General features: G+C 36.3%; 95 protein-coding genes, 2 tRNA genes and 1 other annotated feature (1 of these 98 running past the window's edge). Of the genes, 80 read left to right on the top strand and 17 right to left on the bottom strand.

Annotated features, from left to right (window positions below; translation table 11 throughout):
- The 20 genes from ileS to NH286_RS00390 form a co-directional block, all read left to right on the top strand.
- Nucleotides 1–2636 carry the 3' portion of an isoleucine--tRNA ligase gene (gene ileS / locus NH286_RS00485; protein ID WP_265235990.1) on the top strand. 484 nt of this gene lie to the left of the window's left edge, so only the last 2636 of its 3120 coding nucleotides appear in the window; the start codon falls outside the window, past its left edge; it ends in the stop codon at nt 2634–2636.
- A gap of 67 nt (nt 2637–2703) precedes the next feature.
- On the top strand, nt 2704–3153 hold the full coding sequence (locus tag NH286_RS00480; protein WP_106460879.1) for an 8-oxo-dGTP diphosphatase: 450 nt from the start codon (nt 2704–2706) through the stop codon (nt 3151–3153).
- A 157-nt stretch (nt 3154–3310) separates the two neighbouring features.
- Nucleotides 3311–4351: a lipid II:glycine glycyltransferase FemX gene (locus NH286_RS00475; RefSeq protein WP_265235988.1), complete on the top strand. Its 1041-nt coding sequence runs from the start codon at nt 3311–3313 to the stop codon at nt 4349–4351.
- The gene (locus NH286_RS00470) at nt 4323–5036 is read left to right on the top strand and encodes an ABC transporter ATP-binding protein (protein ID WP_106460877.1); all 714 of its coding nucleotides are present in this window, start codon (nt 4323–4325) and stop codon (nt 5034–5036) included. The genes NH286_RS00475 and NH286_RS00470 overlap by 29 nt, the downstream gene beginning before the upstream one ends.
- Nucleotides 5029–6006 (top strand): COG1361 S-layer family protein, encoded by a 978-nt coding sequence (locus tag NH286_RS00465; RefSeq protein ID WP_265235985.1) that lies wholly within the window; start codon nt 5029–5031, stop codon nt 6004–6006. Before NH286_RS00470 ends, NH286_RS00465 begins: the two co-directional genes overlap by 8 nt.
- Nucleotides 5996–7363: an ABC transporter permease gene (locus NH286_RS00460; protein WP_265235983.1), complete on the top strand. Its 1368-nt coding sequence runs from the start codon at nt 5996–5998 to the stop codon at nt 7361–7363. The genes NH286_RS00465 and NH286_RS00460 overlap by 11 nt, the downstream gene beginning before the upstream one ends.
- The gene (locus NH286_RS00455; protein WP_106460874.1) at nt 7363–8418 is read left to right on the top strand and encodes a hypothetical protein; all 1056 of its coding nucleotides are present in this window, start codon (nt 7363–7365) and stop codon (nt 8416–8418) included. The genes NH286_RS00460 and NH286_RS00455 overlap by 1 nt, the downstream gene beginning before the upstream one ends.
- 68 nt (nt 8419–8486) lie before the next feature.
- The gene (gene pepT, locus NH286_RS00450; protein WP_265235981.1) at nt 8487–9722 is read left to right on the top strand and encodes a peptidase T; all 1236 of its coding nucleotides are present in this window, start codon (nt 8487–8489) and stop codon (nt 9720–9722) included.
- A 150-nt stretch (nt 9723–9872) separates the two neighbouring features.
- Nucleotides 9873–11252 (top strand): sialidase family protein, encoded by a 1380-nt coding sequence (locus NH286_RS00445; protein ID WP_265235979.1) that lies wholly within the window; start codon nt 9873–9875, stop codon nt 11250–11252.
- Between the two features lie 202 nt (nt 11253–11454).
- The gene (locus tag NH286_RS00440; RefSeq protein ID WP_265235977.1) at nt 11455–13134 is read left to right on the top strand and encodes an ABC transporter substrate-binding protein; all 1680 of its coding nucleotides are present in this window, start codon (nt 11455–11457) and stop codon (nt 13132–13134) included.
- Nucleotides 13135–13202: 68 nt separating this feature from the next.
- Nucleotides 13203–14168, top strand: a complete 966-nt coding sequence (locus NH286_RS00435; RefSeq protein ID WP_265235975.1) for an ABC transporter permease — start codon at nt 13203–13205, stop codon at nt 14166–14168.
- An 8-nt stretch (nt 14169–14176) separates the two neighbouring features.
- Entirely contained in the window at nt 14177–15055 is an 879-nt protein-coding gene (locus NH286_RS00430; RefSeq protein ID WP_265212228.1) for an ABC transporter permease, read from the top strand.
- A 7-nt stretch (nt 15056–15062) separates the two neighbouring features.
- Nucleotides 15063–16079, top strand: a complete 1017-nt coding sequence (locus NH286_RS00425) for an ABC transporter ATP-binding protein (RefSeq protein WP_265212227.1) — start codon at nt 15063–15065, stop codon at nt 16077–16079.
- A 43-nt stretch (nt 16080–16122) separates the two neighbouring features.
- Nucleotides 16123–17118 carry an ABC transporter ATP-binding protein gene (locus NH286_RS00420; protein WP_399525093.1) on the top strand — a complete coding sequence of 332 codons (996 nt, stop codon included), beginning with the start codon at nt 16123–16125 and terminating at the stop codon, nt 17116–17118.
- Nucleotides 17119–17129: 11 nt separating this feature from the next.
- Nucleotides 17130–18071: a dihydrodipicolinate synthase family protein gene (locus tag NH286_RS00415; RefSeq protein WP_265235971.1), complete on the top strand. Its 942-nt coding sequence runs from the start codon at nt 17130–17132 to the stop codon at nt 18069–18071.
- A 1-nt stretch (nt 18072) separates the two neighbouring features.
- Nucleotides 18073–18948, top strand: coding sequence for an ROK family protein (locus NH286_RS00410; protein ID WP_265235969.1), 876 nt, complete (start codon nt 18073–18075; stop codon nt 18946–18948).
- Complete coding sequence (locus NH286_RS00405; RefSeq protein ID WP_106460865.1) at nt 18941–19774, top strand: MurR/RpiR family transcriptional regulator; 834 nt, start codon at nt 18941–18943, stop codon at nt 19772–19774. Before NH286_RS00410 ends, NH286_RS00405 begins: the two co-directional genes overlap by 8 nt.
- Entirely contained in the window at nt 19764–20462 is a 699-nt protein-coding gene (locus NH286_RS00400; RefSeq protein ID WP_265235967.1) for an N-acetylmannosamine-6-phosphate 2-epimerase, read from the top strand. The genes NH286_RS00405 and NH286_RS00400 overlap by 11 nt, the downstream gene beginning before the upstream one ends.
- Nucleotides 20463–20989: 527 nt before the next feature.
- Nucleotides 20990–35509 (top strand): SpaA isopeptide-forming pilin-related protein, encoded by a 14520-nt coding sequence (locus tag NH286_RS00395; RefSeq protein WP_265235965.1) that lies wholly within the window; start codon nt 20990–20992, stop codon nt 35507–35509.
- Between the two features lie 700 nt (nt 35510–36209).
- Nucleotides 36210–36494 carry a GIY-YIG nuclease family protein gene (locus tag NH286_RS00390; protein ID WP_106460863.1) on the top strand — a complete coding sequence of 95 codons (285 nt, stop codon included), beginning with the start codon at nt 36210–36212 and terminating at the stop codon, nt 36492–36494.
- A gap of 520 nt (nt 36495–37014) precedes the next feature.
- Here NH286_RS00390 and murJ (NH286_RS00385) read toward each other — a convergent pair.
- The 3 genes from murJ (NH286_RS00385) to NH286_RS00375 all read right to left on the bottom strand — a co-directional run bounded on the left by murJ (NH286_RS00385) (nt 37015) and on the right by NH286_RS00375 (nt 40886).
- Entirely contained in the window at nt 37015–38520 is a 1506-nt protein-coding gene (murJ, locus tag NH286_RS00385; RefSeq protein WP_265235962.1) for a murein biosynthesis integral membrane protein MurJ, read from the bottom strand.
- 79 nt (nt 38521–38599) lie between these two features.
- The gene (locus NH286_RS00380; RefSeq protein WP_321160839.1) at nt 38600–39334 is read right to left on the bottom strand and encodes an amino acid ABC transporter ATP-binding protein; all 735 of its coding nucleotides are present in this window, start codon (nt 39332–39334) and stop codon (nt 38600–38602) included.
- Entirely contained in the window at nt 39312–40886 is a 1575-nt protein-coding gene (locus tag NH286_RS00375) for an ABC transporter substrate-binding protein/permease (RefSeq protein WP_265235960.1), read from the bottom strand. The genes NH286_RS00380 and NH286_RS00375 overlap by 23 nt, the downstream gene beginning before the upstream one ends.
- 61 nt (nt 40887–40947) lie before the next feature.
- Nucleotides 40948–41175: a binding site (T-box leader), on the bottom strand.
- A 138-nt stretch (nt 41176–41313) separates the two neighbouring features.
- Here NH286_RS00375 and NH286_RS00370 point away from each other — a divergent pair.
- Together NH286_RS00370 and NH286_RS00365 are read left to right on the top strand one after the other, a co-directional pair.
- A complete protein-coding gene (locus tag NH286_RS00370; RefSeq protein WP_265235958.1) occupies nt 41314–42102 on the top strand; it encodes an Mrp/NBP35 family ATP-binding protein in 789 nt (262 codons plus the stop codon).
- 2 nt (nt 42103–42104) lie between these two features.
- Nucleotides 42105–43106: a DUF1002 domain-containing protein gene (locus tag NH286_RS00365; RefSeq protein WP_265235956.1), complete on the top strand. Its 1002-nt coding sequence runs from the start codon at nt 42105–42107 to the stop codon at nt 43104–43106.
- Between the two features lie 47 nt (nt 43107–43153).
- Here the strand turns inward: NH286_RS00365 and NH286_RS00360 are convergent, their stop codons facing one another.
- Both NH286_RS00360 and NH286_RS00355 read right to left on the bottom strand, forming a co-directional pair.
- Nucleotides 43154–44320, bottom strand: coding sequence for a C40 family peptidase (locus NH286_RS00360; RefSeq protein WP_265212209.1), 1167 nt, complete (start codon nt 44318–44320; stop codon nt 43154–43156).
- 46 nt (nt 44321–44366) lie between these two features.
- Entirely contained in the window at nt 44367–44966 is a 600-nt protein-coding gene (locus tag NH286_RS00355; protein WP_265212208.1) for a hypothetical protein, read from the bottom strand.
- Between the two features lie 148 nt (nt 44967–45114).
- Here NH286_RS00355 and glsA point away from each other — a divergent pair, with 148 nt between their 5' ends.
- The 3 genes from glsA (at nt 45115) to NH286_RS00340 (ending at nt 47385) form a co-directional block, all read left to right on the top strand.
- Entirely contained in the window at nt 45115–46047 is a 933-nt protein-coding gene (gene glsA / locus NH286_RS00350) for a glutaminase A (protein WP_106461141.1), read from the top strand.
- 9 nt (nt 46048–46056) lie between these two features.
- The gene (locus NH286_RS00345; RefSeq protein ID WP_106460857.1) at nt 46057–46398 is read left to right on the top strand and encodes a hypothetical protein; all 342 of its coding nucleotides are present in this window, start codon (nt 46057–46059) and stop codon (nt 46396–46398) included.
- Nucleotides 46399–46497: 99 nt separating this feature from the next.
- Nucleotides 46498–47385, top strand: a complete 888-nt coding sequence (locus tag NH286_RS00340; RefSeq protein WP_265212207.1) for a helix-turn-helix domain-containing protein — start codon at nt 46498–46500, stop codon at nt 47383–47385.
- Here the strand turns inward: NH286_RS00340 and NH286_RS00335 are convergent.
- A complete protein-coding gene (locus tag NH286_RS00335; protein WP_265212206.1) occupies nt 47377–47502 on the bottom strand; it encodes a hypothetical protein in 126 nt (41 codons plus the stop codon). The genes NH286_RS00340 and NH286_RS00335 overlap by 9 nt on opposite strands.
- Nucleotides 47503–48044: 542 nt before the next feature.
- On the opposite strand from NH286_RS00335, the gene NH286_RS00330 reads away from it, so the two are divergent.
- Genes NH286_RS00330 through NH286_RS00320 form a run of 3 tightly spaced genes read left to right on the top strand, consistent with a single transcriptional unit; the run spans nt 48045 to nt 52464 of the window.
- Entirely contained in the window at nt 48045–49106 is a 1062-nt protein-coding gene (locus tag NH286_RS00330) for a radical SAM protein (RefSeq protein WP_265212205.1), read from the top strand.
- A 15-nt stretch (nt 49107–49121) separates the two neighbouring features.
- Nucleotides 49122–50711, top strand: a complete 1590-nt coding sequence (locus tag NH286_RS00325; protein ID WP_265212204.1) for an ABC transporter ATP-binding protein — start codon at nt 49122–49124, stop codon at nt 50709–50711.
- Nucleotides 50704–52464, top strand: coding sequence for a YcaO-like family protein (locus NH286_RS00320; RefSeq protein ID WP_265212203.1), 1761 nt, complete (start codon nt 50704–50706; stop codon nt 52462–52464). Before NH286_RS00325 ends, NH286_RS00320 begins: the two co-directional genes overlap by 8 nt.
- Before the next feature lie 379 nt (nt 52465–52843).
- On the opposite strand, the gene NH286_RS00315 is transcribed toward NH286_RS00320, so the two are convergent.
- Together NH286_RS00315 and NH286_RS00310 are read right to left on the bottom strand one after the other, a co-directional pair.
- Complete coding sequence (locus NH286_RS00315) at nt 52844–54001, bottom strand: MFS transporter (protein WP_265212202.1); 1158 nt, start codon at nt 53999–54001, stop codon at nt 52844–52846.
- A 104-nt stretch (nt 54002–54105) separates the two neighbouring features.
- A complete protein-coding gene (locus tag NH286_RS00310) occupies nt 54106–54390 on the bottom strand; it encodes a GNAT family N-acetyltransferase (protein ID WP_321160838.1) in 285 nt (94 codons plus the stop codon).
- 108 nt (nt 54391–54498) lie between these two features.
- Here NH286_RS00310 and NH286_RS00305 point away from each other — a divergent pair, with 108 nt between their 5' ends.
- The 14 genes from NH286_RS00305 (at nt 54499) to NH286_RS00240 (ending at nt 66207) form a co-directional block, all read left to right on the top strand.
- Nucleotides 54499–55236 carry a hypothetical protein gene (locus tag NH286_RS00305; protein WP_265235954.1) on the top strand — a complete coding sequence of 246 codons (738 nt, stop codon included), beginning with the start codon at nt 54499–54501 and terminating at the stop codon, nt 55234–55236.
- 94 nt (nt 55237–55330) lie between these two features.
- A complete protein-coding gene (locus NH286_RS00300; RefSeq protein ID WP_265235953.1) occupies nt 55331–56443 on the top strand; it encodes an ABC transporter ATP-binding protein in 1113 nt (370 codons plus the stop codon).
- Nucleotides 56436–57233: an ABC transporter permease gene (locus tag NH286_RS00295; protein WP_265235952.1), complete on the top strand. Its 798-nt coding sequence runs from the start codon at nt 56436–56438 to the stop codon at nt 57231–57233. Before NH286_RS00300 ends, NH286_RS00295 begins: the two co-directional genes overlap by 8 nt.
- A complete protein-coding gene (locus NH286_RS00290; RefSeq protein WP_265235951.1) occupies nt 57223–58023 on the top strand; it encodes an ABC transporter permease in 801 nt (266 codons plus the stop codon). Before NH286_RS00295 ends, NH286_RS00290 begins: the two co-directional genes overlap by 11 nt.
- The gene (locus NH286_RS00285) at nt 58016–59095 is read left to right on the top strand and encodes an ABC transporter substrate-binding protein (RefSeq protein ID WP_265235950.1); all 1080 of its coding nucleotides are present in this window, start codon (nt 58016–58018) and stop codon (nt 59093–59095) included. The genes NH286_RS00290 and NH286_RS00285 overlap by 8 nt, the downstream gene beginning before the upstream one ends.
- A gap of 77 nt (nt 59096–59172) precedes the next feature.
- Nucleotides 59173–60366, top strand: a complete 1194-nt coding sequence (locus NH286_RS00280) for a M20 metallopeptidase family protein (protein WP_265235949.1) — start codon at nt 59173–59175, stop codon at nt 60364–60366.
- Between the two features lie 81 nt (nt 60367–60447).
- Nucleotides 60448–61821, top strand: coding sequence for a Trk system potassium transporter TrkA (trkA, locus tag NH286_RS00275; protein WP_265235948.1), 1374 nt, complete (start codon nt 60448–60450; stop codon nt 61819–61821).
- Complete coding sequence (locus NH286_RS00270) at nt 61818–63278, top strand: TrkH family potassium uptake protein (RefSeq protein ID WP_265235947.1); 1461 nt, start codon at nt 61818–61820, stop codon at nt 63276–63278. The genes trkA and NH286_RS00270 overlap by 4 nt, the downstream gene beginning before the upstream one ends.
- A gap of 177 nt (nt 63279–63455) precedes the next feature.
- Nucleotides 63456–63896: a 50S ribosomal protein L13 gene (gene rplM / locus NH286_RS00265; protein ID WP_106460836.1), complete on the top strand. Its 441-nt coding sequence runs from the start codon at nt 63456–63458 to the stop codon at nt 63894–63896.
- Between the two features lie 10 nt (nt 63897–63906).
- Nucleotides 63907–64299 carry a 30S ribosomal protein S9 gene (gene rpsI / locus NH286_RS00260; protein WP_265235946.1) on the top strand — a complete coding sequence of 131 codons (393 nt, stop codon included), beginning with the start codon at nt 63907–63909 and terminating at the stop codon, nt 64297–64299.
- Between the two features lie 111 nt (nt 64300–64410).
- The gene (locus NH286_RS00255; protein WP_265212180.1) at nt 64411–65040 is read left to right on the top strand and encodes an epoxyqueuosine reductase QueH; all 630 of its coding nucleotides are present in this window, start codon (nt 64411–64413) and stop codon (nt 65038–65040) included.
- Between the two features lie 40 nt (nt 65041–65080).
- Nucleotides 65081–65386, top strand: coding sequence for a hypothetical protein (locus tag NH286_RS00250; RefSeq protein ID WP_265235945.1), 306 nt, complete (start codon nt 65081–65083; stop codon nt 65384–65386).
- Nucleotides 65379–65858: a ferritin gene (locus NH286_RS00245; protein ID WP_265235944.1), complete on the top strand. Its 480-nt coding sequence runs from the start codon at nt 65379–65381 to the stop codon at nt 65856–65858. The genes NH286_RS00250 and NH286_RS00245 overlap by 8 nt, the downstream gene beginning before the upstream one ends.
- Before the next feature lie 118 nt (nt 65859–65976).
- On the top strand, nt 65977–66207 hold the full coding sequence (locus NH286_RS00240) for a hypothetical protein (protein ID WP_265235943.1): 231 nt from the start codon (nt 65977–65979) through the stop codon (nt 66205–66207).
- Between the two features lie 48 nt (nt 66208–66255).
- Here NH286_RS00240 and NH286_RS00235 read toward each other — a convergent pair whose 3' ends face one another.
- Complete coding sequence (locus tag NH286_RS00235; protein ID WP_265235942.1) at nt 66256–67062, bottom strand: Cof-type HAD-IIB family hydrolase; 807 nt, start codon at nt 67060–67062, stop codon at nt 66256–66258.
- A gap of 4 nt (nt 67063–67066) precedes the next feature.
- Nucleotides 67067–67306, bottom strand: a complete 240-nt coding sequence (locus NH286_RS00230) for a glutaredoxin family protein (RefSeq protein ID WP_265212174.1) — start codon at nt 67304–67306, stop codon at nt 67067–67069.
- Between the two features lie 87 nt (nt 67307–67393).
- On the opposite strand from NH286_RS00230, the gene srtB reads away from it, so the two are divergent.
- Complete coding sequence (srtB, locus tag NH286_RS00225) at nt 67394–68176, top strand: class B sortase (RefSeq protein ID WP_265212172.1); 783 nt, start codon at nt 67394–67396, stop codon at nt 68174–68176.
- The gene (locus tag NH286_RS00220; protein WP_265236156.1) at nt 68173–69078 is read left to right on the top strand and encodes a DNA-3-methyladenine glycosylase family protein; all 906 of its coding nucleotides are present in this window, start codon (nt 68173–68175) and stop codon (nt 69076–69078) included. Before srtB ends, NH286_RS00220 begins: the two co-directional genes overlap by 4 nt.
- A 128-nt stretch (nt 69079–69206) precedes the next feature.
- Here the strand turns inward: NH286_RS00220 and NH286_RS00215 are convergent, their stop codons facing one another.
- From NH286_RS00215 to NH286_RS00205, 3 genes are read right to left on the bottom strand one after another with little or no spacing between them, the layout of a single operon-like run.
- Nucleotides 69207–70943: a phosphoenolpyruvate carboxykinase gene (locus NH286_RS00215; protein WP_265235941.1), complete on the bottom strand. Its 1737-nt coding sequence runs from the start codon at nt 70941–70943 to the stop codon at nt 69207–69209.
- A gap of 51 nt (nt 70944–70994) precedes the next feature.
- Nucleotides 70995–71315: a branched-chain amino acid transporter permease gene (locus NH286_RS00210; RefSeq protein ID WP_106460826.1), complete on the bottom strand. Its 321-nt coding sequence runs from the start codon at nt 71313–71315 to the stop codon at nt 70995–70997.
- Nucleotides 71308–71991, bottom strand: coding sequence for an AzlC family ABC transporter permease (locus NH286_RS00205; protein WP_265235940.1), 684 nt, complete (start codon nt 71989–71991; stop codon nt 71308–71310). Before NH286_RS00205 ends, NH286_RS00210 begins: the two co-directional genes overlap by 8 nt.
- A gap of 200 nt (nt 71992–72191) precedes the next feature.
- On the opposite strand from NH286_RS00205, the gene NH286_RS00200 reads away from it, so the two are divergent.
- The 11 genes from NH286_RS00200 to recQ all read left to right on the top strand — a co-directional run bounded on the left by NH286_RS00200 (nt 72192) and on the right by recQ (nt 83619).
- Nucleotides 72192–73562: an NAD(P)/FAD-dependent oxidoreductase gene (locus NH286_RS00200; RefSeq protein ID WP_265235939.1), complete on the top strand. Its 1371-nt coding sequence runs from the start codon at nt 72192–72194 to the stop codon at nt 73560–73562.
- On the top strand, nt 73562–74386 hold the full coding sequence (locus NH286_RS00195) for an alpha/beta hydrolase (RefSeq protein ID WP_265235938.1): 825 nt from the start codon (nt 73562–73564) through the stop codon (nt 74384–74386). The genes NH286_RS00200 and NH286_RS00195 overlap by 1 nt, the downstream gene beginning before the upstream one ends.
- 73 nt (nt 74387–74459) lie before the next feature.
- Nucleotides 74460–75593 carry a THUMP domain-containing class I SAM-dependent RNA methyltransferase gene (locus NH286_RS00190; protein ID WP_265235937.1) on the top strand — a complete coding sequence of 378 codons (1134 nt, stop codon included), beginning with the start codon at nt 74460–74462 and terminating at the stop codon, nt 75591–75593.
- Nucleotides 75590–77005, top strand: a complete 1416-nt coding sequence (locus NH286_RS00185) for a L,D-transpeptidase family protein (RefSeq protein ID WP_265235936.1) — start codon at nt 75590–75592, stop codon at nt 77003–77005. Before NH286_RS00190 ends, NH286_RS00185 begins: the two co-directional genes overlap by 4 nt.
- A gap of 8 nt (nt 77006–77013) precedes the next feature.
- Complete coding sequence (locus NH286_RS00180) at nt 77014–77835, top strand: energy-coupling factor transporter ATPase (protein WP_106460821.1); 822 nt, start codon at nt 77014–77016, stop codon at nt 77833–77835.
- Entirely contained in the window at nt 77832–78689 is an 858-nt protein-coding gene (locus NH286_RS00175) for an energy-coupling factor transporter ATPase (RefSeq protein ID WP_106460820.1), read from the top strand. The genes NH286_RS00180 and NH286_RS00175 overlap by 4 nt, the downstream gene beginning before the upstream one ends.
- The gene (locus NH286_RS00170) at nt 78682–79479 is read left to right on the top strand and encodes an energy-coupling factor transporter transmembrane component T family protein (protein WP_265235933.1); all 798 of its coding nucleotides are present in this window, start codon (nt 78682–78684) and stop codon (nt 79477–79479) included. The genes NH286_RS00175 and NH286_RS00170 overlap by 8 nt, the downstream gene beginning before the upstream one ends.
- A complete protein-coding gene (truA, locus tag NH286_RS00165; RefSeq protein WP_265235931.1) occupies nt 79473–80213 on the top strand; it encodes a tRNA pseudouridine(38-40) synthase TruA in 741 nt (246 codons plus the stop codon). Before NH286_RS00170 ends, truA begins: the two co-directional genes overlap by 7 nt.
- Nucleotides 80210–80602 (top strand): hypothetical protein, encoded by a 393-nt coding sequence (locus NH286_RS00160; protein WP_106460817.1) that lies wholly within the window; start codon nt 80210–80212, stop codon nt 80600–80602. The genes truA and NH286_RS00160 overlap by 4 nt, the downstream gene beginning before the upstream one ends.
- Nucleotides 80592–81782, top strand: a complete 1191-nt coding sequence (locus tag NH286_RS00155) for a DUF4097 domain-containing protein (protein ID WP_265235929.1) — start codon at nt 80592–80594, stop codon at nt 81780–81782. Before NH286_RS00160 ends, NH286_RS00155 begins: the two co-directional genes overlap by 11 nt.
- A 34-nt stretch (nt 81783–81816) precedes the next feature.
- Nucleotides 81817–83619 carry a DNA helicase RecQ gene (gene recQ / locus NH286_RS00150; protein WP_265235927.1) on the top strand — a complete coding sequence of 601 codons (1803 nt, stop codon included), beginning with the start codon at nt 81817–81819 and terminating at the stop codon, nt 83617–83619.
- Nucleotides 83620–83657: 38 nt separating this feature from the next.
- On the opposite strand, the gene asnA is transcribed toward recQ, so the two are convergent.
- Nucleotides 83658–84668: an aspartate--ammonia ligase gene (gene asnA, locus NH286_RS00145; RefSeq protein WP_414826861.1), complete on the bottom strand. Its 1011-nt coding sequence runs from the start codon at nt 84666–84668 to the stop codon at nt 83658–83660.
- A 292-nt stretch (nt 84669–84960) separates the two neighbouring features.
- On the opposite strand from asnA, the gene NH286_RS00140 reads away from it, so the two are divergent.
- The 13 genes from NH286_RS00140 to murJ (NH286_RS00080) all read left to right on the top strand — a co-directional run bounded on the left by NH286_RS00140 (nt 84961) and on the right by murJ (NH286_RS00080) (nt 99726).
- A complete protein-coding gene (locus tag NH286_RS00140) occupies nt 84961–86346 on the top strand; it encodes a uracil-xanthine permease family protein (protein ID WP_265235923.1) in 1386 nt (461 codons plus the stop codon).
- A gap of 140 nt (nt 86347–86486) precedes the next feature.
- On the top strand, nt 86487–87425 hold the full coding sequence (locus NH286_RS00135; protein ID WP_265235921.1) for a substrate-binding domain-containing protein: 939 nt from the start codon (nt 86487–86489) through the stop codon (nt 87423–87425).
- 1 nt (nt 87426) lies between these two features.
- Complete coding sequence (gene pstC, locus NH286_RS00130) at nt 87427–88290, top strand: phosphate ABC transporter permease subunit PstC (protein WP_265235919.1); 864 nt, start codon at nt 87427–87429, stop codon at nt 88288–88290.
- Nucleotides 88291–88298: 8 nt separating this feature from the next.
- Entirely contained in the window at nt 88299–89114 is an 816-nt protein-coding gene (gene pstA / locus NH286_RS00125; protein ID WP_265235917.1) for a phosphate ABC transporter permease PstA, read from the top strand.
- 114 nt (nt 89115–89228) lie between these two features.
- The gene (gene pstB / locus NH286_RS00120) at nt 89229–89984 is read left to right on the top strand and encodes a phosphate ABC transporter ATP-binding protein PstB (protein WP_265236154.1); all 756 of its coding nucleotides are present in this window, start codon (nt 89229–89231) and stop codon (nt 89982–89984) included.
- 4 nt (nt 89985–89988) lie between these two features.
- Nucleotides 89989–90606, top strand: coding sequence for a PhoU domain-containing protein (locus tag NH286_RS00115; protein WP_265235915.1), 618 nt, complete (start codon nt 89989–89991; stop codon nt 90604–90606).
- Nucleotides 90607–91266 (top strand): response regulator transcription factor, encoded by a 660-nt coding sequence (locus NH286_RS00110; protein ID WP_106460808.1) that lies wholly within the window; start codon nt 90607–90609, stop codon nt 91264–91266.
- Nucleotides 91263–92567 (top strand): ATP-binding protein, encoded by a 1305-nt coding sequence (locus tag NH286_RS00105; protein WP_265235914.1) that lies wholly within the window; start codon nt 91263–91265, stop codon nt 92565–92567. The genes NH286_RS00110 and NH286_RS00105 overlap by 4 nt, the downstream gene beginning before the upstream one ends.
- Nucleotides 92568–92642: 75 nt before the next feature.
- Nucleotides 92643–92951 carry a hypothetical protein gene (locus NH286_RS00100; RefSeq protein ID WP_106460806.1) on the top strand — a complete coding sequence of 103 codons (309 nt, stop codon included), beginning with the start codon at nt 92643–92645 and terminating at the stop codon, nt 92949–92951.
- A gap of 22 nt (nt 92952–92973) precedes the next feature.
- On the top strand, nt 92974–94512 hold the full coding sequence (locus NH286_RS00095; RefSeq protein ID WP_265235913.1) for a 4Fe-4S dicluster domain-containing protein: 1539 nt from the start codon (nt 92974–92976) through the stop codon (nt 94510–94512).
- Between the two features lie 187 nt (nt 94513–94699).
- Nucleotides 94700–96442 (top strand): ABC transporter ATP-binding protein/permease, encoded by a 1743-nt coding sequence (locus NH286_RS00090; RefSeq protein WP_265235912.1) that lies wholly within the window; start codon nt 94700–94702, stop codon nt 96440–96442.
- Nucleotides 96432–98090, top strand: coding sequence for an amino acid ABC transporter ATP-binding/permease protein (locus NH286_RS00085; RefSeq protein WP_265235911.1), 1659 nt, complete (start codon nt 96432–96434; stop codon nt 98088–98090). Before NH286_RS00090 ends, NH286_RS00085 begins: the two co-directional genes overlap by 11 nt.
- A 64-nt stretch (nt 98091–98154) precedes the next feature.
- Nucleotides 98155–99726, top strand: coding sequence for a murein biosynthesis integral membrane protein MurJ (gene murJ, locus NH286_RS00080; protein ID WP_265235910.1), 1572 nt, complete (start codon nt 98155–98157; stop codon nt 99724–99726).
- 62 nt (nt 99727–99788) lie between these two features.
- On the opposite strand, the gene NH286_RS00075 is transcribed toward murJ (NH286_RS00080), so the two are convergent.
- Together NH286_RS00075 and NH286_RS00070 are read right to left on the bottom strand one after the other, a co-directional pair.
- On the bottom strand, nt 99789–101519 hold the full coding sequence (locus tag NH286_RS00075; RefSeq protein ID WP_265235909.1) for a hypothetical protein: 1731 nt from the start codon (nt 101517–101519) through the stop codon (nt 99789–99791).
- The gene (locus NH286_RS00070) at nt 101512–102417 is read right to left on the bottom strand and encodes an AAA family ATPase (protein ID WP_265212120.1); all 906 of its coding nucleotides are present in this window, start codon (nt 102415–102417) and stop codon (nt 101512–101514) included. The genes NH286_RS00075 and NH286_RS00070 overlap by 8 nt, the downstream gene beginning before the upstream one ends.
- A gap of 130 nt (nt 102418–102547) precedes the next feature.
- On the opposite strand from NH286_RS00070, the gene NH286_RS00065 reads away from it, so the two are divergent.
- The 12 genes from NH286_RS00065 to hisS all read left to right on the top strand — a co-directional run bounded on the left by NH286_RS00065 (nt 102548) and on the right by hisS (nt 114892).
- Nucleotides 102548–102988, top strand: a complete 441-nt coding sequence (locus NH286_RS00065; RefSeq protein ID WP_265235907.1) for a MarR family winged helix-turn-helix transcriptional regulator — start codon at nt 102548–102550, stop codon at nt 102986–102988.
- Entirely contained in the window at nt 102988–104751 is a 1764-nt protein-coding gene (locus tag NH286_RS00060) for an ABC transporter ATP-binding protein (protein WP_265235905.1), read from the top strand. Before NH286_RS00065 ends, NH286_RS00060 begins: the two co-directional genes overlap by 1 nt.
- Entirely contained in the window at nt 104744–106612 is a 1869-nt protein-coding gene (locus NH286_RS00055; RefSeq protein WP_265235903.1) for an ABC transporter ATP-binding protein, read from the top strand. Before NH286_RS00060 ends, NH286_RS00055 begins: the two co-directional genes overlap by 8 nt.
- A gap of 61 nt (nt 106613–106673) precedes the next feature.
- Nucleotides 106674–107342 (top strand): response regulator transcription factor, encoded by a 669-nt coding sequence (locus NH286_RS00050; protein ID WP_265235901.1) that lies wholly within the window; start codon nt 106674–106676, stop codon nt 107340–107342.
- Nucleotides 107335–108282, top strand: a complete 948-nt coding sequence (locus NH286_RS00045) for a sensor histidine kinase (protein ID WP_265235899.1) — start codon at nt 107335–107337, stop codon at nt 108280–108282. The genes NH286_RS00050 and NH286_RS00045 overlap by 8 nt, the downstream gene beginning before the upstream one ends.
- An 80-nt stretch (nt 108283–108362) precedes the next feature.
- Entirely contained in the window at nt 108363–109121 is a 759-nt protein-coding gene (locus NH286_RS00040) for an ABC transporter ATP-binding protein (protein WP_265235897.1), read from the top strand.
- Nucleotides 109108–111030: an FtsX-like permease family protein gene (locus tag NH286_RS00035; protein WP_265235895.1), complete on the top strand. Its 1923-nt coding sequence runs from the start codon at nt 109108–109110 to the stop codon at nt 111028–111030. Before NH286_RS00040 ends, NH286_RS00035 begins: the two co-directional genes overlap by 14 nt.
- A 106-nt stretch (nt 111031–111136) precedes the next feature.
- Nucleotides 111137–112480 carry an MATE family efflux transporter gene (locus NH286_RS00030; RefSeq protein ID WP_265235893.1) on the top strand — a complete coding sequence of 448 codons (1344 nt, stop codon included), beginning with the start codon at nt 111137–111139 and terminating at the stop codon, nt 112478–112480.
- A 187-nt stretch (nt 112481–112667) separates the two neighbouring features.
- Nucleotides 112668–112742, top strand: a tRNA-Gly gene (locus NH286_RS00025).
- Between the two features lie 11 nt (nt 112743–112753).
- A tRNA-Cys gene (locus NH286_RS00020) sits at nt 112754–112827 on the top strand.
- A 43-nt stretch (nt 112828–112870) separates the two neighbouring features.
- Nucleotides 112871–113545, top strand: coding sequence for a DUF6873 family GME fold protein (locus tag NH286_RS00015; protein WP_265235891.1), 675 nt, complete (start codon nt 112871–112873; stop codon nt 113543–113545).
- Between the two features lie 57 nt (nt 113546–113602).
- Nucleotides 113603–114892 (top strand): histidine--tRNA ligase, encoded by a 1290-nt coding sequence (hisS, locus tag NH286_RS00010; protein WP_265235890.1) that lies wholly within the window; start codon nt 113603–113605, stop codon nt 114890–114892.
- 313 nt (nt 114893–115205) lie between these two features.
- Here the strand turns inward: hisS and NH286_RS00005 are convergent.
- Nucleotides 115206–115343, bottom strand: a 138-nt coding sequence (locus NH286_RS00005) for an IS3 family transposase (RefSeq protein WP_265236152.1), incomplete at its 5' end; no start/stop codon positions are given.

The raw sequence follows: 115343 nt of genomic DNA, 5'->3' as shown, positions 1-115343 counted from the left end.
AGTGGTGGCTTTTAGATAAGGCCTTCAAGGAAGGTTTAATCTATGAAGGAGCCAAGGTTATGCCTTATTGTCCAAGATGTGGTACAGGTCTTGCCAGCCACGAGGTAGCCCAAGGCTATGAATTTGAAAAGACCATCACCCTTACAGTTAGGTTCAAAAAGAAAGATGCTGACAATGAATATTTCTTAGCATGGACCACAACTCCATGGACCTTGCCATCAAACCTTGCCCTTGCTGTGAATCCTGAATTAACTTATGTAAAAGTTTTTGATAAAGAAGATGATTGCTATTATTACATGGCCAAATCTTTGATGGGAAAACTTATGGATAAGAGAGATTATGAACTTGTCGAGGAAATGAAGGGTACTGACCTTGAGCTTTTAGAATATGAGCAATTGATGCCATATGTTAAGACCAAACCAGGCAAGGCCTTTAAGGTCATCCTAGCTGACTATGTATCAGCAGAAGATGGTACTGGTATTGTCCACATAGCACCAGCCTTTGGTGAGGACGACTACCAAGCTTGTAGAAAATATGACCTAGACTTCGTCCAACCAGTTGACCTAGAAGGTAAATTTACCACAACACCTTGGGAAGGTGAATTTGTTTTCGATACCAACGAGAAAATCTGGAGACATTTACAAGAAGAAGGGAAAGTATTTGCCAAGGAAACAATGGAGCATAACTATCCACACTGCTGGAGATGCCACACACCACTAATCTATTATGCAAGACCATCTTGGTATATCGAAATGAGCAAGTTCTCAGATGAGATGGTAGAAAATAATGATGGAGTAAACTGGTTCCCACAAACAATCGGTGAGAAGAGATTTGGCAATTGGCTAGCCAATGTCAAGGATTGGGCAATATCTAGGTCTAGATATTGGGGTACACCACTTAATATCTGGAGATGTGAGTGCGGCCATACTGATACAGTAGGCAGCCGTGCTGAGCTTAAAGACCGTGCAATCGAGGATATTTCAGAAGATATAGAGCTACACAGACCATATGTAGATGATGTTCACATCAAGTGCGATAAGTGCGGGGGCACCATGTCTAGGGTTCCAGACGTAATGGATGTTTGGTTTGACTCAGGATCCATGCCATTTGCCCAACTCCACTACCCATTTGAAAACAAAGAACTCTTTGAAAATGACTACTACCCAGCAGACTTTATCTGCGAAGGAATCGACCAAACAAGGGGCTGGTTCTACTCACTAATGGCTATTTCAACAATAACCACTGGCAAGGCTCCATTTAAAAATGTCCTAGTAAATGACCTAGTAGTAGATAAAAACGGTAGAAAGATGTCAAAATCTTTAGGCAACACCCTAGACCCATTCGAATTATTCGACAAATATGGGGCAGATGCGGTAAGATTTTACTCCCTATACGTATCACCAGCTTGGATGCAAACCAAATTTGACGAAAAAGGCCTAATTGAAGTTAAAAATAACTTCTTCAGAACTTTTGAAAATGTCTACAACTTCTTTGCCCTTTATGCAGGCACAGATGGTCTAAGCCTAGAAGATATCAAAGGATTTTCTGATGTAAAACTTGATAATATAGACAAATGGCTATATTCAAGACTTAACAGCCTAATCAAAGACTACGATTCTTATATGGATAGCTTTGATTTCAACAAGGTAGTTCACGAGATAAATGACTTTGTAGTAGAAGATTTGTCAAATTGGTATATAAGACGTAATAGGAAGAGATTCTGGTCTCAAGATATGACTGATTCTAAAAAGGCTGTTTATAAGACAACTTACGATGTCCTAGTGACCCTAGCCAAGCTAATAGCGCCAATCACACCATTCTTAGCAGAGGAAGTCTTTAAGAAGCTTACAGGTGAAGAAACAGTTCACACCCAAATCTTGCCAGAAGCAAACGAAAGCTTAATCGATGAAAAAATCGAAGCTGACATGGACCTTGTAAGAAAGATTGTAAACCTAGGCCGTGCTTCAAGAGAAAAAGAAGCAATCAAGGTACGTCAACCTCTATCAAAGATTGTAGTAGATGGTTCTTATAAGGAAAGGTTAGAAAATCTTCTTCCACTTATAAAAGAAGAGCTAAATATCAAGGAAGTCGACTTTGAAGATGACCTATCAGAATTTATGAACTACTTCCTAAAACCAGATTTCAGGGTAGTAGGTAGGATTTTCCAATCCAAGGTAAATGACTTTGCCAAATACCTTGCAACTACAAATGCTAAAGACTTTATAGAAAAGGTCGAAGAGGGACCAGTAAAGGTAGATCTTGCTGGTGAAGAATTTGAAGTAAGTAAGGATTATCTTGATATTAGAATCTCAGCCAAGGAAGGCTTTGATGTGGAAATTGACGGCAATGTCTTTGTAATCCTAGATACAGAAATTACAGAAGATTTAAGAGATGAAGGTTACGCTAGAGAATTTATCTCAAAAATCCAAAACCTAAGAAAAGACTCTGGTTTTGAGGTTACAGATAGGATAAATATTGCTTTCGATGCTGATCCTGACCTTGCAGGCTCTCTTGAAAAGTTTGCGGAAGTAATCAAAAAAGAAACCCTAGCAGAAAATCTATCAAAAGCGGAACTTGATGGTGAAGATCTAGAATTAAACGATAAGAAAGTTAAAATAAGTCTAGAAAGATTATAGACTAATGAGGGGCTGGCATTTGCTAGCCTCTTTTTAAGTCTGTATAATCTCTAAGAGAGGTATAAAAATGCAAGTATTACTAATGAACATGATAAAAATTTATAATAAAGACACAGGCGAGGTCCTGGTATTAGACAAGGTCAAAAAATATGGCTGGGAGGGACTCACTTTTCCTGGAGGCAAGGTTGAAGAGGGAGAATCCTTTGAAGATGCAGCCATAAGGGAGGCCAAAGAAGAAACCAACCTAGATATCAAAAATCCAAAGCTTGTCGGCATCATCACTTGGATCACTGATGAGAGAAAGGATGTGGGCCTTCTTTATGAAACAAGCGATTTTGAAGGAGACCTTATCACAGATAATAGGGAAGGCAAGCTTTTTTGGCAAGATTATGAAGACTTCAAAAAGATCAATCCCAAATCCATGTCCATGAACCATATCCTAAAAATCTATGAGGGAGAATGCAGGGAGGTCTTTTGGGATTTTAGAGCTGGAAAAGAAGAGATAAATTATTTTTAGTCCTAGAGATAGGACTTTTTTCTTACAAAAATTTTAAGGCTAATTGCATATAATTATCAATATTATTTAAATTAAGTTCTTGCCTATGTACCTTTAGTGTGATACAATTATCATAAGTGTATTACTATAGACCAAACATTAAGAATTGAGGTAAGCAATGATACTTGATTTAAAAGATAAAAACAAAGTTGAAAAATACAATAACTTTATAAAAACATCCCCCTATGGCCATTTCCAACAAGACATGCGTTGGGCAAGGCTTAAGAAGACTTGGGAGAGTGTATATTTTTATTTAGAAGAAGACTGTAAGATAAAGGCAGCCCTATCTGTAATATATATAAGGGATAAGAAAACAGGCAAGAATTTCTTCTACGGCCCAAGAGGCCCTGTTTGCGACCCTTATGATATTGATTCTATCAAAAGCCTAATAGGAGAGGCGAGCGATTTTGCAAAGGCCAATGACGGGTTTTTGCTAAGGCTAGACCCCTACTATGCCTATGATGACAATTTAGTAAAGCTCTATGAGGAAAATGGCTTAAAGGTCCGTTTTGATAAGGAAAAATCTAGCCAACCCCTCCTAAATATGGTCCTAGACATAAAGGGGAGAAATGAAGATGAAATAATGGCGACCTTTAGCAAAAATACCAGAAAGCATATAAGAAAATCCTATAGGGATGGGATTGTTACGAAAATTTTACCAAAAGAAGATATAAATATCCTCTATGAACAAATTGTAGAAACATCAGAAAGAGCTGGTATCGGTCACAGGCCACTTGATTATATGAAAGACCTCTACGACCTCTATGAGGATGAGTCAAGGCTTTCTGTTTGCTTTTATGAAGGAGAGCCGGTTTGCTCATCTCTTCTGATAAAATATGGCACTTGGGCTACTTCCCTTTATGGAGGCTCCTCTGATAAGCATAAGGACATGAGCCAAAATTACCAGATAAATTTTGAAGAGATTAAATATTGCATAGAAAATGGCATAAAATACTACGACATGGGTGGGATTTTTGAGACTGATGGGACCGATGGACTCTATGATTTTAAGAAGAAATTCACCGAAGATAATGTAAGAAAATCCATTGGGGAGATTGATATTATAATAGATAAGCCAGCCTACGACCTTTACATGACAGACCTAAATCCTCACTACCAAAGGAAAGATGATGAGCTTAATAAAGATAAGAAATCTTAAAAAATATTATAAGGTCGGAGGGTCTATTATAAAGGCCCTGGACGGGATAAACCTAGACATAGAAAAGGGAGAATTTGTTGCCCTTCTTGGTACATCTGGATCAGGTAAGTCGACCCTTTTAAATATGTTGGCAGGTCTTGAAAGGCCGACAAAAGGCTCTATTGAATATGGTAAGATTGACCTTACAAAACTGACAGAAGACCAAATAACCAAATTTAGAAACCTAAACATAGGCTTTGTCTTCCAATCCTACAACCTACTTCCTTATTTGTCAGCCTGGGAAAATGTGGCCTTGCCCCTTACCTTTAAGGGCCTAGATGCTAAGGAGAGGAAAAAAGAAGCTATTAAAATCTTAAAGGCAGTAGGCCTTGAGCACAGGATTTATAATAAGCCAAATGAGCTTTCAGGCGGCCAGCAGCAGAGGGTATCCATTGCCCGAGCCTTTGTAGGAGCACCTCCTATAATATTTGCCGATGAGCCTACAGGCAACCTTGACACCAAGACAAGCTTTGAGATAATGCAGCTTATAAAAGATATCACAAGGAAAAACAAACAAACCTTTATTATGGTAACCCATGATGATGAAATGACAGAATTTGCCGACAAGACCCTTTTCATGAGAGATGGCAAGCTAGATAAAATTCACGAAAAACTAACAATTGATGAGGTACTTACAAATGAGTGAAAATACAAATGAACAAATGACCGTAAATGTCAAAAACCAACCAAAGATAATGATATCAGCCTATAGGCTAGAGCCAAAAATAGCCGAGGCTGGCAAGTCCTTTGACCTATATTTTGACCTATACAATACCAATTCCAAAAACACCATCTACAACCTAAAGGCCACCATTGAGCAAAACCTAGGAGCTCAACCTCAAAACACAGGTGAAAATTCCTCCATGGTCTCAGATGGGTCTGTATTTTCGCCAGTTAACCAATCAAATTCATTTTACGTATCAGCCCTCTATCCATGGAATACCGCCCACAGGCAGATAAGGATGAATGTCCTTCCAAATGCTGTAGCAGGAAATTACGTCATAAATATGACCATAGAATATGAAGATGCTGACGGCAACCAATACAAGAGTACTGAAGCAATAGGAATTCCAGTTGTCCAAAGGGCTGGGGTGACCATGGGCAATGTTAAATCAGAAGACCTAGCTGTCGGCCAACCTACAGAAATGTCTGTAAATATCTATAACACCGGCAAGGATAACCTATCCACCTTCATGTGCGATGTCATAGGCAAGGGTATAAAGATAGACAATGACAGGAAATTCATAGGTAATTTTAAGACAGGAACCCAAGAGACATTTTCTTTCACAGCCACCCCTCTTAGGGAGGGCGAAATAGAAGGCCAAATCATGCTCTCCTACGAGGACTCCACAGGCAAGCTCCACACTCAAACCCTAGACTTCAACAAAGAAGTAGGAGCTGGCATGGGAGAAGAGGCTATGCCAGGAGAAAATGGAGAAATGGGAGCCTATGACCCATCCATGGACCAGGGTATGGATCAAGGCGGAGGATCTTTACTTACATCCCCATTTATATGGATAGGCCTCATAGCCATAATAGTATTATCAGTAGTACTTTATAGGAAGAGAAAACACAAAAAAGAAGATGAGGAGCTTCTAATAGACGATGAAGATTAGTGACAGGCTCCTAATGGCTCTAAGAAATCTCTCCAGGAGAAAGTCAAGGACAATCCTTACAGTCCTTTCAGTAGTCATAGGGGCAACATCAATCATACTCATGCTAGCCTTCGCCAGCGGCATTTCAAATTCTCAAAAGCAGATGATAGAATCATTTGGCGGTCTAACTAGCATATCTATAGTAAATGACCAGCAAGATGACAGGATCGAAGTCAAGGAAGCAGATATTAATAAACTTAAAAAAATCAAGGGAGTAAGGGCTGTAGTCCCATCCAAAGAATTTTGGTCAGACCTAGTCATAGATGATGGCAAGTCCTACGCCCTATCAAGCGGTTTTGAAGTCATACCTGATGAAATCTTTGCCATGCTTAGCCCTGATATGTTTGAATGGGGTAAGAGCCTAAGTCCATCTGATTCTGACAAAATAATACTTAGCCAGCAGGCCAGGGTTGATAAAATAGAAGTAATGCCTGGTGGGGGCTGGTCATCTACCGGAAGTGCAGATGATTTTAATTTCAATGACCACAAATTTAGCATTAGACTTGGCTATATGGACCAAGAAGATGATGGGGTCCACTTTGGCAATGATGAAGAAAATCAGCAAAGCTCAAAGCCAACCTATGTAGATGTGCCGGTAAAAATTGCTGGCAAGCTAAATAATGCCTCCCTGCTCAAGGGATGGACATCCTACATCAACGAAAGCCTTTATAAAAAGCTTAAAAAAGAAGATGCCAAGCTAGAATCCCCACAGATGGGATCATTTGATGAAAAAACCGGCCAAACCATAATCGATAAGTCAGATAAGGTAACCTATGAAAAGCTAAGGGTCATAGTAGATGATGTAGATAATCTAGAAACAATTGAAAATAACATAAAAAAGGCAGGCTTTAAGACCCAATCAGAGGCAGGCTCTGCAGAAGAGATCAAAAAGCAAACCATGCAAGTCACCCTAATCCTAGGTGGAATCGGATCTGTGGCCTTCATAGTGTCAGCCATAGGCATCATAAACACCATGCTCATGTCAATCTATGAAAGACAAAAAGAAATCGGCGTCATGAAGGTAATCGGAGCATCAATAGCTGACATAAGGTCCATGTTTCTGATAGAATCAGGCTTTATAGGATTTTTTGGAGGAGTGATTGGCCTTATAATATCCTTTGGAGCTGGAATTCTTATAAATAATCTAACCCAAGGGGGAGGATTCTTCGGTGGTGATGGGGGAGAAATCATCTCCATAAGCCCAGGTCTTGCCCTAGTGGGAGTAGGATTTTCTGCCCTAGTAGGGGTCATGGCAGGCTATATTCCAGCTAGACGTGCTACCAAATTATCAGCTATAGAAGCCTTAAGGAGTAACTGATGAAAAAGCAAATTCTTATTACAATTCTTGCCCTAGGCCTAGTAGCATGCGGCCAAAAAGACCAGAGTGTCAACCAAGCTAATAAGTCTGAAGAAAAAATAGAAAACCAAGTTGAAAATAAGCCAGAAGGATCTTTAGAAAATTCAAATGAGAATCAAGATGCTAAGGCCCTAGGAGAGGATGATTATTTCTTCTCCTACTACGACTTAGTAAGCATCAAGGATGGTCAGGTGATAGATGTCCTCAAGGATTTAGGCTTTAATACAAAAGATCTTTCTTACGAAAAGGAATACTCAGCAAGCTATATTCCTTATTCAGGTGACCTCTTTGTCCTAGGATCTTATCCTAAGCATGATTTTTCCATAAGAAAGATAGCCGGCAAGGACATTACCACCCTTTATCAATTTAAGGAAAACGAGGCCTTTTTGCCAAAGGCAATGATAGGTGATAAGATCTATGGCATGTATTCTTACTACGACGGTGATGATTATAACAAGCTTAATAGCGAAAAGTCAGGTCTTGCCCAAGTAAACCTAGCCAGTGGAAAGATAAACCTCTACACAGGAACAAGATCAATAGGTTGGGAAAGTATAATAGGCCTAGGAGTCACTGATAAGGAAGCAGTTTTTTCAAAACTTGAAAAGGATTCGACTGTAAATCTTTATAGGATTGACCTAGAAAAGGCTTTTGACCAAGAACCAGATTTAATCGAAAAAGATACCCAGGTCCAATATGTAATGGGGGCTAAATACCTTGATAAGGGTAAGCCTATCTATGAGATATTCAAATCAGAAGGAAATGAATTTACCATAAAAGATGAAAAATACAGCTTGGAAGACTCCTCAACCCTCAATTTCATAGGCAAATACATGATCATCCAAAATCCAGTAAATTCAGATGAATCTGCTTATTTATTCAAGATGGATATAATAAATTATCTCACAGGAGAGACCATAGAAAAAGACCTAGAATCCTACGGCTACAGAGCCCATGATGGCAAGCTTTACTATATTGACCATGACAAAAATATAAAGAACCTAGACCTTAACAAGTAAGATTTTAGGCTTTAGAGGAAATCACAGCCAGCCTGTGGTTTTTTCTCTAATAAAGAAAAGAGAAGATAATGAATGAAAAGATAATAAAAGATAAATTAGTAGAAAATTTCCTAAAATACCTGGCAATCCCTAGCCAGTCTGATGATAAAAATGAAGAAGTCCCATCAAGCCCTGGTCAGTGGGAGATGGCCAAGGTCTTAGCGGCTGATTTAGAGGACGTGGGCCTAGTAGATATAAAGGTAAATGATTTTGGAGTCGTTCAGGCAAGGCTTCCTAGGAGGGGAGATAGATCCAGGTCTATTGGCTGGGTTGCCCATCTTGATACGGTCGATGTGGGCTTATCAGATAAGATTCACCCTCAGCTTATCAAAGCTTATGATGGCAAGGATATAAAATTAAACGAAGAAATCACCTTTTATGTCAAGGACAATCCCGAAATCCTAGATTATATTGGTGATGATATAATTTTAACCGATGGGACTTCGGTCCTAGGGGCAGATAACAAGGCGGCTATTGCCAATATTATGACAGCCCTATGGTTTTTAAAAGAAAATCCAGAGATTGACCACTGTGAGATTTTCATAGCCTTTGTCCCAGATGAGGAGATAGGACTTAGGGGATCAAGAAAAATTGATTTTGATAAGTTCAATGTCGACTATGCCTACACCATAGATTGTTGCGCCCTTGGAGAACTTGTCTATGAGACCTTCAATGCAGCAAGCGGGACCCTCAAAATAAAAGGAGTATCAGCCCACCCAATGTCAGCCAAGGACAATCTAGTAAACCCAATCATGATAGCCCACGATTTTATTTCTATGCTAGATAGAGCCAAGATGCCTGAAAATACCGAAAATAGGGAAGGATATATTTGGATGACAGATATAAAGTCAGATGTCCTTAATCTAAGGCTTGACTTTAATATAAGAAACCACGATAGGGAAAAATTTGAGGCTAGCAAGGCTTATCTCTATAAAATAGCTGACCTATTAAAAGAAAGATACAAGAAAGCTCAGATAGAGATTGAAATTTCAGATGTTTATGACAATATAGCTGACTCTATGAATGATGAAAACAAAATCGCTGTAGAAAGGCTTAGGGAGGTCTTTAAAAGCCTAGAGATAGAAGAAAAAATAATCCCAATGCGAGGAGGAACTGACGGGTCCTTCCTATCAAGAAAGGGAATCTTTACCCCAAATTATTTCACAGGAGCCCACAACTTCCACTCAAACAAGGAATTCTTGCCAATAGACAGCTTCTACAAGTCCTTCCTAGTAACCTTAAATTTAATGCAAGATGATTTTTAAAAACAAAAGCCCAAGGCGGGCTTTTTTCTTTGAGATTTTCTTCAAAGTCTTTAAAGAAAGCAAAAGTATTTTCAAAAACCCTTTAGTCATTGAAAATAAATTGCAAGAGTCTATAATTAAATTAGGAAAATGTTTTACCAAGGAGGTATTATGTATAAAAGCCAGACAATAGATTTATTTTATCCAGGCCTTGAGGAATCGCCATATTATAGGATACCAAGCCTTGCTCTCCTTAAAAATGGTGACCTCTTGGCTGCAGCTGATCAAAGATTAGAAAGTGAAAGCGACTGGGGAGGTCTGATAGAGCCAGCCCTAAGGATCAAAAAGAAGGGTGATGATGATTTTTCAGGCCTCTTCAAAGCCTTTATGGAGCCAAGATTTAAAGACGCCAATCCCACCTACACCATAGACACCAACCTAACTCCAGCCTATTATGAACCAGGCAATAAGGTCTACATGGTAATTGATAAGTTTAGGTCAAGCGGCAACTACCTTACATCCAAAAAAGGCACAGGCTATGTAGAATTTGGCGGTGAAAAATATCCGATTTTATTCTATAACAGCGGAAATACCCTCCTTTTTGAAAAGGCCCAGTCTAGGTTCTACATAAAAAATGGCAAAGTCTATGGGATGGACCATACCCCAAGTCCATACAGGGTTTGTATGGAGGATTCCTATCCCTTTGATAAGCTGGGCAATATTTATGAGGGTGACAAGCTAGTAGGAAATATTTATTCAGAGACATCCTTCCTTAGAGTCCACCAAACACCCTACCTATGGTTTACCCAATCAGAAGATGGGGGCAAGACATGGGCAAGTCCTGTTGATATATCCCACTTTGTGGCAGATGATAGGATGATTTTTATGGGAGTCTGCCCCGGAAGAGGCCTCCAATTACCAAGCGGCAGGATCCTAATCCCTCTTTATTACACCACAGAAAATAAGGATGACATCTATGATTTAAGGGAACATGCCTGTCTAATTTATTCAGATGACTTTGGCAAGACCTGGACTAGGTCAAAGTCTGTAAATGATGGAGAAGGCTACTCTGCCCTAGATGGAAAAACTCTCACAAATACAAGTGAAAGCCAGCTAGTAAGCCTAAATGACGGGACCCTAATCCTATTTTCGAGGACAACATCGGATAGGATTCTTTATTCATATTCATACGATGATGGAGAGACTTTTGAAAAGGCCCTTTGCCAGACAGATTTTGATTCAGAAGCCTTCTGCATGGTATCGGTCCTAAAATATGACAAGGATGGCAAGGAATATATCCTAGTAGCAAATCCCAAAGGTCCAGGCAGAAACAATGGCTATATCAGGGTTATGGAAGTAGGCGAGGGAAATAAACTAAGGACCATCAGACAAAAGCAAATCACAGACACAAACTTCACCTATTCTTGCTTAGAATATACAGGAAAAGACGATATTTTCGCCCTTCTTTTTGAACAAAGACAAAAGGATGGTTTAGAAGAGAAAGAGTTTTTAAAATATATAGAATTTGACTTTGAATATCTGATGAATTAGAAGAATCTTTAGCAAAAAATATAAAAAATAAGAGAGCATCTAAAAGTACTTTCAAAATTAATGAAAAATTTGAAATTATTTTTAATATGTCCTATAATGTAGATAGTTAGGAAAATGTTTTTTAGGTATATAAGCTTATAACTTCAACTTTACATATATACTTAAAAAACCTTATCACGAAATCGAATTTCAAGGAGGGAACATGAAAAAGAATTACGTTTTAGGCCTAGCCCTATCAGCTATCATGCTACTAACATCTTGTGGTGGCGCAAAGGCACCAGAAAACAAGGAAGCAGGAGATGCTAAGCAAGAAACAAAGGTAGAAGAAACAGCAAAGAAAGACGAGTCTAGCGAAAAATCTCTAAGGATGCTATTTGACAAACAAGGTGAAGGTACAAACTTCGATACACCTTGGTGGAACCGTGGAGATATCTATAAGGTTATAACCTTCAGATCTCTATTTAAGGCAAATCCAGAACTAACAGAATTTAAAGAAGATCTTCTAGATTCTTACACAATGGCAGAAGATGGCATGAGCTATGAATTTAACATAAAAGATGGCCTAAAATGGTCAGATGGATCTGACCTTACAGCAGAAGATGTAAAATTCTCAATCGAAGGTGCTCTAAAGGCAGCAAAAGTAAACTCAATTTATAAGTCAGCCTTCTCATCAATCAAGGGAGCAGAAGACTACAAAGAAGGTAAGGCAGAAGAAGTTGCTGGTCTAAAGGTAGAAGGCAACAAGCTAACAATGGAGATGGATAAATCTGTTGGTAACATGATTCCGATTCTTTCACAATTTGCAATCCTTCCAAAGGCAGGCTTTGAAGGCGTAGATATGACAGAATATCACACAGCAGACTTCTGGAAAAACCCAATCACAAATGGTATGTACAAGGTTAAAGAAGTTGCAACAGACTCTTACCTAGCCCTTGAGCCAAACGAAAATTACGAAGGCCAAGCACCAAAAATCAAATCAGTAGTAGTAAATATAGTACCATCTGATGCTAAATTAAATGCAGTATTAGGTGATCAAGCAGACGTATTTAATTCTAAGGTACCTACAGAAATCCAAGCAGTTTCTGAGAAAGAAAACTGGGAAGGCCAAACTGTAGACACACTTTTCTACTACTACCTAGTATTTAACCAAACAGGCAATGATCAAAGACCAGCTAGCGAATGGATCAAAAATCCTAAGTTTAGACAAGCAATCTATTACGCTATAGATAGAGAAAACCTAACCAAGAGCCTCTTCCCAGGTCTTGCAGAAGTATCAACCTTCGGTGTACCAGCAAAAGATGCTGATAACAAAAACGAAGAAGCTGAAAAATACGCTTACAATCCAGAAAAAGCTAAAGAGCTTCTAAAAGAAATCGGCTACAAAGCAGATCAACCACTAGAATTTAGATACTACATGGCTGACCAATCATCAGTAGATCTCTATAACTCTATAGCTCAAAACCTACAAGATGTTGGAATCCCAGTAAACGTACAAAAATTTGCGGGCGATGCCACCCAAGAACTTATGGAACTAAGAAACTACGACATAGCCCTCAAAGGCCTATCAGCATTTGGCTATGAAGAATGGTACGGAGAATATGTTCCAGCCAATAACAACCTAGTAAGAGTATTTGGCGAAGAAGTTGGTAAAAAATACGAAGGTCTATATTCTGACCTCCTTCAAGAAACTGACAAGACAAAGAGAGCAGAAATCCTAAAGGAACTTCAAAAAATCGAATCAGAAGACCTATCAAAAGAAGTAGTCTTCATGCTTAAAAATGAAATATTAGTAAATACAGACAATGTAAATACTAACGGAGCTAAGTTTACAAATCCATGGTTTGCAGCAGACATCGGATTTGAAAATTGGGAGCTTAAATAGTTATTCAATTAGGGGCGACAACTGTTGCCCCTTAAATTTTGAAAAATTGCGCTTTAAGGAGAAAATAAATGAAAAATGGCAATATTTTTAAATACATACTAAAGAAATTAATACAAATGATACCAATGCTTGTAGTAATTTCTTTTCTAATATTTGTTGCCCTCCAGGCTATGCCAATAGACCCAATCAACTACCTCTTGCCACCAGGCTCAGCTAGAGATCCACAGATGATAGCAGAGCTAAGAGCTAGATATGGCCTAGATGATCCAATCCTAATCCAATATGGCAGGTGGATTGGCCAGGTAATAAAGGGAGACTTTGGCTATTCTATAATAAATGGACAACCAATAAAAGATATACTAGCCCAAAAACTACCAGCGACAGTAGAGCTTGCCCTAGCAGCCCTAATCATATCATCAATCCTAGGTATAGTTTTAGGAATCTTATCAGCAGTCAACCAAAATGGCCCAATTGACTATATAGCAAGAGTTATAGGTGTAATCGGCCAATCCATACCAGAATTTTTATTTGGTATAGTTCTCATATCTGTCTTTGCCCTTTCCCTTGGATGGTTCCCGGTAGGGGGAAGAAATATATTTGGCATGACAAGCTTTTGGGATAAGAGCAAAAACTTAGTTCTACCAGCCCTAGCCCTATCCATAGCCATGATTGCAACAGTATTAAGGTATACTAGAAACTCTATGCTTGGAGTAATGAACCAAGAATATATCAAAACAGCTAGGAGCAAGGGCATACCAGAATGGAAGGTTTACCTAAAACACGCTTTCAGAAACTCAATGGGACCAATTCTAGTCACAATCATGCTCAGGATTCCAGGCCTTATAGGAGGTTCTGTAGTAATAGAATCAGTATTTAACTGGCCAGGCATAGGATCAACCCTCATGGGAGCTGTAACGAGCGGTGACTATCCGATAATAATGGTCACAACCTTACTCATAGCCACAGTTATGCTTGTAATCTCCTTCATGGTAGATGTCCTAAGTGCGATTCTTGACCCAAGAATAAGATTGTAGGTGAAATTATGACAGAAATAAATCTAGTAGAGAAAAAAGAAAAAAAGTCATCCTTGGCAAAGAGGTCTTTGCAAAAATTTTTATCAAATAAATTGGCAATAGTAGGGCTTGTGATAGTCTTGCTAATGATCTTATCAGCAATCTTTGCACCCCTACTTGCCAGCCATGACCCAAACCAAATAGATATGGGTAAGCTTAATCAAGCCCCAGGCAATGGCCACCTATTTGGGACGGATTCCACAGGCCGTGACCTATACTCAAGACTCCTTTATGGTGGCAGGATTTCAATCCTAATCGGTATATCATCAGCCCTTACAACATCCATCATAGGCACAATCTTTGGCCTAATAGCTGGATATTTTGGCGGTCTAATCGATGTCATCCTCATAAGAATATCAGAAGTCTTACAATCATTTCCTATGATAATACTTGTCATGGTCCTTGTAACCATCCTTGGCCCTTCAGTATCAAATATGATCCTAGTTTTCACCCTCATAGGCTGGATGACAGTCTTTAGGATAGTAAGAAATGAAGTTTTAAGATTAAGAGAAGAAACCTATGTAGATGTAAACAAGGCCTTTGGTATATCAGACTTTGCTATTATGTTTAGGGACATCTTGCCAAACACCCTAAGCCCAATAATAGTAGCAACAACCATAAACATAGCCTATTTTATACTCCAAGAAACAGGCCTATCCTTCCTAGGACTAGGTGTTCCAACAAATGTACCAACTTGGGGAACAATAATAAATGCGGCCAAGTCAATAACAGTCATCCAAATGTATAAGTGGCAATGGATAATACCAGGCCTCTTTATATCCCTATTTGTAATGAGCATCAACTTTTTGGGCGATGGCCTAAGAGATGCTCTAGACCCAAGAAATTAGGTGAAATATGGACAATATAATCAAATTAAGAAACCTATCCACAGAATTTAAGGTAGGAAAGAGATATAACAGAATAGTAAAAAACGTAAGCCTAGATGTTAAAAAGGGTCAGATCTTATCAATAGTAGGAGAATCTGGCTGCGGCAAATCAGTCACAGTCAATTCCATGGTCAAACTCTTGCCAAAGACAGCTAGGATAAGCTCAGGAAGCTCAGAATTTTTTAAGGAAGATGGTAAGATTGTCGATATATTAAAGGAAAAAGCCTACGGAAAAAAGATGAGAGAGCTTAGGGGTAAGGAAATCGGAATGATTTTCCAAGACCCGATGCAATCCCTAAACCCAGTTTACACTGTAGGTGACCAAATCCTAGAAAATATCCTAGAGCATAGGAAGATTTCCAAAAAAGAAGCCAGACAAATCGGCATAGAAATGCTTAAAAAGCTTGGCATACCTGAAGCAGAATCAAGATTTGATAATTACCCTCACCAATTTTCTGGTGGTATGAAACAAAGGGTAATGATTGCCATAGCCATGGTAAATAACCCAAATCTTTTAATAGCCGATGAGCCAACCACAGCCCTTGATGTTACAATCCAAGCCCAAATCATGGATCTTATGAAGGACTTAAGAGATAAGGAAGGCAAGTCAGTAATCCTTATAACCCACAACATGGGCCTTGTGGCAGAAGTAGCCAACCAAGTTGCAGTCATGTATATGGGAAGAGTTATAGAATATGGGGAAGTGGCAGATGTTTTTAATTCTCCTACCCATCCTTACACCAAGCTTTTATTAAAATCTGTTCCAGTACCAGGCATGGATAGGAATAAGAAGCTATCAACCATACCAGGCGAAACCCCAGACCCAGCCAATTATGTAAAGGGCTGCGAGTTTGCAAATAGATGTGCTTATGCCACAGAAGAATGCCTAAATAAGGATATTCCACTATTTAGAGTAGAAGGTAACCACACAGCCAGATGTCTCCTATTAGAAGGAGAAAAGGAGGTCGTAGATGAAAGTAGATGAGAAAATAATAGAAAAAAATGACGACCTATTAGTAAGAAATGAAATAAAAGATACAATTGTCTTTGATGTCAAAAACCTACAGACCCATTTTCCAATCTATGAAGGCACTTTTTTCAAAAAGCAAACAGGAGCTGTCAAGGCGGTTGATGGGGTATCATTTAAAGTCAGACGTGGAGAGACAGTCGGTGTTGTAGGTGAATCTGGTTGTGGAAAGACAACCCTTGGCAAGTCTATAATGAGACTAGAAAACCCAACCGGTGGCGAAGTTTTATACAATCTTCACGGCAAGATGACAGATGTAACCAAATTTAATAAAGAAGAGCTCTTTGATTTTAGAAAAGAAGTGCAAATGGTCTTCCAAGACCCATATTCAGCCCTTAACCCAATGAAAAAAATCTATGATTCCTTCAAGGCACCCCTAGTTGCCCACGGGGTCAACCAGAAAAAGGACATAGACATGGTCATAGAAGATAGGCTAAAGAGAGTAAACCTAAGACCTGATTATATGTACCGCTACCCACATGAGTTTTCAGGTGGTCAAAGGCAAAGGCTATGTATAGCCAGGGCCCTCTGCGTGTCCCCAGAAGTAGTAATCCTGGATGAGCCGGTATCAGCCCTAGACGTATCAATCCAGGCCCAGGTAATAAACCTACTCCAGGGCATCCAAAAAGAGCTTGACCTAACCTATATTTTTATAGCCCATGACCTTTCGGTAGTAGAATATATTTCTGATAGAATAATAGTAATGTACCTAGGCAATATCATGGAAATATCTACCAGCGAGAAGATTAACAAAAACCCAGCCCATCCTTATACTCAGGCCCTCCTATCAGCTGTCCCAATACCAGTAGTGGGAGCTGATTCAAAAAGGATTGTCCTAGAAGGGGATGTGCCAAGTCCAATCCATAAGCCAGCTGGCTGTCCATTCCACAATAGGTGTAGCAAGTGCATGGATATTTGTAAGAGTGAAATCCCAGAAAGAGTCCTAATAGATGAAGACCACGAGGTAGCTTGCCACCTATATAGCAAGAAAAATTAGAGGAGAAAATTATGAGCGAATTTACACTAAAAGACTTTAGGGGAGTAATACCAGCTGCCCTATCAATATTTGACGAAAATGAAAACCTAGACCTAGAAGCTACAAAAGAATTTACAGAATTTATTTTAAAATTTGACATTGGTGGCCTATACTTAACAGGATCAACCGGAGAAGGCTTCTTGATGAGTGCTGAAGAAAGGGAAAAATCATCACAAGCTGTAATAGAAGCAGCAAAGGGAAAGGTGCCAGTTGTAGTTCACATAGGCGATATAGGTACTAAAAAATCAATCGACCTAGCAAAAGCAGCCGAAGAAGCAGGAGCTACAGCCATTTCATCAGTCCCACCATTTTATTGGAGATTCAATAGCGAGCAAATCTATAACTACTACAAGGATATAGCAGAAGCTGTTGATATTCCAATGGTAATCTACAATGTCCCACTAGCAGGGATGATGAGTGCAGATATGATCAAAGACCTATCCCAAATAGAAAATATCAAGGGTGTAAAATACACAAATTCAGACATTTACCAAATCCCAGCTATCAAGGAAGCTTGCGGAGAAGACTTCATGGTCTATGGTGGAGCAGATGAGCTAGCAAGCTCAAACCTACTAATAGGTGTAGATGGTATAGTAGGATCATTTTATAACCTAATCCCAGATTTATTCATCCAAATAAATGAGGCTATAGCTAATAACGAAGTCAAAAAAGCTTACGACCTTCAGAAAAATGCCGTAAGGATAATAAACTACCTAGTAGCAGGTGGTAACATGGTAGCAGGTATCAAGGCAGTCCTAAGAGAAGCAGGTATAAATGCAGGATATGCTAGAAGACCATTCATCAATTTCTACGGAGATGACCAGGTAAAACTTGCCAAGGGCCTAGTAGAATTGGCTGACAAATACCAGATGAAAGATATCTATGTAATAGATAAGCTAAGAGAGAAATATTAAGATGCCAGTACTTTGCCTAGACATAGGGGGCACAGAGATCAAGGCCATGCTTAAGGGGGAAGATTTTGAAAAAGACCTTCCAAATTTCCCATCAAAGGCAGGCACAAACGCCCCTGATATCAAAGAAGATGTCCTAAAACTCATTAAAGACCTAAATCCAGAATACAAGGTAGAAGGGGTGGCCATTTCTACAGCAGGCATGGTTGACTACAAGACAGGAATCATAGCAGGCCACGGCCCAACCTTCAAAAACTACAAAGGTTTTGATTGGAAAAAGGAGCTAAGAGATGCTCTAAACATCCCGGCTGTAGTAGAAAATGATGTAAAGGCAGCAGCTATGGGCGAGCTATCCTATGGAGCTGGCAAGGGCTATGATTCAGCCTTTGTCCTTACAGTAGGAACAGGCATAGGAGGCGCCCTAATCCTAGATGGCAAAATCCACAGGGGTGCAAGTGGTCATGCAGGAGAAATTGGCTACATGCCATTTGAAACTGACAAGTTTGAAGCCCTAGCCTCAACCAGCGCCCTAGTTAAAAAGGCAAAGACCCTTTACCCAGACAAAAACCTAAATAATGGTAAGGAAATATTCGCTGCCATTGATAGGTCTGACCCTGATGCTATAAAATTAGTCGATGATATGACAAAAATCCTAGCCAGGGGCATAGCTAATATCATGCTCATAGTTAACCCAGAAGTGATCATAATTGGTGGAGGTATAAGTGAGCAAAAAGAGAAATTCCTCGACCCAATTATAGAAAAGATAAGGGCCCTAGTGCCAGAAAATATCTTCGCTTCTACAGAAATAAAGGCCACAGCCCTAGGCAATAAATCAGGACTTTACGGGGCCTACAGCCTATTTGAAAAATCAAATGAATGAAAATTATGAATCAATACTCCCTCTAATTGAATCAAAGTATGAAGAATTAACTGAAGTAGAAAAGATAATAGCAGAATATTTCCTAGAAACAGAAGACACAGACCTAACAAGCAAGACAGTCTCAAACAAGCTTTTTATCTCTGAGGCAGCCCTCACCCGTTTTGCCAAAAAGCTCAACCTTTCTGGCTATAGGGAGTTTGTCTATAAGTACCAGTCATCTAGACAGAGCAATTTTAAGAGGAAAAAGGACATAGGTCTTCCTGTATTTGATTCCTACAGGGAAATCTTGCTTAAATCCTACAACCTCTATAATTATAAGGACTACGAAAAGCTAGCCGAAGCCATGCTAAATGTCGACAGAATTTACATCTACGGTGTAGGCTCATCAGGCTATTTGGCCACAGAATTTGCCCAAAGACTCATAAGGCTTGGTCTAGATGCAGAAGCTATCACAGATACCCATATGCTCTTATTAAATTCAGTAAGGCTAAAAAGAGACTCTCTAGTCATGGGCATCTCCTATTCAGGCAAGTCCATAGAGGTAATAGATGGTCTAAAGAAAGCGGGAGAGAAGGGGTGCAAGACAGTACTTTTTGTAGCAAATGATAGTGAAAAATGGGACCAGTATTTTGATTTTGTAATCCTAGTAGCCCACAAACAAAACCTAGAATATTCAAACATAATCTCACCCCAATTTCCTACCATGATCATGCTAGATATACTCTTTAAAAAACTCTACGACAGACGTCTCACCTCAGGAGAGGTCTACATGCAATCAGTTAATGAAATGTTAAAACTAATAAAGGAGAAGGACGATGGAAATTAATGATAGATTAAAAAATGGTCTAATAGTATCCTGCCAGGCCCTAGAAGATGAACCCCTCCACTCTTCATTTATAATGGGCAGGATGGCCCTAGCAGCAAAAATGGCAGGAGCCTGTGGTATAAGGGCCAACACAGTAGAAGATATAGAAGAAATCAGGAAAAATGTCGACCTACCAATAATTGGTATAATCAAAAAAGATTATGACAATAGCGAGATTTATATAACACCAACCATGGATGAAATAGACAAGCTTGTGGCTTCTGGTGTAGAAATTATAGCTACAGATGCCAGCAATGCCAAAAGACCAAACCACGATGGCTTAGATGCTTTCTATAAGGAAATAAGAGCCAAATACCCAAATATAAGGCTAATGGCAGACTGCTCAACCATCGAAGAAGCAATCCACGCAGATTCACTTGGTTTTGACTATATAGGCACCACCATGGTAGGCTACACCCCACAATCAAAGGGCCATAAGATAGAAGCAGATGACTTTAAGATCCTAAGGGAAATCATCAAGGCTTGCGACCATCCGGTAATAGCAGAAGGTAACATCGACACACCGGAAAAGGCCAAGAGAGTTTTAGAATTAGGAGCCCTCACAGTAGTAGTTGGGGGAGCTATAACCAGGCCACAAAATATAGCTAAGAAATTTGTCGACTGCATAGACTCTCTAAAAGATAAATAGGATTTAAAAACGGTTTTCAAAAATGAAGGCCGTTTTTTCTTTGTCAATTGTAAAAAAATGATAAAATAAATTTATGTTTATTGGTTATTTAATAAATAATAATAAAATACGTTTTGTTTTACACCTAAGATGTGATAAAATATAAGTTAAGAAATATTTAAAAATGAAGAAGACATGGATTCTATCAAGCAGGTTTTTAAATAAATTTAGCTAGATTTATGCCTAGGGATGTTCGTAAGTAAGTAGCTTACGAGGATCCCTAGCTTTGTCTTATAAAAAAACACTTAGATAAAAATCAATAAAATTTAGGCTGATACCAAACTAATAAGGCATGTGAAAGATGTTGAAATAAACGCTTTTCCCTTGATTAAAGAGCCTAAAAATTATATAATAAGTGTAAGATAATATGATTTTAAATATAAGGAATATATAGATGTAAAAGGAGTGTTTTGTGATAAAACTCAAAGAACAATTTATTAGAAATTATTTTTATAGACAAGAAGTCTTATCAAGGAAGGGAGGGTTTTATGAAAGGAAAGCTTAGCACATTTGCTAGAAAAACCTTCGCCCTAGTCATAGCCATATCCATGTCATTTCCGACAGGGGTTATAGCAGCAGGCGAAGAAACGAAGACCTACGACAAGGCCACGTCAATAATGGGCCTAAATGAAAAACCTAATGAAGAAATACACCAGACAGGACAGTCAGACAACACGGACAAGCTAGAAACTGATGCTTACATATTGCAAGCTAGGGCAAGCTTAGCTGATGACTTAGAAAAGATATCCTATCAGGTTACAATCTCAAACAAGCACAAAGATACAAGTGATAAGGACCTAAGCCTAAAATTTACCCCAAATCCAAACTCAAATATCACAGATATTAGAGTCAAATCAGCCAAGGCCAAGATTGAAAACAAGCTAGCTGATATTGACATCAAAGAAAGGTCTAACAAAGGAGAGATATCAAGCCTAATAGTGGACACTAAAGCCTATGACGAAATAATCATGGAAGTGGAAGCAAATGTTAGAAAGGCAAAAGATGCCAGGACCTATGAGACCTTAATCGGCCTAGATGATGGAGAAAATAAGCTAGACTTAAACTACAGACTCATCACAAACAAAGAGACTGTAAGAGAAGAAAATCAAGACAAAGAAGTCATAAGCCTAGATTTAAACAAAGACCCTAGCGGGAACCTAAGGGGAGAAATCAAATCTGGCGAATTCTTAAGCTTCTTGCAGAGTGCAGATACAATAGTCTGGACAGACTATCTAGTAAATAGCAAGAGAGAATCTGAAAAGATTACCTATGACCTAAAGCTAGATGACAAGCAAGATACTAAAAACACAAAAATCACCCTAGACTACTTTGAAAACACCAAAGAAGGATTCATCTTAAAAAAGGAATTCTCACAAGTAATACCTTTTGCAAACAAGATAGAATTTGAAATTCCAGCTGGCTACATAGCCAAGCTAAGCCTAACAACAAGGGTAGATAAGAAAAACACAAAAACAAAATCCTACAGCCTAAATAATAGACAAGTCAAAAACCCTATATATATAGAAGGAAATAAAGAAACTTCTAACGACGACGATGAAGAAGGCGGGGAAGACAAGTCAGATGACCACACCCACAAAGAGAGTAAGGTCACCACAAAAAATGAAGACGATAAGAAAAAACAAGTAGAGAAAAAAGAAGAAAATAAAAGTCAAACACAAATCACAGCAAAGGATTCATCCGGCAATGAAATCCAAGTGATAGAAAAAGACAAAAAAGAAGACAAGAAAATCTCAGCCCTAGCCCTAAACAAAGACAGCCTAATCACTAGACTATCTGGCCAAGGCAAACTTACACAAGAATTAGAAACTGCTATAGAAAAACTAGCCAGCAATCTTGACTCATATAATGATGAAAAGATTACAGACAGAGAGTTAAAAGACTACACCAAGGCCCTAGCAGAAAAATACAATATCGAAAAATCTGACCTAAGATTTTATCTTGAATCAATCCTATCTGGTGTAAACAAAGAAAAGAATAAGGCAGCCAACTTAAACTACGATGAAATAATCACCTATGCCTATCCAGAAAAGAAAGAGGAAAGAAAAGCAGAGTCAGTAGATAAAGAAACAAAAGAAAAGGCTCAAGTAGAAAATAAGGCAGAAAATAAAATAGCAGAGCCTAAGAAAGATGCAAAAGAAGAAAGGAAAGATACACCAAAGGAAACTCCTACAGAAAACAAATCTTCTAAACCATCTAATCAAATAACAAGCAAAGAAGCAGTAAAGGCCTATAAAGAAGACCTAGCTAAGTTAAAAGAATCTGCAAAAAATGAAGAAAAAAAGGGCGGCCTAATCGAAGGCATCAAGGACCTATTCGGTCAAAGCGACCTAGCCAAGGCAGACAAGGAATTAAAGGCGGCGCTCGCCGATGATAAAAACGGCATAGAAGAAATCCAAAATCTCCTAAACAGCTTTGAGAAAAAATACAAACTCTCAAGAGCCGACCAAGCAAGATTAATGGAAAATAACAACGCTGCCATAGAAGCCCTAGTAGCAAAAGATAGAAACAACAACTTCAGACCACACATCTTTGCAGGTACAGAGTCAAACAAGCTTAACCTAGAAGGCAAGAAATTCCATATCCTAACTCGTTTTGATACATCAAATGCGACAGGACCAATTCAACCCGGACAATTCTTTAATATTATCTTAGACAAGGCGCTTACAGTAAAACCGGGAACTAAGCTTGAGCCTATCAAGTATAAGGGAGAGGTGATAGCAGAGCCAAAATACAACTCTAAAGACAATATCATTGAATACAAGATAGTTAAGGAAATTAAAGAAAATACCCAATTCCCGCTAAATATACCTGTAGACTACAATGCAGGAAATGTAGAACTTGATAAAGATGGGAACTTTACAGTTATAAACAAGGTATCAGGCCTAGGACTAATCAATCCACCAAAAGACCTTTTGCCACAAAAGGTAGATGTAAATGGTAATCCAGCTGGTTCAATCATAGAACCAGGCAGGAAAGATGTAACACAAATCATCGAAGCAGCTGATTCAAACTACAAGGTAGACATGGATGCATATGCAAACCCAGTAGTAAAAGATGGAGAACTTCAAGGTTACAACTGGACTATAAGAATATCATCAGACACAGACCTAGCAACTTTGGGTTTGAAGACAAACTTTACTACAGTCAAAGGATCAGGGCTTGGAGATATCAAAAGCAATGACACAAAAGTAGATTTAAAAGACAACCCAATTAAGGGAGCTTTTGGTATCCACGATTCCAAACACCATGCTCCAACAGGTACAAGAGAAATCACCTACAATCTCTACACACCAGTCGAAGGTATGCAAGAAAAGTACATGATGGATATTTCTGTCATCCTTACCAATAAGAAGGACAAGGAAGGTAAGCCTAAAGTAGGTGCAAAAAGATTTGTAGTAGACGGCTGGCCATTAGATAAGGTCAAAGATGCCACACCTACAAGAGCAGGTATGAACAACAGGACAACAATCCTAGGTGAATTTACAGCAGAAGATGCTGCTAGATGGACAGTAACAGATGCAGTATCAACTGGTGATGTAAATGAAGGCCTACCTCTTGAAACAAGAACTCTCGGTGGAAATCAAAAATATAATGACCCTGCAAATGGAAAAATTGGTATTTATGAAATAGATGCTGAGACTGGTATTATGAAAGATGTATCCCCTAAAGGTTATTCAAATGGATTTCCAGAGGCAAAGCACTCTCCATCAAAGAAACAAGCTGTGGGTACTATAGTTGCATATCAATACGATACTAAAATTAAAGATCAAAATTCAAAAGAACCCCTTAGCTTAGCAGGAGTAGCTATTTCCAAATACCAAGATGTAAGTGTAGAACAAAATTGGAACCTTGATAAGGGTCTAAAAATGCCTGAAATGACATTAAAGGCAGTGGACGGATCAGGGAATGAAATCGGAGAAGCTAAATTTGAAGAATCAAAAGAAGCTAACCCAGACCCAGCTACTAGAAATGTAACCATACCAGATGTAAAAGTGTGGAATATTTCTGATGGTGGTGAGTTTTCTAAAAATGATATAAAAATCAAACAAGACTTTCCAACAACCAACACTGATTCTAGTGGAAACACAATAAATTATTATGAAAATAATAATTTTTATGACTTTAACAAAAAAGGATATTACATCCACAACAAGGCAACAGTACAAAAAATACCGAAATTTGCAAACTTTACCCTTATAAAAAAGGATGAAAAAGGAAATCCTCTACCAGGAGCATACTTTAAGCTCCTAGGTCAAGGTGAGGCAGAAGTTGTGACAGATAAGGACGGTCAGGCACAATTTTCGAACATTTCCCCTGGAACCTACACTCTTTTTGAAACTAAGGCTCCAAAAGGCTACAAGCTTAATCAAGAAAAAACTACTGTAAGCGTAGATGATGCGGGAAGAATATCTACAAGCGGTAGTAAGGCCGAATTGTCAGTAGGAAATAATCCAACAGTAACAGTAGCAGATCCGAATTGGCCTGACTACATGAATGCCATGCAATATGCAACAAAAGATAAAAATGGCAATGTTACAACCTATATCTTCCTAAAAGCTAATGAAGCAAGATCTGGTGGGTCTACAAATAGGGACACCAGACTTAGCCTAAGGGTAAATGGTGGTGAAATACAAAACCTAGATGACGTAAAGGTCTATGACGTAATCCCTGACTATTATAGGGGTCCTGTAAGAACAGCCATGATCCAACAGACAGTTGATCAAAACCTAATAAATCAGCTTGGAGCAAGTGTCTTAAACGCACCTAATAATAATAGAGTAATCAGGGGTACCCAAAATATTAAAGATCCATTTACAGGTCAAGTTGGATACGAGATCACCTTGCCTAAAGAAAGATTTGCAAATGATTGGGGATTCTTAGTTGTAGCAAAATCAAAACCTTTAGGTGGCGGTGCAAATACCCTAACCTATGACTGGCTAACTAGTAAAGAGACTGGAAACAACGCTAAGCTACAAAACCAAACTGTTATGCCAACATCAACAGCACAAGCATCAAAGGGTACAACTATTACAGTAAAAAATGAAGCCTTTGAAACTCGTCCAGTAGAAATCAGAAAAATTGACAAAAAAGATAATCCAATTGTCGGAGCAACCTTTGAAATAAAAGATGAAAACGGCGAAGTGATTTCTACAGTAACATCACAAGCTGCTGATGAGAAAGGCCAAAACGCAGGTCTCGCATCCTTTGGAAAACTTCCAGAAGGAAAATACACCATAGAAGAAATTTCTGCACCAGATGGCTATGTCAAATCTGACGTTATATTTGAAGTGACAGTAGATGATTCTAAGCAAGTAACCTACAAGCCTAAATTTAAAGATGGGCAAGGCTCACCAGTAAATGGTGAAGACTACTTGATAACAGATGAAGAGCAAGCACAAGAAGAAGCTACTGCCAAGATAAATGTTGTAAAACAATCTTTAGTTATAAACGAAGGTGACTCAGGAGATATAGGTGTTAGGCCACAAGTATGGGAAGCCTATAGGCTAGAGTCTCTTAAGTATAATGCTACAATAGACCTTGAACAGTCATCACCAGGCCAAAGATTTTCTATCCAATTTGATAAAAACTTAGACTTTACCCAATACTTTGGAGAATTTCCAAAACTAAATATAGGTGGAGTCGATGTAGCAGATCCATACTTTGACTACACAACCAACAAATTGACCTATGTATTTAACGATAAGTCAATAGGAGGAAAGACACAGGCAAAAATTGAACTTAAGGGTATTATCCCATCTAAATACTATGCTCAAAATGATGGAACCTATCCATTTACAGTAACTGTAGCACCAGGTCAAACAGGAATTACTGGTCAACAAAAAATAAAAGTGGATATACCAGCAGACTACGAGCAATACGACTACGATGGTAAAAATGCCCAAGTACCACAATCCTACTACTTTAGGGATGTATACCAAGATGATAAGGGAGACTGGTATGTAGCAGTACTCGCCTACTACAACCCAGTTCATGTTAGAACAACAGGCCAAAAAGAGCTTAAATTTAACTGGCTATCAACTAACTACCAGGGAGCAACTAAGAACTTCTTTACATGGGAAGGTAATGGTAACAAACCAGCCTTCTCCCTAAGAGATGTTAAGATTTATCGTACATCACCATATATGACGACCATAAAGGCAGGTAATTTTGATAAAAAAGTCAACCTAAATATGCCTCTATCCTACGGTGTAAGGCCAAGTCAAGACCCTGCCAAGTACAACTTGGTATATTCAAAGGCAATTGACCCAAGATATGCTGTAAATAATGATAGACAAGGATCAATCACCCTAAACTACGACCCAGGCCAAATCCAAGAATGGGGAGTAATCACAAAAAATGCTCCACTAAAAATCAAGATGCCAGCAATTGATGATAAGAGCAAGGATGGTTATATCATAGAGCAGACCTTCAAGATTGATAACTTGTATAACTTCAACAACCTCTGGAGAGTCTTCTGTATGACAAACAATGACTTTAAGTCATCCTTTATCACCAGAGCCAACTACAATAAGGCAACAGGTGACCAGGCAGGCGGCGAGATACCAAAATTCTACAGCCAAAAGGTAGCACTAATAAACAAGAGGTACACACCAGGTTCTTTTAAAATCAAAAAACTTGATGAATCTGATAGGAGCAAAACCCTACAAGGCGCAACCTTTAGCTTGACAGATAAAAACAACAATGTGATTTATAGATCTTCTGGTCAAGATGGTATAGTTGATTTTTCTAATCTAAAGCCAGGTATCTATACTCTTAAGGAAGAAAATGCTCCGGCAGAACATATCAAATCTGACAAGACTTGGAGAGTAAACGTCGGTATAGACGGTTATGTAACAATAATAGAAATAGGTCTAGGCTCAACAGGAGATACCCTAGTTGGAAAAGACACTATTGAATTACCAGTTACAAATAAGCCAGTTGCTACAAAATTTACAGTCTATAAGAAAGACAATGAAAATGTTCCACTCCAAGGAGCGAAATTTAAGATAACAACAACTGATGACACAGAAGTTACCACAGGTACATCTGATAAAAACGGTGTAGTTTCATTTGATAAAAAACTTGAAAAAGGAACTTATTTATTAGAAGAAGAATCTGCCCCAGCTGGTTTCAAAAAACTTGACAAAAAATGGGTAATAGAAATAGGTTCTGACAATAAAGCCAGAGTCTACAACTATGTAAAGGGACCTGAAACAGGAACTGACCCAGATGTAAATAAGTCAATCCTAGGAGAAGATGGAACAAAATGGGTAAATGTTGACAAAAGACCAATTGATAGTTGGAATCTAGGAGATAATAGACAAACAGGTTACTACAACAACTGGCCAGTACCATTTAAACTCGGTACAAGAATTGTTGGTAAAAATACCAAAGACCCTAACAACAAATATGTTATCCAAAGATATGTAATAAACCCAGAAGCAGATACAATAACACTTAACCATGCATCAATTCACAGGGAAAAACCTTGGTATAATAACATGGATTGGTATGCAGGCAATGGAGTCTACAAGATATTTGAACTTAATAATGCTGTTGATGGAAAGGTACAAGATATCAGACTTGAAAACTACAGTTTGACAGATATTACAGATGAAGTTAGGACAGAGAAAAGAGTCATATCAGGTGATAACAGACTATATTTAGATTTCAAAGATAGACAAATTACAAAACCTATTGTAATAGATGTCAAAGTACCATACACATCAGAAAACGCTGGAGTAGGTACAGGAATGGACCTTCAAACAAATAAGGGACTATTCTGGAAATCTGATTACTACGAAAGTGCAAGTCAAATTGTAGAAGGAGAACCTGTAGTAACAAAAGGTGAAGCTGGAAACATCAAGGGAGCCTATATATCGGAAGGATCACTAGATGTTAGTAACGAAAAGATTGTCCAAGAATTCTCCTTCACAAAGGTAGACGCAGACAAAGAAACAGATGGTATAACAGGGGCAACATTCAAACTCCAAGGACCAAAGATAACTGATGAGGACCTAGGCAAGGAAGTTTGGAAGAAATCTGGCACAGGCGGAATTGTCAAATTTGACAACCTAGTACCAGGTATCTATAAGCTAACAGAATCAGGAGCCCCACAAGGTTACGAGAAATCCAACACCGATTGGACAGTAACAGTAACCAAAGATGGAAAAATCTATATCAGGGATAATAACCCAGGATCAACAGTTCCTGACCAAGGAGCTAAGTGGCAAAAACTATCAGCAGACCAGCCTAATAGAAACTCTAGCAATAATCCTAGCAAAGTAGCAAGCAGGATTACTGAAGTCAATAAGGCAACAGGCAGGTTTAGGCAAACTTTCTTAGTTAATAACCAACCTGAATACCTAGGTGGGTCACACATAGAAATCCACGCCCAACCAGAAAATAGAAATCTTGACTTAGATAACACTAAAATCCTATCCATTACAGAAGTGCCATATAAATCAAATATAGATAAGCTACCAACAAATGGTAATCCTATAAAATATAATCCTGAAGTAATTGAGAAAAATGGCTACAAGAGGTTAAAGATAACACCTGAAATTCCATATGGTCAAAATAAAACTTACGCAGTGACCATAGAATCCAATATCCCAAACTCTGGTGGAGTAGGAACAGGTATGGACTTCTTTAATAAGTACAATGGAGCTAATAACGGTTATTGGGGAGCAGAGTGGTATGACTCCTTAGACGCTATTAAGCTAGAAAATCCAACATCAAGCTCTACAGACAAAAACACCAGAACCTATGTAGGAAATACAGATGCCTCAGGAAGACAAACAGTAATGTATGCAAATCCTACATCAAAACCAGTCCTATATTTAAATAGAGGACTAATGGAAAGAGCCCTTGGATATAGCCTACTAAACTCACCAACCCCACCAACAGACCTAAACTCAACTATGAACTTTAGGTCAAGAAGTATAAACACCTTCGCAGATGGCCTAGAAATTGGTGATGAAATAGTAGGACAACCTGTCCAAGCGAGTGGATGGCAAGCGGTTGATCCAGCTAATTCAGATAATCCAGATACAAAGAATAGACAACCTAATCAAATACAAACTAAGATAACTCATATAAATAAAAATGAAGGCAAAATTAGGCAAATATTTTTAGTAAACAAAGAAAATATAAAAATGACCAAAGCCAGATTAGACTTTCACCCAGAACCTCAAAACATGCACCTTATAGGGAAAGGAAACAATCCAAATAACTTCCCTGTAAAGTTAAATGTTATAAGTGTAAGGCCAGTTTCTACGAACTCTACTTTAGATAACATACAATATACAGGTGGAGAACTTTCCTATTTAAGTACAAATTACAACGAATTAAAATATTGGAGAAACCAATTAACTTTAAATCAAAATAACTACCAAAGTCCTTTTGTTGTCGAAGTAGAATTTGAGTATCAAAAAGCTGGCGCTATAGGATTAGGTGCCAACTACAGGCCAAATCGTGCTGATTCTGGAAAAGATTACTGGGCAGCAGAAAGTTATCAAAATGGACCTTCAGGCATCAACAAGAGCCAACCAAAGATAACTTATAGAGATGGCTACGAAGATACAACCATACCAATGGAATATCAAACCAAAGATGACCCTAATCTAGAAGAAGGTCAACAAAGAGTTGAACAAGGTCATGATGGTGTAAAGAGAACCTTCTATAAGTATGAGCAAAGTGATGGTGTAGACACAGGTAAAAAGACCCTTGATACAACAAAGGGTAACAACGGTGTTGAGATAATCAAAGAGATGAAACCTCAAATAACCTATAATGGTACAAAAAAACCAGGACAAACAGGTTACTCTGTATCTTACAACACACCAGAAAATGGTACTTTGGAAGTAAGTCCAACAACGGCAAATGCTGGAGACATAATTACAGTAACAGCTACTCCAAAAGAAAACTACAAATTAAAATCTCTATACTATAGAGATGAAAATGGAAATCAAGTTGCTATTAACGGAAATACTTTTAAAATGCCAGCTGCAAAAGTAAATGTATTTGCCGAATTTGAAGAAGTTTCAACTCCTACTAACTACACGATTACTGTTACTCAACCAGAAACCGGTGGTACAATCTCTGCAAGTCCAGAATCTGCAGCAGAAGGAGCAGAAATTACATTAACTGCAACTCCTGCTGTAGGATATGTCCTAGACAAGTTCACAGCAACTTCAAACGGGCAAGAGATTGCAGTAAATGGTAATAAGTTTACAATGCCAGCAGGCGATGTAAGTGTATCAGCTAGCTTTAAAGAGTCCAAGGATCCACTTGATAGCTTTGTTCCTGAAGAAGGCAAGGATATACTTGTTCCAGATGGAGAAACAGCTGAGATAGTAAAAATTACCAACAAAAAAGCTGGTATTAATCCTAAGATTCTTAAGAGATCTCCAGGTGGTGAAATTCTTCCAGGTGCTACATTCACAATTAATAAAATGGAGGATGCGACTTACTCAACAATCGACAAAGGTTTTGGAACCCTAACAGCAACATCTGATGAAAAGGGTGATGTAATATTTAAAGACCAAGCTGGCAATGATATCAAGCTTCAAAAAGGCTACTACGTTCTTAAAGAAACCACGGCCCCAACAGGCTATAAGAAAAGTACAGCTGATTGGAAGATTGAGGTCAAAGATGATGGCGGTAGAATGTATGCCGAATACCAAGGACCAGAAGCAAGTCCATCAAGCTTTATAAACGATAATAAGAAGTCAAATGCAGGATATTCTGCTGATAATGCTGGTATCAAGTATAAGTCAAGGCTAACCTTTATAGATACAGAATCTAAGACCTATATCCAAAGAATCTATATAGATACAAGAGCCTATAATGGAACAAAGCCTCTAAACCTTCAAATCACACCGAAGTATAAGAGAGAAGAAAAAGATGCTGCAGGACAACACCCAGAAACTATAAAAGATGGTGTAAAGACTGCTTATTTCACAGCTTATAAGTTATCAAATCCAAAAGATTTCAATAATATGAATGACCCTGAACTTGATAAGATTATAAGAACTTACGACCTTGCAAATGATAATATGTCTATGATAAAGACAGCTAGATGGAGACCATTTGACTGGGGCTTTGACGAAGACCAACTAAACCTTGAAAAAGGTGTCTATATAGTAGACGTAGAAGGCTTCTATGATGATGTTATAATCACAGGTAAGTCTGATAAGAAGGATAAGTACAATATCCCACAAGAAGACTTAGGTAAGCTTGATCTTCACGTAGATTTCTATGAGGGAGAAAGACACTTTAAGCAACTTAAACTTGATGAAAATGGAAATGCAAGATACGAAGCCTTTGACGGTGCATCCTATCAAGGCGGTGCTAGTGAGGTTACAAAATATGTAAAATCACAAGAAGGCGAAAAAGCAGCCGAGGCATGGTCAGACAAGAAGGATGAAGGAGCAAAATACAAAAACTTTGTAGGTAAAGAAGTCAAATATAAGGGCAAAACTTACAAGACTGGTATTATCGACCCACCACTTGGAAGTCCAAAAGTCCATGCAGACACAAGGGTTGATCTTAACCCACTTTATAACTCCAAGGGCCACCAAGAAATCCCAAGGGAAGGTCTTGAGTTTATAAACGAAGAAGAAACCTTCAACATTACCTTCTCTAAGCACGGTCGTAAGGATCCAAAAAAAGACATCAACAGCCAAGAGGTAACAAACAACAGGCTAGAAGGTGCAGTCTTTAAGCTCCAAGTTCGTGGACCAGGTGGTACCTATGAAGATATACCAGGTACAACTGTAGCATCAGCCTTCAACGGTTACTTCGGATTTAGGGGACTAAAGCCAGGTCGTTATAGACTGATGGAAGTAAAGGCTCCAGAAGGCTACAAACCAATCAAAGACCCTGTACTTCACTTTACAATTGCCTATGAAAAAGGTGATATTAATAAAGAAACTGGAGAAATCACACCAGGTAGGGGTGTTGTAACCCTTGAGTATAATGAAGGTAATGGTATCTTCGAATATGCTCCAGATCTCAAAGATGAACATGGTAAACCAATCACCCCAGAATCTGGTAGACTAGTCGACTATGTAACAAGCGCTACTGCCAAGAACATGGGTAAGATTATCAACGAAGTCCCAGGAAAAGGTGAGGTAACCCTTACTAAGAAAGATGATGCAAATAACTCACTTGAAGGAGCAGAGTTTAAGCTAACTAGAATTAGTAGAGATATTAAAAAAGACGAAGATCCAAAGCAAAATGACGGAACTTATACAAAAACTACCGGTAATGATGGAAAAATAGTCTTTGACCAACTTCCAATCGGTCAATACGAACTAGAAGAGACCAAAGCTCCAAAAGGATATCAAAACAAGGGTAAAAAATGGAGATTCACAGTCGGTGGTGTGGGACTAGACCCATACATCAATGACAGCGACGTTGGAGATAGAGATATTTCTAAGAGTATTGAAATGACATCAACTATGTCAGTTCTAAGACCAGATGGAAATGATGGCACAGAAAATGAAAAAAATTCAAAGATTCACCCACACAAGGGTCATGCTCTTGAATTTAAAAATGAATTCAAAATCAAAGATGACACAGCAATAAAAGCTGGAGACTACTTTACAATCAAGTTAACTGACAACATCGACCTTGAAGGAATAATGAGAGAAAAATCACAAAATCTCGATTTATTCGCAGATGGAGTAGGTACAATAGCCAAGGCTAAGTATGATAAAGAAGCGGGAACACTAACCTATGTCTTCACATCTTATGCCGACCAGTATAATAAGACTGCTTTTGCAAATACCATAACAGCCCATATTAACCTATATAAGGTACAAAACTCAAGTAATAAAGAAGAAGTTGGTATGGGGATAAAGGATACAAACTTTACTAAAAATAATATTGCTGTAGTTTACGACCTTGATATGGCAAAAAACGAATATAACAACGCGAATATGACATCGAAGATAGTAAGCTTTGATAGGGAAAGTGGAGAATTTGTTCAATACTTCTATATCAATAGAGAAAGGCTACAAAATGATGGAGCACTAACGTTTAAGTACAAGCCAAGCGAAGCTGTAAGCAACTTGAAATTTGATTTTATAAGACTAGATCAAAATGGAAAATATGTTTACAATTATAATACAGGTCAGTACTATAGTACAGATGAATATCTGAAGAGAGATATGCCAGAATCATTTGGTGTAAATGAAAGATCTGATAATCTAACTAATTATGGTCAGCTTGGTCCTTATGAGCGAGAAGCTAATAGTAATTTAAACATATCAATCGGTTCTATAGGGGCGCAAAACTCCATAATTTTAAAGGTTACTGGTAAAGTTAAAGGAGATAACATTTCATCTTTCGATACCTATGCACAACTTTTTAATAAAATTCCAGTTTATGACTATTATGGAAACACTATAGGTTATAACGTAGGATATTATGTAGAAAGAACAAATGGAGTTCGTATCTTTGAAAACAAGACTACAGCAAGTGCTGAGCTTAAAATAGAAGCAATCAACCCTAAGAATGAAATAATCTTCAAGAAGATTGACCAAGAAGGAAAGATTCTACCAGGAGCTGAGTTCAAACTTGAAAAGTACTACGAAGACAAAGGTAAATGGATTGAAGTTACTGGTTCAGAAAATTCTTCTGACGATAAAGGTCTAGTTCATTATGAAAAATTAGAACCAGGTAAATATGCCCTAATAGAAACCGAAGCCCCTGAAGGCTACGCTAAGATAGAAGGACATATCCAAGAATTTACTGTAGGCGAAGATGGTGTAATCACAAGACAAGTTGTCAAGGAAAAGCCAACAGAAAAGCCTCAATCATTAATAGCATCAATAGGAGTAATGGTAGGCTCGGTAGCAAGTGCTATAACAGGAGATGCGAATACTGAAACAGCGACAGAACCTGTAAGTAAAGAGCCAATAAATGTAATCAACTACAAGGAAATTGAGTTTGAAAAAGTTGATGCCAATAACTATGAGACCAAACTTAAAGGTGCTGAATTTGAAGTTCATTATAAGGAAAAAGAAGACGGAAAATACCAACCTTATAAGGTCACTAAAGACGGCAAAGAAGTAACTATGACAGTGACTTCTGGAAAGGATGGTAAGTTCAAACTTCCTATCTCCAAAGACGGCTACTATGCCCTCATAGAAACCAAGGCACCAGATGGTTATACCAAGGTTCCTGGCAAGATTAGAGAATTTAAGCTAGAAAATGGCAAGGTTAAAACTCTTGAAAAGGATCCATTGAAGGCAAGTCACAAGACAAGCGATAAGGGACAAATCTCAAGTGAGATTATATCTGTGGATATGAAGGATAAAACATTTAAGCAAAGAATAATCATTAACCCTAACCATGAATCTATGACAATTCCATCTTCCCAATCATATATCCGTATCAAGGAAAATGACTGGAAGATAACACCTAAGTACAAGAGTTCTAGTGGATTTGGTCTAGGTGGAGAAGTCAATGTAGCTATTCTCAAGAAAGATGGCAAAAAGACGCTTGATAAGTTAACAAAAGATGACTACAAGAAAGTAGATGCAATTTCATTCACTACAGTTAACAAAATCACAGGTTCAAGATATGGACTAAAGGATATGCTTGGTTCGACAGACACGACAGATGAATCAATTACAACAACAGATGCAATTGTAATGGAATTTACTGGTAAGCTTGATGAAAATAATAAAACAGGCATAGCAGATCAGCTATTTGAATTAATCTTTGACGACTTGTCAGAAGATGATAGTATTAGAGATAAGCTAGATGTCAAAGCTCTAGCTGAGAATAAACCAATCTATGCAGACCATGATTCAAAAAATCCAATCCAAGTAGAAAATAAAAAAGCCGAATACCCATTCACAAAGAGTGTGGGAACAGCAATTTTCACAGCTATCGGATTGTTCTTCATGGTACTAGCCGGATATTACTACTCTAGGAAGAAAAACAAAGGATTAGAAATTGGAAACAATTGATAGTCTGAAATAAAAAAATATTTTTACTGACCCAAGTCTGGTGCCTGCCAGACGGGGTCAGTTTTTTGTTGGGGGCTTTATGGATATGGGATAAAGCTAATGCCGATGTAAGTACAGAATACCTCATATACGAAACTATGAGATTTCTCGCAAAGCTCGAAATGGGAGTTGTTGCTGGCATCAGATTTTATTTTTACCCCTTATGGATAATCTTCCCATTATAAATCTTCTAGAGCTTAAGCCTACTACAGGACCAAATATTCTTGCTGGATTAACACCCTCACCCCGACAGAGCTTGCGACGAGGGGTCTCATGGATTATTTTATATAGAGATTAGTAGCTACATCGGGCCATGTCCGTATTTAGTTTCTATAGACCAATAATCGATGTACACACAGAACCACCCAATAAAAAGAACCATGAGGTTTCTCACATTCGTTCGAAATGGGAGTTGGTGCTGGTCGCTTACTTTTTTTTAAAAAAAGAAATGGGATATTTGTATTTAAAATAAATTTTAGGAATCATCATAAAGTGAGTACAAGCGTATACCCACCCCGAACGAACATTGTGAGGAGGGGTCTCATGGTTCTTTTTATATAGGGATTGGTCAATACATCGGGCCATGTGGGTACTTAATCTAATAAAAACTTCCCCTTATCAGATAAATATAATATAATAAAAGAAAAGGAGTTTAAATATCATGTACTACGTCTATATCCTAATAAACAAAGATAATTACAGAACCTATGTCGGCCATACCCACGACCTAGCAAAAAGAGTATGGGAACATAAAAATCACGTAGATCCAAATTCTTATACAGCGAGATATAATATTACAAAATTAGTATATTACGAATACGGAGAAGACTTTTATGCCACAAGGACTAGGGAAGATCAGATAAAAGGCTACGGACGTAAGAAGAAATTTGCCCTTATAGAATCAAAAAATCCTTATTTTAGGGAATTATATTATGATTTGTTTTAAGTTTTAAAAGGACAGACCAATCACCGATGTAAGCACAGAACCCTAGATAAAAAGAACCATGAGATTTCTCGCAAAGCTCGAAATGGGAGGGGGTGCTAGTCACTTACTTTTTTTGGAATAGATATTAATTTAGTTTATTTACAAGGATTTTTAGGAATTTGAGTGTAACTAGGAACCACACACCTCCATCCCGACAGAGCGAAATCGATGAGAAAGCCCGTCCGACTCGTGGAGGACTCTCATGGATTTGTATATATAGGGATTAGTATATACATCGGGTCATGTTGGTACTATATTAAGTATATACAAATCACCGATGTAAGACCAGAACCTTAGATAAAAAGAACCATGAGGTCCTCTCAGAGCCGGACGGGCTTGCCCTCACATTCGTTCGAAATGGGAGTTGATGCCTATTACTCAATCTTTCCCAGGATATATACGAATACATTCAATTAAATAGGAATTATATTGCAAAAAAGCCGCCAGGATCAATTACGCTTCCTGGCGGCTTTTAAATTTCTTATTTATTTTTCTTTACTTTATTCAAAAATTTTTCCTTTATTTCATCTACTCCATCGACTCTTAGGGCGAGTATTATGGCTAGGTAAATAGCTCCTGCTAGGGATATAGTAACCATGAGCCAGAGATTGCCTGGTCTTAGTTTGTAGAAGAAATTAGCAAATATTCCAAGAGCCCCTCCAGCAATAGATATCTTGCCTATATTTTTCATTATATATTTCATATCAAGTCTTCCAAAGTATTTGACATACATAAGACTTGCAAGGCCTACTAGGACAAATTGGCTGAAGGTTGTGGCCATTGCGAGTCCCATTAGGCCATATCTCATTCCTAGGACATAATCTAGGATTACATTGCAGATTAGCTGGCAGAAGGAGATTATGGTTGGGACTTTGGTGTTTTGCATGGAGAAAAATGATAGGTACAAGAGGTCTGCTATGGCTGGTCCTATTAGATAAATCGTGTAGGCAAAGAGGACGTCTGCTGTTCTTATCATATCCTCATAGGAGAAGGCCCCTCTCATGTAGACGAAGGATATTATTGGCCTAGATAAGACCATAAGGCCTACCAAGGATGGGATGAAAAGGATCATGATTTTGACCATGGTCTTTGATGTTATATCTTTCATGCCATCCAGGTCCTTATTTGCAGCTAGTCTTCCTACTATAGGATAGGCTGTGATTTGGAAGGGTACGATGAAGGTCGATGAGACTATCCTTAGGATTTTTAAGGCGTAGTTTATAACTGACACCCCGCCATCGTTTGCTACGATGGATGCAAAGGACTGGTCTACTATGGTTGAAATGTAGACTGCTGCCATTGAAAATATCGTAGGGATGGATAGGACTATGAGCCTTTTTACATCTTCTGATATTTCAAATTTGACCCTGGTTCTTTTAAAGCCTACCGCCTTTATCCTTGCTGGAAAGATTATAAATTGGAGGAAGTAGGCTAAAAATATGCCTACTGCCATTATATAAATATTTCCTTTTGATAGAGCCACTGTGATGGCTAGGATCACATTGAGGATGAGGAGGGGAAGGGCTGGAGTTATGAAGTCTCCCTTGACTTGTAAATATGATGAGAAGATGGCAGCGTAGATATTTGGGTACATGGTAAGTATTACTGCCCTCATAAAAAGGCTTGCTATCTTTAATTTATCTCCATCATAGCCTATGGCAAAGATTTTGACCACGTAGGGTGCAAAGACTAGACCAAGGATGGTGATGACTGTGCACAAAAATAGGGAGAAATTTAATAGGTCATTGGTAAATTCATCTCCAGCCGCCTCGCCTCTTTCCTTGCTGACCCTGGAATAGGTCGGGATATAGGTTTTGGATAGGGCGTAGGTTATGACTGAAAATATGAGGGTTGCTGCCGTTGTAGATGTGTTGAAGGCATCTGTTATGGCGCTTGTCCCATAAAAGAAGGAGAAGATCATTTCCCTGACGAAGGAAAATAGCTTGCCCACTAGGTTTAGGACCATCAAAATCAGCGTATTATTCATATTTCCCCCTTCTTTTTTTAGTAAAAGATAGATAAGCAAATCCCTGCTTATCTATCAATCTTTGTCTTATTTTTCTCATCTAATTATCTAAGAATCTCTTCAAGAATTCCTTTGTCCTTTCGTTTTTAGGATTTTCGAAGATTTCTTTTGCACTTGCTTCTTCTAGGATGATTCCCTTATCCATAAAGAGAACCCTGTCTGATACATCTCTTGCAAAATCCATCTCGTGAGTTACTACTACCATAGTCATACCACTTTTTGCAAGACTTGTCATTACATCTAATACTTCTCCTACAGTTTCTGGGTCTAGAGCACTGGTTGGCTCATCGAAGAGTAGGATTTCTGGGTTCATACAGAGGGCACGGGCTATGGCTACTCTTTGCTGCTGGCCACCTGATATCTGGCTTGGTTTGGCATTTATATACTTATCCATGCCTACAGATGCTAGATATTTCATGGCAGTTGCCCTTGCTCTTTCCTTGTCTATTTTTAGGACCTTTTCTTGGCCTATCATGCAATTTTCTAGGATATTTTTGTTGGCAAAAAGGTTGAAGTTTTGAAATACCATGCCCACCTGGCTCCTGTACTTTCTCCTGTCAAAGGAGTGGTCGAGGATGTTAGAACCTTCATAGATAATCTCTCCGCTTGTAGGCTCTTCTAGGAGGTTTAAGCACCTTAGGAGGGTGGACTTACCAGATCCTGATGAGCCGATTATTGTTACAACTTCGCCTTTTTTGACTTCTAGGTTGATATCCTTTAGGACTAGGTTGTCACCAAATTTTTTCTCTAAATTATTTACTTGAATTATTGACATTTGTTGCTCCTGTTGATGATTCTAGGATAAAGTCCCTATCGTTAAATCTTCTTTCTATTAGAAGGAGGATTCTTGTGATTGTAAAGGTTAGTACTAGGTAAATTACCGCTGTTATGAGGTAAGTTGGGAAGTATTGGTAGGTTGATCCAGCTACAGATTTTGACATGAAGAATAATTCTGTCACAGAGATTACATTTAGGACTGAAGTATCCTTGATGTTAATTACAAATTCATTACCAAGAGATGGCAAGATTGTCTTGATTGTCTGTGGCAAGATTATGTGGACCATGGCCTGAGAATTGCTCATGCCTATTGCCTTGCAGGCTTCAAATTGGCCGGCATTTACCGCATTTATTCCACCACGTACTACCTCAGATAGGTAGGCACCTGTATTGATTGATACTATGAGGATGGCTGCAAACATGGTTGAAAGGTCTATATCAAAATATTGTTTTAGACCGTAGAAGATGATTACAGATTGAACCATCATTGGTGTACCCCTAAAGACTTCTACATAGATTGAAAGTAGGGCATTGATGAATTTGTGGAAATAATAGCCGATTGGATTGGTCTTTTTATTTACATCTATCCTTCTTATTACTGCCACTACTAGGCCTATGATAAAGCCAAGTATTGTTGAAATTATAGCGATTAATAGGGTATTTACAACACCCTTTAGGAAGAGGGCCTTATATTGGTCCCAAATATCCTTCACTTCCTCAAAGAAGGTCTTGTGGACTTCTTCGGCTGTGGTTATTTTTACCATTTCGGTCATGATTTCATCTTGGACCTTGTCTATATCTAGGTCCTTTAGGTAGGCATTGACTTCTTCTGTCATTGGAGAGCCCTTGGCAAGGCCTACTGCAATTGTTGTGTCATCATCTGATGTCTTGAAGTTTTTATCATCATCAAATTTGATATAGGTTAGCTTTGGATTGGATGAAATAGCTGATTGGGCACCGGCTTCTTCTGATACATAGCCATCAAGGGTGCCGGCGTTGGTTGCAGCTATCATTGTAGGGAAGGAATCCATTGGCTCTTGCTTATCAACTCCCTCCATTTGGTCGACCACGTCGGCATGGAAGGTACCAAGTTGGCCTGTAATTTTAGCTCCCTTAAAGTCATTTATTGACTTAGCATCCTTATATTTTGAATCTTTTGGCACTACGACTACCATCTTTGCCCTATAATAAGGGAGGGAGAAGTCGATTTGCTTACGTCTTTCATCTGTTGGACTCATACCGGCAAGGATTGCGTCGATTTTACCGCTTGTTAGGGCTGGAATTAGGCCGTCCCATTCGATTTTGTAAATTTCTAGCTTTTTGCCCAAGTGGTCTGCAATTTTTTCTGCAAATCTCACATCGTAGCCGTTGGCATATTCTCCAGGTGAATTGGCTACTGGATAGCCACCGTTTTTGTCATTAACTTCTGAAAAGTTGTATGGGGCATAGTTAACCTCCATGCCAACTCTTAGCACATCTTCGCTTGCATGAGCATTTCCTACAGGTATAAGTAGGATGGCTGCTAGCAAGGATAAGAAAAATCTCTTCATAATAAATCCTTTCATAAAAATTTTTGTACCATCAAAAAAGCCCCTATTATCCGTCTTGGATAATAAGGGCGAAAATCGCGTTACCACCTTAATTTATGTATTTTTCACAAAACACACCTCTGAAAGTACAAACATACTCCTTTGCTATAACGTGCAAAACCCGTCCTTGGATCATAATCCCCAAGAAGACTCCAAGTTTTTATTCATAAAAGCCTCCGATACCCCTTCCCACCTAGCGGGGCTCTCTTAAATCTTCTTCTCTTATTACTCGTCTTTTCAAAGTCTTTACACTATAGTACATTAAATTCATATAAATGTCAAGCTCCCTTTTTCATTCCTTACAAAAATTTTAATGGAAATTAACTGCGGTTATAATATAATTAATCATGAAGCTTTAAGCTTTTTTGCGTTTAAGAAAGGAAATTTTATGACAAATAGAAAAATGAACTTTGATAAGTTTAAAATACAAACTCAGCCAGGTACTGAGATCAAAAAGATAATTGCTGTTATGAGTGGTAAGGGAGGGGTAGGAAAATCTTCTATTTCTAGCCAAATAGCCACACTTTTACAAAACAAGGGCCACAAGGTAGGCATCCTTGATGCCGATATCACCGGCCCATCTATAGCAGAAGCCTTTGGCATAAATGAGCCAGCTAGAGGAACTAAGGAAGGAATCATGAACCCTGCCAAGGCAGACAATGGGATTAGTATTATTTCTACAAATATGATCTTGCCAAATAAGACAGACCCTGTTGTGTGGAGATCTTCAATTCTAACAAATGTTTTGAAACAATTTTATACTGATGTAAATTGGGGAGAGATTGACTATCTAATAGTAGATATGCCACCGGGAACAGGCGATGTACCACTTACAGTCTTCCAATCCTTGCCAATTGATGGGGTAGTAGCAGTAGCCACTCCTCAGGGTCTAGTGGAAATGGTTGTTGAAAAATCAATTAAGATGGCAAAGATGATGGGTAAAAATATCCTAGGCATAGTTGAAAATATGTCTTATTTCAAATGCCCAGATTGCGGAAGCGAACATGCCATCTTTGGCAAGTCCAATATAGAAGAAGTAGCTAAAAAATATGACATAGATACCCTAGTCAAGCTTCCAATTGACCCATCAATTGCAGAAAAAATTGACCAAGGTATGGCAACAGAGATTGAAAATACTCTTCTTAACCCAATTATAGAAAAAATCGAGGCACTTTAATTATGAAAAAGAAAATTTTAGGCCTTGTGGCAGCTTTTTCAATATTCTTGACAAGCACCGCCTTTGCAACAAGCTTTAATAAGTCAAACGACGATATAATCTACGGTGTGGCCCTAAATGACCAACAAAGAAAAATCGTAGACAATGCTATCGGAATAAATACAGATGATTACAATGTGGGAACTGTAAATGGAGCTGACCTTAAAAAATACCTAGGCTATGGGACAGATGATTCAAACATGATTTCATCAGTGACAGTCAAAAGACTTCCTAAAGGATCAGGTATTAAGGTAAATATCAAAACTCCAGGCAATATTTCTCAAATAACAGAGGCCCAATACACCAATGCCGCTATAACAGCAGGCATAACTGATGCAGAAATAAATGTAGCTAGTCCAAAACCAGTTACAGGAGAATCTGCCCTAGTCGGGGTCTACAAGTCAGAAGAATACCACGGCCAGACTATTGACGTGGAAAGAACAAAGACAGCCCAAGAAGAGCTAGCGACTGTAATAGAAGTGGCCAAGGAAAATGAAGGCAAGGATGGCTTTGATTCCAAGGACCTAGATAAGGCAGTGATTGAAGTAAAACAAAGGCTAGCCGACTATAAGGAAAAAAACGGCGAGACAGCTTCAAATGATCAGATTGCAATCTTTATCAAGGATGCCCTAAATAATGTAAATATGGGAGATATATTATCAAATAATAATATCAATCTTTTGGTAAATTATTTTAATAACTACCAATCTACTTCTGCGATAGATTCTAAGGAAGTAAGGGACAACCTCCTAAAACTAGGCAAGGACCTAGGATCTAAGGCAAGTAAATTCTACGCTGACAACAAAGATACCATAGATAAGTTTGCCAAAGACAATAAGGAAAATATCGAAAAAATCGCCAAAGACGCCAAGGATTCAGGTCTTCTTGATAAGATAATAGCCTTTATTAGGGATATTATAAATTCAATCATGGGCGGAGATTCACAAGATCAATCAAATAATTAAGCATTAAAAAAACAGACTTTTGTTAATTCAAAAGTCTGTTTTTAACTTTATTCTACAATTCTTCTGATAGAGATTGGATTTCTTATTGGGCTTATGATTATGCCGTATTTTGGAGATGAGGCATGGACCATGTTGCCGTAGCCATCTGCAAGGCCAACGTGGGTGATATTATTTAGGCTTGTTCCAAAGAAGACCAAATCTCCTGCCTTTTCCTCTCCAAATGGTATTTCCACACCGTATCTTTGCTGGCTTTGAGCAAAGTGTGGTAGGCCAATGCCTATGGTTTCATAGATTCTCTTTGTAAAACCTGAGCAGTCTATACCATTGTTAAGGTCGCTTCCTCCAAATACATAAGGGTTTCCTAAGAATTTGACCCCATATGAATAAAGATCGATTCCTGTCTGGCTTCCTTGCATGTGAACTGTGATTTGTGGGAGGTTTTCTGTAGCTTGGTAGCTTTCGTTATTTGCCAGGCTATAAACTGGTCCCTGGCTAAAGATAGGGGCTTCGGTGTAGGTTTTGGAGTGGTTGAGCTTGTAATAATAATTATAAAGCTCATCAATTATATCCTGGCTCCTAAAGGATAGGGCTAGGTCTTTAAAATGCATATAGCCGATTTTCTCGCCAGCATTTGCCTCGCCATCACCGACTGTGACAAGCTCTGGGCTTGCGTTCTTGCCGATTGTTTCGACAGGTACATCGATATTATTGGCTGATCCTGTAAGCATCCTATAAAGCAGGTCCTTGTCATTTTTCCTTTCTACATTTAGGAATTCATTGTCAAAGCGGCCTTGCTCATAAGAGACTTTTACATAGTCTCCGATATTTACAAATTCAAGGATTGTAACCTTGCTTCCTGCTTTTAGGGTGTAGGATGTGAGGTTTTCTGAATCATCCTTAGGGTCTTTTTTAATCTCAGCATCATTTATTAGGGAAGTGTGGTTTAGCTTATAAAAATTATTTTTATTTACAAAACCTGTCTTGCCCTTATATTCTATTTTATAGTAATTATCATCCTCGCTAAGCATGTTGTGGATATCAGTAGCTTCGATTGTATCTGTCGCATTTAGATTGCCATCTATTTCTTCATAGAAGGATGCAGATGAGCCTACTTCTTTGTTAAGCATGACACTATCTGCATAGGCTGGCCTTACAAAGGCGATTGAAGCTAGGATTCCTAGGCCTAGGAGAGTAAACTTTCTATTTTTAATCATTCTTACTCCAGTCTAATCTATTATAATTTTATATAATATTTAAGGATTAGTCAAGTTTATAGGAGTTAAAAAGCTCGTAGGCAAAGTCTACTAGGTTTTTGGAATAATCATTTCTAAGATAGGCTGGGTCTAGGTGGTTAATCCTAACCCTGTCTAGGCCATCAGAATCTTTAAAAAACTTGGCAAGTCTCATAGCCCTATCAAAGTCATCATCCTCATTTATAAAGCCCTTTATGACTTCATCCATTATCTTATCATCCTTGGCATGGGCTGCGATTACTGCTTGGAGGATTCTTTTATCCTTTGGGTCTGCGTAGGAATATTCTATAGATTCTTTGGCTGCCCTCATCCCATGTTCAGTGTCCCAACCGTCATTGACCCTTCTTGTATCGTGAAGGCTGGCTGCATTTCTTAAAACATCCATATCAGCAGAATCAAGTCCATAGTGGAAGCCCAAAATATGGACAAAGAGTATTACCCTTTCGATGTGGTCTCTGCCGTGGATGTGGGATTTAAAAAGTATATCGTAATTTAACCTGTCATAGCTATCTTTAAGCATGTCAAAATAAGAAGAATTTATGAAATCATCATAGAAATCATAGGCTCTAATCCATTCTTCATTTTCTAATATATCTATAATTCGCATAAGAGGCTCCTTTATTTTATATTCTGTTATATCTTTATACCCAATTTTACGTCTTTTAAGGCGAAATATGGGTGGATTTTATAAAAAGTTTGAAAGGGGTATAAATATAAGAGTAAGGAAAATTACAATAAGATTTGTAGGAGGTCTTATGTTTTTTGATAGAAATGAAATAGATGTAAGAATCAGAAGAGCAATCATAAAAAGCGAGAGATTTATAGGCCAAGGAGAGGTTGCAACATACATACCAGAGCTAGCAAATGTTGACCCTGATAGCTTCGCCCTAGCCATCACATCCATAACAGGAGATACCTTCCTTTATGGAGAGGTTGATAAGATATTTTCCCTCCAATCTATATCCAAAATCCTGGACCTTTTGGTAGCCCTTCATGACAATAAATTAGAAGATGTTTATAATAAGGTAGGCAGTGAGCCAACCAGGTATGAATTTAATTCCCTAGTGCCAATTACAGACAAACCAGCCAACCCCTTCATAAATGCAGGGGCCATCACAACTACATCCATGATAATGGGAAATAATATAGATGAGAGATTTAAAAGACTTATGGACTTTTATAATATGATAGCAGGCTCAGATACATCGGTATTTTTAAAGGATGTCTATGAATCAGAAATGGAAACATCTGACAGGAACAAGGCCATAAGCTACTACCTAAAGAGTAAGGGAATTTTTGATGCTGACCCAAGTGAGGTCCTAGATTTATATATAAGGTCTTGCTCCATAGGCACAGACATAGAAAGCCTATCCCACTTTGGGGCAGTTCTAGCCAATAGGGGCTACGGAATAGATAAAATCCAAGACCTAATCCCAGAATCAATTGTATCCATAATAGTAAGTCAGATGGCATCATGCGGTATGTATGAAAACTCTGGATCCTACCTTATGAATGTAGGTATCCCATCAAAATCAGGTGTAAGCGGGGCAATTCTTGGTATAGTCCCAGGAGTCTGCGGCATAGCAGTCTACTCACCAAGACTAGATAAGACAGGCAACTCAGTAAGGGGTAAGGAATTATTAAAAATCTTATCCTACGAACTAAATTTAAATATATTTGTAAAATAGGAGGAAAAAATGCCAACACTTTCACTAGCACTTTATCTAATAGGACTCATCGCCCTATATTTTGTAAAATTGCCAGCCTATGTATTAATAATACTTGCCATAGCAGTCTTCGCCCTAACCCTAGTTAAGCCAGAAAGAAAGGCCAAGGGTAAGGTCCTAGATTTAAAATTAACCCTAATAGGAGCAGCAATCTATGGAGTGACAATATTAATCTTATATTTTGTTAGAACTAAGCTAAATATAGTAGACCCAAACGCAGACATAAGTAGCCTAATAAAGATAATCTTTAACGGTATAGGTATCTATTCTATAGTAAACTTCCTTGAAGCTAGGAAGCTTTTTGAAAAATAGAATAATTTAGATAATAAAAATTAAGAATCTCGGGTTAATTCCGGGATTCTTTCCTTTAAAATTAAAATCTAAAGTATAATTATATCCAAGGAGCAAGTTATGACTAAAAACCAAGACTTTGGAAAGCTTTTAAAAGATATCAGGATAGGAAAAAGATTAAGGCAAGAGGATGTAGAATATCTTACAGGCATAAGCGTAAGAAGCCTATCTAGACTTGAAAATGGTAATATAAAGAGCCTAGGAGCAGATTCCCTTATCTTACTTTCGCAGGCTTATGAAGAAGATTTACTTGATATATATTATAAAAATCATTTTGAAACAGACTACCTTTATGAAGAAATATTAAATAAATTGGGAGTAGCAAGCATCTTTATCGAAAGAAACGAAGCAGAAATCCTATCAAAGAAACTTTCTACAGTTGAAAATGATAATAAGTTAATGATGGGAAAAGAAAAAAACATTAAACTTTTAAGACTATTTATGGATAGGGTACTGAATAAGGAATTTGATAAATTCGATTTTAAAGAAAGATATGAAGAGATTACATCAACAATATACAATAATTCTAATATTATTGATAGGAAGTATTCCACCATAGAAATGAGGATTTTAGTAAATATATGTAATGATTTTAAAGAATATAAATCATTTAACAATTATGAAATTTTAGAAAAAATATCTAAAGATTGCAATAATCATACTGTTAAAATGTTGATTTTTAATTCTATTATAAATAGACTTTATGTTGATTTCAGAAGCAAAGAAGCTCTAAGTTTAATTAATATAGCTATCAATGAAGCATCATTAAAAAAAGATGTAGAAGCTTTATCATTATTTTATTATGATAAATTTATATGTGAATATGATTTAGGATATAACACCTATGAAGAATCAATAAATTTGGCTAAATGGAGTGCCAAATTATCCGGCTTTGAGAGGTTAAATGAGATGATTGAATTTAAAAGTTATAATTTAATGCTAGATTAGCTTATCAATTGAATAAACTTCTATAATATCATCTTCTCTGTCACCAGATAGGTTGCTTGGTAAAATCAGTACAATTAATAATAGTGTAATATAAAAAGTTTTGAAAAATTTGTTCATAATAAATCCTTTCATAAAATCTAAACTAATTATATAATATTCATAAAATTTGTACAGGACACATGTGTCCTGTACAAATTTTTAAATTACAGTTATATTTATATATAAATCGATTTATTATTTACATTGTTATGAAAGGAGATAGAGTCCGTATAATTGAGTAAAAAAGAAAATGTCATTTTATAACCAAAATATTAAAATACATCTGCTAAATTGTATATTAGAAAGAAATAGTAAATATTGTACTAGTAAATTTTGCATAATATTTTGGAATGGATTGATGTAATAGAATATTGAAATAGATAATATAATATATAAAATTGAAGTTTTAATTTAAAGAAAGGAAAATTTTACATGAAGATTTTATTTAAAGGTCTAAGACAAGGTGCTATAACTATTAAAAGTTGCGGTACTAAAAGAACGCAGCAAACTAAAATAAGTATAATGTAAAAAATTAGAGAATTGGCATAATATTAAGATAGAAATATATACTCATATATAAAAAGAAATTAATAAATAATGCCAATTCTCTGTAAGAAATTATGCATATACACTATTTTGGAGAAGGCGCTCTTTTATTTGACAATAATAAAAAGATATATGTCGGTAAAAATGAGTTAAACGCTATTAATAATAAAATAAAAAAATATAAATCATTGAATAGAGAAAATATAAAATCTAATGATAAGTTAATATTGAATACAGAGAGTATTGAAGAAAGTGGAAGACAGGGATTTTACTATCCTGAATTAATAAATCTATTTATTACTAATAAATGCCCTCAAAATTGCATTCATTGTTTTAATGATTCTGATATGAATGCTAATGAGATGGAATTTAAAGATATTATAAGAATAATCAATATGATAAATAAGAAAACACCACAAATTACTTTAACCGGTGGTGAGCCTTTAGTACATAAAGATTTTTTAAATATTGTAGATAGTATAAATGGTTTTGATTATAAATCAATAGTTACGTCTCTTAATATATCAAATATAGATATTGTAAAATCATTAGAAAATTTTAATGAAATACAGATATCTATATATGGACATGACAGATTTTCTCATGATAATTTTACTAAAAATGTTGGGGCCTTTGATCGAGTTTGGAAAAATATTAAAAAGTTATCGTCTACAAATACTAATATAACGATTTCGAGTATGAATAACGAGCCTAATAAATTAGAAGATATAGTAAAATTGGCTATTGATAGCGGTGTAAAAAAAATACAATTTGGTGAATTAGTTAATATGGGTAGAGCAAAAATCAATGAAAATAAATTATGCTTTAAAAAAATAGAGCCTAGAATTATATTTAATTTAAAGTCTAAATATAGAAATTATATAGATATTATATATGATGAAGGGTGCTTAACGAACTCTATTTCAGTATCCTGTGGTGCTGGAATATCAAAGTTAGATATAGATTCCAATGGGTTTATTTATCCTTGTATTCTAAGTAACCAAAAGAGTAGCTTAAATATTTTAGATTATGATAACTTTTTTGAAAATAACATTTTTAATTATTTAGATGGTGTCTATTTTGAGAATATATTTTGTAAGGGTCTTGAAAATAATCCTTATGCAATTTTAAATTAACTCACTGGGGAAATTATGAATTATAAAAATAAAAATATTAAAATTATTTCACTTATATATATATTCATATCCATAATGCTAGCTATTTTAGTCTCTGTACAACCATATATACTTAAAAATATAATAGATAATTATAGAAATATATCTGTAACTAAAAATAACATTATAAAATATGGCGTGTCTATATTAGGAATTATTATATTTGAATATATTACAAAGATATTATTGATAAAATTAACAGTTAATATGAAAAGAATCATGATATCACAAATTATAGGTTTCGTTGAACAGGATGAAACTCTATTTAAAAATAATGATTATGTCGCCGATATAAATGTGGATATTAATAATAATGTTGAGGATTTTATTAAAGATTATTATATTAATAAGTTAGATATAATAATTCTTTTAGTTAATATGCTTATTTATAGCTTTGCGATAATAAATTTAGACTTTGTTCTTATATTGCTTATATTGATTCCAAATATATTAACTTTGAGTATACCTTATATTTTTAAATCTAGAGTTGAACTATACAAAAATGAAAATATAGAAAAAAACAAACTTTTTAATAGTATTATTTTAGATTATACTTTGGGGATAAATGTTATTAGAAATATGTTAGCTACTTTTGAATTTAAAAAAGTGGTAAATAAGACTATGAACGACAATTTATATACCGAAAGTAAATTTGGGTATTTAGAAAGTAGCTTGGAGATATTGATTGGGTGTATATCTTATATAGGTCTATTTATACTAATATGTTATGGCTCCGTATCTATATATTATAGGAGTATGACTTTAGGTGCATTTATAGCAGCAATACAATTTTCGGATATAATAATTTCCCCTTTAATTAGATTAATTACCTCTATAAATATACTCAGTTCAGGTAGAGCGTCATATAAAACTTTAGTAAAAAGATATTATGAAAAAGCAAAAGAAGAAACAAATTCAAAAAAATCATATCATGATCATGATTTTAATAACATTGAAATAAATAATCTTCAGTTTTCATATTATGATAGTTTAAATGTTGATTTAAGTAATATTATAATTAATAAATCTAATAAAATATTGATTAAAGGAAATAGTGGCTCTGGAAAATCAACGCTTTTAAGAATTATTACTGGGAAAATCAAAAATTATAATGGGGATATATATATAAACGGACATAATTTAAAAGAATTAGATAATGCTTATATCAATCGATATTTTTCAATTATACCTCAATTTCAGTATATATTTAATACTAGTGTAGATAATAACATAGCTCTTTATTCGTCAATAGATTTTAATGATTTCAGAAATGTATTTGATTTATTTCAATATGATAAAATATCAAAAAAAGATCCAACTTCTCAATCTCTTTCAGGAGGAGAAAAACAAAGAATTGCATTATTAAGAGCAATTATAAGAAATAAAGATATTTTGATTGTTGATGAAGGGCTTAATCAAGTGCAGAAAGAATTAAGGAATGAAATATTGGAGTTTTTACTAAATGATAAAAATTTGACTTTTATCTATGTAAGCCACGATATAGATGATTATATTGACAGATTTGATTTAGTTATAGACATGAACAAAGGAATGTGTGATGTATGAAAATTTAAAAGATAAGAAACCGATTGATACTATTAGAGATATTAAAATGATATTTAAAAAGTTAAATGTTGAACTTGAAGAAAATTGGTTGAATCCTATTGATGGTGTATATTCATTAAATCTTAGGATTATAGGTACAAATCTAGTTTCTAATGGTAAAGGTATAAATCCAGATTTAGCACTGGCTAGTGCTTATGCTGAAATGCTTGAGAGAGTTCAAGAGGGTATACCTTTTAGGCTCCTAGATAGTTTTAACTTATTTAAAAATGTAAATGTTAATTCAGTGATAATAGATGATGAAAAAGTAATTCAAGAATATATATTAAGTTATTTATATAATTATGATATTTTATCTGAATCAGGAATAGAAGTATTTTTAAAACATTTTATGGATCTAATATATCAAATGCCTGTACAAGAAATTATTAGCTACAAAACTTTTGAAGGAAGGAATATAAAATTACCAGGACTATTTGTTGATACATTTTATGGATCTAATGGTATAGCTGCAGGAAATACAAAATATGAATCCCTAAATCAAGCTATTTTCGAAATCATCGAAAGATATACTATCAAAAAAATATTGAATCGTGAAATGACAAAATTTTCAGATATTACTGAATTTATAAGAGATAATTATAATGATTTAAGTTTTAGAATCTCAGACTTAGAAGAATATGGTTTAAGTATTAAAATCATAGATACTAGTTTTGAATATGGTTTACCAACAATAATTGTTCTATTAATAGACAAGCATAAAAAAAGATACTTTGCAAGTTGTGGATGTCACGCAAATTTAAAAATTGCAATAGAAAGATCAGTTACTGAAATTTTTCAAGGTAGGACGATAGATGATTTGAAATCAACTATGACAAGTTTAAGTGCTAGTGTAAATGATAAATTTGAAGAAAATTATAATTCTATATTTATAAATGGTGAAGGAGCATACCCACATATTTTATTTAATTTTGAGTCAATGCATACTTATCCTGGGGATGTATGGGATAAATTATCTAATTTAAAATCTAATAAATGTATATGGGAATTTATTAGTAATATCCTATATAAACTAGGATATGAAATTATGGTAGCTAATCATTCTAAAACAGGATTTTTTACTTATCAAATAATTGTACCGGAAATGAGTGAAGTTACTAATTATTCTAACTACGAATTTATAAAAGACTTTAATGATACTATAAAAGTAAAAAAAATTTTATGTAAAAATAAAAATACAATAGATGATAACGAGGTCGAATTATTAATTTCCTATTTTACAAAATATAAATTTAAGAAAGAGTATGTGTTAAGCGAATTTATTATACTACCTATAGAAAATGATAAATTGACTAGCCTTGATGGGATAAATATTGATTTATTACTATCAGTTTGTTATGCATATAAAGAAAATTATGTAAAAGCTAGGGATGTTTTAAAATCCTATTATGAAGAAATTAGTAAATATTGTTATGATCCGCATATACTAAATTATTATGACATAGCTATTAATATCTATAATCTTAAAAGCCAGGATTATAATGATATAGAAATTACGAATATTTTGAAAAATTTTTACAGTATAGAAGAAATAAAAGAAGTAATTAAGGATTTAATTAAGGATAAATTATTTTTAAATATACCCTATATTCCATGTGTATGTTCATCTTTTTGTGATAAAAAGTGTCATTTATATAAGGAATGTAATATTAAAAATTATATAGATGTGTATAAAAAAATAAATTCTTGTTGTTAAATGATTAATCACGTGAATAATTTATTTTTTATAGTATTTATCATGTCTTAATAATACTTGCCATCGCAGTCTTTGGAATAACCCTAGTTAATCCAGAAAGAAAGGCAAAAGCCAAGGCACTATATTTAAAATTAACCCTAATAGGGGCCGCAATCTATTGGCTAACAATATTAATTTTACACTTCATTAGAACAAAGCTAAATATAATAGATCCAAACGCCGATATAAGTAGCTTTATAAAGATAATCTTCAACGGTATAGGTATCTATTCTATAGTAAACTTCCTAGAAGCTAGAAAAATACTTGAAAAATAGAATATTTTAAACAATGTAAAAATCGTCCCTCATAATAAAATATGAGTTGGACGATTTTTTTAAGATTATTTATTAGCTCTAAATTGCCTTACACTTAGGTATTCGTAGAAGAATATGGCAAAGAGGATTATATAAAATCCTATGAATGATAGGAAAGGGCTGGTGGGACTTTTTAGGGAAAATATCTTTGTGATTAAGTTTAGGTAGAGGCTTGATAAAAATCCTCCTAGGTTCACCCCTACAAAGATGAAATTATTTATAAGTCTTGCTGATGAGCCTCTTACAAATCTTGATACTTCTGCTAGGATATATGGGGTGCAGAGGCTTTGGCAGAAGGCTAAGAGGGCCATGCCTGCTAGGTAGACTAGGAGATTTTCTCCAAAAGAGCCTAGGCTTATGTTAGTTATGATATAGATTACTAGGCCTAGAAGCAAGGTTTTAGACCTGAGTTTTCTATTTATATAACCAAAGAGAAAGCCTGAGATCATGCCTGCTATTGGTAAGATTAGCATGTACATATTAAGGTTTGCATCAGGACTTAGGCTTAGGCTTGCTACCTTGGCAAATCTGATTGATACTGCTGTTGTATTCATTATCATGATGCCTGCAAAGATTATATAAAAAATCATCTGGGCATTGATATGGAGTTTTTCATCTGATTCTTCTAGGTCTACTTCTTCTACTGTTTGGGAGAAAAATCCTAGAATAAGAAAGGCCAAGCTGTAGGTTAAAAAGGCATAGGTCCAAGACTTAGCTCCCCAGATTCCTGCTATAAAGACTAGGATCATTTGCCCTATGTATTCAAAGGAGTTTCTGATGCCGTGGAGGTTTGCTGCTTCATCTCCTTCGTAGAAGGCATTGATGAGGTTGGGCGAGTGGCCATTATAAAAGCCCACTCCCATTCCTAGGATTAGCCTTGAGGCAAAGACTCCAGCATAAGATTTGAAAAATAGGGGAATTAGGCCCGATATACCCACAAAGAAAAGGCCGACTTGGACTGCTCTTTTCATCCCTATTTTCCTTGTTATTTTTTCATTTAATAAGATTAGTATTATTGTAGAAAAGGATGCTAGAGTTACTAGAAACTCTGCAGATGTAAGGGGGATGGCTAGTTCATCAGATAATTTGATGAGTGACCCACTTATTACGCTATTTACAGATATAAAAAGGGCTAATGATAAAATCCCAGCCTTCCTAAAAATATCTTTTCTATTTGTATTCATCATTCACCTCAAAGATAAGAAATCATCTTAATCATACCAAGTATTTTAAAAAAGGTAAAGGCTAATACATTAGCTAAAAAAAGAGGGCAAGGGCCCTCAAATTTTTATCTAGCATCCACATCCTTATAGGACTGGTCTTTGTCAAATTTCTTTGCCACATAAGGACAAGTTGGAATTATCTTGTAATTGTTCTCCCTAGCATAGGCTACTACAAGGTCTACTAATTTGCCTGCAAGACCACGACCGCCATAGGCTGCATCCACTTCGGTGTGGTAGATATCAAGCTTATTTGTTTCTATCCTGTAATCGCATTTGCCAATTAGCTTATCTCCATCATAGACTTCTGACCTAGATTCTTTTTCATTTAATGTGTATTTTATCTTATCCATATTATCACCTCGCTTTACTTATACCCATTTGTCATTATATTATGGTAAATTATTGTTAAAAGTGGTAAATTATTAGTAAGCAGATTTATTTTGCAGATTGGAGATTTTATGAAGAGAGAATATAAATTTTCGTCTATATTTTTAGTTAGACTTATTATGGTGGCTACTTTAGGACCAATAGCAGGTATCTTTGGCGCCACCTTTGCTGATAAACCAGTTTTGGCCTTATTTATGAATATAATCATGGCTATTTTTAGCTTTGCCTTTAGCTTTGCCATAGCAGGTGGCCTTCTTAGAAATAGGATGGGCAAGGTGGGTGATTATCTAAATCAGATAAATTACATAAATTTCAGGGTGATAACTGTTGCCTTTATTATTGCGCTGGCAAGCAGTATTTTAAATTTTTTGATCCAATACACTGGTGGAACTCTTATAGGACAAGCCTTGGTGAATCCATCAAATAATGCTGTATTTACCATAGGGGCCTTCCTATTACCCTTTGTTGTCATAGTAATTATTGCAATTCTTGGACTTTTGACAGCCTATTCAAATCTTTATCTGGCTGATAATTATGATTTAGATGAGTCAGTCTTTACATCGATTAAAAATATTTTTGTCATTGGCAAGAAACTCATGGCTAGGTCCCTAGTAATTTATGCAATTTTTATAATAGGTCCTTCTGTTTTATTTACAGCATTTACCTTTGCATCTCTGGGTCTTAGTGGTTCAATCGTAATTTTTGGCATCGGTCTTGTTATATTTATCATTTGGATGGTAATAGCTATGATTTTATGCGATGTGAGATTTTCAGATGCTTATTTGGATTATAAAGATGAAATTAATTAAATTTTGGCTGTTACTTTTGTAGCAGCTTTTTTTATATTCCAAATTCAAGGCTATTTGTGGTATACTTTTTATAAAGGAAATTGTGAGGTGAATGATGGAAAATAATTTTGATAAGTACTCTGTCGTTTTGGATGGAGTCAGTAAGTTTTATAATGATGAAGAGATTTTAAAGTCTGTCGACCTTGAGCTAGAAAAGGGTAAATTTTATACCCTACTTGGCCCATCTGGTTGCGGCAAGACTACTATTTTAAATTTGATAGCTGGCTTTATTGAGCCTAATTCGGGCAAGGTCTATATAAATGGCCAGGATGTGGGCGATGTGCCTGCAAGCAAGAGGACTGTTAATACAGTTTTTCAAAATTATTCACTCTTTCCTCATATGAATGTTTTTGACAATGTGGCCTTTGGCCTTGAGATTAAAAAGACTGATAAGAATGTTATAAGAGAAGAGGTAAAAAAGGCACTTGAGATGGTTGAGCTTGCTGGTTTTGAAAAGCGTGAGGTAAGCCAGATGTCTGGTGGTCAAAAGCAGAGGGTGGCTATTGCCCGTGCCCTTGTCAATAAGCCTGATGTGCTTTTATTAGATGAGCCCTTATCGGCCCTTGATATGAAGCTTAGAAAATCTATGCAGGTACTTCTTCGTGATATCCAGTGGGAGCTGGGTATTACCTTTGTTTTTGTAACCCACGACCAGGAAGAGGCCCTAGCTATGAGCGATTGGATTTTTGTCATGGATAAGGGCAAAATTGTCCAACAAGGCCCTCCTACAGACATATATGATGAGCCAATCAACCGCTATGTTGCACAATTTATCGGAGAATCAAACATACTTAAGGCTAAGATGATTGATGATTATAAGGTAGAATTTGCTGGCAAGGTTTTTGATTGCTCCGATGCTGGTATTCCAAAAGGAGAAGCTGTTGAAGTTGTAATTAGGCCTGAAGATATTAGGGTAGTTGACTTAAGTGAAGCCGATATAAGGGTAAATATTGACAATATCCTCTTTAGGGGTGTTTTTAATGAGCTTATCTGCTTTGATAAGGATGAGTTTAGGTGGAAAATCCACTCAACCAGGGTCTTTGAAGAGGGCGATGATATAGGAATTGTAATTGATCCAGAAAATATCCACGTTATGCGTTATAACGAGAGTGAGGATGACTTTGACAAGAGGATGGAAGAATTTTCGATTGGAGATGTAGATGGCTAAAAAATACCAAAAGCTAAGCTTTATCTACTATTTGTGGATATTAATATTTATAATTGCGCCAATTCTACTCCTTTTTTATCAATCATTTTTTGATATATATGGTAATTTTACCTTTGATAATTATATAGCTTATTTTTCTAACAAAAATTATATAATAATGACCCTAAATTCATTTTTGACGGCCTTTTTGATAACAGCCTTCACACTTTTGTGGGCTTATCCTTTTTCATATTTTTTGTCAAAGGCCAAGCACAAGGATTTGATCCTGCTTTTGGTAATATTGCCAACTTGGATTAACCTAGTCCTAAAGGCTTATGCCTTTATAGGTCTTTTTAACAAAAATGGAGCTATAGCTGGATTTTTGGGTTTAGCTAGCGAGGGGATTTTATTTACAAATCCTGCCTTTATCTTGGTTGCATCATATGTGGAGCTTCCATTTATGATTCTGCCAATCTTTAGGTCAATTGACTCTATTCCAAAAGAATATGTCATTGCCAGTGAAGATTTGGGAGCTAATAAGTTTCAAACCTTTAGGAGGATAATACTTCCCTTATCAATGGATGGGGTCTTATCAGGTGTCCAGGCAGTTTTTATTCCTTCCTTATCCTTATTTTTGATAACAAGGATAATTGGAGGAAATAAGATTATAACCCTAGGTACGGCTGTCGAACAACACTACCTAGTTACACAAAACTGGGGCATGGGATCTACGATTGGCCTGGTCTTGATTGTAATGATGTTTTTAGTAATTAGCTTTCTGAACAAGAAGGGGGGAGATTATGAAAAATAAGAAATTTTCTTTGGCAAATATTTATTTGATATTTATTTTCATAATAATGTATCTGCCCCTAGCTTATTTGATTTTTTACTCCTTCAATAGTGAGGGAAATATGAATAGCTTTGAGGGCTTTACAATGGAACATTACTTGGCGGTTTTTGAGGATAAGAGACTTATAAATATTGTCCTAAATACCATAATCCTTGCCCTCCTATCATCTGTTATTGCAACTGTGATTGGGACCTTGGGAGCCATTTCTATTTATTATATGAGAAGCAAGAAGCTTAAGCAGAGGGTTTTGGGCCTTAATTCAGTACTCATGGTTTTTCCTGATGTAATGATGGGGGCAAGTTTCCTAATACTATTTAGCTTTCTTTTAAAAATCCCTATGGGTTTTTATTCGGTGCTTCTATCCCACATTGCCTTTTCTATACCAATCGTAGTCCTTATGGTTTTGCCAAGGCTATATAACCTAAATGCCGACATGATGAGGGCTGCAGAAGACTTGGGGGCAAATGATATGATTATCTTAAATAAGATAATTCTACCAAATATAGCAAGTGGTGTATTTGCAGGATTTTTTATGGCCCTTACCTATTCGCTGGATGACTTTGCAGTGACATTTTTCGTGACTGGGTCTGGCTTTACGACTCTTTCTGTAGAGATTTATTCTAGGGTAAGGACTGGTATTTCGCTTGAGATAAACGCCCTATCAGCCCTTATCTTTGTCATATCACTTTTAATGGTCATAGGCTACTATGTAATACAAAGTAGAGAAAGAAAGGCGGGTGCTTATGAATAAGGTATATAGATTTATATTGGCAGTCCTTGCCATGTGCCTGGCCTTATTTATCGGACAAAAAAGGCTAAATGCCAATAGCCACGGTTCAGATTCTAAAAATATATATTTTTACAACTGGGGTGATTATGTAGATCCACAGGTCCTAAGGGATTTTGAAGAAGAAACAGGCTATCGCATAATCTATGAAACTTTTGACTCAAATGAGGCTATGATGGCCAAGATTGAACAGGGCAAGACTTCTTACGACCTGGCCTTTCCATCAGAATACACTGTGGAGATGATGAAGGCCAAGGGTCTTTTAAAAAAGCTTGATCATAGCAAAATTAAGGGTCTTGATAATATAGATGAGAGATTTTTAAACTTAGCTTATGACCCAAATAATGAGTATTCTATACCATATTTTTGGGGATCTTTTGGTATAGTTTATAATAATAAAAAATACCAGGCAGAGGATGTCGACTCTTGGGCCAAGCTATTTGACCCTAAGTTTGAAGGAGAAATCCTATCCTTTGATGGAGCAAGGGAGACTCTTGGAATTGGCCTTTGGAAAGATGGACTTTCAGCCAATACCACTGATGAAACAGTCTTAAGAAAAACCAAGAATGAACTAGTAGATTTTATGGCTAATGTTAAGGCTATCCTTGCTGATGAGATAAGGATGTACTTGGCCCTAGAAGAGGCTGATATAGGCATTACTTTCTCTGGAGAGGCTGAAATTGCCCAAGAGGCAAACCCAAACCTATCTTATATAATCCCAAAAGAAGGCTCTAACATATGGTTTGATACTATTGTTATACCAAAGACAAGCAAAAATACTGAAGGTGCCTACGCCTTGATTTCCTATCTTTTAAGGCCGGATGTTGCGGCAAGAAATGCTGAATATGTTTCTTATGCTACACCAAATAAGAAAGCCCTAGACTTACTTGATCCTGAATTAAGGGCAAATACAACTCTATATCCAAGCGATGAAGATATAGAAAAGCTTGAAATTTTTAAGGATCTAGGTAAGGAGATGACCATTCTTTATAATGACCTATATTTAGACTTAAAAATAGCTCCACAAGCAGATTAGAAACTCCCCTCGCGGGAGTTTTGCTATTTATAAGTGGCTTTTGGGTATAATGTTAGAGAAATAAGAAAGGATTTGAAATGACAAATATAATTAGAGATGAAATCTTAACTAATGAAGAAAAGATGATAGAAGACAGAAGATATATGCACGCCCATCCTGAATTATCAATGAAGGAAATAGAAACAACTAAGTTTATAAGAAAAGAACTTGAGGCCCTTGGCTTTGACCCAGTGGCAATCGAGCCTACAGGCCTTATGGTAGAGATAAATCCAGAAAGCACTGGTAAAACTGTCCTCTTAAGGGCTGATATAGATGCTCTTCCTATTGCAGAAACCAATGACTTTGAATATAAGAGTCAAAACCCAGGTGTAAGCCATGCCTGTGGTCATGATATCCACGCAGCCATGCTTTTAAATGCTCTAAAGGTACTGGTTAAGATGAAAGATGAGCTAAAGGGTAGGGTAAGGATAATTTTCCAACCAGGAGAAGAAACTGGAGAAGGCGGTAGGGCTGTGGTAAGCCAGGGCTTTACAAAAGATGTAGACTCTGCCTTTGCAATCCACATCCATACAGGATGGGATTTGGGCAAGGCAGCAACAGGCTATGGAGAAGTTATGGCCAATAACACCTTCTTTAAGGTCGAATTTAAGGGCAAATCTGCCCACTCATCAACCCCTTACCAAGGAAATGACGCCATGATGATGCTTGCAAATTTCATAAATGCAGCCTATGGAATCTCTGCAAGAAAGATAGATAATGTCTTTGACCCAGTCGTCCTAAACCTAGGAGTAGTTGAAGGTGGATCTGCAGCAAATGCAGTTCCTGCTGACATAAGAGTCGAGGGATCTTTTAGGTCATTTTCTAACAAGGCAGTAGACTTTATGGTAAAAGAATTGGAAAAGGCAGCAAGGCTTTCAGCAGAGCTTTATGATGGAAGTGCAGTCTTTGACTACAATATGGGTGCAGGAGCAGTCATAAATGAAGAAAAATCCACAGACCTTTCTGTAGAGATTGCAAAAGATATCTTTGGCGAAGACAATGTTTCAACCGACCTAAAATTATCAGGTAGCGAAGACTTTGGTTTTTACCTATCAGGCTATAAGGATGTGCCAGGAGTTGCTGGAACTTATATGTTTATAGGGGGAAGGGACCCAGAAAATCCAAAAACCCACCCACAAAACCACGCCCAAGATTTCAATCCGGATGAAAGGGCCATGAAATATGGGGCAGAGCTTCTAGCAAGATATGCCTATGAATATCTAAATAAATAATAGATTTTATATATTAGAAATGTTAAAATAATAAGTATAATACAAGAATGTGATTTATTTTGCGATTTCTAAGGAGAAATGATGAAGATTGTAATATTAGGAGCCGGCAAAGTCGGCTCTTTTGTAACCAGTGACCTTTCAAGCGAAGGCCACGATATAGTAGTAATAGATAATGATAAGGCTGTCCTGGATGACCTTTTGGCAACAAATGATGTAATGGGGCTTTTGGGAGATGGTAGGGATGTTGATATCCTAATTGAGGCAGGTGTTAAGGACTGCGATCTTTTTATAGCCATAACCCTATCTGATGATGTAAACTTAATTGCATCAACCCTTGCCAAGAAGCTTGGCGCCAAAAATATAATAATAAGATTAAGGGAAACCCAATATGTTAAGCATAAAAAGATGATTGCCCAGATGACAGATGCTAAATCAATCATAAATCCTGAATACATAGCAGCTAAGGATATACAAAGAACCCTTAAATATTCCCACGCCCTAAATGTTGAAGGCTTCTTTAAAGACAGGGCCTTAATGATGGAGTTAGTTATAGATGAGGGTTCAGACCTTGATGGGAGAAAAATATCAGACCTTATCTCCTATTCAGAAAATTACCACACCTTGATAGGAATAATAAATTCAGATGGGGATGTAAGAATACCTCACGGTGATGACATCCTTAAGGCCAATGACAAGATTTATGTGATTGGCGAGAAGCAGGCTGTAGATAGCTTTTATAGGCACGAACAAAAGGGAGCCTACGATATAAAAAATGTAATGGTCATAGGTGCTGGAAATGTTTCAAAATATCTAGTTGGCCTTTTGCTACAAAGAGGTTTTAAGGTGACAGTAGTTGAAATTGATAGGAAAAAGGCAGAAGAGATTAGCCAGATGCATTCAGGGGCTGTGGTTATAAATGCTGACGGGTCTTCTCCAGAGCTTCTTGAAGAGCTAAGGATAAATGATTACGACGCCATCATTGCCCTAACTGGCATAGATGAGGAAAATATCCTAATTTCCCTACTTGCTCAAAGATATGGCCTCGATAAGGTAATTGCCAAGGTCAATAGGACCAAGCTTTTGAAGATGACAGGAATCCTTGATATAGACACAACCTTTGCTCCAAAGATGGCGGCAAGTGATGTTATAAATAGGTTTGTAAGAAGTAAGGGAAATGCCAGGGGCCAATCAATTTCTTCCCTTTATAGGCTAGAAGATGAAAAGGTTGAGGTTATAGAATTTAAGGCTATTGAGCATTCCAAAATCCTTGATGTAAGCCTTAAGGATCTAAAAATCAGAGATGACAGCCTAGTCCTTGCCATAGAGCATAGGGAAAGGGATGGGGAGATAGAAGTTCCAAATGGTTCTTCTAAGATTAGCCTGGGAGATTCAGTCCTTGTGGCAACAACAAGCCATGACTTTAAGGTCTTAGATGATATATTGGAGGAGAAATGAATCTTAAGATAATAAACCATCTCCTAGGCAGGCTCCTCCAGGTCTTGGCCCTTTTGATGGCCGTTCCCTTGCTAGTAGCCTTTATTTACAACGAGAGCCTAAGAGATAAGCTTAATTTCATAATACCGATTATATTTTCCTTAATAACAGGATCTATCCTTGTAAAATTAGGAGATGACAAGGGACATATCTACACAAGAGAGGCCATGTTTATAACAGCCTTTTGTTGGATAATATTTTCGGTAATAGGGTCTATTCCTCTCTACCTTACACCTACAAATTATCATTCAATAATAGATGCCATCTTTGAAATGGCAAGTGGTTTTACAACCTGCGGGGCATCAGTAGCCCTAGATGTAGAAAGACTTCCCCATTCTATAATATTTTGGCGAAGCCTATCCCACCTTATCGGTGGTATGGGAATACTTGTCTTTACTCTTGCGATTTTACCTAAGACCAATACAGAATCAGCATCTCTTCTAAGGCAAGAAATGCCAGGTCCATCTTTTGGTAAGATTACACCAAAGCTAAGCCAAACAGCCAGGGTCCTTTATATAATTTACTTGGCCATGACTGGTGTTACGGTAATATTTTTGCTCTTTGGAGGGATGAACCTATTTGATTCCTTAATTTATGCCATGGGAGCTGCTGGAACTGGTGGCTTTGGCAATAAGGGCCTATCAATAGGCTACTATGATTCAAGATATATAGAAATTGTCCTAACCATTGCTATGATTTTATTTGGGGTGAATTTCAACCTATATTATTTTGCCCTAATAAGGTCAGCAAGAGATAGCTTTAAATCTGAAGAGCTCTACTGGTATTTGGGAATAATTGCAGTGGCATCAGGACTTATATTTATAAATATAAAAGACCTTTACGGTGACCCAGTTTATTCTGGCGTCCAATCCATCTTTACCGTATCGTCGATAATAACAACGACAGGTTATGTGTCGGTAGACTATGGGTCCTGGCCATTTTTCTCAAGAAACTTGATAGTCTTATTAATGCTAATAGGAGCATCTGCAGGATCAACTGCTGGTGGCTTTAAGGTATCAAGACTTGTAATCCTTGTAAAATCATCCATCAACCAAGTAAGAAAGGTAATCAACCCTAGAAGGGTCATAGTGAATAAGATGGATGGTAAGAAAATTGATGAAGACCTAGAGGAATCAATAAATAAGTATTTGGTAATCTATATACTTTTATTTGTCCTATTTATGTTTATAATAAGTATAGAAATAGAAGATTTTGAAGCAGCCTTTGCTGCGGTAGCTACAACCTTTAACAACGTAGGCCCAGGTCTTAGGGACTTTGGACCAATCACATCTTTTGCGGCAATGAGCGATTTATCAAAGATAACCCTAACCATTGCCATGCTATTTGGAAGGCTTGAGATTTATCCAATGCTAATAATATTTTCACCTTTTACCTATAAAAATATCAGAAACAAGTAAAAGATGTTGACAAAATAGCAGTAAAAGAGTATTATATATCAGTCGACTCAGACCTCTTTGAAGTTCGAGTAAGTCGCTTATCCTGGAAGCGATAGACAAATGCCAGGACGAGTACAGCCGCTAGCTATTTGGGCGGTGTCTAAATGCAAGTAGCCGAAAAATACACAGGAGGAATGAATGAAATATCAAAAGACATGGACTGCAAGCCCATCAAACATCGAAAGAAAATGGTATGTTGTTGATGCTGAAGGCATGGTGCTAGGTAGATTAGCTAGCCAAGTTGCAGCAATACTAAGAGGAAAGAACAAACCAACCTTTACTCCACACTTTGATACTGGAGATTACGTAATCGTAATAAACGCAGACAAGGTAGTTCTTACAGGAAACAAAGAAGATCAAAAAGAATACAAGAGATATTCTGGATATTCATCAGGTCTTAAAATTACAAAATTCAAAGACATGAAGAATACTTACCCAGAAAGAATTGTAGAACACGCAATCGTAGGCATGCTTCCACACAACAAACTTGGTCGTGCAATGGCTAAGAAACTAAGAGTATATGCAGGAAGCGAACATGGTCACGAAGCACAATTCCCAGAAACTTTGGATCTAAAGTAAGGAGTAAAATATGGCAGAAAATATAATTCAATCAACAGGTAGAAGAAAAACCTCTGTTGCAAGAGTAACAATGGTACCAGGTTCTGGTAACATTCTAGTAAACGGCAGAGACTTAGACGAATATTTCAACTTTGAATCTCTAAGAATTATAGCAAGATCTCCACTTGTATTAACAGAAAATCTTACAAGCTATGATATAAGAGTTAATGTAAATGGTGGTGGATACAATGGTCAAGCAGGAGCTATAAGACATGCTATAGCAAGAGCACTTCTTGAAGCAAACCCTGACTATAGAATAGCCCTAAAAAGAGCAGGCTTCTTAACACGTGATTCACGTAAGAAAGAAAGAAAGAAAGCTGGTCTTAAAAAGGCAAGAAAATCTTCACAATTCTCAAAGAGATAAGAATTTTATATACAAGCTCAAGAAATTTTTCTTGGGCTTTTTATTTGCCCAAAATTTAGTACAATTAATTAATGAGTAATAAAATTTTTACTTAAAATAGAGGTGTAATTTATGAATAAGATAAACTATGACAGGGTCATGGAGGATATAATTAAAAAAATTGATGAAGAAGGAAGAAGGCCTAGGCTTTTGCTTCAGGTTTGTTGTGGGCCTTGTTCTACCCAAGTTATTGAAAGGCTTAGGGATCATTTTGATATGGATCTTTATTTTTATAATCCAATGATCTATCCAAGGGCTGAGCTTGATAAGAGGGCGGAGAATTTGGAGAAGGTGGCTGAGAAATCTCACTTTGATGGCCGAGTAATTATTCCTGCTAATGACATGGAGGATTTTAAGTTTGTGGCAGAAAAGAGAAAGGATGATAGGGAGTTTGGGGATGCTTGCTATGATTGCTATGAGCTTAGACTTGATAAGACTGCTCGCTATGCAAAAGATATGGGCTATGAGTATTTTACAACTAGCCTTTCTATTTCTCCTTATAAGAATGCCCAGTGGCTTAATGAGATTGGGGCAAGGCTTGAAGAAGCTCTTGGCATTAAATATCTCTATGCTGATTTTAAGAAGAAGGATGGCTATAAGAAGTCTATAGAGCTTTCAAAAGAATATGATATTTATAGGCAAGAATATTGTGGTTGTATATTTTCTAAAAGGGAAGCAGAAGAAAAATTAAATTCTTGTTAAGTTTTTACTATTTAGGGTAAATATAAAATAGGAGAAAACTATGGATGACTTATTATTAATCAAAAAAATAAATCCAAATACTGATACAGATACGATTTATCCATATAGTTTCCAACTTGATGAGTTATTTACCAGGAAGGATGCGATGGATATTTTAAGTGCGCTTAAAAATAAAGGAATTTTACCAAGCGATGAATTTATGGTTAAAGATAAGACCTTCACAGTTGAAATTTACTCCAAAGACACAACAAAAGTAATAAAGGAGATTTTAGATAAGGATTTTAAGATATATGGGGTATATATACCTTATGAAGATTATCTAGAGAAAGGAAGAATAAATGAGTAAAGCACTAGAATTATTAAATGAACAAATGAACTTTGAGTATGAGTCAGCATATGTATATAAGGCAATGGCTGCATATACAGATAGACTTGAAATGGATGGATTCACACATTGGTTTGATCACCAAGTAGCTGAAGAAATCGAACACGGTGAAAAAATGAAACACTTCCTACAAGAAGTAGGTTACGATGTAAGATACAAAGCTATACCAGAGCCACAATATGATTATGAAAGCTTACTTGACGTATTTAAAGCAGCCTTAGCTCATGAAAAAGAAGTAACAAGAAGAATTCATGAAATAGCTGAAGTAAGTAAAGATGAGGATTTAAGAGTATTTTCATTCATCCAAGCCTTCATCGATGAACAAGTTGAAGAAGAAGATTCTGTTTCTAAGATTGTTACAAAACTTGAAAGAGCAAAAGACAATTGGGGAGCTCTATACATCCTTGATGGTCAAATGTTTGCTAGAGGTTAATAGTAATTATAAGCAGGGCGAGATTAGCTTGTCCTGTTTTTTATTTAAGAAATTTTAAATTTAAGAATCTTGAAATTAAAATTAAGATTGTGTATAATATCTTCAAAAGGAGAAATGTATGTTAAGCGCAACTTTAATAATTTTAAGTATAATATTAACTCTTGCATTTTGTATAATAGGATTATTCCTATGCCTACCTATTTTATTGATAGGTCTTGTTATTGGAATATTTATTTTAATAATAAAGATCTTTGCAGAAGTCTTGTCATTGATTTTGCCTATCCTGCTTATAGGAGGATTGCTATACTTGTATAGAGCGTATAGGGAAAAAAGATCAATTTACGAGTAAGAAAAAAGAGTTTGGATTTATTTCCAAACTCTTTTAAATTACTTAATTTTATAAATTTAATACAAAGTTTTCAATTGCTTCGCCTACAGCTCCCCTGCTATTATCTGCTTGGGTTACATAGTCTGCGCTTTGTTTTACTTGCAATCTTGCATTTCTTACTGCTATAGCAGTTCCTGCTTCTTCTAGCATGGCTACGTCGTTGTAGTTATCACCGATTGCCATTACATTTTTCATATCTATCCCATAGTGGTCGGCTACTTTTTTTAGGGCTATTGCCTTGTTTACGCCTTTGGCATTTATTTCCATGTACATATTTGATGAATAGGATATTTCAAGATTATAATCAGTTATTCTTGCTATATCGACCTCTAGGGCTTGGAGCTGGTTCATATTTGAATTCTTTATTATTGTTTTTAGAACTGTTTGGCCTTCTAGAAAGTCTATATTGTCCCCCTCTATAAGGTTTATGTGGCTTTCAGCAATGAGTGTTTCATCGCTTAGGTTTATACCATATTTTTTATCTAGGGTATAAAGATAGAAGGTAAGCTTATTTTTATAAGCATATTCAAAAATCTTTTTAGCGTAGGAGAAGTCCATATCTAGGACATCTATAATTTCTTTGGTCTTCACATTCGTGATTACAGCACCGTTACAGCATATGACAAAGCGGTCATCTGCTATCACTCCGGCTTGGTCTGGTATATCAAATATTTCATAAGGGCCCCTTCCAGTTGCAAGCATGACTATTACTCCCTTATCTTGGGCAGCTTTGATAGCCTTTTTGTTTCTTTCTGGTACAAGGCGGTTATGATCTATTATTGTTTCATCAATATCAGATGCTATTAACTTAATCATAGTTTTATCCAAGAAGATTTTCCTTAAGATAGGTTATTATGTCGTCAGATTCATAGAGATATTTGCCATCGTGATAGAGGCAAGGTACTTGTCTTTTTCCACCTTCGTCTATTAGCTTAATCATGGCATCTCTATCTTCATTTATATTTACTAGGGGAATTTCTATATTATTTTCTTTCATGAAATCTTCAACTTTTTTGCAATATCTGCACACAGTTCCTACATATAATTTATAATCTTTCATGTTTACTCCTTTTTTGATAAAAAACTTTTAATTATCATCTCTTATGGTATATTATACTAGTAAAAAGAACGTTTTAAAGGTGGTAAAATGAAATCAAAAATAATGGCGCTTATTAGGTTTATCCTAATTTTGATAATATTAGCCTGCATAGCAATTTTAGGAAAAAGAGGTCTAGATTACTGGACTAATATGAAAAATAATAGATATATAGAAAACTTATCTAAAGAAGCAGAAGAAGACGTAGCTAGAGATGAAGGACAAAGCAGCAAAGATGGCAAAGAAAGTGACCCTCTTGCTAGACTTGAGAAAGTTCACCTAAGCCTACTTAAGAAATTAAAAGAGCAAAACTCAGATGTTATTGCTGTTATAGAAATTCCTGGCACAGGCATAAAATATCCGATTCTTCAAGGACCTGATAATGAATTCTATCTAAGAAAGGGCCTAAATAAGGAATATGACATAGCAGGTTCAATTTTTATGGATGTTTATAATTCAAGTGATATTACAGATGATAACTCTGTTATCTATGGTCACCATCTTGAGATTGACTCTATGTTTACACCTCTTGACCAATATAGAAAGCAAGAATTTGCAGAAAAGCACAGGACAATATATCTTACAACAGAAGATGGTCTTCGTGAATATTTGATATTTTCTGCCTATGGAATCCCATCAGATTATGACTATAGGACTTTAGATTTCACCTATACAGGGGATAAGGTACCATATTATAATAAATTAAGGTCAAACTCTGAGGTAAGCCTTGATACCAGGGCATTTAAGGAAGATGATACAATTATTACTCTTTCAACATGCCAATATGATTATGCAGATCAAAGGCTAGCAGTGCATGCACTTAGGATTAGATAATGAGATTTGAAACAAAAGATAAAAGAGAATTAAATATCGAAGAAACTTCCCTGGGCTTAAAACTTAGGGAAGATTCTTTTAATCCGACCCATATTTTTGAATGCGGTCAGTGTTTTAACTTCAAGCTTGAAGAAGATGGGTCTTATACGGCTGTTTTTTTAGGAAAAATCATAAATTTACTAGAATGCGATGGCTACACACTTATAAGAAATGTGAGCCTTGATGAATTTTATGAGATTTTTTATGATTACTTTGATCTTGGAACAGATTATGGATCTATTAGGGATTTTCTTTCAAAAGATGATACCCTAAGGGATGCGTGCGACTATGGTTATGGTATCAGGATTTTAAATCAAGAATTATTTGAAACAACAATTTCTTTTATAATTTCTGCCAATAATCAAATACCAAGGATTAAAAAGGCAGTTAGGATAATTTCTGAAAGATATGGAGACTATCTTGGTGATTATATGGGATCTTCTTATTATTCCTTCCCAAGACCAGAAGTCTTGGCTCAGGTCGATCCACTAGAGCTTAGAGAACACGCTAGAGTAGGCTTTCGTGATGTAAGGATAGTTGAAACAGCTAAGGCCTTTGTGGATGGCTTTTTAAACTTTGAAGATGAGAAAAATCTTACAGATTTAGACCTTCACAAGAGGTTAAATGAGCTTCCAGGGATTGGACCAAAGGTTGCCGATTGTATAATGCTCTTTGCCTACCACAGGAGGGAGACCTTCCCTGTAGATGTGTGGATTAAAAGAGTCATGGAAACACTTTATATCGGCAAGGAAGTGCCTAAAAAGCAAGTGGATAACTATGCTAGGGAAATCTTTGGAGATCTTGCAGGCTATGCCCAACAATATTTATTTTACTATGGCAGAGAAAATGCTATAGGCAAATGAAAATAAGCTTAAAGTGATTTTGGAAAATTGTAGTTGTTTGATTTTATAAAAATCCTAAGGCTTTAATATTGAAAATGAAAAAAGAGTTGAATTCTTAAGTGAATTTCAACTCTTTTTTATTGATAATTTTATAAAGCCTTTATTATTTCAAAAAGTTCTCTAGCTGATTTTAGTGGGCCATCTGTTTCCATGCCTTCTACACCTAGTTGGGTTCTTATGACTCCAACTTTTGTCTTATCCATAAATAGCTTTGAGAAATAGCCTTCGATTAGTTGGTCGCAAACTTTTTGTTTTTGGTAAGGGCCAAATGGATTTGCGAAGTAGGATTCTACAAGTCCTGTCTCTGTAGTTGTGCCCTTAGCAAACCTTGCTCCACGTTTAAATACCTTGACTGCATCGTCTTTATTATCGAAAAATTCGATTGACTTATCATCTTCTTTGATCTTGTCATAGTTATTTGCGTAGAGGAAGAAGTCTACTTCATAGCCTGCCATGATTTGTGAATAATCGGCTACCGGCATGATTAGTCTTGCGTTTATCTTATCTGGGTTCATGAAGATTGACCTATCTATTTGCTTAAAGGCATAGCCAGAATCTAGGTCATCTAGCCTTACGAAGGCACCGATTTCTGTACCGTAGGCCTTGACCTTGTCATCTTTCATTCTGAATGTGCCCATATCATCAAAGATTACTGTCATATCCTTTATATAATCCTTGGCAAGGGTTCTGAAGGCTTCGATTGATTCGCTTTTTCCAGCTCCGCTATCGCCTAGGATTACAACATTGGCACTCTTGCCATTTTGTAAAACTACATTTACACCTGCACCGTGGATTGGGAGGTAGGATTTTTTCATTGATATGATATTTGATAGGGTTAGGCACATTTTCTTAAGATAACCGAAGTAATCTTTCTTGTCTGAATAGTTTACATAACCTATTAAAAGGCCTGACTTATCTTCGTAGAAGACGTTTTGGTCTTTAGAATTTTCTCCACCAAATACATAGATAGCATCTGGTCTGTTATTTTGAATTTCCTCTTCATCGGCTAGGTCAAAAAGGTTTGATGCTGATATGCCGTGGGTGATGAGGTTTTGGTGGAAGTAGATATAGACTAAATTATCCCCAACTCTTGCTGGATAGCATAAAAATTCGTCTGTATCTATATCAAGATTTGTTATTGGGTTATTTTCTACTTCTTCAAAGAAACCGTCCCTCTTATTTGATTTTGTATAGGTTATATAAGGGGTTTCGATCATTACCTTGGTTATGAAAGGAATTTCATTTAGGTAGGCATAATCTTTTGGATAGGCTATCTCGAAATTTTTAACTATCATTGAAGCATTGGCACCTGCTGGTACTTGTCTAAATACCTTTGGGCTTTTGCCTGTAACTGATACTTCTACCTTTCTGTAGATTTCAAGGATAAGGTCCTTAAATCTGATATTTGAAGATAGGAAGTTTTCTACTTCTAAGCCCCTATCATAGTCAGATTGTTCGATAATTGAGTATCTTTCTAGCTTTCTCCAATAGTCGTAGACATCTTCTACGATTCTTGTTAGGGCTTCTCTTTCCTTGTTTAGGTCGTGGTACTTGTTGATTTTTTCGCTGATTTCATCAAGGCTCATAACTGTAAGAATCTTTGTTATGTCCCTAATTTCGCTTGCAAGAGCCTCTATATCTGATGACCTGAAAAATTTTTCTAGGTAGGTATAGATTCTTGTTCTATTTTCTTTGTGGTGATTTACAAAAGAGCAAATGACTTCAAAGAAGCCCTCGCTTTTTAGCAAGTCATCGGAGTTGTTGAAATAGGCCTTTGAAAAGTTAATTACGGCCTTGTTGTTAGATATATTTATTTCTTTTCTCATGGTTTCTCCTCTAAACTTATTTCTTTTCTTAGACTTTATTTTACTACTAATTTAAAGAAAAACTAATTGAATTAATACCATATAGACAAAAGTGCCTACAGATATTGAAATAAAGAGCTTTTTAAATTTAGCATGGAGAATAATTACTGTAGCTGATGCTATTATTTCAGGCAGTCCATAAGGGTAGGCCAAAACATTTATATTTCTTAAGGCAAAAACTACAAGTAGGGGCATGAGGGCAAAGGGTAAGTACTTGCCAAAATATTTGATTAAATCAGGTAAATCTTTTTTTGAAAAGAAGAAAAAAGGTGTTGACCTGATTAAAAAAGTAGTTAGGGCTGATGCAAAGACTATCATTAGTATTCTAGACATTTTTTTCCTCGATTCTTTCCCTGAGGCCATATAGGCTTAAAACAATTAAAAGTAGGGCTGGTATCATAAAATTATCTGGCTTAAATATCAAAAGTGCTGCTATAGATAGGGCTAGGCCAATCTTAAGTGGCTTGTGATTTTTAGTTGCAAAATATTGCTCAACCAAGAGCACTAGGAAAAGTGCAGTTAGGACAAAGTCCATCCCCATGGTATTAAAGCTAATTAGATTGCCAAGTAGGGCGCCTATGTAAGTAGCGATGGCCCATACCAAATAATTTATAAGGCCAATTGCCAAGAAAAAATCACTTTTTTTAACATCTGCTGGTGGCTTAATAGAAGTATCAAGGGCGAAGGTTTCATCTGAAAGTGTTAATATAAAGAGAAACTTGCTCCTTGAACTCTTGTATTCTTTGATCATGCTTACCCCATAAAACATCATCCTTATGTTGACTGATAGGGTTAGGATAATAATTGCTATGATAGAAATATCAGTCTTAAGGAGGGGAAGGATTATAAATTGCATGCTACCAGCATAGATTGTTAGTGATAAAAATGGTGCAAAAAGTGGGTTATAACCCTCTTGACTGACCATAATACCAAAGGTTATGCCTAAAAACATGTAGCCGATTATAACTGGTACTGTGTAGGGCAAGGCCCTTTCAAAAGCTTTTTTCATAAAAATTCCTTTCTAATAAAATCTTTATTACCTAAAAATTATAAATATCATTACAGGTATTTTACTTAATTCTTAACAAATTCTCAATAGTTTACATAAAATTTAACACTTTATCCGAAAAAATATAAAAATGTTTGCTAAAAAGCTTATAAATCGTATAATATAGCAGGTTAAGTAGAATTCTAAGAAGAGGAGAAATCATGAAAGACTATGACATTATTGTAGTAGGTGCAGGAGCAGCAGGAGCTTTTCTGGCTTATGAATTAACTAAGCTTGATACAAAGAAAAAGGTCCTCATAATCGATGGTGGTAGAAAAGTAGAAAACAGGTCTTGTCCGATTACAGATGGCAAGGTTGACCACTGCATAGGATGTAAGCCATGTAACATCATGTATGGTTTTGGTGGTGCAGGCACCCTATCTGACGGCAAATACAACATAACAACCAATTTTGGTGGAGATTTACATAGGTATGTTGGAGAAAAAAAGGCCATGGAGCTTATGGAATATGTAGATAGTGTCCTAATGGATTTTGACGGAGGAGATGACCTTGAGTTATATTCCACAGACAAAAACAACCTTAAGACAATATGCCTAAGACATGACCTTCACTTATTAGATGCCAAGGTTCGCCACTTTGGTACGGATAGAAACAAGCTAATCCTTCAAAGAATCTTTGACTATGTAAAAGATAAGATAGACTTTGAATTTTCAACCATGGTCACCGATGTAGACTATGAAGATGAAAAATATATAGTTAAAACTAATAAGGGAGAAACTTTCAGGTCTGATGATATAGTCCTTGCTGCAGGTAGGTCTGGATCTAAATGGATAGGTGAGGTTTGTGATAAATTTAATATCAAATCTAAGAGAAATAGGGTTGATATAGGCCTTAGGATAGAAGTGCCAGCAGAAGTCTTTAAGCATATAACAGATGATGTTTATGAAGCAAAGATAATGTATCAAACCAAGCAATATAATGACGTTGTAAGGACATTTTGTATGAACCCTTACGGTCATGTTGTAACAGAAAACACTAATGGAATCCTAACTGTAAATGGCCATTCCTTTACAGATCCTAAGTTACAATCAGCAAACACAAACTTTGCCCTTCTGGTTACAAATAGGTTTACAGAGCCATTTGAAGACTCAAATGAATATGGCGAATCAATAGCTAGGCTTTCAAACATGCTAGGTGGGGGAGTTTTGATGCAAAGATTTGGTGACCTAATTAAGGGTCGTCGTTCATCAGAAAGAAGAATGGCCAAGTCCTTTACCAAGCCAACCATGCAGGCAACACCAGGAGATTTATCTCTAGTAATGCCAAAGAGACAGCTTGATGATATAATCGAGATGATCTACCAGCTAGATAAGATAGCACCAGGTATGGCAAATGATGATACCTTATTATATGGAATCGAAGTTAAATTCTACAACTCAGAAGTAGAAGTAGATGATAAATTTGAATCAACCCAAAAAGGCCTATATTGTATAGGTGATGGTTCAGGAGCAACCCACTCTCTATCCCAAGCATCAGCTTGTGGAATAGAAGTTGCAAGAGTTTTAGCCTAATGAAATACATCTACCAAGAGATAAGAAAAGCAGATGGCATAATTTTAAGGGGTGTGATAAACACCCCTGATGATTTTGATGCCAACAAGAAATACCCAACAGCCATCTTCTTTCACGGTTTTGGGGGAGATAGGAATGGGTCAACAGACTTTAGAATCCAACATTCAAAATATCTTACAGATAGAGGCTTTGTCACAATCAGGTTTGATTTTTCAGGTTCTGGTGAATCAGACGGAAGCTTTTATGATATGACCGTATCAAGAGAGCTTGAAGAAGCGGAAATGATGAATGACTTTGCAAAGCTTAAATATTTTGTTGACAAGGATAAGATTTTCTGGATAGGTCATTCCCTAGGTGGAGTAATATCAACACTTCTAGCCTATAAACTAAAGCCTAAGGCCCTAGTACTTTTAGCTCCAGCAAGCGATATGAACGATAAGGACTATCTAAAGGTCATGGCAAAGACAGTGTTTGAGGGAGAAGCCCTAAGTCAGAGCAAGATAAAGGCTGGCCAATCTTTCGATGAGCTTGTAGCAAGCATTAGGGATGCTGATATTGGAGGAAAGAGACTCCATATCAATTTCCTCTTGGACTTTATTCTAAAAGATATCTATGGCAAGGCCAAAGAATATGAAGGCAAGGTACAAATCCTAAGAGGAAATAAGGATGCCTTGGTATTTAGGGATGCAAATGAGAAATTGCAAAAAGCCTTTAAATATGCGACCTATGAAGAAATCGACCAAGCAGACCACTCCTTTACCAATGAAGATGTGAGAAACATCGTCTTTTCCAAGACTTATGAGTTTTTGAAAAAAATAATTTAGAAACCAGCCACTTTTGTGGCTTTTCTTGTGTCAAAAAAGATGAAAAGCTTTAAAAAACTGTTATAATAAAACTATGGAAAAAATACTAATTACCACAAGCTTCGGCCTTGAAAGCCTAGTCAAATTTCAACTAAGAGATTTAGGCTATGAAGATTTTGAAGTAAGTGATGGGATGATTGTCTTAAATGGCAAGATTAGCGACTTAGGAAAACTAAATATAAATTTAAGGCATGCAGATAGGATCTTTCTAGAAATAGGATCATTCATTGCAAGAGATTTTGAAGAACTCTTTGAGGGAGTAAATAAAATTTCTTGGCAAAATATCTTAAATAAGGACAGCAATTTTATAGTAAATGCAAGGACCTACAAGTCTAAGCTATTTTCTTTAAGGTCAATCCAATCTATAAGCGAAAAGGCCATAATAGATAAGTTAAGGGCCTTTTATAAGGTCAAACATTTTGAAAAATCAGCCGAAAGAGTCAAAATCGAGATAATGCTAGATAGGGATAGGGCAAGTATCTGCCTTGATACATCTGGAGAGGGTCTTCATAAGAGAGGATATAGAGAAGATTCGGTAAAGGCACCCCTCAGGGAAAATATTGCGGCAGCCCTTGTAGACCTATCTTTTTATAAGCCAGAAAGATTTTTATTCGATGGCTTTTGTGGGTCGGGGACAATCCTTATAGAAGCTGCAAGGATAGCTAGAAATATAGCCCCTGGCATAGATAGGGACTTCGACTTTAATAAATTTAAATTTATAGGACCTGAAGTTTATCAAGATGCCAAAAAAGAAGCCCTAGCAAGGATAGATTATTCTAAAAAGCTAAATATTTTAGGTTCAGACATATCAGGCAGGGCCATAAGTCTTGCCAAGCAAAATGCTATAAATGCAGGTGTAGAAGAAGATATTTCTTTTATAACAAGAGATATTTCATCTGTGGCACTTAAGGATGATTACGGTATATTTATATCCAATCCACCCTACGGACTTAGGTTATCTGACATAGACATGGATGAGATTTATAAAAAGATGAACAACAAGCTAGCAAGGCTTGACACCTGGTCTTTATATTTTATAAGCGCAGATGATAAGTTTGATAGGAAATTTAAGAGGAAATTATCTAGAAAAAGAAAGTTATATAATGGTGGCCAAAAGGTAGATTTCTATCAATATTATGGCAAAAAACCAAGCAAGGAGGACTTTTGACAGACGAAAGAAACAACAAGAAGTCTAGAGGACTTTTAATAGGCTTACTTGTAATAATAGGATTATATTTAATAGTAACAGTGGTCTTTGCTTTTATAGCACTTCCAAATACCTTTGTAAATGGTAGGGACATATCATATGCATCTAAAGAAGAAGCTTTAAAAAAACCAGCTGAAAGCTTTTCTATAAATATCAAAGGCAGGGATGAAAGAGCTACGACAATCAACCTTAAAGATGTAGATTATAAGGCATCAATCCCAGAATCAGCATCTATTGACCAAAACCCATTTAAATGGCCACTAGCCTTTGCAAAAGTGGCAAATGATGAATTTAATTTTGATTATAATATAAAATATGATGAGAAAAAATTTGAAAAACTCGTAAGTACATCTGCCCTTATGACAAATGTTACAAAGCCAGAAAATGCAAGTTTAAAATACAACGACGGGGCCTTTACAATAATACCAGAAGTAATGGGAAATATGATCGACCCTAACAAACTTGATGCAAAAATAAAGGATGCTATTTATTCTCACAAGGAAGAAATAGTCCTAGATGATAGTGATTATATCAATCCTCAAGTTAAAAATAATTCAAAAGAATTAGAAAAATTATTAGCAGATGGAAAGACAATAGAGGGTTTAAAAGTAAAATTCAACTTCAATGGCTTTGATATAAAGCTTGAAGGACAAGAACTTGTCGATATGTTTGATACAAATGGAACAAGCTTTGAATTAAACTATGATAGACTTGCTAAATTTATTGAAGAAGTAGCTGATAAAACCAATACCTATGGCAAAAACAGAACATTTTCTGCAACTGGCATAGGAAAGATTACTGTAAATCCAGGAGTTTACGGTTTTATCTTAGACCAAGCAGCAACAATAGATAAGGTATATGAGCTAATTAACACTAGAAAATCTGGAGATATAGAACCAGTTTATCAAAGGGCTGGTTATGCTAGATATGAAGATGGTGGGGATTTAGGTGATAGCTATATAGAAGTAGACTTATCAAGACAATATATGTGGTATTATCAAGATGGAAATGTAGTTTTAGAAACATCAATAGTATCAGGTCTACCTACATCCACTACCTGGGCAAGCAACGTAGGTGTAGGTTCAATCCAATCTAAACAAAGAAATACAACCCTCAAGGGTGCAGATATGAATGGTGGAAGGTATGCAACCCCAGTATCTTATTGGATGCCAATAGGATGGGATGGAGAAGGATTCCACGATGCTCCATGGAGAGGCGGTTTTGGTGGTGGAATTTATTTTTCAAACGGCAGCCACGGTTGTCTAAATATGCCACCAGCAATGGCAGCCAAGCTATTTGAAATGGTACCATTTGGCCTACCGGTAGTTGTATATGAATCAAGCACAAGCAACAGTCCAGCTATGTCTTATTAGGAAGAAAGATGATAAAAATTGAAAATGTGACCTATACCTACCCAGGTATAGACGAAGAAACAGAAGGAAAGACAGCTTTGGATAATATATCCATTGATATAGAAAAGGGGGACTTTGTAGCAATTTTGGGCCACAACGGCTCAGGCAAGTCCACCCTTGGCAAGCTCTTGAATGCTCAAATTTCGCCAAGTGCAGGCACAATAAGTATAGATGGGATAGTCAGTAATGAAGAAAACCAGTGGGAGATAAGAAAAAAATGCTCAATGGTATTTCAAAACCCTGATAACCAAATGGTTGCCACAACTGTCGAAGAAGAAGTTGCCTTTGGGCCAGAAAATTTAAGGGTGGAGCATCCTGAACTTAGGGAAAGGGTAGATAAGGCCATCGACCTAGTTGGCATGAGTGCCTTTAAGAAAAGAAACCCATCCAACCTCTCAGGTGGCCAAAAGCAGAGGGTATCAATTGCAGGTGTTATTGCCATGCTATCAGATTATATAATCTTTGATGAACCAACAGCCATGCTTGATCCCCAAGGTCGTAAGGATGTAATTGAGTTAATCCAAAGCTTAAATAAAGATTACAAAAAAACTATAATCTACGTTACCCACTACATGGAAGAGGCTGTCCTTGCCGATAAGATAGTAGTCCTAGATTCGGGCAAAAAGGCCCTAGAGGGCACAAGCAGAGAAGTCTTCTCCCAAGTAGATAAGATGAAAGAGCTAGGCCTAGCAGTGCCACAAGTGACAGAAGTAGCTTACGGACTTTCAAAAAAAGGGGTCGAATTTGATAGACTACCCCTTACAGCTGAGGAGTTTTTGGAAAGCATATGAAAATAGAAATAAAGGATGTTGATTATATCTACAACGAGGGCCTGCCGAATGAGGTATATGCCCTAAAAGATATCAACTTAGAGATAAATAGCAAAGAAATAATAGGCCTTATAGGCCAAACAGGATCAGGTAAGTCAACCCTAGTCCAACTTTTAAATGGTCTTTTGATCCCAAGTCATGGAGATGTTATAATAGATGGAATAAATTCTAAGGAAAAGGCAAAGAGAAAGGCTGCCAGATTTAAGGTTGGCCTAGTCTTCCAATATCCAGAAAACCAGCTATTTGAAGAAACCATAGCCAAAGATATTGCCTTTGGTCCTAAAAATATGGGCCTTAAGGAAGATGAGATTGATAAGAGAGTTAGATCTGCCATGGCCAAGGTAGGCCTTGATTATGAGACCTATAAGGATGTATCACCTTTTGAAATATCAGGTGGTCAGCAAAGAAGGGTTGCCGTCGCAGGAATCCTTTCGATGAATCCAAAGGTCCTTGTTCTAGATGAGCTTACAGCAGGACTTGACCCTATAGGACGTGATGAGATATTTTCTGAAATCCTAGATATATACAATAATGACGATGAGCTTTCGATAGTATTAGTTAGCCATTCTATGGAAGATGTGGCAGAATATGTTGATAGGGTAATTGTTATGAATAAGGGGGAAGTTTACTCAGATAAGTCAACTTTTGAGACCTTCACCCAAGTAGACCTAGAATCAATCGGACTTGATGTACCTCAAATTACAAAATTTATGAGGGCCTACAAGAAGAAAAATCCAGATGTAGATGATAAAATTTACACAGTTGATAAGGCGATAGAAGAACTTTACAAGCACTTAGGAGCTAAGAATGGCTAATATTACAATAGGACAATACCTACCTTTTGATACCTTCATCCACAGGCTTGACCCAAGAGTTAAGATTGTGGGGGTATTTTTATATATAATTACAATATTTTTTGTTAAGGACTTTTATACTTATATTCCCTTTGTAATACTTTTAATAGCTATGCTTGCAGTTGCAAAGATACCATTTAAGTCAATCCTTAGGTCCCTTAAGCCCTTAATTTTCATAATAGTACTAACAGGTCTAATTAACCTTGTAACCACACCAGGCAAGGTAATCTTTACAGTCGGACCTCTTAAATTTACTGAAGAAGGACTCTATAGGACTGCCTTTACAATTTTAAGGCTAATCCTAATAATCTTATCAACATCAGTCCTAACTTACACAACAAGCCCAATGGAATTAACCTATGGTCTAGAAAAGCTCTTTTCACCACTTAAAAAGATTGGTTTTCCAGCAGGAGAGCTTGCTATGATGATATCAATATCACTAAGGTTTATCCCAACACTCTTTGATGAAGCAAATAAGATAAAGATGGCCCAGATGGCAAGGGGAGCTGACTTTGAAAGTGGAAATATCATAGATAGGGCCGTGTCAATGGTTCCACTACTTGTGCCTTTGTTTATAAATGCCCTAAAAAGATCAGGAGATCTTGCAACAGCTATGGAAGCTAGGCTTTATAGGATAGGCGAAGAGCGCACAAGATTAAATGAAATTCATATGAAAAAGATCGATTGGATAAGCCTAATTGGCTTTACAATCTTTTGTCTAATCATAATAGTAATGTATTTTGTATGGTAAAAAATGTACTGATGGAAGTAGCCTTTGATGGGTCAGGCTTTTCTGGTTTTCAATACCAAAAGGATGTAAGAACCATCGAAGAAGAAATAAAAAAGGCAGTCAATAAGGTAAGTGGGGAAGAAAACAGGATAATAGCTTGCGGAAGGACAGATAGGGGAGTACATGCAAGGAGTTTTTATTTTAATTTCCTAACTGCATCTGATATAAATCCCAAGGCCTTTTCCTACCATATCCAAGCTCATCTGCCTGATGATATTCTAGCCCTTTCTTCAAAGGAAGTAGACCTTAATTTCCACGCTAGATTTTCTTGCCTAGATAAGACCTACAAGTATGTAATCTATCAAGATAGGCTTATGCATCCAGTATACAGGTTTTATATGGAAAATATAACATATAGGCTTGATTTAGATAAGTTAAAAGAGGGGCTTGATGTCCTAAAAGGAACCCATGATTTTAGGCTCTTTATGAAGGAAGATACAGACCTTAAGATAAATACTATAAGGACAATCGATGATTGTTATTTTAGTCAAGATGGTCCTAGGCTAAATTTATTTTTTAGGGCAAATTCATTTCTTCATAACCAAGTTAGGATAATGTCAGGTAGCCTAGTAGAACTTGCCAGAGGCAAGTTAAGTCTTGATGAATTTAGGGCCTTTTTTGACAAAGAAAATAAAAAAAGAGCAAATCCAGCCCTTTCTCCAGCAGGGCTTTATTTATGGGAGGTAAGATATTGATAAAAATAGATGTATTTAAAGAGTTAAAAGCTCTTCTAATCCTTATATTTATAGGCTCTTCTATATTTTTTGTAAGAGAAGAATTATTTCTTGCCTACCTAATCCTCATAAGTATATTCACCCTAATCTTAAATTTTTATATAAAAATAAATGAATTAGTAGTTACAAAGCAATTTTTTTTGATTTTTATATCATTAATAAATGTATTTTCTCTTGTTTTTGTGATACAATATTTACTAAGAGGAGAAATAAATTCAAAACTACTAGAATTAGTTTTTGCAAATTTTATGGTTAAAGCAAATAGCCTTTATTACGTGGGATGGCTATTTGTAATGACTTTTGGCATATTAGTAAATCAAAATATAGGCGGTGGTGACAGTGGACGATAAGAAGATAAAGATAGATGAAGATTTAATAGAAGATAAGAAAAAAGAAGAGTTCGAAAGTAAAAAAGACAAGGAAAATAGATTCAATACAGAATTTCAATTGCCTAACCCTCTAAAGAGTATAAATGAGCTTAACAAGAGGTCTTTAGTTTTTGGGATAATTGCAGTAATCCTTATAGGCCTTGTAATATTTATGATTAGCTCAAGGAAGAATGCATCTATCAAAAATGCCTCTACAAGCAGTCAAATAGATGAAAATTCCTACAACCAATCAAGAATTATGAGGGTTGACTTAAACCAAATCAAATCTATAGATTTTGACCTTGGTTCATCAGATGTTAGAATCCAAAGGTCACCAACAAATCCTTATATAGAATACACCCAATTATATAGGGGAGAAGATGATGCCTATAAGCTTGATGTAAGCTTTGAGGGCGGAGTTTTAAAACTTAAGTCCAAAATCGAGGGCAAAAATCTTTACATGAAGGATAAAATTCCAATAGTAAGGATTTTCTTGCCATCAGAAGGCGGTATCGAAGAGATTAAGGGCTCAATTGGAGCAGGTGATGTAAAGATTGATGACCTAGAAGTTAAAAACTTTGACCTAAAGATAAGAAGTGGAAATATTAGCTTAAACAATGGCTTTTTCCAAGGTTCTATCACAAATGAATCAGGATCTATTTCCCTAGATAAGAGTGAAATATCAAACACAATCCTTAAGACTACTACAGGTGATATAAAAATAACTGACAGCAAGTTAGGTAACAGACTAGACTTTGAAACTCAAACAGGAGATATCTTAGTAGATGCTAGGGATAAGATTGATAACTACGATCTTACAGCAAATCTTGAAGTGGGTAACTTCGTTCTTGGCAATATTTCATATAGGAATATAAAAGATGGCTACCAGTCAGAAAATAAGGGTAAAAATAAAGTCACCCTTAGAACAAAAATTGGTGACATTGTCTTTAATAGGGGCGAGGGAGCCAAGCTAGAACATGAAGAGTACCTAACAAATGAATCTAAGATTAAAAAAACAAAAGACAATGCCTTAGAGAAAAACATCGACAGGACTGAAAGAGAAAACAAAGAAAGAGAAGAATCTGAAGAAGATTCTGATCAAACAGACTCAGAAGACCAAAATGATACAAATATTGAAAATAGTGATGAAGAAAATAATTAAGTCCTAGGGCTTAATTATTTTTTTAAGGATAAATATGACAGGAAAGATATTAGACAAACTAAAAAAATACTTTGGCTATGACTCCTTTAGGGCAGGCCAGGAGGATTTGATAAATAATATCCTAGAAGGAAGGGATGTGCTCGGAGTCCTACCTACCGGTGGAGGCAAATCAATTTGCTACCAGTTGCCAGCACTAATAAAGAATGGGACAGCTATTGTTATCTCTCCCTTAATTTCTTTAATGAAAGACCAAGTTGATGCCCTGAGGGAAGATGGGATAAGGGCGTGTTTTATAAACTCAAGCCAGGACTATGAGACTTATGTTAACACACTAAAAGAAGTAAGAAATGGGGAAATAAAGCTATTATATGTGTCGCCAGAAAGGCTAGAAAATGAGTTTTTTAGAGACTTTTTAAAAGATATTGACATAAGCTTTGTGGCAGTTGATGAAGCCCACTGCATATCCCAATGGGGCCATGACTTTAGACCTTCTTATAAGTTAATACCAGAGCTTTACGAAATTCTAGGTGATGACCTACAAATCCTAGCCTTCACAGCCACAGCTACAAGAGAGGTAAGGGAAGATATAATAGCAAATCTAAGGCTTAAGGATCCCTTTGTCAAAATTACAGGTTTTGATAGGCCCAACCTTAAGTTTGAAATCAAAAAACCCAAGGAAAAGCTCAAATTTTTGAGAGACTATCTCAAAGATCACGAAAATGAATCGGGCATAATCTACGCATCTACCAGAAAAAGAGTTGATGATATAGATAGGAACTTAAAGGCCCTTGGCATAAAATCCACCAAATACCACGCAGGTCTGACTGAGCTTGATAGGAAAAAGGCCCAGGAAGACTTCCTCTTTGATAAAAAAGATATAATCGTAGCGACAAATGCCTTTGGCATGGGGATAGATAAGTCCAATGTGCGTTTTGTAATTCATTACAATATGCCAAAGGATATGGAATCCTACTACCAAGAGGCAGGTAGGGCAGGTCGTGATGGGGAAAACTCTGACTGTATCCTCCTTTACTCAGCCCAAGACATAATCATAAATAAGCACCTAATAAACCAAACTGATAATATGGCTTATAGGAGGATCCAGCTTGAAAAACTCCAAACCATCATAAATTATGTAAATACGAGTAAGTGCCTAAGGTCCTATATACTTGAATATTTTGGTCAAGATGCGATTAATGACTGTGGATTTTGCTCAAATTGCCTGGAGACCAGCGAGAAAATCGATAAGACGGTTGACGCCCAGAAGATCCTATCCTGTATTTACAGGCTTGACCAGAGATATGGGATAAATACAGTCGTTGATTGCCTTAGGGGGTCTAAGAATAAAAACTCAAGAGAGAAAAATTTAGAAAATATTTCAACCTTTGGCATCATGGCCAAGACCAGCCAAAAGGAAATCAAGGATATGGTCGCAGCCCTTTTAGCAGATGGCTACATCAAGGTCAATGGTCTTGATTATCCAATCCTTGCCCTGACAGAAAAATCAAAGGATATCTTATTTTCCAAAGATAAGTTTTATATAAGAAAAAGAGAAGAAGAAAAATCAACCAGCAAAAAGCACAAGTCAATGGATCTAGCAAATGCCGACCAAGAAGACCTATTTGAAAGGCTCAGAAGCCTAAGATTAGAGCTTTCAAAACAAAGAAAAATCCCACCATTTATAATATTTTCCGACCAATCCCTAAAGGACATGGCTATAAATAAGCCAAAGACAGAGGAAGAATTCCTAAGGATAAAGGGAGTCGGAGAGAAAAAACTAATACAGTATGGTGATCTTTTTATAGCAGAGATTAAAGAATATTTGCGAGAAAATTAAAAATCGCTTAGAAGGCAAGAGCCTTTTAAGCGATTTTTTTATAATAATTGTATTCCCTTGTTGGCGAGTGTCCTTCTTTGGCTGTCTGGCCAGTAGGATACTTGGACTTCTCCTATGTGGGCCTTTTGTAAGAAGAACATACATAGTCTTGATTGGCCGATTCCTCCACCGATTGTTTGTGGAAGCTTGTCATCAAGGAGGAGCCTGTGATAGTCGTATTTTAGCCTATCAAGGTTACCTGATTGTTTTAATTGTTCATTTAGCCTGTGGCTATCTACCCTGATTCCCATGGATGATAGCTCTAGGGCATCGTCAAGAACTGGGTTATAGACGATTATATCTCCATTTAGGAGCCAATCATCATAGTCTGGGGCACGGTTGTCATGCTTTTCTCCATTTGTTAAAATTGTACCAATTTGTGATAGGAATATTGCCCCAAATTCCTTGGCAGCAAGCCTTTCCCTTTCCTTGCTATCCTTATCTGGATACATGGCTAGAAGTTCCTGGCTTGTTAAAAATCTTATTTGATCTTTAAGAAGTTTTTGCCTTGTTGGAAGAAGACCGCATAGGTATTCATCTAGACTTTTCATAGTCCTGTAAATAATTTCTACTGTTTGCTTTAGATACTCCTCTGTCCTGTCTTCTTTGTCAATTATAAGCTCCCAATCCCATTGGTCTACATAAAAGGAATGGGTATTATCAGGCTCTTCGCATGCTCTAATGGCGTTCATGTCTGTGTAGAGGCCTTCGTGGGTCTTAAATTTATATTCCATGAGGGCGTATCTTTTCCATTTGGCTAGGGAATGGATAATTTCCATTTCTTCGTTATCAGCCTCTGGCAAGTTAAATGATACTGGTTTTTCTACGCCATTTAGGTTGTCATTTAAACCTGATTTGCTTGATACAAATAGGGGAGCCGATACCCTTTTTAAATTTAGGTTATTGGCTAGGTTGATTTGAAAATAATCTTTTATTTCCTTTATTAAAACTTGAGTCCTGTAAAGGTCCTCGTTTGACTTGTAGGCTTCTGGTATTACTAATTTCATTATTAATTCTCCATCTTCTATTTTTCGCTATTATTCTTCTATTTTACTTCTTTTATAGGAAAATAAAAATTGTACAAAACTAAAATTTTCTTTCGAAATTACTATAAAAAATAAGGTTTATAAATAACTTGACTTAAGGGATTTTAACTGTATAACTTATCTAGAAATGGTAGAAATAAATTTTTTGATTTATACATACTTATACTAGCCATTTCAAAAAAAGAACTAGGATAAATGAATAAGCTTGTCACCTGTAGGTGGCTTTTTCTTTGTCCAAAATAAAATAGGAGAGAAAATGGAAAGTAAATTTAAAGAATTGTTTCAATTTGAAGGCAAAGTTTCTTTCAAAGAAGCCTTCCCACTAGCTTTACAACACGTAATCGCAATGATTGCAGGTTGTGTAGCACCTGCTTTGATCTTTGCTGATGCAGCAGGCCTAAGTCACGCTGATAGCATTATACTTGTACAGATGGCCCTTATAGGATCAGCCCTCACTTCATTTTTGATGCTTTATCCAATAGGGATTTTGGGTAGTAAATTACCTATGATTTATGGTGTAGCCTTCCCATATGTACCAACCATGATTGCCCTTTGTGGTCAATTTGAATCACTAGGTCCCGAAGGAATTGTGGCCGTAGTTTTAGGAAGTCAATTAATAGGAGCTATTGTTTCTATAGTGTTCGGTCTTGCCCTCAAATATATAACACCATTTTTCCCACCTCTTGTATCAGGAACTGTAGTTTTGGCTATAGGCCTTACCCTATATCCAGTTGCTATTACAAATATGGGTGGAGCAGGATCAGTTATGGCCCCAGGTTGGGGAGCATGGCAATATTGGCTTGTTGGTATAATCACCCTTCTTGTAAATGTTGGTCTTAACCACTTTGGCAAGGGCATTACTAAACTTGCTTCAGTATTATTTGCCATGGTTGTTGGCTATATCATAGCATTTTTCTTTGATATGGTAGACCTATCACCAGTTAGGGAAGCAGGTTGGTTATCAGTAGCAGCACCACTTCACTTTGGCATAAAATTTGAACCATCAGCCATAATTTCCTTTGTAATCATCTTTATGGTTACATGTATAGAAGGAATTGGAGATATGTCATCAACCACCATCGGAGGAATGGATAGAAACCCAACAGATGATGAGCTTAGGGGAGGAATTGTAGGTTTTGGTGTGGCAAATGTTATAGGTGCCTTTATAGGATGTCTTCCAACAGCTACATTTTCACAAAATGCTGGTATTGTTTCAGTAAACAAGGTTATAAATAGGAAGGTATTTTTCCAAGCAGGCCTAATAATACTTATAGCAGGCTTTATGCCAAAAATATCATCCCTACTTACAACAATCCCAGCTCCAGTAGTAGGAGGCGCAACCCTTTCAGTATTTGCAGCCATCACTATGAATGGTATCAGGATGATAACCGAACAACCACTTACAGTGAGAAACACTTCTATAGTAGGAATTGCAATTGCTATTGGCTTTGGTTTTACAACCATAGTTACAACAGCTGAATCTGCAGGCATAACATTTATGCCAGAGGCTCTTAAAAATGCAATCGGGGTTTCTCCAGTAGTCCTTGCTGCTCTCACATCAATTTTGATGAATGTAATGATTCCTGAAACAGATGCAGATAAGAAGCAAGGATCAACTCTTGAAGAAGTCTTAGAAGGCTAAATTTTTTAAAAGAGACCAGTAAAATGGTCTTTTTTTGTGGGGATTTTTAGATTTTACATAGATTTTACATAACCTTAAAACGGATTTAGTATTGGCCTAGTATTATAGATATCGAAAGAAAAACTTTTAAGGAGTTAAAAATGAAAATTACAAATAAAAAAATTTTAGCAGCAACACTTTCACTAGGACTTATCCTTGCAGGATGCGGAAATGGTGATCAGGCAAAAGAAGAAACAAAAACAGAAACAGCTACAGAGAAACCAGCAAAGGAAGAAGCAGCAAGCAAGACAGATGCAGCTGATTATGAATTTACTGTAGTTTCTAGAGAAGATGGTTCAGGTACAAGGGGTGCCTTCATAGAGCTAGTCGGCCTTGAAGAAGAAGTAGACGGCGAGAAAGAAGACATGACTACCCTTGCCGCAGTAGTTCAAAACTCTACCAATGCTGTTATGCAAACAGTAGCTGGCGATGAAGGAGCAATTGGCTATATCTCATTAGGTTCTCTAAATGATACAGTTAAGGCTGTTAAGGTAGAAGGAGTCGAGGCTACAGAAGAAAACATAGCTTCTGGCGAATATAAGATTTCTAGACCATTTAACCTTGCCTACAAAGAAGCTGAATTATCAGACCTTGCCAAAGACTTCCTTAAATTTGTAATAAGCGAAGATGCCCAAGCCCTAAGCCTAGAAGAAGGCTATGTCCCACTTAAGGATTCTGAAAAATACCAGGCAAGTGGTGCTAAGGGAACACTCACAGTAGCAGGTTCTACCTCAGTAACCCCACTTATGGAAAAAATGGTAGAAAAATATAAGGAACTAAATCCAGAAGCCAACATCGAAATCCAATCAACTGGATCATCTGCAGGAATTGAAGCAGTAATAGATGGTGCAGCTGACATAGCAATGGCATCCCGTGAACTAAAAGATGAAGAAAAAGACAAGCTAGCCGTAGAGGTAATAGCTACAGATGGTATAGCCGTAATAGTTAATAAAGATAGCAAACTTGAAGATTTGACCATAGATCAACTAAAACAAATCTTTAAGGGCGAAATCTCAAATACAAGCGAATTAGGAAAGTAAAATGGAAAAGATAAGGGAAAAAATCGGCGAGATAATTTTCCTCTTGTCTGCAGTAATGTCCGTATTTCTTATCTTACTTATCATATTCTTCATATTTTCTGAGGGTATGAAGTTTGTAAATGAATACGGACTTTTAAAATTCATCACAGGCTCAACTTGGAAACCAACTGCAGGCAATCCAAAATTTGGTATAAAACCAATGATAGTAGGATCTCTTATCGTAACCTTAGTATCAACATTAATAGCAGTACCCTTTGGCCTAGCCATATCAATATTTATGGCCTATTATGCCAAAAAATCATACGGCTCGCTCAAGTCACTCATCAACCTCATGGCAGCAATCCCATCAGTAGTATATGGTTTCTTTGCAATGATGGTCCTAGTGCCTTTAGTTAAGGATATATTTGGAGTTAAAAGTGGTATGAACATGCTCACAGCATCCCTCCTCCTTGCCATCATGATCCTACCGACTATGGTAAATATCTCAGAAAACTCCCTAAGGCAGGTGCCAAAGACCTTTATGACAGGATCCCTTGCCCTTGGAGCAAGCAAGGAAGAGACCATTGCCAAGGTCCTAGTGCCATATGCCAAATCAGGAATATTTTCATCAATAATCCTTGCCATAGGCAGAGCCATAGGTGAAACCATGGCAGTCTACCTAGTCATAGGTAACCAGCCTATGATGCCAACATCCCTCCTAAAGGGAGCAAGAACCCTAACAACAAACATAGTACTAGAGATGGGTTATGCATCAGGTATGCACAGGCAGGCCCTAATAGCTACAGGCATGGTCCTCTTTTGCTTTATCCTGATCATAAACATATTATTTAATATCATACGAAATAAAACAGAAAGCAAATTTTAGGAGCTAAGATGAGTAAATTATTTAAAGGTCTAATAATGACCCTAACAACCCTAGGCTATGCTGTATCGGGAATCATCATCGCCTATATCCTATTTGAAGGCATACCTAATATATCGCCGGGACTTTTCTCTCTGAAATACACATCAGAAAATGTCTCAATCATGCCTTCCTTGATAGCAACCCTGATGACAATCCTTCTAACCCTAATCGTGTCCCTACCAGTAGGAATCTTTACAGCCATCTACCTATCAAATTACGCAAAAAACAAATTTTTAATACAGGCAGTTAGGTTTTCAACAGAAATCCTATCATCAATCCCATCTATAGTCTATGGCTTGTTTGGCTACCTATTTTTTGTAACAAGAACAGGACTTGGACTTGGAATGAAATATTCTCTCCTTGCAGGATGTTTGACAGTAGCCATCATGGTCCTACCTACAATTATAAGGACCACAGAAGAGGCAATTCTTACAGTAAACCCTCAAAAGGCCCAAGCATCCCTAGCTCTAGGAGCGACAAAGATCCAGACCATCTTTAAGGTGATACTTCCAGATGCCATGGACGGAATCCTAGGGGGAATCTTCCTATCCACAGGAAGAATAGTAGGAGAATCTGCAGCCCTAATCTATACCATGGGAACCCACCCAGAAATACCAAAAAGTTTATTTGACTCAGCAAGAACTATGGCAGTGCACATGTATGTCCTATCAAGTGAGGGATTTCATGTAAAAGAAGCCTATGCCACAGCGGTCCTACTACTTGCTTTTGTAGTGATAATAAACTTCCTATCTGCAAAAATAAGCAAGAAAATAGTCAAAGCTTAGGAGAATAAAATGGAAAATAAAAAAGAAAAGTCTCTTGAAAAAAATATAGACCAAGAGCTAAAAGATATAAAAAAATCAAACAAAAAAATCTTTAAGGAAAGAGTAGTCGAAGACATGGGCACATCAATCCTTGTAAAGGACTTAAAGCTATGGTATGACGACTTCATGGCCTTAAAAAATATAAATATGGATATCAGAAAAGGCAAGGTAACAGCCTTCATAGGCCCCTCTGGCTGTGGCAAGTCTACAACCCTAAAATGCTTTAATAGGATGAATGACCTTGTTGATTCGTGTAAAATAGAAGGTTTAATAGAAATAGAGGGGCAGGATATTTACAAAAAAGATGTGGATGTCGTCTCCCTTCGTAGAAATGTAGGAATGGTCTTCCAATCACCAAACCCTTTTTCAAAATCAATCTATGACAATATAACATACGGGCCAAAAATAAGTGGAATCAGAGATAAGGATAGTCTTGATGAAATCGTAGAAAAATCCCTAAAATCTGCAGCAATTTGGGATGAGGTAAAGGATAAGCTTAAGCAAAATGCCCTATCACTATCAGGTGGCCAGCAGCAAAGGATATGTATAGCAAGGACCCTATCAGTAAATCCTGAAATAATTCTAATGGATGAGCCAACAAGTGCCTTAGATCCAATATCAACAGCAGCCATAGAAGAGCTAATGGATCAGCTAAAAGAAAATTACACAATAGTAATAGTAACCCACAACATGCAACAGGCAGCGAGGATTTCTGACCAAACAGCCTTCTTCCTAACAGGAGAAGTTATAGAGATGGCTGATACAAAAAAAATCTTTGAAAACCCAGCTGATAAGAGGACTGAAGATTATATCACAGGAAGGTTTGGATGATATGATGAGAAGTAGATTTATAAACGACCTAGACTCAATCAAGGAAATGTCAAGCAAGGTCAACCAGCTAATATTAATATCCTATGATAGATTTGACCTATATTTGGAAAGCAAGAATAAAGAAAATTTAGACCATGTAATAGAGCTTTATGATGATATTAGAAGGGGAGCAAGCGGGGTGGAAAATTTCTGCTTTGAACTCCTTGCCCTCCAACAACCGGTAGCAAGCGATTTAAGGTTTTTGCAAATGGAAATAAAGCTTGCCTCAAGTCAAAAAAGAATCGCAAGCCATCTCACATCGGCAGCGACCATCCTAAAAGAATACGACCTTACAGATCAAGAGGCAAACTTTTTAAAAGAATTTATAGCCAATGAAAAGGAAATGGCCCTTGATTCTATGAAGGCTTTTGTAGATGATGATAAGGACTTAGCTCATAAAACCATAGATAAAGACGAAATAAACAACAAATTATTTGTAGATGCAATAAATTATACAGCAAAACTAAACAAAGACGATAAGATAGGAGCGGTGGAATTGTCAAATAAAATCCTCTTATTCAAATACTTTGAAAGATTAGGAGATAGGCTAAGAAGAGTAGCAGAATTAGCAACGAGGTTATAAATGATATATGTAGTTGAAGATGACAAGGCAATAAGAAATTTAGTAGCCTACGCCCTGGGTGAGAAGGGCTATGAGCTAAAGACCTTTGAGGATGGAATCGATATAGTAGATATCATAAGGGATAAGCCTTGCGATTTATTACTTCTTGACCTAATGCTGCCAGGCAAGGACGGGATAGAAATTTTAAAGGAAATAAGAGAATTTTCTGACCTGCCAGTAATAATACTTACAGCCAAGACCGATGAATTTGATAAGGTCCTAGGCCTAGAAAGTGGGGCAGATGACTATATAAGTAAGCCTTTTTCAATCCTAGAACTTTTAAGTAGGGTCAAGGCAGTCCTAAGAAGGTCAAACAAAAAAGATACCGACCATATCAACTACAAAAACATAAGCATTAACACAAAAAAACGTACGGTCAAGGTCGATGGGGAAAAAATTGACCTAACCTACAAAGAATTTGAAATGCTAAATTTATTTATGAACAACTTAAGTAATGTCATAACCAGGGATGATTTTCTAATAAAAATCTGGGGCTATGACTACCAAGGAGAAACAAGAACCGTAGATGTCCATATAGCAAGCTTAAGAAGCAAGCTAAAGGATGCGGGAAAATATATAAAGACAGTAAGAAATCTCGGTTATAAATTTGGAGAAATATGAAAAAGTTAACTAAAAAATCCCTAATCACATCAGCAACCATAGCTAGCATCCTAGCTGTGGTTGTAGCTTTATATAGCAAAGATTACATAAATATCTTAATATTTTATCTAGGAAGTCTTGCAATTTTAATTAGTTCGCACCTCTTTATAGATAAAAAACTTGATAGCTATGCAAGCAAGGTCAGTGATTTCAATAAATATTACGAGTTCAAAGACATAGGCGATGATTTTGAAGATGTGGGCAAGATTTATAGAAATTTATTAAATAAAAATGTTAGACTAGAAAAAAAAGTTTCCATGCTACAAAGAAAGATTGACCAGCTTAAGGCTATGACATCAAACATGGAAGAAGGATTTATCATTTTTGATAGCAAGGGCAAGGTAGATATGATGAATGAATCTGCCAAGACCTTCCTAAATAAGGATGAGAGTGTCCATCTAGAAAATCTAATCAACAAAAAAGAATACCTCCTTGCCGTAAGGGAAGTAAAGCTTACATCTAAGTCCAGATCCCTATCTATAGACGTAAATAATTACCATCTAAAATTATTTATAGACCCGATAAACGAGGACTGGAAGATGGGCTTTGTAGTCATAGTCATAGATTATTCGGAAACTAGGAAGGCAGAGCTAATGAGAAGGGAATTTTCTGGCAATGTCACCCACGAACTAAAAAGCCCACTTACATCAATAAATGGCTACGCAGAGCTAATTGCTACAGGCCTAGCTAAGGATAAAGACATAAGAGAATTTGCTCAGATTATTTATGAAGAAGGCAATAGACTCTTAGAAATAATTGATGATATCCTAAAAATATCAAGGCTAGATGAGAGAGATTTTGAGCTAAGCAAAAGCCAGATAGATTTAAAAGATGAAATGGATACAATAATCAAAAAATTTGCCCATGCATCTGATAAAAAGGGCATAAAAGTAATAAACCGCCTAGATAATTTTAAAATTTATAGCCAGAAATCTCTATTTGTCGACCTCTTATCAAATATTTACGAAAATGCCATCAAATATAATAAGGAAGGCGGAGAAATAGAAATATATTCTCTACTTGAAGCAAGCTCTATAAAGCTTTGTATAAGGGACACAGGAATAGGGATTGCAAATTCTGACATCAAAAGAGTCTTTGAAAGATTTTATGTGGTAGATAAGTCTAGGGATAGGAAGGTAAAATCAACTGGCCTTGGTCTATCTATAGTCAAACATATAGCAGATTATTTAGAAATGGATATAAGTCTAGAAAGCACTCTGGGAGAGGGTTCTATCTTTATCATCAATATAAATTTAGAATAAAATGTAAATCCATATTGAATTATTATGTTAAATTTGTTACAATCATAGTAGGACTATATAAAAAAGGAGAATAAAATGAAGGTAACTATATGCTCATGTGCTAGGTGTACTGCCCACGGCAATGAATATTTGCATGATTCAGCTGAAATAGTAAAAAGGGATGTGGAAGTTGCTTACGAAGTAGATGATCTAGGTAATGCTCCAGAGATTGAAATAATCTACGCAAACATAATGGATGAAGTTGAAGATTCAAAAAGACTATCACCAATTGTCAAAATTGATGACGAATACATAACAAAAGCAAAACCAGAAGTATTGATGGATAAGATGTATAGCACTATCAATGTTGATAGGCAGGCTAAGAAAAAAGCAAAGAATAAGTAAAAAATAAGTAGTTGAGGTAATAATGAAAGAATCGTACATAGATATATTAAACATAAGAAGGATGGCTTTTGAGGCAGTTGCAAAAATTGCCTACGAAAATAGGCCACTAACAGATATTGGACTAGAAGTTTATAACATACTTCCAGGTGAGGAAGCATCTTACAGGGAAAATATCTTTAGAGAAAGAGCTGTAATGGGCGAGAGACTAAGGATGTGTATAGGTCTTGATGCAAGAACAGCTGATAAGACAGAAGCCATAACAGCAGGCCTAGATGGAATGGATGTCGACAGAAGAATCTACCACCCACCTTTAGTACAAGTTATCAAAATCGCCTGCGAAGCTTGTCCAGAAAACAAGGTAACAGTTACAGACCAATGCCACGCTTGTATAGGCCACCCATGTGTAAATGTCTGCCCTAAAAACGCAGTCAGCTATTCAGCAAAGGGTGCTGTAATTGACCAAGATAAGTGTATCAAATGCGGCAAGTGCGTTGATGCTTGTCCATATAATGCAATTAACCACCAAAAGAGACCTTGTGCAGAATCTTGTGGTGTAAAGGCAATCAAATCAGATGAACTAGGCCGTGCATCAATAGATGAAGATAAGTGTGTAGCTTGTGGTAGATGTATCATAACCTGCCCATTTGGTGCTATTTCAGATAAGGGAGAAATTTATCAATTAATAAAATCCCTCCAATCAGATAGAAAAGTATATGCAATAGTAGCTCCATCCTTCGTAGGTCAATTTGGAGCAAATGTAAGCCCAAAACAAATTAGAGAAGCTGTTAAAATGCTAGGCTTTGATGATATGATAGAAGTAGGACTTGGTGCTGACCTTACAACCATGAACGAAGCACACGAATTCTTAGAATCTGTACCAACAGGCAAGATTCCATTTATGGGTACATCATGCTGCTTCTCTTGGAAACTTATGGTAAGGAAGAACTTCCCAGACATTAACGACAAGATTTCAGAATCATCAACACCAATGATCTACTCAGGTAAGCAAATGAAAAAACGTGATCCAAATTGCGAAGTAGTATTCATAGGACCATGTATTTCTAAAAAGCTTGAAGCCCTAGAACCAGAAGTAGCTGAGGTAATAGACTTTGTAATAACCTACGAAGAGCTTCTAGGAATGCTCCTTGCCAAAGGTATTGAGCCAGCTGAGATAGAAGTAGAAGATGAAATCATGGATGCTTCAGAAACAGGTAGATACTACGCAGTAAGCGGTGGAGTAGCTAAGGCAGTTGAAAAGAGAATCCACGAAATAGATCCTGATGTAAAAGTAGAAATGGAAAATGCAGAAGGTCTAGCTGACTGTGTCAAACTGGCAAGAATGGCTAAACTTGGCAAGATGAATGGCAAGCTAATCGAAGGAATGGCTTGTATGGGAGGCTGTGTAGGCGGTCCTGGTACAGTAGTTGATAATAGAAAGAGCGGCAAGGCAGTACTAGCCTTCTCTAAAGAATCAATCTTCAAATCTCCAGCAGATAATACCAATATCCCAGTTGAAGATAGGCCAGATGATAGCAAATTACAAGTAACAAAAGAAGACTAAAAATTATTATAAATGACAGGCAAAGACATTAACTTTGTCTGTCATTTTTCTTTGGTCAAAATTATAAGAATTTCTTAAAATCTGATAGTGAAAATCAATTGCAGGCTTATAAAAAATATGATAAAATAAAAATGAACAATGTTCGATATTTAAAGAACCTTGTAAATCAATATATAAAGGAAAGCATATGATTAATAAGAAACTTATGAAAATCTTGCAAGGATCAAAAAAATACCTCTATTGGAATTTATTTTTTAGAATCTTGTCCTTGCTCATGCAAATCGGAATAGTCTCAATCTTTAGCCAGACTCTTTCCTGTCTTTTAAGAAACAGTCTTGAAGAAATATCTCTTTGGCAAATAGTTTTATTTGGATTTTTGCTCATATCTATAAAACTTTTTAGTCAATATATGGCAAGCCGCATAGCCTTTATTTCTACTAAGGCTATCAAAGAGAAGATGAGAAAGATAATTTTTGAGAAAATGATGGATTATAGGATAAATTATAGGGATAAACTATCAACATCATCGCTTTTACAATTATCTGTAGAGGGAGTAGACCAGCTAGAAATATATTTTACATCCTACTTGCCTCAACTTTACTATAGCTTCCTAGCTGCTTTTATTATCTTTATATTTATAGGATACATAAGCATAGATGCAGCGCTTTGCATGATTTTGTGCCTGCCACTTATTCCCGTATCAATAATTCTGGTACAAAAGATAGCCAAAAAATTATTAGGTTCTTACTGGACATCTTATACCAACTTAGCCGATATTTTTCTAGAAAACCTAGAAGGCCTTACCGAATTAAAAATCTATGATGTAGATGAGTCTAGACAAAATTTGATGGATGACTTTGCAGAAAAATTTAGGAAGGCTACCATGAAAGTCCTACTCATGCAGCTTAATTCCACATCCATAATGGATATAATAGCCTATGGTGGGACAGCTGCAGGCATTGGCATTGCTATCTTGGAATTTTCAAAAAATTCTATAAATATATTTGGTCTTACTTTTATAATCCTACTAGCAGCAGAATTTTTCCTACCTCTTAGGTTGTTAGGGTCATTTTTCCATATAGCTATGAATGGTATAGCAGCTTCTAATAAGCTGATGATCCTTATAGATAGCGATAGCGAGGAAGTTGGCAAAGAAATAATAAAGGAAGATAAGCTTGGTATATCTTTTAAAAAAGTGAGTTTTTCTTATGACGTTAAGAGGGAAATTCTGGATAATATAAGTTTTGATATAAGGCCAAATCAGCTAACAAGTCTAGTTGGAGTAAGTGGTTCTGGCAAATCTACTATAGCTAGGCTAATAAAAGATTCAAAGCTTACTTATAGTGGGGAAATTCTACTAAATGATATAGAAAAAACTTTTTATATTCCAGACAATCTAAATAAAAACATCGTAAATATAGACTTTAATGCAAGACTTTTTAAGGGAAGTGTCAGGGAAAATTTATCTATAGCACATCCTAAGCTAAGCGATGAAGATATGATAGGGGCCCTCAAAAAAGTTAATTTGTATGAATTTTTTGAAGGCCTTTCAGGTCTTGATACTCCTATTTTAGAAGAAGCTTCAAACCTATCAGGAGGTCAAAGGCAAAGACTAGCCCTTGCTAGGGCTCTACTTTTTAAGGCTGAGTTATATATCTTTGATGAGGCAACAAGCAATATAGATGGGGAAAATGAAAGAGAGATAATGAAAGTGATAAGAAAGCTTGCCGAGGAAAAATCAGTCCTTATCATCTCACACAAGCTTATAAATCTTGTAGATAGCGATATAATTTATTTTCTCGAAGATGGAGAAATTAAGGCAAGTGGTGACCATGAAAGTCTTTATAAGTCTTGTGAGCCTTATAAAAATATCTTTGATAAGCAAGAAGAGCTTTGCTCTTACGCTATGGGGGTAGGAAATGAAAAATAGAAGAAACGGCCTTGTGGTCATGAAAAATATGATTGGCCTTGTAGGGGACCTAAAAATATATATGCTTATAGCAGCCTTTATTGGAACGCTTGGTCATTTGTGTGCAAGTTTTGTCACGATTTTTGCTGGCTACGGTCTTTTAGCTAATATAAATAATGATGGTAGGAATATTTTATTTATCAAGCTTATGTTTGCCATAGCAATCTTAAGGGGGATTTTCCACTATATAGAGCAATACGCCAACCATTACTTGGCCTTTAAAATTTTGGCAAAGATAAGGCACTTAGTTTTTAAGAAAATGAGAAGCCTGGCGCCTGCAAAACTATCAGGCAAGGATAGGGGCAATCTTATAAGTCTTATTACATCAGATATAGAGCTTTTGGAGGTATTCTATGCCCACACCATTTCCCCAATAGCCATAGCGATTTTGTATATGATATTTATGGAAATATTTATAGGGAGCTTTTCAATCTACCAAGCCCTCCTTGCTTTAATGGCCTACCTAAGTCTTGGCGTCCTTTGTCCATATTTTATAAGTAGAAAAAATTCTGAACTAGGGCTTGACCTAAGAAATAAAAATGGAGACTTAAATTCCTTTGTTCTTGAAACAATCAGAAATATAGACGAAGTAAAGCAATTTGACCTTAGGGATTCTAAGCTTAAGACCCTAAGAAATAAATCCAGGTCTCTAAGAAAAACTGCCAACAAACTCGATATATTAAAATCAAAATCAGAAGCTATGATAGGGGCTTTGATCTTAGTTTTTAGCTTTTTGATGTTAATTTTATCAGTCTACCTATTTCAAAATAAAATCATAGACATAAAGGGAGTTGTAATTCCAGTCCTTGCTATGTTTTCAAGCTTTGGACCTTTTGTAGCCCTATCAAATCTAGGCAATATCTTATCCCACACCCTTGCTAGTGGTGATAGGATTTTAGACCTCTTAGAAGAAGAGCCTCTTGTAAAAGAAGTCGAAGGATATTTAGACATGGAAAAATTTGGAAGCGCAAGTATTTCTGATATTTCCTTTGCTTACAAGGATGAAAAAATCATAGAAGGCTTATCTTTGGATATACCTAAAAATAAAATTTTGGCTATATATGGTAAAAGCGGCTCAGGTAAGTCAACTCTACTTAGGTTATTGATGAGATTTTGGGATGTTGATTCTGGAAAGATAGAAATAAATGAAGAAAATATACAAAATATCCCAAGCAAAAACTTAAGGAAAATGCAAGCTCTCTTGGGTCAAGATACTTATATATTCAATATCAGCCTAAAAGATAATATAAGAATTGGAAAAATTGGGGCAAGTGATGAAGAAATAAGACAAGCTGCTAAAAAAGCTTCAATCCATGAATTTATAGAATCTCTCCCTGATGGCTATGACACTTTGGCAGGAGAGCTTGGAGATAGCTTTTCAGCTGGAGAAAGGCAAAGAATTGGCATAGCCAGGGCCTTTCTCCATGATGCAGACCTTATGCTCTTTGACGAACCGACATCTAATCTTGATATCTTAAACGAGGCGACAATACTTAAGTCAATCAAAAAGGCTAGTAAGAATAAGACCATCCTTCTGGTAAGCCATAACCTATCTAGCTTATCAATTGCAGATGAAAAAATAAAAATAGAGTCAATGAGGAAATCTTAGCATATATTTGTCCTTTATAAGCTTAAATGATATAATAACACATATGATATAAAGAGAGGTTCTTATGGGACAAACAACACTCATGCTTATGATCATAACCATAGTCTCCAAAGTCTTTGGATTTGTCAGAGAGGCTGTGATGGCATCCTTTATCGGGGCAAGTGATCTAAAAAGCATTTACACAACAGCCAATACCCTGCCAGTAGTTGCAGCAAACTTTGTGGCAGTCGGTATTATTTCAGGTTTCATACCAATATATAACAAGGCAAAAAACGAGGAGGGCGAAGCGGCCGCTGAGGAATTTACATCAAATATTTTCAATATTTTGATGAGATTTGGCCTTGTTGCAGTAGTCCTTGGTATAATTTTTGCAAGACCATTTTCAAAAATTTTAAGCCCATCCCTAGAGGGAGAGTGGCTAGATCTTGCCACAAATTACACCAGGATAATGATGTTTGCAGTCTTTGCTTACCTTTATTCAGCAGTCTTTAGGGGATATCTAAATCTAAAGGGTAATTTCTTTGACCCAGCCATAACCGGTATATTGATGAATGTGATTATAATAATTTTCACCATCCTAACCGGTATTACTGGCAATCCTTACCTTTTAATAATCGGGGCACTTTTAGGAAATGTTCTCCAGTATATCCTATTTCCAAAAGCTGCGAAAGATGCAGGTTACGAACATAAGAGAACATTTGATATTCATAATAAATATGTAAGAAGCTTAATGCTTATATCAATTCCAATTATAATATCATCTGCGGCAGGCGAGCTTTCTATAATTGCAGATAACTCAATGGCTTCAGCCTTTTTTGGTAAGGCTGCAATTTCAAAGCTATTTTACTCAAAGACCATGCTTACCCTAATCACAGGTGTAATTACAGTTTCTGTAACTACAGCTATCTTTCCAAAGATTGCAAGCCTTGGCCAATCCGGTGAGTTTGAGCAGATGAAGGGGGAAATATCATCTGCAGTAGTTACTACTATGAGTCTAGTAATACCTGCCACAATCGGCATGATGGTTCTATCTAGACCAATAATAGAGCTTGTTTTTGAAAGAAATGCCTTTACAAGCGATGATACAGCCATAGTTGCAAGTTTGCTTACAGCCTACTCACCTTATATAATTTTCCAATCTTTGTCAGATGTGGTAGATAGGGGATTTTATGCGGTTGGCGATAGCAAGACACCAGTTATAATTGTAGTTATGCAACAATTTTTAAATATTATCCTAAACTTTATACTAATTAAGTTTTTTGATCTAGAGGGACTTGCCTATGCAACAGTTTTATCAACTGCCATAGGATCAGCCTTTATGCTTTATAAGTTTAGGGACAATTTTGGGGCCTTTAACTTTAGACAGGCTGCCATATCCCTAGGCAAGATTATCCTTGCTACATGCATAATGGCATTTCTTGCCATGCTTACCTATTCAGGACTTGCAGGCAAAATAAGCCATATTATAGCTCTTTTTGTGGCAATTATTGTGGCAGGATTTGTCTATGTATTGCTTATTTTACTAGCTAGAATTCCAGAAGTTATGGAACTTGTAAATCACATTTATCATAAGCTATTTGGAAGAAGGGAAAAAGAAAAAAGAGTAGCCAAGAAAAAAAGAAAACAAAGATATTAAAAAAGAGCTAAAGCTTTAGCTTTCCTGAGATTAACTCTTGGAAAGCTAGGCCCTAGCTCTTTTTACATTTTCATTATTGTATTTTTTATAAAGATTGATACGACCTTAGAGAAGTTTTCTAGGCTACTTATCTTACAAAAATCTGCCCCATAGATTAGCTTGGCATTTTCTAAATCTTCATCTTCGCCGGTAAAGACTCCAAGGACTGATACTTCATCGTTTTTGATATTTCTAATCTCCTTGGCTGTGTCATTTACGGCAAGTTCTCCCACATATTGGTTTTTTTGAAGGAGCTTAACTGTATTTATATTTGCCTTTTCATCGTTTGGTTTGCCATCTGAAAGGATTATTAGGATGTGCTTTTCATTGTCCTTAGTCTTATCTATTAGCTCATTTAAAAGCTTAAAGGCTAGGCCATCTCTATTTGATCCTGAGGCAAAGTATTTATAAATCTCATTGTTTTTGTGTTTTTCATTATAGTCCCTAAAAATATTAAAGACTGTGTGATCTCTTAGGGTCGAATAAGACATGACCCTAATTGGAATACCAACCTCATCCATGGCATTTTCTATGATGTAGGCTTGGTTGGCTATTATCTCTTTCCTTTTATTTTGACTGGCCGATGAATCTAGGAGCAAGTCCACCTTAAAACTAGATACATCGTCATTTTCCATATTGTCAAAGATATTAAAATCTTTTAGGACGGCTGCCCTCCAGGCCTTGGTTGAATCAACCATGCCGTAGGATTTAGAAATTTCTGAAAAATCTTCATAATTAGCTATAGAATTTTTTATAGTCTGGGCAAGTTCCTTAATCGAACGGTTGTTAATTGCTAGGTTTTTTTCTATATAGGACTTGTTTTTTTCGTAAACTTCATCCCTATTTTTCTTATAAAACCTGGCATTTGGGCTATCCTTGTAGATTCCTTTTGTAAAATAAAGGCTCTTGCCAGCATGGACTCCCTTGGCTACTTTTTCTTCTAGGGCTCTGACCTTAGCTTCTGGGTAGATGCTTTTGCCGTAGAAGTCTTCTATAAATTCATCACTTGTGTGGTAGCCTTCCTTATCAGCATTTAAGAGGATTAGGTGCCTATCATTGTCCTTTTTCTTATCTTCCAGGTAGATATTGCCTGTAAATTCTGCAGAACCTATGTTAAATTGATCCTTAATAAATTCATCAGAAAAATCTGCCTTTTCTTCATCCTTTTTAGAAGATTTAAAATCCTTAGGCTCCTTATCCTTGATCATTTCATTAAGGAGGGCCTGGTTTTCTTCTGACCTTTCAAAGGCAAAATATGTCTTAAAGACCTTATTTAATTTATCAATAAGGTCTGCCGTATCTAGTGTATAGATTTTAAAAATTTCATTGTAAATATTTCTAAAAAGGGCTCCTTCTGTGATTGGCTTGGCTAGGACCTTGCCATAGTAGGCCTTTTCAATTTGTTCTTTTAGGTCATCTGCCTCATGGTAGCGGTATTTGCGTAGGACTTTACTTGCGTAGGTCTTTCTGAACTTTTCTATTACTAAATTAGAATCTTTAAGACTTTTAAAGGCTATATCCTCAATCAAGAGATTTGTTATATAGGAAAATTCCTCATAGAAGGGATTTTCATCTCTTAAATAAGCAAAGAAAGAATCAAGCATATCAAAATCAAAGGTCTTTATGATAAAGCCTGTTGTCATATTTTTATAGACTTGATCCATTGGATAGGATTTTTTGGGGATGAATTTGTAATCATCCGCAAAGTCCCATATTATGTTGTACTCTCTTATTTTTTCATAATTTTCATTCATCAAAGACACTCTCATCTATTGATTCAGGTATTTTTGTTTTGATAGCATCAAGGACTATCTCCCTTTCAAAGGCATCAAAGGACTTATTTACAAGACCCATCATAATCGCCTTATAAGGATTTAGTCCCACTCTCATTATCTCGATTGCTCCGATTAGTCCTCTTAGGTCGACTGGTTTGGTTGATATCTCGTTATTTTCGCTCTTTGTTTGTAAAGATATAAAGACATCAATAAAGGCCTTGCGGTATTTTTCCTTTAATTTTGGGAAATTATCTGTAAGGAGCTTATCAAGGTTAGACTCGCTGATGTTTGGCACATTTATAATCATAAACCTAGAAGCAAGGGCTTCATTTAATTCACGAGTGCCTACATAGCCGTAGTTCATTGTCCCTATAAATCTGGTATTTGGATCAAGCTTTATCTTATCAAAACCAGAAATTTCGATAATCCTCCTGTGGTCAAGACTTGCGTGGAGGACTGAAATAGCCTCGTTTTTAGCCATATTAATTTCATCTAAGATTGCAAAACCTCCATTGAGGGCTGCCTCAAAGATAGGCCCCTTCCTAAATTTGACCTCACCATCCTTAAAGGTATCAGCCCCGATAAGGGAAGCAAAGTCTGTATTGACGTGGAAGGAAATATCATAGGCTGGCCTTTTAAATAAATAGGCAAGGTTGGCCGCAAGGACATTTTTTCCTGTAGCCTTAGCTCCTGTAAGGAGGATATTTTTGCCTGCAAGAAGGGCTGCAATTGCCTCTTCTAAGACTTCTTTTCCATAATATTTATATTCTGGCTTAATGACCCTATCAGAATCATCAAGGCCATTTTCTTTTCTATACTTTTCTAATTGGGCAATTAAGTTATCATTTATGCCCTGGTCTTTTAAATAATCTATCATTTTACACCTCTAAAATATTATACATAAAAAAATTTGATTTTCGACTTATCTTCTTGACTTAGTCCCAAATAGTACTATAATAAATATAGATAAATTAAAATTGTTTATTTACTTTAGAGAAAGAGGGAGTATGAATTTTGAAAAAGAACCCATATTCTCTATTTTTTCTTTGCTAAGATGTGCCAATGGCCTAAATAAGGAGAGGGCAAAAGTCTATGGCCTAAATGACCTAGAGACTATCGTCCTAATCCACATAGGCTTTATGGAAAATCCTACCCAAAAGGATATATCTGAAAGGCTGAGTGCTCCCAAGCAAACAGTCAACAATATCATCAAAAATCTAAGGGAGGACGGTCTAATAGACCTAATCCCGGATGAAGTTGACAAGAGAATCAGAATCCTAAGGCTTACTGAAAAGGGCAAGAAAAATAAGGATGAGAGATTAAAACCGATCAATGAATCAAATGTTAGAATGAAAGAGAGATTGGGCGATGAGAAGGTTAGAGAGATAAAAGATGCTCTTAAGCTTTTGATTAGCACAATCAAGGAAGATTTAAAAAAGGAGGATTAATGGAATCTATAAAAGAATTTAACAGGTCCTTTTCTTATATCAAGAAATACCTGGGAGAGTACAAGAAAAATCGAAATCTTTCTAGGATTTTTACAATTTTAGAGACTATACTTGAGCTACTTATTCCATACCTTATGGCCCTTACCCTTAATAATGCTGTTCAGGGCAAGGACTTGGGAATGGCTATTAAGTATGGAATCTTGATGGTAATAGCAGCTCTTTTGACAATGTTTTTTGGTATGAAGGCTACAAAAAACGCCGGAATTTCATCATCAGGCATGGGTCACAATGCCCGTCTGGCTCAATTTGAAAATATCCAAAGATTTTCTTTTGAGGATATAGATTATTTTGGGGTCCCATCCCTACTTACAAGACTATCATCAGATGTCCAGCAAATAGCCATGTCTATGTTTATGTCGACAAGATTTGTCATTAAGACTGTGGCAATGGCGGTAGTTTCTTTTGTTTTGGCCCTAAATGCATCGCTTAAATTATCTTTGATATTTTTAGTAGCTGTGCCAATTTTATTTGCCATGCTTATGGGCCTTGCAAGCTTTGCTATACCTAAGTTTAGGAAGGCGAGATTCCAATATGATAAATTAAACCTAGTCATAGAAGAAAATCTTAACAACTCCAGGGTTATCAAGGCCTTTGTGAGGAAAAGATACGAAATTGACAAGTTCATGGTCCAAAATGAAAAGATGTTTGAATACGCAGATGGATCTCAAGGACCAATGTCATATCTATTTCCAATTGCCAATGTAATCTTATTTGCAACCTTCGTAGCCATTACCTACTTTGGAGGAATTGAGATTATAGAAGGCAGACTTGGGGTAGGCGACTTGGTTTCCTTTAATATGTATGCGACAATGCTTCTAGGCGCCTTTATAGGCATGTCTATGGTTCTTACTACCTTCATGGGAGCTTCTCCTGGCATTACCAGGGTTGTAGAAGTTATTGACAGGAAGCCTTCAATGGATAATAGTCAAAAAATCGAAGGCCTAAAACTAGAAGATGGGTCAATTGATTTTACAGATGTATGCTTTAAATATGAAAAAGATTCAGACCAATACCAATTAGAAGATGTAAATCTTCACATAAAAAGTGGTGAGTCTGTAGGAATTTTGGGATCAACTGGTTCCTCAAAATCAACCCTAGTTCAGCTTATTCCAAGACTTTATGACATTTCTTGCGGATCGCTTAAGGTAGGTGGCCATGATGTTAAAGATTATGACCTAAAGACTCTAAGAGATGATGTAGCAATCGTCCTTCAAAAAAATACCCTATTTTCAGGAACTATTGCAGATAACTTAAGATGGGGAGATGAGTCGGCAAATCTAGGAGAGATTATTGAGGCAAGCAAGATTGCTCAGGCTGATGGCTTTGTAAAGGAACGTCACGATGGCTATGATTCAGTGCTTGGCCAAGGCGGAGTCGGTGTATCTGGTGGTCAAAGACAAAGGCTAACCATTGCCAGAGCCCTTATTAAAAATCCTAAGATTCTAATCCTTGATAACTCTACATCAGCAGTAGATACCAAGACAGAGTCAGCGATCATCGATGGGATCAACAAGTTTAACAAGGATCTTACAAAGCTTATCATATCTCAAAGGGTATCTTCCTTTAAATATGTTGATAGGATTATAGTGATGAATGAAGGAAAGATTGAAGCTATAGGCAGCCACGAAGAGCTTTACGCAAATAACAAGACCTATAGGGATACCTATGATATCCAGCAACAAGGAGGTGGAGCTAATGAATAATAGTCACAAGATGAATGGCAAATCATATAGAAGAACTATTTCGTTTTCATCAATAGCTAGACTTTTATCCTACCTTTTTGAATACAAGTGGCAGATGTTTTTGATAGTAGTTTGTGTAATAGTATCAGCCCTTACTCAAATTTGGGGAGTAAATATGCTTAAGCCTATCATTGACTCTTACATCTTAAAGGCAGATTTAGATGGGCTAAAGATAGCCTGCCTACAAATGGGTGCAATTTATTTTGTATCAGCAGCCACATCCTTTATCTATTCACGTCTTATGGTAAGGATAGGGGAAAGGTCAATAAGAAATATAAGGGAAGAATTATTTGAAAAAATTCAAAAAATGCCAATAAATTTCTTTGACTCCAACCAACATGGCGAGATTATGTCAAGATTTACCAACGATACAGACGTCCTAAGCCAGGCACTTGCAAATACAGTTCCAACCATAGTTAGGGCTACAATCATGTTTACAGGTACAATACTTGTCATGTTTAAGTTAAGCTTTGGCTTGACTTTTACCCTATTTTTGGGACTCTTGGTTATGATACCAATCCTATCAAAGATAGTTATTAAGTCAGCTAAAAGCTTCGGCGAGGGTCAGGCGAATGTATCTACCCTACACGGTTTTTCAGAAGAGACCCTATCTGGTCAAAAGGTAGTAAAGGTATTTTCTAGGGAAGAGAAGGCCTTTGATGATTTTTATGACAAAAGTGAAAATGTAAGGTCAGCCTTTGCCAGGGCCAATACCTATGCAGGTAGAATGATGCCATTTTTGATAAATATGGTAAATATCCTCTATGCGGCAATTACTGTTCTGGGTGTATATTTCACTATCCAGGGAGACCTCACAGTAGGTGTTCTTGCTGCATTTTTATCAAATATCAGACAAATCCAAAACCCAATAGTAAATGTCAGTCAACAGGCCAACATGGTCTTCCAAGCCATGGCAGGTGCTGATAGAATTTTTGAAATAATTGACATGCCAATAGAAAAAGACACTGGCTTTATAGAGCTAGTCAATGCCTATCAAAAGGCAGATGGCACAATAGAAGAATCTGACAAGCTAACTGGCCGCTATGCCTGGATGTGGGATGATGGAGAGAAGAAACACTACAAGATGCTTGAAGGAAGGCTAGAATTTAAAAATGTAGACTTCTCCTATGACGGTAAAAACCAAATCTTAAAGGACATCTCCTTCTACGCAGATCCAGGTGAAAAAATTGCCTTTGTAGGCTCAACCGGTGCTGGTAAGACAACCATAACCAATGTCATCACTAGATTTTATGAAATAGACAATGGCTCTATAGAAGTAGATGGGATAGATACTAGAGATATCAAAAAAGACCACTTAAGGCGTGCCTTTGGAATGGTTCTTCAAGATGTAAATCTCTTTACAGATACAATTGAGAAAAATATCAGATACGGAAGGCTTGATGCAAGCGAAAGCGACATAAAATCATCAGCCAAGCTTTCAGGAGCTGATTCCTTCATCAAGAGACTTCCTGATAGGTATCAGACAGAGATAAATGGCGACGGTTCATCACTTTCAGATGGTCAAAACCAATTAATATCAATCTCAAGGGCAGCCCTTGCAGAACCACCAATGCTAATTTTAGATGAGGCGACCTCATCAATTGATACATCCACAGAAAGGGATGTAACAGAAGCCATGGATAATCTTATGACAGGATCAACCTCCATAGTCATAGCCCACAGGCTATCCACCATCCAAAACTCTGATGTAATCATGGTAATGGATTCAGGTAGGATAATAGAACGTGGCAACCACGACAAGTTAATAAAAGAAAAGGGAACCTACTGGCAATTATACACAGGTAGGCTAGAACTTGATTAAAAATTGACCTCTCAATCTCAGATTGGGAGGTTTTGTGTTATAATAAAATAAAGGAGGGCCTATGTTTAAGATATTAATAGTAGATGACAGCCAGATAATAGCAAGCTCTTTAAAAAAAGACTTTGAGAAATGGGGCTATGAGGTGGTTTTAGTAGAAAATTTTGAAAGGGTCTTTGACCTTTTTAAGGAAGAGAATCCTTCCCTTGTAGTCATGGACATAGGCTTGCCATATTTTGATGGCTACCATTGGACCAGGAAAATCAGAGACATATCCAATGTCCCAATAATTTTCTTATCCTCAAAGGAAGATACCATGAATAAAATCATGGCAATGGAGATGGGGGCAGATGATTTTGTGACCAAACCCTTTGAAGTAGAACTTTTGACAGCCAAGGTCAAGGCTCTCTTAAGAAGGACCTATGACTATAAGCAAGGATCTGATAAGCTTGAAAAAGATGGCCTTATCTTAGATTTAAAATCCATGCAGGCAAGCTTTGCAGGCAAGTCTATCGACCTATCCAAAAATGAATTTAAAATCCTTGAGACCCTTATGGTAAATGCTGGCAAGGTCATTTCAAGGGATAAGCTAATGACAGCCCTTTGGTCGACAGATATATTTATAGATGACAACACCCTAACGGTAAATATCTCAAGGCTTAGAAAATCTCTAGAAAGCCTAGGGGTCAAAGATTTTATAAAAACCAAGGTTGGTAAGGGTTATTATGTTTAATTTTAAGTGCGCAATCAGAGAAAATAAAAGGCTTTTGATATTTTTTGCCATCATAACTTTTATCTACAGCCTAATATTTTTAGCCTTTGACCTAGAAAGATTTGCAATCATCTATGGCTTAATCATAAATATTTTCATCCTTTTGCTTTTTCTTTTATATGATAGTCAAAGAGAAAAAGAAAATAATTTTGAAAAAATTTTAAGGTCTAAAAATTTGGATAACAAGGCCCAGATAATAGCAGATGAATATATATTTCTGGATGAAAAATACAAGGACCTCTTAGTCGATTATAAGGATATGGAAGAAGCAACCAAAAATTTCTACGGCCTATGGATTCACGAAATAAAAACACCACTGGCTGAAAATAGGCTAATTTTAGCTGAGGAAGATCCTGATATTGACCTGCTTATTAAAAATAATAAGAGGATGGAAGCCTATCTTGATATACTTTTGGGCTTTGTGAGATTTTCTTCAAAGACAAATGACTATATCTTTAAGGAAGTCCTAATCGAACCCTTGGTTAAAAATATTATAAGGGATAAGTCCTATGACTTTATCAGCAAAAATATTAGCCTTGACTTGGGAGATTTATCCTACAAGACCATTACAGATGGCAAGTGGCTTAGTTTTATCATAAGCCAGCTTATAAATAATTCCCTCAAATACTCCAGGGATGCTGGTAAGATTAAAATATATTTTGAAGATGATAGCTTAATCATAGAGGACAATGGGATTGGCATCAAGAAGAGCGACTTGGCAAGAGTCTTTGAAATGGGTTATACTGGCGAAAATGGCAGGGCCTTTGGTTCGTCAACTGGCCTTGGCCTTTATCTAGTAAAATCAATTGGCAAGGATTTAAACCTATCCGTAAGTATAGATTCCAAGGAGGGCTCTTATACAAAAATTGCCATAAAATTTGATAAGCTTACAAAATTGTAAGATAAAAGGTCTCTTTGTAAGATAAACAAAGGGACTTATTTTTATCTAGCCTTTATAATTATATTATGAGAGGTGAAAATATGTTAGAAATAAAAAACTTAAGAAAAATTTATAAGGAAAATTCAGCAAATGCAGTGACTGCCCTAAAGGATGTGAATTTGAAAGTCGAAGATGGTGACTTCCTAGCCATCATGGGCGAGTCTGGATCAGGTAAGACCACACTTTTAAATATCATTTCCCTTATTGATAAGGAAACGAGCGGACAAATTTTCCTTGATGACAAGGAAATTCTATCCTTATCTGATAAAGAAAAGTCTGATTTTAGGAGGGATAATTTTGGCTATATCTTTCAAGATTTTAATCTTTTAGATAATTTTGATGTGAGGGAAAATATCCTCTTGCCCCTTGTGTTAAGGGAAGAAAATCCAGATAATTTTGATCATAAGCTTAAGCCTATTGTAAGTAAGCTGGGAATTGCTGACCTTTTAAATAAGTATCCAGCAGAAATATCTGGCGGACAAAAGCAAAGGGTAGCTGTGGCGAGGGCCTTAATTATCAATCCTAAGATAATTCTAGCAGATGAGCCTACTGGTCAATTAGATTCATCTTCTAGCGAAGACTTGCTCAAATATTTTGAAAAAATAAATGCTGAGGGAAATACAATTCTCATGGTGACCCACTCAAATATAGCGGCATCCTTTGCAAAAAGAGTTCTTTTTATAAGGGATGGGAAGATTTTTAATGAAATTTATAAGGCAGATGACAGCAGAGATCAGTTTTATAAGAGGATTTCAGATTCATTAAACTTTTTAAGGGCGGCCAAAAATGAAACTCACTAAGCGCCTTGCCCTAGATGGGATTAGAAAAAATAGAGAAGTCTATCTTCCATATATTTTGATTTATGCCTTTATGGTGTTTTCAATGACTTCGATTTTGCTTTTAATGAATGCCGATACTTTAAAAGATTTTTACGCCATGTCTAGCATTTATTATATATTGAAAATTGCTATTTATGTAATGGGGATTTTTTCTCTGATATTTTTATATTATTCAGATGGATTTTTATTAAATAAAAGACTTAAGGAAATCTCCCTCTATGCGATTTTAGGCCTTGATAAAAAACATCTTTCAAAAATTTTGGCTTTAGAATCCTTAATAATATCAGCCTTGGGATATTTAATGGGTATAATATCTGCTACAGTCATATATAAATTGCTAGAAACAATTTTTTTGAAGCTTATGCTAATGGAAGGAAATTTCTACCTAAGTTTTGCAAAAGATGCCTATATAATTAGCTTCTTGGTTTTTGCAGGAATTTCCCTACTAATTTTATTGACCAGGATTATAAAAATAAAAAGAAAATCAATCCTAGACTTATTTAAGGAAGAAAAGACCTTCAAAAGGCCAAGAGGTATGGTCATAAGTGCAATTGTCGCAATAGTTTTGCTTGGTTCGGGATATTATATAGCCCAAACCATGAACAATCCTTTAAGGGCTCTTACCTACTTTTTCTTAGCTGTCCTCCTGGTAATGATAGGTACATTTTTCCTTTTTTCTTCACTTTCTATAGTGATATTAAAAATGATGAAGGCTTCCAAATCTTATTACAAGACTGAAAGATTTATCTCAGTTTCAAGCCTTATTTTTAGATTAAGGTCAAATGCCAAGGGCCTTGGATCAATTACAATCATGTCCACAGCTGCTATTATTTTATTATCCTCATCCATAGCCCTTTATAGGAGTGTTGAGGATGTGGGTTCTAGACAGTATCCAAGAGCTGTGGGCCTCGCTTCTTCTAATGAGTATTCTATTGACCAGGTTAAAAAAATTATCAAAGACAATAATCTAGAGGCAAGAAATATTCAAGATTACAAAAATATGCCTCTTACATTTGAAAAAGATGGAGATACCTTTAAGGCCAGGAGAGAAGGCTATGCCTTTACAAACCCAAATGCAATGGATGATAAGGCTATGGGAATACTGGTAGAAGTCATAGACGAATCAATACCAGAAGCATCTTCTTTAAAAGATGGAGAGTTTTTACTCTATAAAGCTCCTAAGTTGGCTAATTTTTCAGAACTTGATATAAATGGCCAAAAATTAAGGAAAAAGTCAGATATTAAAGATTTCCCATATAAAAATTCTGGAAATACTTCAATAGTGTCCTATATGTTTGATTTTTATTATCTGATAGTCAAAAATTTAGACCAAAATTTAAGCATAGATGAAAATAAAATAGTTCATGCCTATAATTTTGACCTAAGCGATGAGGATATGGCGATTTTTAAGAAAAAAACTAAGGATGTCCAAAATGAATTTGGCATAGGCTTTCATGATGATTTTGTCTTGGAAGGCTACAAACTCTACGGAGCAATATTTTTTGTAGGTATATTTTTGGGATTGATTTTTATGGTTGCAACTGGCCTGATAATTTACTACAAACAAATTCAAGAGGGCTTTGCTGACAAGAATAAATATCAAAGCCTAAGAAAACTTGGCATTGGCGAAGGGAAAATTAAAAAAACTATAGATAAGCAAGTTCTGGTATTTTTCTTCCTACCGCTAATAGTAGCAGGCGTCCATGTAGCTTTTGCCTTTAGGATGATTTCAAAAATATTTGTCATGCTAGGATCTGTCAATGAATCTATAAAAATTACTTCCTTTATAATAGGCTTTGTAATATTTGCTTTTTTGTATCTCATTTATTACAAATTCAGCAGCAGGGAATACTACAAGTTAATCTCATAAAATTTCGGCTCTTTCGAGTCGATTTTTTATTTGAATCTTTATTTTAAGTGTTTTCTTGACCAAAGAGGGGCTTAGAGTTATATTATATGTATCTTAAGGAGTATAAATGAAAGAAAAATCGTTATTAAAGAGTTATTTAAAATATTTAATACCTACCATCACGACCATGACCTTGTTTTCAACCTACACTATGGTGGATGGTATTTTTGTTGGTAGGGGTGTTGGAAGCGAGGGCTTGGCAGCTGTAAATATTGCTATGCCCTTTGTGACCTTGGCCTTTGCCTTTGCAATATTGATATCAATCGGTTCTTTAAATCTAATCGCCCATGAAAAGGGCAGGAACAATAAAAAGGGGGCTGATGAATTTTTTAGCCTTGGTATGGCAATTTCTGTAATATTTGCCATTTCCTTATCTCTAGTAGGTCTTATTTTTATAAATCCACTGGTAAGGGCCCTAGGAGCAAGCGGTCATATGGTTTATATGGTCAAGGAATATCTATCAATTATCATTTATTTCTTGCCCTTTTATCTGACTTCCTATGTCTTTGAGATAATGGTAAAGGCTGATGGCAGACCATCAATTACCACGATTCTCATGCTTATGTCAGCCTTAACCAATGTCAGCCTTGATTATATATTTATTTTTAAATTTCATTGGGGACTTAAGGGAGCTGCTGTAGCGACAGGTCTTGCTCAGACTATCCCTACTATTGGCTATCTAGCTTATTTTTTATCTCCTAAGTCATATCTTAAATTTAAAAAGTTTAAATTAAAGGCCTTCATGGTCAAGGAGATTTTTTCTTATGGTTTTCCAGCATCTTTGTCAGAGCTCTCGTCAGGTTTTTGCACCCTAGTATTAAACCTAGCTGTAGGAAGGCTCTACGGGGAAGAAGGTCTTGCAGCCTTTTCAGTAATTGCTTATGTTATGATTTTTGTAGTAAATACCATGCTTGCCATAAATCAATCAAGCCAACCACTTATCGGCTACTACTATGGGGCAAGAGAATTTGAAAAAATACCTGTACTTAGGAAATATATATTAATATCTGTTGCGAGTTTGTCACTTATTATGGTTTTAGCAATCGAAATTTGGCCGGAATTTTTTGTAAATGTATTTTTGACAGATGTAACAAGCGAATTTATGGCCTTTGCAAGCAAGGCTCTTAGGATATTTTCTATATCTTTCTTAATCCTAGGATTTAATATAACAAATGGTGGCTATCTCACAGCTGTAGCTAAGCCAAGATTTGAATTTATTATTACAATCTTAAGGGGATACGCCCTAGTTTTGGCTGTTAGCTTTATAATAACTAACTTCATGCCAAAAGAATACATCTGGTCAACCATCACAATTTCTGATTTTCTAACATTAATTATCGGGTATTTCTTGACAAGGCTTGAGTTAAAAGAATTAAAAAAATTAAGCGAAAAGGCTAGGAGACTAAAATAGGAATTCTCCTAGTCTTTTCTCTTGGAAACTTGCAGCAAAAAAATTTTTATTATTACTTGACAAGGAACAAAAATTATCTTATAATATAAGAGTAGTCGCTGAGAGATTAGAAGCGATTAGTTGAAAAATAAAGATTTTTTTAAAAAAATTCTTTACAAATTAAAAATTTATGTTATAATATTTGTATGCGGATGTGGCTCAGTGGTAGAGCATCGCCTTGCCAAGGCGAGGGTCGCGAGTTCGAATCTCGTCATCCGCTCCATTTTTTATTATGGCGCCATAGCCAAGTGGTAAGGCAGAGGTCTGCAACACCTTTACCCCCAGTTCAAATCTGGGTGGCGCCTCCAAATCATCCCCAGCAATGGGGATTTTTTTATTGAAAGGATTATTATGTTAATTATTTCCTATAAGGCAAGCGAAGAATTTAAGAGATTTTTAAAAGAAAATGAGATAGAATTTATTTTGACTAGTCCAAATCCTAAATTGGATTCAAGGATAGATGACCATCCAGACCTATCCTTATTTAAGCTAGATGATAATAAAATCGTAGCAGCAGAAGCGGTTTATGATTATTATAAGGATAAGCTTAAGGGCTATGAGATAATCAAAGGAGAGGATCCATCAGAAAAATTTCCTTATGACGCAATTTATAATGTTGTTAGCTTTAAAGATTTTTATATTCACAATGATTTTACGGAAGGCCACATTCAGAAATATTTCAAAGATAATAAGATAAAGCATCTAAAAGTAAAGCAAGGCTATAGTAGATGTTCAATCATTCCTCTAAAGGATTCTCTAATCACAGCTGATTTTGGGATTTATAAGGCCTTAAAGGATAAAATAAAGATTGACCTGGTAGAACAGGATGAAATTGCCTTAGATGGATTTGACCAAGGATTTTTGGGAGGATGCTGTGGCCTTGTAAGAGATAATTTGATTTTTACAGGAGATATTAGTAAGCATAAAGCTTTTTCTAAACTAGAATCTATTTGTGAAAATCAAAATATAAAGATCATCTATCCAAAGCTTGATTTGATAGATTACGGGTCATTAATTTGCCTATAGCAGAAAATCTTATTAATCGTATAATGTATTGTAGTAACAAGACAAAGAGAGGGATTTATGAATATAGTTAGACCATCTACCATAGCTGGTGTTATGGAGCTTTTGCCAGAAGACCAGTTAGTTTTTGACAATATGAAAAATATTATCGAAGAAACTTACAAAAAATATCAATTTCTACCAATAGATACACCTGTCATAGAAAAAAATGAAATTTTATTTGCCAAAGGTGGAGGAGAAACTGAAAAGCAAATCTATGAAATAGCCTCAGATACACGCGATATGAGTCTTAGGTTCGATCTTACAGTTCCCCTTGCTAGATATGTGGCAGAGCACTTTTCGGACTTGAATTTCCCATTCAAGCGTTACCACATAGGCAAGGTTTATAGGGGAGAGCGTAACCAAAAAGGCCGCTATAGGGAATTTTACCAATGCGATATAGATATAATTGGCCACAACAAGCTTGCCATAGAAAATGACGCTATCCCACCAAGGGTAATCTATGAAATTTTCCAAAAATTAGATACACCTGATGTTAGCTTTAGGATTAATAATAGGAAGTTATTGAATGGATTTTTTGAATCTTTAGGAATTGATGATACAACAGAAGTTTTAAGGCTGATAGATAAGAAAGATAAGATGGGTCTTGAAAATATGAAAGAAGACCTAGTTAAACTACTTGATGAAAAAAGGGCAGAAAAAATAGCTTCTTTTATAGAAGCTGCAAATTCTAACCAAGAAACCCTAGAGAAGTTTGCTGGTCTTGTAGAAAATGACCTTTATGAAGAAGGACTAAAAGAGCTAGGAACTGTCTATAAATACATGATAAAACTAGGCATACCAGATGAAAATATCAAGCTTGATCCGTCAATCACAAGGGGCCTAGATTATTACACAGGTACAGTCTATGAGACCTTTATAAATGGCTATGAAAAAATCGGCTCAGTATCATCCGGTGGCCGCTATGAAAAATTAGCAGACAACTTCACCAAACAAGCCCTACCAGGAGTAGGCATGTCAATAGGCTTAACCAGGCTATTTTATCAACTAAAAGAAATAGGTCTAGTAGATAAGAAAGAAGAAAACCTAACGGAAATTTTAATAATACCAATGTCTGAAGAAGAAAACTTCTACGCTATAGATATCCTAAATATCCTTCACGATAAGGGAAAAAGCGCAGATATCTACTTAGAAGGTGGCAAACTAAAAAAGAAATTTTCTTACGCTGATAAGATAGGGGTAAAATACGCCTATATAATAGGTGGAGAAGAAAGAGAAAACAAAACCATCACAGTTAGAAATATGAAGACTGGTGAGCAGGAAAGTATTGATTTTGATAGTCTTAGATAAGGGATTTTAGGGGGCTTCCCCCTAAAAATCCTCTTTTTTTTATCCAAGATAAAAGTATTTTTTTTAATGAATGGTTATTATTTACTTTAATTCTTCGTAATTTAATATTTTAATAAATTATATCCATTTGCTATTGAATCTTCGTCTCAAGGGGGAATCCCTAGGGAACGTTTCGCACGTTCCCTCATCGGACGGAAACCCGTTTGCTACGCAAACTCATTCGTGCTCCCGCACTATGTTTCCGGCATAAACGCCCTGGATTGTCAACACCTATTTGTACAATCTAAAATCGAACGTACTAATTTAAGATTAACTAATAATATATATTTAATCTTAAATGTCTATATTTAACTGGTGGCAAGTAACCTAAGGATCCATGGATCCTTAGGTTGTTGTACCAGTAAACATACTCTGATAGTTCTAATTTTAGTTGATTTAAACTTCTAAATTC

It is taken from the genome of Anaerococcus sp. NML200574 (genome assembly GCF_026131665.1).
In the GTDB taxonomy this organism is placed as follows: Bacteria; Bacillota; Clostridia; order Tissierellales; family Peptoniphilaceae; genus Anaerococcus; species Anaerococcus kampingae.
This window is presented reverse-complemented; position numbering and strand designations above follow the sequence as displayed.

Coding starts and splice junctions, on each gene's coding strand:
- NH286_RS00480 (WP_106460879.1), top strand. CDS start 2,704: ATGCAAGTATTACTAATGAACATGATAAAAATTTATAATAAAGACACA.
- NH286_RS00475 (WP_265235988.1), top strand. CDS start 3,311: ATGATACTTGATTTAAAAGATAAAAACAAAGTTGAAAAATACAATAAC.
- NH286_RS00470 (WP_106460877.1), top strand. CDS start 4,323: ATGAGCTTAATAAAGATAAGAAATCTTAAAAAATATTATAAGGTCGGA.
- NH286_RS00465 (WP_265235985.1), top strand. CDS start 5,029: ATGAGTGAAAATACAAATGAACAAATGACCGTAAATGTCAAAAACCAA.
- NH286_RS00460 (WP_265235983.1), top strand. CDS start 5,996: ATGAAGATTAGTGACAGGCTCCTAATGGCTCTAAGAAATCTCTCCAGG.
- NH286_RS00455 (WP_106460874.1), top strand. CDS start 7,363: ATGAAAAAGCAAATTCTTATTACAATTCTTGCCCTAGGCCTAGTAGCA.
- pepT (WP_265235981.1), top strand. CDS start 8,487: ATGAATGAAAAGATAATAAAAGATAAATTAGTAGAAAATTTCCTAAAA.
- NH286_RS00445 (WP_265235979.1), top strand. CDS start 9,873: ATGTATAAAAGCCAGACAATAGATTTATTTTATCCAGGCCTTGAGGAA.
- NH286_RS00440 (WP_265235977.1), top strand. CDS start 11,455: ATGAAAAAGAATTACGTTTTAGGCCTAGCCCTATCAGCTATCATGCTA.
- NH286_RS00435 (WP_265235975.1), top strand. CDS start 13,203: ATGAAAAATGGCAATATTTTTAAATACATACTAAAGAAATTAATACAA.
- NH286_RS00430 (WP_265212228.1), top strand. CDS start 14,177: ATGACAGAAATAAATCTAGTAGAGAAAAAAGAAAAAAAGTCATCCTTG.
- NH286_RS00425 (WP_265212227.1), top strand. CDS start 15,063: ATGGACAATATAATCAAATTAAGAAACCTATCCACAGAATTTAAGGTA.
- NH286_RS00415 (WP_265235971.1), top strand. CDS start 17,130: ATGAGCGAATTTACACTAAAAGACTTTAGGGGAGTAATACCAGCTGCC.
- NH286_RS00410 (WP_265235969.1), top strand. CDS start 18,073: ATGCCAGTACTTTGCCTAGACATAGGGGGCACAGAGATCAAGGCCATG.
- NH286_RS00405 (WP_106460865.1), top strand. CDS start 18,941: ATGAATGAAAATTATGAATCAATACTCCCTCTAATTGAATCAAAGTAT.
- NH286_RS00400 (WP_265235967.1), top strand. CDS start 19,764: ATGGAAATTAATGATAGATTAAAAAATGGTCTAATAGTATCCTGCCAG.
- NH286_RS00395 (WP_265235965.1), top strand. CDS start 20,990: ATGAAAGGAAAGCTTAGCACATTTGCTAGAAAAACCTTCGCCCTAGTC.
- NH286_RS00390 (WP_106460863.1), top strand. CDS start 36,210: ATGTACTACGTCTATATCCTAATAAACAAAGATAATTACAGAACCTAT.
- murJ (WP_265235962.1), bottom strand. CDS start 38,520: ATGAATAATACGCTGATTTTGATGGTCCTAAACCTAGTGGGCAAGCTA.
- NH286_RS00380 (WP_321160839.1), bottom strand. CDS start 39,334: ATGTCAATAATTCAAGTAAATAATTTAGAGAAAAAATTTGGTGACAAC.
- NH286_RS00375 (WP_265235960.1), bottom strand. CDS start 40,886: ATGAAGAGATTTTTCTTATCCTTGCTAGCAGCCATCCTACTTATACCT.
- NH286_RS00370 (WP_265235958.1), top strand. CDS start 41,314: ATGACAAATAGAAAAATGAACTTTGATAAGTTTAAAATACAAACTCAG.
- NH286_RS00365 (WP_265235956.1), top strand. CDS start 42,105: ATGAAAAAGAAAATTTTAGGCCTTGTGGCAGCTTTTTCAATATTCTTG.
- NH286_RS00360 (WP_265212209.1), bottom strand. CDS start 44,320: ATGATTAAAAATAGAAAGTTTACTCTCCTAGGCCTAGGAATCCTAGCT.
- NH286_RS00355 (WP_265212208.1), bottom strand. CDS start 44,966: ATGCGAATTATAGATATATTAGAAAATGAAGAATGGATTAGAGCCTAT.
- glsA (WP_106461141.1), top strand. CDS start 45,115: ATGTTTTTTGATAGAAATGAAATAGATGTAAGAATCAGAAGAGCAATC.
- NH286_RS00345 (WP_106460857.1), top strand. CDS start 46,057: ATGCCAACACTTTCACTAGCACTTTATCTAATAGGACTCATCGCCCTA.
- NH286_RS00340 (WP_265212207.1), top strand. CDS start 46,498: ATGACTAAAAACCAAGACTTTGGAAAGCTTTTAAAAGATATCAGGATA.
- NH286_RS00335 (WP_265212206.1), bottom strand. CDS start 47,502: ATGAACAAATTTTTCAAAACTTTTTATATTACACTATTATTAATTGTA.
- NH286_RS00330 (WP_265212205.1), top strand. CDS start 48,045: ATGCATATACACTATTTTGGAGAAGGCGCTCTTTTATTTGACAATAAT.
- NH286_RS00325 (WP_265212204.1), top strand. CDS start 49,122: ATGAATTATAAAAATAAAAATATTAAAATTATTTCACTTATATATATA.
- NH286_RS00320 (WP_265212203.1), top strand. CDS start 50,704: ATGTATGAAAATTTAAAAGATAAGAAACCGATTGATACTATTAGAGAT.
- NH286_RS00315 (WP_265212202.1), bottom strand. CDS start 54,001: ATGAATACAAATAGAAAAGATATTTTTAGGAAGGCTGGGATTTTATCA.
- NH286_RS00310 (WP_321160838.1), bottom strand. CDS start 54,390: ATGGATAAGATAAAATACACATTAAATGAAAAAGAATCTAGGTCAGAA.
- NH286_RS00305 (WP_265235954.1), top strand. CDS start 54,499: ATGAAGAGAGAATATAAATTTTCGTCTATATTTTTAGTTAGACTTATT.
- NH286_RS00300 (WP_265235953.1), top strand. CDS start 55,331: ATGGAAAATAATTTTGATAAGTACTCTGTCGTTTTGGATGGAGTCAGT.
- NH286_RS00295 (WP_265235952.1), top strand. CDS start 56,436: ATGGCTAAAAAATACCAAAAGCTAAGCTTTATCTACTATTTGTGGATA.
- NH286_RS00290 (WP_265235951.1), top strand. CDS start 57,223: ATGAAAAATAAGAAATTTTCTTTGGCAAATATTTATTTGATATTTATT.
- NH286_RS00285 (WP_265235950.1), top strand. CDS start 58,016: ATGAATAAGGTATATAGATTTATATTGGCAGTCCTTGCCATGTGCCTG.
- NH286_RS00280 (WP_265235949.1), top strand. CDS start 59,173: ATGACAAATATAATTAGAGATGAAATCTTAACTAATGAAGAAAAGATG.
- trkA (WP_265235948.1), top strand. CDS start 60,448: ATGAAGATTGTAATATTAGGAGCCGGCAAAGTCGGCTCTTTTGTAACC.
- NH286_RS00270 (WP_265235947.1), top strand. CDS start 61,818: ATGAATCTTAAGATAATAAACCATCTCCTAGGCAGGCTCCTCCAGGTC.
- rplM (WP_106460836.1), top strand. CDS start 63,456: ATGAAATATCAAAAGACATGGACTGCAAGCCCATCAAACATCGAAAGA.
- rpsI (WP_265235946.1), top strand. CDS start 63,907: ATGGCAGAAAATATAATTCAATCAACAGGTAGAAGAAAAACCTCTGTT.
- NH286_RS00255 (WP_265212180.1), top strand. CDS start 64,411: ATGAATAAGATAAACTATGACAGGGTCATGGAGGATATAATTAAAAAA.
- NH286_RS00250 (WP_265235945.1), top strand. CDS start 65,081: ATGGATGACTTATTATTAATCAAAAAAATAAATCCAAATACTGATACA.
- NH286_RS00245 (WP_265235944.1), top strand. CDS start 65,379: ATGAGTAAAGCACTAGAATTATTAAATGAACAAATGAACTTTGAGTAT.
- NH286_RS00240 (WP_265235943.1), top strand. CDS start 65,977: ATGTTAAGCGCAACTTTAATAATTTTAAGTATAATATTAACTCTTGCA.
- NH286_RS00235 (WP_265235942.1), bottom strand. CDS start 67,062: ATGATTAAGTTAATAGCATCTGATATTGATGAAACAATAATAGATCAT.
- NH286_RS00230 (WP_265212174.1), bottom strand. CDS start 67,306: ATGAAAGATTATAAATTATATGTAGGAACTGTGTGCAGATATTGCAAA.
- srtB (WP_265212172.1), top strand. CDS start 67,394: ATGAAATCAAAAATAATGGCGCTTATTAGGTTTATCCTAATTTTGATA.
- NH286_RS00215 (WP_265235941.1), bottom strand. CDS start 70,943: ATGAGAAAAGAAATAAATATATCTAACAACAAGGCCGTAATTAACTTT.
- NH286_RS00210 (WP_106460826.1), bottom strand. CDS start 71,315: ATGTCTAGAATACTAATGATAGTCTTTGCATCAGCCCTAACTACTTTT.
- NH286_RS00205 (WP_265235940.1), bottom strand. CDS start 71,991: ATGAAAAAAGCTTTTGAAAGGGCCTTGCCCTACACAGTACCAGTTATA.
- NH286_RS00200 (WP_265235939.1), top strand. CDS start 72,192: ATGAAAGACTATGACATTATTGTAGTAGGTGCAGGAGCAGCAGGAGCT.
- NH286_RS00195 (WP_265235938.1), top strand. CDS start 73,562: ATGAAATACATCTACCAAGAGATAAGAAAAGCAGATGGCATAATTTTA.
- NH286_RS00190 (WP_265235937.1), top strand. CDS start 74,460: ATGGAAAAAATACTAATTACCACAAGCTTCGGCCTTGAAAGCCTAGTC.
- NH286_RS00180 (WP_106460821.1), top strand. CDS start 77,014: ATGATAAAAATTGAAAATGTGACCTATACCTACCCAGGTATAGACGAA.
- NH286_RS00175 (WP_106460820.1), top strand. CDS start 77,832: ATGAAAATAGAAATAAAGGATGTTGATTATATCTACAACGAGGGCCTG.
- NH286_RS00170 (WP_265235933.1), top strand. CDS start 78,682: ATGGCTAATATTACAATAGGACAATACCTACCTTTTGATACCTTCATC.
- truA (WP_265235931.1), top strand. CDS start 79,473: ATGGTAAAAAATGTACTGATGGAAGTAGCCTTTGATGGGTCAGGCTTT.
- recQ (WP_265235927.1), top strand. CDS start 81,817: ATGACAGGAAAGATATTAGACAAACTAAAAAAATACTTTGGCTATGAC.
- NH286_RS00140 (WP_265235923.1), top strand. CDS start 84,961: ATGGAAAGTAAATTTAAAGAATTGTTTCAATTTGAAGGCAAAGTTTCT.
- NH286_RS00135 (WP_265235921.1), top strand. CDS start 86,487: ATGAAAATTACAAATAAAAAAATTTTAGCAGCAACACTTTCACTAGGA.
- pstC (WP_265235919.1), top strand. CDS start 87,427: ATGGAAAAGATAAGGGAAAAAATCGGCGAGATAATTTTCCTCTTGTCT.
- pstA (WP_265235917.1), top strand. CDS start 88,299: ATGAGTAAATTATTTAAAGGTCTAATAATGACCCTAACAACCCTAGGC.
- pstB (WP_265236154.1), top strand. CDS start 89,229: ATGGGCACATCAATCCTTGTAAAGGACTTAAAGCTATGGTATGACGAC.
- NH286_RS00115 (WP_265235915.1), top strand. CDS start 89,989: ATGAGAAGTAGATTTATAAACGACCTAGACTCAATCAAGGAAATGTCA.
- NH286_RS00110 (WP_106460808.1), top strand. CDS start 90,607: ATGATATATGTAGTTGAAGATGACAAGGCAATAAGAAATTTAGTAGCC.
- NH286_RS00105 (WP_265235914.1), top strand. CDS start 91,263: ATGAAAAAGTTAACTAAAAAATCCCTAATCACATCAGCAACCATAGCT.
- NH286_RS00100 (WP_106460806.1), top strand. CDS start 92,643: ATGAAGGTAACTATATGCTCATGTGCTAGGTGTACTGCCCACGGCAAT.
- NH286_RS00095 (WP_265235913.1), top strand. CDS start 92,974: ATGAAAGAATCGTACATAGATATATTAAACATAAGAAGGATGGCTTTT.
- NH286_RS00090 (WP_265235912.1), top strand. CDS start 94,700: ATGATTAATAAGAAACTTATGAAAATCTTGCAAGGATCAAAAAAATAC.
- NH286_RS00085 (WP_265235911.1), top strand. CDS start 96,432: ATGAAAAATAGAAGAAACGGCCTTGTGGTCATGAAAAATATGATTGGC.
- murJ (WP_265235910.1), top strand. CDS start 98,155: ATGGGACAAACAACACTCATGCTTATGATCATAACCATAGTCTCCAAA.
- NH286_RS00075 (WP_265235909.1), bottom strand. CDS start 101,519: ATGAATGAAAATTATGAAAAAATAAGAGAGTACAACATAATATGGGAC.
- NH286_RS00070 (WP_265212120.1), bottom strand. CDS start 102,417: ATGATAGATTATTTAAAAGACCAGGGCATAAATGATAACTTAATTGCC.
- NH286_RS00065 (WP_265235907.1), top strand. CDS start 102,548: ATGAATTTTGAAAAAGAACCCATATTCTCTATTTTTTCTTTGCTAAGA.
- NH286_RS00060 (WP_265235905.1), top strand. CDS start 102,988: ATGGAATCTATAAAAGAATTTAACAGGTCCTTTTCTTATATCAAGAAA.
- NH286_RS00055 (WP_265235903.1), top strand. CDS start 104,744: ATGAATAATAGTCACAAGATGAATGGCAAATCATATAGAAGAACTATT.
- NH286_RS00050 (WP_265235901.1), top strand. CDS start 106,674: ATGTTTAAGATATTAATAGTAGATGACAGCCAGATAATAGCAAGCTCT.
- NH286_RS00045 (WP_265235899.1), top strand. CDS start 107,335: ATGTTTAATTTTAAGTGCGCAATCAGAGAAAATAAAAGGCTTTTGATA.
- NH286_RS00040 (WP_265235897.1), top strand. CDS start 108,363: ATGTTAGAAATAAAAAACTTAAGAAAAATTTATAAGGAAAATTCAGCA.
- NH286_RS00035 (WP_265235895.1), top strand. CDS start 109,108: ATGAAACTCACTAAGCGCCTTGCCCTAGATGGGATTAGAAAAAATAGA.
- NH286_RS00030 (WP_265235893.1), top strand. CDS start 111,137: ATGAAAGAAAAATCGTTATTAAAGAGTTATTTAAAATATTTAATACCT.
- NH286_RS00015 (WP_265235891.1), top strand. CDS start 112,871: ATGTTAATTATTTCCTATAAGGCAAGCGAAGAATTTAAGAGATTTTTA.
- hisS (WP_265235890.1), top strand. CDS start 113,603: ATGAATATAGTTAGACCATCTACCATAGCTGGTGTTATGGAGCTTTTG.